The sequence below is a fragment of the Nocardia sp. NPDC050412 genome, from assembly GCF_044458825.1.
GTDB lineage: Bacteria > Actinomycetota > Actinomycetes > Mycobacteriales > Mycobacteriaceae > Nocardia.
On the sequence record NZ_JBITIJ010000008.1, the window covers coordinates 168,498 to 283,840 of the forward strand.

Sequence of the window (115,343 nt, forward strand, 5' to 3'; positions counted from 1 at the left end):
CGGCGAACTCACCGAAACCGAGCAATGGATTGCCGGACTGTGGGATTCGATCCTGGGTGCCGAGGTCACCGGTCCGGATATCGACTTCTTCGACCTCGGCGGCGGCTCGCTCTCGGCGGCACAGCTGGTCACCGCACTGCGCGAACGTTATCCGCGCATTACCGTCGCCGATCTCTACGACCATCCACGTCTCGGCGCGCTGGCCGAACTGCTCGATGAGACCTCGCCGAGCGCCGCTGTCGAGGAACGGATCGTGCGCCCGACGCCACTGCGCGCCCAATGGGCCCAGGTGTTGGCCACCGTCCCGCTCACCACGCTCACCGGCCTACAGTGGCTCACCTGGTTGGCCATCGTCGGCAATATCGCGGGCTGGTCCGGCTCGCTGCCCTGGCTGCCGCATCTGTCCTGGTGGTGGACGCTGGTCGCCTTCCTGATCTTCATCTCACCGCCCGGTCGCATGGTGATCTGCGCGAGCGGCGCTCGGATTCTGCTGCGCGGCGTGCGGCCCGGCAGTTACGCGCGCGGCGGATCGGAACACCTACGACTGTGGGCGGCGGTCCGGCTCTCGGAGGCCAGCGGTGCGGAGAGTCTCTCCGGTGCACCGTGGATGGTGCCCTTCGCGCGGGCACTCGGCGCGAAGATCGGCAAGGGCGTCGATCTGCATAGCCTGCCGCCGGTCACCGGCATGCTCGAACTCGGCGACGGCTGCAGTGTCGAGCCCGAGGTCGACCTGTCGGGCTACTGGATCGATGGCGATGTGGTGCACATCGGCCCGATCACCATTGGTGCGGGCGCGGTGATCGGTGCGCGCTCGATCCTGTTACCCGGCAGCAAAATCGGCAAGAATGCGGAGATCGCGGCCGGATCGTCGGTATCGGGCAAGGTGAAGGCCGAACAGGAGTGGGCCGGCTCGCCCGCCACGAAAGTCGGTAAGGCCCAGCATCGTTGGCCGGCACACACTCCCGCGAGGGCCGCGCACTGGGTCGCGATTTTCGGCGTGACCTCGATGGCATTGGCGGCCATGCCCATTCTCGGTTTGGCCGCGGGCGGTGCATTCATTGCCTGGTTCATTCGCGATGCCCGCACACTCGCGGGTGCACTCGCAGAGGGTTTCGCCATCCTGCCCGTCGCAACGCTGCTCAGCCTCGCCGTCTACACCGTGGCCACCCTCATCGCAGTCCGGCTGCTCAGCATTGGACTCATCGAAGGACATCATCCCGTCCGCAGCCGGGTCGGCTGGCAGGCCTGGGCCACCGAGCGGCTGCTGGATTCGGCGCGCACCTTCCTGTTCCCGCTCTACGCCAGCCTGCTGACCCCGGTGTGGCTGCGCCTGCTCGGCGCGAAGGTCGGTAAGAGCGTCGAGGCGTCCACGGTGCTGCTGCTACCGAAATTCACCACGGTCGCCGACGGTGCATTCCTCGCCGACGACACCATGATCGCCAGCTACGAACTCGGCGGCGGCTGGCTGCACATCGGTGATGCGAAGGTCGGCAAGCGCGCCTTCCTCGGCAATTCCGGTATGACCGCACCCGGTCGACGAGTGCCGAAAAACGGCCTGGTCGCGGTGCTTTCGGCGGCACCGTCCAAGGCCAAGGCCGGTTCGTCCTGGCTCGGCAGCCCCCCGGTGCGACTGCGCCGCGCCTCCGAAACCGGCGATACCGAACGCACCTTCGAGCCACCGCTGCGGCTGAAGGTGTTCCGCGGCATCGTGGAAACCTGCCGACTGCTCCCGGTGCTCGTGACCTTCGCCATCGGCCTCGGCGTGCTGTTCACGCTGGCCTGGATCGCGGAATCGGCCGGATACTTTGTCGCCGGACTGCTCTGCGGTCTGGTGCTGATGGCCGCCGGTGCGATCGCGGGGGCAAGTGCGGTCACCGCGAAGTGGTTGCTTGTCGGGCGAATTCGCGCCGAGGAGCATCCGCTGTGGAGTTCGTTCGTATGGCGCAACGAGGTTGCCGACACCTTCGTCGAAACCGTTGCCGCGCCGTGGTTCGCGCGCGCCGCGACCGGCACCCCCGTACTGAATCTGTGGCTTCGTGGACTCGGCGCCAAGATCGGCCGCGGGGTATGGTGCGAGTCCTATTGGCTACCGGAGGCGGACCTGGTGACACTCGGTGACGGCGCGACCGTGGAACGCGGCTGCGTGGTGCAGACCCACCTTTTCCACGATCGAATCATGGCCATGGACACCGTGATCCTGGACGCGGGCGCTACCCTCGGACCGCACTGCGTCGCCCTGCCCGCCGCGAGCATCGGCGCCGGCGCGACCATCGGCCCTGCCTCGCTGGTCATGCGCGGTGACACCGTGCCGCCGTCCACCCGCTGGTGGGGCAATCCGATCGCGCCGTGGTCCAGTCCGGTGCCGAGGCCGAGCGAGGCCGGAGCGGCCAGCTGATGCGGGCCAAGTTCTACGAAGAGCCCATCGACGAATACCTACCGCAGAACGGAAATCGCGGCTATCGGGTATCGCGGTACGAACTGGAGCTGACCTACAAGCTCGCCAGCAACCGACTGGCGGGCCGCGCCGAGATCACCGCGGTGACTACCGCCGTCCGAGAGCGTTTCGCATTCGACCTGTCCCAGTCGCTCACCGTCGCCAAGGTCTTCGTCAACGGGAGCAAGGCCGCGAAGTACACCCATCAACACGGCAAACTCGTGATCACCCCGCAGCAGCGGATTCCGGCGGGCGGGGTACTCGGCCTGGTCATCCAGTACGCGGGCATACCGAAGCCGGTGCGCGGGCCGTGGGGCGAGGTCGGCTGGGAGGAACTGACCGAGGGTGCCTTGGTCGCCAGTCAGCCCAATGGCGCCGCATCCTGGTTCCCCTGTGACGATCACCCGAGTTCCAAAGCCAGCTACCGGATTTCGATAACCACCGACACCCCGTACTACGCGCTGGCCAACGGCACCCTGCTGCGCAAGCAGACCAAGGCCAGCCAGACCACCTGGGTCTACGAACAGCCCGAACCGATGTCGAGCTATCTGGCCACCATACAAATCGGGCCGTACCGCAAACACCGCATCGGCAGCCCGCGCGGTTCGGTGCCGATGCAGGCCGTGGTCCCGCCGCGACTGCGCGCGAATTTCGAACACGACTTCGAGCGCCAGCCGAAGATGATGGAGCTGTTCACCGAGAAGTTCGGCCCATACCCGTTCGAGGCCTACACCGTCGTGATCACCGATGACGAGCTGGAGATCCCGATCGAAGCGCAGGGCATTTCCATCTTCGGCGCCAACCACTGCGACGGCCGCCGCGGCGCGGAACGCCTGGTCGCACATGAACTCGCGCACCAGTGGTTCGGCAATAGCCTGACCATCCGGCAATGGCGTGATATCTGGCTGCACGAGGGCTTCGCCTGCTATGCCGAGTGGATCTGGTCGGAGGCAGCGGGCGGGCCGACCGCCGATCAGCTGGCGCGCGCTGCCCGGCACAATCTGTTCCGGCAGCCGCAGGACATCATCGTGGGTGATCCGGGCACGCAGCGCATGTTCGACGATCGCGTCTACAAGCGCGGCGCGCTCACCCTGCATGCGCTGCGGTTGGAGATCGGGGAGCTTGCCTTCTGGGATCTATTGCGCGAGTGGACGATTCGCTATCGGCACGCGTCGGTGAGCACCGAGGAGTTCACCGATCTGGCCGGCCATTACAGTCTGGTGCCGCTACGGTCGCTGTGGGACGCATGGTTGCTTTCCGAGCCGCTGCCGCAATTGCCGCCCTCCGGTGGGCAGGCTAATTCGACCTCGCGTTAGAAAACCAGGTAGCGCGCCGCGAGTTCTTCGACCAGCGGATCGTCTTCGGCGACGCTGTCGAGTGCGTCCAGATCGGCACCGACCGAGATCTCGCGCGGGTCGTCCTGCTCTTGGTCCCGGATGCCGTCCTCTTCGAGCTGGCGCAATAGTTTCGCCCGCACGCGTTCCTTCAACGAATCACTCATATATGAAGCCTTCCTGAAAAACGGCTAGACCGGCGTGAGCCAGGTCCCCCACGGCGTATTTCGCAGCACCGAATACCCGATGAGCAGCGCGAAGAAAAGCCACATCGTGGTGCGGCTGATCCGAGGTAGTCGCATCCGTTCGCCGCGCCAGGCGCGGATCGACCAGTCACCGATCCACAGCACGAAGGCCAGCACCAGCGGCAGCACGAGCAGATTGCTGTGTACCGCATCGAGAATTCGGCCGTCGGTCAGATTGTGCATGCCGCGCATGCCGCCGCAGCCGGGGCAATACAACCCCGTCAGCGCGTACACCGGGCAGATTCCGTAGGAGCCTTCGCCGTGCGGATCGCGGAAATGCAGCAGGGTCGCGACTCCGATACCGACGCCCGCCGCCACCAGCGGCCACCCCATGGCGCGCAGCCCGATACGCCTCGGCTGTTCCGGTCCTTGATGTGCGACCGATACCGCATGCCTCATCTCCACAAGCACCAACGGTAGCCGCGGCCGCCCCACCCCCGCCACAGCTCGTCCCCGCTACACGGTGGACCGCTGGTACGCCGGACAGCGATTTCTCCGGCTCGGTCGCGGTCGAAATGGACGCCGGAGACCGTTCATCCGTGGTCGTTTTCGTTCGCGCTCCCAATCGCCGCGATGTCCCGGAGATTTCCACCCGGACGATCCGGTCCGCCTGGTGATGCCCGAGGTTATCGCCGGCTTCCTCGCCTCCAGCCGAGCTTCGGCCGCCGCAGGCTGGCGCCAGCTGCACCCGTCGTCGACGCCCGAGAACCGGCGACCGTGGGTCGGACCGCGATTGGGGGCGACAGGGCACGACGGCGTGGGTAACGGGCGGCTCGGGCACCGGCGATATCCAAGAAGAAGCGGCTCGTGCTCATGTTTCTTCACGACAGACTATTGGCCGACCTAATTTCGGGTATCCACCCGATAGAGCCAGGATTCCGCCACTGGGAGCGCTAGCAGTAGCAAGCACTCAGCTTGCACTGTACTGTGGCGGCAGACACAAAGGAGTGCTCAAATGCTGGTCAAGTCGATGAGGACGCTGGCTGAAGTGCGCGGAGACGAACCGTTGACCGCCGCCTACCGTGCCGGACTTCGGTCCCGGACATACCGGACCGCGTCGCTCAACAAGCCCGCCGCCACCCCCGAGATAATCCCGGTAACCACCGTGGACGGGGCCAAACTCAGGGTCCATGCCTACGGTCCCGCCGACGGCGATGTCATCGTCTTGATCCACGGCTGGAGCTGCTGCATCGAGTACTGGAATCCGCAGATCAACGCCTTCGCCGACCGCTACCGCGTGCTCGCCTACGATCAGCGCGGCCACGGCGAGAGCACCCTCGGCAGCACCGGCCCGGGCGCACAGACGCTGGCCGACGACCTCGAAGCCGTGCTCGAGGCAGCTGTCCCACTCGGCAAGCGCGCCGTCCTCGTCGGGCACAGCATGGGTGGAATCACCTTGCAGGCGTGGGCATCTCGCTATCCGGAACAGGTCACTCGACGCGCCTGCGCCGTCGTCATGGCTAACACCGCGGCCAGCGATATCCGCTACGAAACCGATCTGCTGCCGCTGTTCAACAAGCCGCTCATGGTGGCCAAGCGGCCGTTGACCGTACTCGGGGCCAGCGTCCGCGTGCCGCTCGTTATCGCGGAAACCGCACTCAGCGCGCCGATTCCGCTGCCGGGCGGCTGGCCGGTCAGCGCGGTCTTCAAGGCCCGGGTGATGTCCAAGCCCGCCACCCGTGACGAGGTTGACTTCGCGCTCGGCATCGTCCGCTCGTGTCGCCCGCTCACCCGCGGCCTGCACGCCGCCGCCATCGGCAGCCTGGACCTGGGCGACGCCGCGAAGCACCTGACGGTGCCGACCACGGTCATCGCGGGCGCGGAGGATCACCTGCTGCCCGAACGCATGTCCCGCCCGATCGTCGAGGCCCTGTCCGAAGCGGGTCATCTCGCCGACTACCAGGTCTGGCCGACCGGCCACCTCGGCAATATCGAGGCCGCCGACCGCTTCAATACCCTGCTCGCCGACGTGGTCCAGCGCGCCAACCCACGCACGGCCGCCGCGGGCTGACCCGAACCTCTGCTGGGGCTGGTCAACGGCGCCCGGCCCCAGCAGAAAATTCCTTGAACGCCACTGGTCACGGTTGTTATCTTCGACGGGTGATCACCATTCGACGGATCTGGCGTCGGCTGCCTCAGCAGCCCTGATCAACCATGTCCACGGGCTGTACGCGGCCCGTGAATGTTCCTGCGCGGAACGAGGTTTCGTACGGCCCTCGATCGTCCAGGAGCCCCACGTTGAATTCCTACTCCGCCACCCGCGACCGCAGTGACGCACTCGCAGACGCCATCGCGGCCAATCCCAGCCGATACCGGGTCCTCACCGGCGAACGACCAACCGGCCCGCTGCATCTCGGCCACTACTTCGGGACGATCGCCGAACGAGTACGGCTGCACAATCTCGGCGTCGATACCTTCGTCATCCTCGCCGACTACCAGGTCATCACCGACCGCGACGGCATCGGCCCCGTCCGCGACAACGTCTACAACGCCGTTCTCGACTACCTCGCCGCAGGCGTCGACCCGAACCGCGCGACGATCTTCACCCATTCGGCAGTCCCCGCACTCAACCAGCTGATGTTGCCCTTCCTGAGTCTGGTCACCGAGGCCGAACTACATCGAAATCCCACGGTCAAGGCCGAACACGCCGCGGCAGGGCGCGCATTGAGCGGACTACTGCTGACCTACCCGGTCCATCAGGCCGCCGACATCCTGTTCTGCAAGGGAAATCTGGTCCCCGTCGGCAAGGACAACCTGCCGCACATCGAATTGACCAGGGTGATCGCCCGCCGCTTCAACGAACGCTACGGCCACACCTTCCCGCAGCCGCAACCTCTGCTGACCGCGACTCCCGAAATTCCGGGCCTCGACGGACGAAAGATGTCGAAAAGCTACGGCAATGCGATCGCCCTCTCGATGACCGCCGACCAAACCGCCGCCGTCATCCGCCGCACCCAGACCGACGCCGACCGGACTATCACCTTCGACCCCGAACACCGCCCCGGCATCTGCGCCCTACTGACCACCGCGGCACGCTGCACCGGCATCGACGAACAAACCCTCGCCGCCGATATCGGCGATGCCGGAGCCGGAGCCCTCAAGAAATTCACCACCGACGCGGTCAACGACTACTTCGCCGCACACCGCCGACGTCGCGCAGACCTCGCCCGCGACCCGGAGTTCGTCCGCACCGTCCTGCGCGCCGGAAACGAACGCGCGAACGAAATCGCAAACCACACCCTCGACGAGGTCCGCGCCGCAACGGGAACCAACTACTGACGCACAACCACCGACATGCCCACGCCCGAAACGAACACGCCAACGAAATCGCAAACCACACCCTCGACGAGACCCGCGCCGCAACGGCAACAACTACTGACGCACAACCACCGACATGCCCACGCCCGAAACGAACACGCCAACGAAATCGCAAACCACACCCTCGACGAGACCCGCGCCGCAACGGCAACAACTACTGACGCACAACCACCGACATGCCCACGCCCGAAACGAACACGCCAACGAAATCGCGAACCGCACCCTCGACGCCGCAATGGGACCAATTACTGAACAACTGATAGGCAGCGGTCAATGCGCGGGCCCCGGGATCCGCGCCACGTGACGACCGAATCAGAAGCTGATCTGCACATACGGTCGACGTCGACGATCTCGCTGCGGCCGAATCCGGCTGGACTCCGCAGCGCGCCGCCGACATGTGCGGCATCGACGCAGATGATCTGCGGCACACCCGCCGCCGAACAACCGCTGTTCAAACCGCCGCCGCGGGCATCCAGCTCACAGAATCGGCCGGCCACCGGTGACCGCGACACGCGCTCCGGAGATGTAGCTTCCGTCGTCGCTGGCGAGCAGCACATAGGTCGGGGCGAGCTCGGCGGGTTGTCCGGCACGGCCGAGTGGGGTGTTGTCACCGAAATTCGCCACCTTCTCCGGCGGCATCGTCGACGGGATCAACGGGGTCCAGATCGGGCCCGGTGCCACGCTGTTGACCCGGATTCCCTTGGGGCCCAACAGCTGTGCCAGACTGGCCGACAGATTCGCGATGGCGGCCTTGGTCGCGGCGTAGGGCGCCAGCGTCGGCGAGGGCATATCGGAATTCACCGAGGAACTGCCGATGATCGACGATCCCGGGGCCATATGCGGCAATGCGGCCTTCACCAGTGCGAAGTAAGCGTTCACGTTCACCCGGAAGGTGTAGTCGAATTCCTCGTCGCTGACCTCCTCGACCGTCTCGTGGGTCATCTGGTAGGCAGCATTGCTCACCAAGACATCCACCTTCCCGAATTCCGCGACCGCGGCGTTGATCACCGCTCGGCAGTGTTCGGGCTCGGCTACGTCGCCCGCGATCGTGACGACTCGGCGGCCGGCCTCGCGGACGAATTCGGCGACCTCGCGCGCGTCATCGTGCTCGTTGAGGTAGGAAATCACCACGTCGGCGCCTTCGCGGGCGAATGCGATCGCCACCGCTCGGCCGATACCGCTGTCCGCGCCGGTGATGACCGCTGCCTTCCCGGTCAACTTGCCGCTGCCGCGATAACTGCGTTCACCGCAGTCCGGCACCGGTTTCATCAGTGTCTGCACACCTGGGACGTCCTGCTGTTGCTCGGCGAAACCCATCGTCCGGCTCCCTTCTCGTCGCCCTCGAAAGCCACCGGTCGGCAGCGGTGACATCCCCGGTAATTGCCCGACCATCCCGGGCCAAACTCCCCCGTCGGGTCAGCCCGGCTTGATATTGGCGTTGCGGTGGAAGACGTTCCCTGGGTCGTATTCGGACTTGATATCGGCCAATTTCGCGTATTTCGCAGGTCCGTAGGATGCGCGAACCCGGTCCTCGCCCGCCTCCGCCATGAAGTTGACGTACCCGCCCTGGTTGGAGGCGAAGGGGCACAGCGCTTCCCAGGTCGAGCGCACCCACGCCCGGTCGGCGGCCAATATCTCGGCGTCGGGGGCGGCGGCTTCGATATTGCAGACGTAGTGTGCCGAGCGCGCGCCGCCGAATGCGGTGTCCTCCTCGCCGACGGCGGTGAAGGCGCCGTCGAGTGTGAAGATCGGCATGAACGACAGCGGCGAAGTCTTCTTCCCGGCCTGCTCGGCCAAGACCGCGATCACTTCGTCGGAGTAGTCGTCTAGATCGAGCGCCTTCTCATATCCGTGAATGCCCCACGGCGCCGACGCATCGAGCATCGACTGCAATCCGGTGAAGGGCATCGGGGTAATGAATTCGAAGAGTGGGGTGAGCGCATCGCGGATCGGCGCCAGCATTTCGGCGTGTTCTTCGGCAGAACCGCAACCGGCGGTAATAAGGGCATGGCCCGGCACGAAGTGGTACTGATCGGGCACGAAGGGCTCCGACGGCGCGGATAACCCGACGGCGACCAGCACGCCCGACCTGGGCGGCATCGCAGGAATGAAATCACGAATCAGACGGAGTGCCTCAGCCCCTTCCGTCAGTGGCCAGAAGAAGAACCCGACGTGCACTTCGGGCCCGACCTGATGCGCGCGATATTCGAATTCGGTGACGACGCCGAAGTTCCCGCCACCACCGCGCAGTGCCCAGAACAGATCCGAATTCTCGGTCTCGGACGCCCGCACAATGCGGCTATCGGCAAGTACGACCTGCGCCGAGATGAGATTGTCGATCGACAGTCCGGCTACGCGGGTCAGCCAACCCATGCCGCCACCGAGGGTGAGGCCACCGACGCCGGTATCGCTGATCACCCCGCCGGGCACGGCCAGTCCGAACGCCTGGGTCGCGGCATCCATATTCGCCATGGTCGCGCCGCCACCGACCCGGGCGCTACTGGTCGCCGGATCCACAACGACGCTGTTCAGCACGCCGAGATTGATCATGATGCCGCCGTCGCCGACGGCCGTGCCGCTATAGGCGTGGGCACCGCCGCGCACGGCCACCTCGAGGTCGTGGTCCCTGGAAAAAGCCAAGGCCGCGGCCACATCCTCGGCAGATAGACATTGCGCGATCACCGCTGGACGCCGGTCGATGGCACCGTTCCAGATGGATCGGGCATGGTCATAACCCGCGTCGGCAGGAGCGAACACCGGACCGCCCATCGCGGATCGCAGTGCTCTGAAGTCGGAATTCATTGTTCGGGTCATGGCATTTCTCCAGCCACCGGGTCCCCGACCACTCGTGGAAGAGCGGGTCACGCGGTCCGCGTCGCCGACTCTTGCTGCGGCACCGACACAGAGGTGGTGCGATCCCAATGCCACGCACACAACCAGCCATCCGGGTGATGTGGCGCGCTTGACATATTAACGCTGGTGCACCGCGGCCGTACCTGGTTCGGACCCGTCGGCGACGTGTCGGTCCGGCACCGGCCGGAAACTCGATGCTAAAAGCTTGGGTATGAACAGGGGCGAAATCGGAGGAGTATCCAGATCGGTAGTCGGCATCGCGTTGGTGGGGATGCTTGTCGGTACGGCGCTAGGCACGCCGACGGCATTTGCCGACCAGGTCACCATGTCCGCGACGATTTCCATCGATACGGTTTCGGAGGATGGTTCGCGCATAACCGACGTCGAGTACATCGACGACCGGAATACCCGACTACAGGTTTATTCCGCGGCGATGGATGCTGAATTCCCGGTCGAGGTCCAACGTCCCACGGACGGCTCGGTTCCACGGCCGACTTTGTATCTGCTGAACGGCGCGGGCGGTGGCCAGGACGACGCGTCCTGGCAGGCGCAGAGCGACGCTCGGCAGTTCATGTCGGATAAGAATGTGAATCTGGTCCAGCCGATCGGCGGCAGGTTCAGTTACTACACCGACTGGCGCGAGGACGACCCGGTACTGGGTCGCAATAAATGGAAGACCTATCTGACCGATGAATTGCCACCGCTGATCAATGCCGCACTGGGCACCAACGGAGTCAATGCGATCGCGGGAATTTCCGCTTCCACCGCAACAGTGTTGGCATTGCCCATTGCCAGACCCGACCTCTACCGGGCGGCTGCCGCATATAGCGGCTGCGCGCAGACAAGCGATCCGATCGGTTCCAGGTTCCTGAAGCTCGTGATCGCCTGGGGTGGCGGAAACGCCGATAACATGTGGGGCCCGGTCGATTCGCCCGAATGGACGGAAAATGATCCATACCTGCACGCCGATAAATTGCGTGGCATCGACCTCTATCTTTCGTCGGGCAATGGCCTGCCCGGAAAATATGACATGCTGGACGGGGCGCATGCCGAACCCGGCCTCGACGGACTGACAAATCAGGTTCTGCTCGGTGGCGTGATCGAAGCAGCCGCCAATTACTGCATGAAGAATCTGCAGGCGAAGCTTATATCACTCGACATTCCGGCTACCTACAACTTCGATGAGGGAACACATTCCTGGGGTTATTGGGAAGATGAATTGAAGCGATCGTGGCCGGTCCTTTCCCACGGACTCGGCTTGACATAGTAAACCCGAACGCGGGCCGGAGGCCTTGTCCGACCCGCGTTCGGCTGTAATGGCTAGATGGCGAAGATCGAACCGAGCAACGCACCGATAACCGGTACGAAAACGCTTCCGAGACGCAGCAGCAGCTCGGCTTCCTCCTATTGTCGGCGGTGTGGCGATGGGTCGGTGCGATCCTCCCGAGCGGTGCATAGTCGGTAGTTCAACGTTCTCCGCGCGTCGGCGAGTTGCCCGGCGTAAGCATCGGAGACATCGACCGGCGCGGCTACCGACACGCTACGTAAGCAAATAGTCCGTTTTGTGGCGCATGTGACATAGCGTCATCGAATACTTCGGCGCGTAGTCAGGAGACGGCTCGGTGATGTCGAGTATTCGCAGACGGCGATCAGCGCTCGACTGCTCTGCGGCATTGGCAATGGCGGGTTCGATCGCGTATCCGGCCGCGGCCGCGCCACAGCCCGCCAGCGCCCCGCTGCCGCCCGGATTGATCGCGGCCGTCGAGAGTGACCTGGGAATCGATGCGCACGAATATCTCGCACGCGCCGAAAGCGCCCGGCGGCTGGCCGAATTCACACAGCAGGCCCGCCCCGCATACCCGGACATATACGCCGGAGTCCGGATGAATGACGACCGCCCCATCTTCTCCAGCACCGACAGCGAGCGCGCCGCGGACACCGAGTCCCTCGCCGAAAAGGCCGGATTCAGGGTGGAAATCGTTGCCGAGAGTGAGCGCACCCTCGATGCCCGCCGCGTGGCCTTCGACCGTTGGCTACCCGGTCAGCCGAGCATCGTCGTCGATTCGATTGTCGGTAATGGCATCGACCTGGTGAACGCGAGCTCATGACACCCATCGATACGGAAGGCAAACACAACTAAGGAGCGAAATCGATGCTGCGCGTTGCCGCGGCCGCCATTGCGGTCGGTGCCCTCATGGTTTGTGCCGGTCCAGCCGTTGCCGAGGGTTTGGGCGACAGCGTCGTTACGTTCGCCAATGCTCCGAACAGTGCCCCGATCTCCGCCGACGGTCCGGGCGACAGCACCACCACTCCCACCGACGGACTGAGCCACAGCGCCACCACTTCCGCAGACGATCTGAACGACGGCGCCACCACGCTCCCCGAAGGGGTCGCCACACAGGCCACCCCGCCCGTCAGTAACCCGAACAGCGGCGTCCCCACATCCGCCAACGGGCTGAACGGCAACGCATCCGCCAATGCCGCTGACAGCAGTGCCATCACGCCCGCACACGGTCCGGGCGACAACGCCGCCACAACCGCCGACACCCCCGACAACGCCATCACGCCCGCAGACGCCCCCGACAGTCCCATCACCCCCGCAGACGGTCCGGGCGAGAGGGTCACCCCTTCAGCAGACTCGTGGGACGACAGCGTCACCACATCCACCGACGGCCTGGATGACGCCCTTGCCACGCCCGTCGAAGAGAGCGACGACGATACCGCCGTCACGCCCGCGGCCAGCTCACACGACACTGTCACAACCACTGTCGGACTCGCGGCCTCACTGATCCGCTTGGGCACCAGGGCCCTCGCCCTGACAGTCGTCCCACTCCACCAATTCCCGGCCTTCGACGCCGTCATCACCCACGAAAGCGGTTGGGACGTCTTCGCCATCAATCCGAAAAGCGGCGCCTACGGCCTCGGCCAAGCACTGCCCGCCGAAAAAATGCAAACCCACGGCGCGGATTGGCGCATCAACCCGCTCACCCAAATCCGCTGGACCTATGACTACATGAACGACCGTTACGGCAGCCCTGATGGCGCGTGGGCATTTTGGCAGCAACACCACTGGTACTGACCATCAGCTCTTGGCTGGTGCGCGGTGCAGTTCTTTCCGGTCGTAGTAACGGGTGACGACACCGCCGAGGACGAGCCCGATGACAAGGCCGAGCAGCGTCATCCAGATCGCGCGGTTCAGTCCGGCCGAGCCGTCGGCATTGAAGTACAGGATTGCCCTGATCCCGAGGTACACCTGATGCATCGGTTCGAAATCGGCAAGCCAGGCAACGGATTTCGGGATCGCCTCGATCGGAATGGTGCCACCGGAGGAGGGCAGACCGAGCACGATGAACAGGATGAGGTTGACCAGCAGCCCTGCGGTGCCGAGCGCCGACACGATCGACAGCGCCGTGACGCCGACCGCGATGATCGCGAAGGCGCTGTAGAGGAACAGCAGCAGCGGCCGCTCGATCGGCATACCGAGCCAATGCCCGACCGCCATGAATATCCCGGCCACAACCGGCGCGCTGCCGGTGATCACGCCCCATTTCAGCAGCAGCGTTCCCAATCGGGAAATCGGCGTCGGCGGATAGTGCACGTACCAGGGACCGAATTCGGTCGGTGTAAAGCCGAGCGAGGAATCGACCATCCCATTGATCACCATGGCGCCGGTGAATCCGGCCAACAGCACCAGCATCGTGTAGAAGAAGGCCGTCAGACCTCCGCCCGTACCCGAGGGCAGTGGATGGAACGGGGTGACGACCACATCGATCGGTTTGGCCAACATCAGCCGACTGAGGCCGACCAGTTCCGGCGCCGATCCGGATGATCGCAGCTGGGTCTGCACGGTCTCGGTGAGCTGCTTGCCGACCGTCTGGTTCGCCTGCGTGAGTGCGTTACCGGCGACCGTCTGCACGACCTGCGATGAGAACGCACCGGACCGCGGATTGGTGTACACCGTGATGATCGGCTGAGTGACATCGCCGGGCAGCACGCCGGCGGTGGCGAAAACGCCGAGCCGCTTGGTGAAATCGCTCGGAATGACGATCGCCCCGTACACATTGCCCGAATTCAACTGCTGCTGTGCCTCGTTGATGCCGAGCACCCGCAGATCGATCTTGTCGCTCGGAGTCTGCTGTACCAGCGCGTCGCTGATCTGTTTGCCCACATTGGTCGGCTTCCCGCCGATCACATCCCCGCTGTCCTGATCGACCAGCGCGATCGGAAAGCCGTGCAGATGCTTCGACGGATCGACGACATACGCGAGATACATCGTGGCCAGTAAGGCCATCAGCAGCGACACCACGACCGCCGGTGCGAGCCAGACACGCACACGCGACCGACGAGGACTCGCCTCTTCCGGGTTGGTCATGACAGCACCGTAATTCCCGGACCGAGATACCCGGCTTGATTACCGGACCGTGTCTGCGCGTCAATCCACGATCTGGCGGTGGAACTGCCCCAGGTCGTTGATCGCAGCTCGGGCGTCGGAGAGCAGATCCGCGGCGACGTGATGGACGTGCGGTGCACGGTCCCAGATCTGCAGCCGCACCGGGACGTTCGCTTCGGCACAGCGCAGGGCCAGCAGCTCCGCGTCGGGCAGCAGGCATTCGGTGGAGCCCACCTGGATCAGCACCGGTGGTAGACCGGTGAAGTCGTGGTTGACCGGCGACCACATCGGATCGAGTTCGCCATCGAGGGCGACGCCGCGGCGCGCGATTGTTTCCAGTATCCGAGTGGGTATGTAGGAATCGCGGTGCCGGTTGGGGTGCGCATTGCGGGTCGTCGGATCGAAGTCGGCCCACGGTGCGATCGCGGAGAGACCGCCGGGCATCGGCAACCCGCGTTCCCGGATTGCCAGCACCAGCGCGAAGGCGAGTCCGCCGCCTGCCGAGTCACCGGAGACGATGATGCGTTCGGGTTGGAATCCCTGTTCGAGCAGGTATTTATAGGACGCGACGGCGTCATCGAGAGTCTCGGTGAAATGCGCGCCTGGTAGGTGTCGGTAGTCGACATTGAATGCGGGCATCCCGCTGGCGCGCCCGATTTTGGCGACGAGGCGCCGATGGGTATTCAGGCCGCCGCTGATGTACCCGCCGCCGTGGAAGTACAGCAGTGCCGAATCTTGTTGCTGCCGCGGGTCGGGCAGATCGTTGTGCCACAACCATTCGGCGCGGAAGTTCCCCAACTGAACGGTCCGGCGTTTGGTGCCGTTCGGGGGGACGAGCGCGGCGGCCGGTAGCTCGATCAGACGGCTGAGCCAGAGCATTTGCTCGAATCGACCGTTGCCACCCAACAGCGCCAGGGTCGCCAACCCGAACCCGACGGTGCCGCGCAGCAGCGGATGGGCGACCCGAGTTCCGATACCGGCCCGATTGGATGGTTCAACGATCGGTGACGAGGCTTCAGGGAGCGCAGCAGTCGTCACGACCATTGCCATTGTCTGCCCTTATTCGGGCGTGGCGGAATGAGTGTGTTCCAGAAGTCGCGGCGAACCGCGTCCCACAACTGGGTCAGTCCCGGATGAAGTTCTCGTGCTTGCACGAGGTCCGGATAAGCGGCGGGACCGAACGAGAGAACCGGCGCGGCGTCGTATGCGTCGTGCACGGCGACGATCGAGATCAGCCGATTCTGGATCAACCGCCATGTCACACGCAGGCCGTCGACTTCGGTGCGGCATACGTTATCCATCGCCGACTCCTGGTTGTCTTGAATGTAGCTCGCGCTTTTGGCGACCCTTATCGATCGGGCACCCTCGGTGAGATGTCAAGGTCGACCTCCTGCTCACAACGGCTTTCCTGAGCGTCACAGATCCGCCGTGCACAGACATGGGTAGAAACACCCACTTCGCCACCCATATCCGCAGCTCGCGCATGCTCGGTACGCAAACCGCATCCCTCGCTGAGGTTCGATCAGTTAGCGATCGCTTCGGAGACGACCTTCGCAAAGCGTGCCCTCGCACCGCCCCGGGCACGGCTAGATTGGGTCTCATGGGGCGAAGTAGGCCCACTCGCGTGGTCGGTAACCTGCCATTCGCGGTGACAAGTTTCGTCGGACGGCAACGGGAGATCCGCGAGGTCCGGGAGCTGCTCGCGACGGCACGGTTGGTCACGCTCACCGGTGTGGGCGGAGTCGGGAAAACTCGGCTCGCCAGCGAGGTCGCAGCCATTTCCGGCCGGTCGTTCCCGGACGGGGTATGGCTGGTGGATCTGTCCGCCGTCGGCGATCCCGATTTGGTGGCGCGAACGGTGCTGACCAGCCTGGCGATCGTGGACGTATCGAACCGGACCATCGAGGAACAGCTCGTCGAGCACCTGGCCGATCTGCAGGCGTTGATAGTGCTGGACAACTGCGAACACCTGGTCGACGCGTGCAGCGCGCTCTGCAATCTGCTACTGCGATCCTGTGCCGGCCTGCGCATTATGACCACCAGTCGCGAGTTGCTGGGCGTCGCGGGCGAGCACGTATACACGGTTCCGACGCTGTCGATGCCGAGCCCGTACGATCCGGTGACGCTCGGCGCGCTGGCCGCCTACGATGCGCCGGCGATGCTGGTAGAGCGCGCTCGGGCAGTGCGCCCGGACTTGACCCTGACCGAACGTGACGCGGATGTGGTGGCGCGGGTCTGCGAGCGTCTGGACGGGATTCCGCTCGCGATCGAGCTCGCCGCGGCCCGGCTGCGGTCACTGTCGCTGTCCGCGGTGCTGGACCGACTCGAGGATCGGTTCGTGCTGTTGGCCGGCTCTATCCGAGCCGCTGTACCGCGGCAGCGAACGCTGCGGGCGCTGATCGACTGGAGCTACGAGCTGTGCCTGCCGACCGAACAGCTGCTGTGGGCGCGGTTGTCGGTATTCAGCGGCGGATTCACCCTCGCCGCGGCCGAGGGCGTATGCGCCGGTCCCGACCTGCCGCGTGAACGCATTCTGGACCTGATCGACCACCTGGTCGCACAGTCGATCCTGGCGCCGGTGCCGACCGACGGCCCGCCGCGGTATCGGATGCTGGAAACGATCCGTGAATACGGCTGGCAACGGCTGACCGAGCGGGACGCGACCGACTCCGTGTGCAAGCGGCATTGCGACCATTACCTCACGCTCGCCGAGCGGATCGCCGGAGCCTGGAACGGGCCAGGCCAAGCGGCCGGTCTGGCCGAGTTGCGCACCGAGTTCGACAATCTCCAAGCGGCGCTGGACTGGGCCACGAGCACACCGACCGCAGCCCGCGAGGCATTGGCACTGGTCACCGCACTGCGCTATCACTGGTGCGCCGACGGGTTCCTCGGTGAGGGACGCCGGTGGACCGATAGAGCGCTGCGCGTCGCCGATGACGTCTGCCCGGAGCGGGTCTCGGCGCTGTGGGTGGCGGGATGGGTGCGGCTGCTGCTCGGCGACACCGAAGCGGCCACCGAGGCGCTCGACGAATGCGCGGCGGGTGCGGCAGCGATGGGTGACCGCCACTCGCTGGGCTGGGTGAGCTGTCTGCGCGGCACGGCGGAAGCGTTCCCTGGACGTCTCGCACCGGCCATCGCGGCCTTCGAGAAGACCGTCGCGGACTACTCCGACGATGACGACGTGGTCTGCATGACCCTGTTCCAACTCGCCATGGCACAGGCACACGCCGGTGACCGCAGCGCGGGCGCGACGGCCCGCCGCGGCATCGAACTGGCCGACCAGCAGGATGAGCGGTGGACCAAATCCTATTCACTCTGGGCCCTCGGCCACGACCAGTACGTCCGTGGGGACTACGGCACGGCGGTCGAGTCGACGCGCGCCGCATTGGAGATCCAGCGCGAATTCAATGACCACGTGGGCGCGGCGCTGATGATGGAGTTGCTGGCTTGGATCGCCGCCGCCCGCGGCGAATACCGGCATGCGGCGCGACTGATGGGCGCGGTCGGATCGGTCTGGCGACGCATCGGCACCTCGATCACGGCGTTCGGACCACAGCTGGGCGCACAGCACTCGGCCTGCGAGCGCACTCTCACCCAGTCGCTGCGGCAGGCGGAGCAGCGCGCGGAAACAGCGCGCGGTGCGGCGCTGGACCACGCCCAGGCGATCGGCTACGCACTCGATCCCAACCAGACCGCGCAGGAGCCGGACGAGCAGCAGAACACCGAGCTCACAACCCGTGAGCGGCAAGTGGCCGAGTTCGTCGCACAGGGTCTGAGCAACCGGCAGATCGCCGAACGGCTGGTGCTGTCGCCGCGCACCATCGACCGGCATCTGGAGAACATCCTGTGCAAACTCGGCTACTCGTCCCGGGCACAGATAGCCGCATGGACGGCGCGGGCGCACCGAGTGCGATAACGCTCGACCTGGGCAAACGATGTCGGTCGGGATGGACCGCTCGGCAAAAATGGGTATACCCCGGGTAATTCTACCGTCGTATTCAGCCGTCGCGGACGGGACGCTCGGTGAGGACAGCATTCATGGCTATCACACCGAGGTTCCCATGTCCGAGCACAAATACGAGTCCAGCAACAAGCCCATCGGGGCCGAAAACACCATGATGATTCGGCGCTGCGGGCCCTGTAACAAGTTGTTTCCGCCGCTGACCGCCGAATGTTCGTCGTGTGGGTCCTGGGATCTCGAATGGTCGCCGTCGTCGGGTCTCGGATCGGTCGTGTCGTGGCGGCTCGTACACCGAACTGTGAGCCGTCCGCACGCCCAGGTGGTGCCGTTGACGATCGCCATCGTGGAACTCGACGAGGGCCCATGGGTGTACGCGACGATCGAAGGAGAGGTCGCACCGGTTTCGGATCAGCCGGTCCGCGTGCGATTCGAGCCCCATCCTCGGGTGGATCGTTTCCCGGTATTCGCTGTCTGCCCGGCGGAGCCTCATTCGGATGGCGGCGTCCGACCCGCGCCACAGCGTGCGAATGCTTCGATCGATGTGCGCTCGACACATCCTCGCGAGGTCGAGCATCGCTTCGACGCGTGGTGGGTGCGGACATCGCTGCGCCAGTGTGAACTCATGGAGGGCGCGAAGGCAGTCGACACGGCGGCGAAATCCCTGATCAGCTTTGCGATCCGATGGGCACCGTTCGGCGGGGCCTCCGCCGGGGAACTGCTGGTGACCTTCGGTGTGACCCGTCGACGGTTTCTGCACATGCTGGAAGAGGCGCTGGACCCGCGACGGACCGATAGCGTCAATGTGCGGGGGCTGAAGCGCCAGCTGAAGGACGCCCTGACACAGGCGTGGCAGATGAGTCCTGCCGCACTCCCCGCCGGTAGCGCCTGATATAGCCACAACTCGCGATCCGTTCACCTTCGTTGGCGATACGCTGGGCATTGTCGAAAGGTGAGCGCATGGCGCCCGGTGCTCGCGCACATGCCGAGTGGATTGCCCGCCGCTGATGACAACGGATGATCCACTCCGGACCCGCCGCGACGCGACCACACCCGTCACGGCTGATTCGAGCGCGTCCGGGTTCGAGGACGCCGCACCAGTCCGGGTATGGGCCCAGCCACCTATAACGGGAGGCCGCACCGGCGTGCTGCCGCTGGAGCTGACCAGTTTCGTCGACCGCCGCGCCGAGACGGCGGAGGTGAAGAATCTGTTGGCCACGTGCCGACTCGTGACGTTGGCCGGGATCGGTGGCGTCGGGAAGACCCGCTTGGCGCTGCGCGCGGCGGCGAACGCTCGACGCGATTTCGCCGATGGCGTCTGGGTTGTCGAACTGGCCGATGTGCACGACCCGTCGATGCTGGTCGAGATCGTGGCGGCCACCCTCGGCCTGATCGACCAGTCCGACCAGCCATTGCTCGACGTGCTGATCCAATTCCTTAGCTCGCGAGAAATGCTGCTGGTACTCGACAACTGCGAACAAGTGATCGCGGCTTCGGCGGAGCTGGTCGAGACGTTGCTGCTGGCCTGTCCGAATCTGCGGATTCTCGTCACCAGCCGCGAGCCGCTGGATATCGCCGGGGAAGCGACGGTGCGCGTGCTGCCGTTGGCCGTCCCGGATCCGGACCTCGAGCCGCCGTTGCGTGGACTGCCCAAATACGACGCCGTGACCCTGTTCGCCGACCGCGCCGCGGCGGTGGTGCCGGGATTCGAACTCTCTGAGGACAACAAGACCACCGTCGCCCGGATCTGTTCCCGACTGGACGGATTGCCACTGGCGATCGAACTCGCGGCGGCGCGGATGCGCGCGATGTCGCCGGAGCAGATCCTGCAGCGGCTCACCGACCGGTACGCGCTGCTCACCCGCAGTAGCCGCACCGCGCCGACCCGACAGCAGACGCTGCGGTGGTGCATCGACTGGAGCTACCAGCTGTGCACGCCGCCCGAGCAGCGAATGTGGGCCCGGCTATCGGTATTCGCCGGCGGCTTCGAACTCGACGCCGCCGAGCAGGTGTGCGGTGCCGACCTCGCGTCCGGGACGCTGCTCGATGTGCTGTCCTCGCTGGTGGACAAGTCGATTGTGATTCGGGAGGAGCCGGATGGCCTCGTGCGCTTCCGGATGCTCGAGACCATGCGCGACTACGGTCGGGAGAAGCTGCAGGAGACCGGCGAATACCGGGAGCTGCGTCGAGGACACCGCGACTGGTACGAGCGATTGGCCGTGGACACGGAGGCAGGGTGGATCAGCGACCGGCAACTCGATTTGCTCGCGCGGCTCGACCGCGAACAACCGAATCTGCGGGAGGCGCTGGAGTTCTGCGTGTCCGATGCGAGCTCGGAGTCGGCCGAGGCCGGGTTGCGCACCGCCGCCGCCCTCTACCTGTTCTGGAGCTTTCGCGGCCAGTACGGCGAAGGCCGACGCTGGCTCGACCGCACCTTGTCCCACCCCGACGCGCACTCGATACCCGATCGCGTCAAAGCACTACAGACGAGCACGATCATGGCGGCGGTACAGGGGAACCTGGAGCGCGCGGCCGTCATCGTGGAACAGGCATGCACACTGGCCGAACAGGACCCCGCTCCCACCACCAAGGCGCTGGCCGCATTCGCCGAGGGAACCCTGGCGCTGTATCGGGGTGCACACGATCGGGCAGACTCGCTGGTCGAGCCCACCCTCGCGGTATTCGAATCGAATAAGAGAGGACATCTGTACATCTCCGCGTTGTCCATACTCGGTTGGGCATGCGCACTCCGGGGAGATACAAAGCGATCGATCGAATATCGCGAGCAGCTACTTTCCATCACCGAAGCGTGCGGCGAATCGCTGTTCCGGTCGAGCACGCTGTGGGCGATCGGCATGTCCGCATGGCAGCAGGGCGAGCGTTCGCACGTAGAAGAAGTGCTGCTGGAATCGCTGCGAGTCAGCCGACACATACCCAGCCCCCTCGTCGCGGCGCCCGATATCGAGGCACTGGCCTGGACCGCCGGCAATGGTGAACGCTCGGCCATTCTGATGGGTGCCGCCGAAGCCCTGTTGCGCTCCGCCACAGGTGTCGCGACCTTCTTCAACGAGCTATCCCCCTATCACGACGAATGCGACCGCATCACCCGCCGCAGGCTCGGCGACCGAAGATTCGATGCCGCCTTCCGGCGCGGCCAGGCCATGGGGTTGAGCGCCGCGGTGTCCTACGCCCTGGGGGAACTGCCGCCCGCCACCGCACACGATTCCGGCATGGCATTGACCAAGCGTGAGCGGGAGGTTGCGCTCCTCGTCGCCCAAGGACTCACCAATAAACAGATCGCCGCGAAACTCGTGCTCTCCCAACGCACCGCACAGCACCACGTCGAACACATCCTGAGCAAACTCGGCTTCACCTCCCGCACCCAGATCGCCACCTGGATCGTGGACGAGGCCCAGCACTAGGCGCTGCTGACGCTCGGGCGTGTCGCCACGCTGTCGAATAGCTGGCAATCCGCCGAACCGCCATAGTGTGGCGCTATGACTTCCGGGAGCGGTTCGGTCTTGGCCACCAGAACCCTCGCCGTGGGTGGCAAGCGGGTCCTCATCACGATCGGGAGGCCCTGCCCAGACCAGTCGGCGGAGGATTCGGCATACATCTGTCGCATCGATATCGACGGGATGGCCACCGCCCCGATCCGACTAGAAAGCAGCGCGGACACCCCCGCGCGGACAGTAGCGATCGGTCTGCGGAGGACCGCCGAACACTTGGAAGTCGGCCTGGCCGAACTACTATCCGACGCCCACATCGGCATCGCCCCGTACCGGCACCCGGGGGCCGGTCGGGTCGGCGGCGGCCCGACATAACCTGCGGTCGCCGCGCATTCAAGCCCCGCCGCAGACCGTCGGGCACGAGTGAGTGGCAGCGGGTTCGCGATGCCTAGGCACCCTGACGATGTGATGGCACGCAGCTTCCGCGGCGACGATCCTGGATGACGCTGGGCATATCCGTCGACAATGTGACCACGCCGAACGAACAAGCGATTTCGAACCGAAAAGCCTGGCGGCGGGCCGCGGTCAGACGGCGGGGCGGGATGAGGGCATCAAGGCGCCGTCCATGACCTCGGTCCACCATTTTTGCAAAGGGCTGGGGTCGGGCCATCGCACGATGTCCGCGTCGTGACCAGTGGCCGATGTGGATGTCGATGTGCTGGTGGGTGTTTCGGTGTTCACAGGCGATCGTCTTTCACAACGGGCCGGTAGAGGCTCTTACCGGGCACGGTGATCAGTAGCGAGGCAGTCGTAGTCGTCGTCGGTGTCGGGCGGGGTGAACCAGGCTTGGTCGATCCGGTCGTACATCGCGGCGGAATCGAAGGCGGCGCGTACGCGTTCGGCGAGTGGGTGCAGCGTGGTGGCGTCCAGGCCGATGTCGGGGTCGCTGGCACGGACGGGGGTGTTCTGCTCGGCGCGATCGAGGTCGCTGCCTGCCGGGGGTGTGGGCATCGCGGTTTCCTTCCTCGAACGTGATCGTCAGGTGGAAGGGGGCCGGGTGAGCCCGGAAGAACGTGTGCTGACCGGGCCCACCCGTCGACGGAAGGAATCTGACTGACTGTTGTGACGCGCCCCGCGCGGGGCGGGGACGGTACCTGCCTGCTGCGCCACCTCGGGTGGCTGTGCACGCCGACCGGGGAATCCCCGGTCAGTCGGTGCTCGCGGCGCGGCCGGCGGGCACGTCCCGCCACCGGCGAGAACGTTTTCCTGCGGTAAGTACGGGCATCACCTCGCTTTCATCGATGCTGGTCGGATGCCGGGAAAACCCGGGTGCGGGCGGGCTGCGCTGGGTCGCCGGCATAGGCGGGGGGGCCGCCGCACATTGAGTCGGTGGGGCTGCTCCGCTCGCGGTCGGCTCGATGCGATGCTCAACGCCGAAGCGCTTTCGCCCGGGTCAGGCGTTGATCGCCTGGCGTTCGTGGTCGCCGCGGGCGATCTCGATCTTGCGGGGTTTGGCCTTCTCCGCGACCGGGATCGTCAACCGCAGTACCCCGTCGCGGTAGTCGGCGCGGATCTGGTCGGTGTCGAGGTTCTCGCCCAGAAACAGCTGGCGGCTGAACACACCGCGGGTGCGTTCGGCGGCGATCATCGACCGCCCCTGGTCGAGTTCCGGGCGCGAAGCGCGCACCGTGACCACGTTGCGTTCGACATCCAAATCCAGCGAATCCGGGTCGATGCCGGGCAGATCGAACTCCACAAAGAAGTCGTCACCCTCGCGCCAGGCGTCCATCGGCATCGCCGCCGGGCGGGCCGGCGTGCCGAACACCTGCTGGGTCAAACGATCCAGATCGCGGAAGGGGTCGGTGCGCATCAGCATGGTCGCCACCTCCAGTTCACTCCATTCTCGATCGAAGGGAAACCAGATAACCTATGTCATCTGACATAGATATTATCTAGCACTCGACCCAGGAGAGTGCAAGTACCTGCGAGAGGTAATCTGAAGTCGAAGACAGCGAGGAGCGAAATGTCATTAGGTGGACACGACCGGCACCTGCCCGGGTCGGGTCGGGCGGTGTATGCGATTTCGGTGGCCGCCGAACTCGCCGGGATCGGAATACAAACGCTGCGCCTGTACGAGCAGCATGGGCTGATCGCTCCTGCCCGCAGCCCCGGCGGCACCCGCCGCTACAGTGGCGACGATCTGGTGCGGCTGGCGCGCATCACCACTCTTGCCGGGCAAGGGATCAACCTCGCCGGGATCGCCCGCATCCTCGACCTCGAAGACGCAAACACCGCACTTACCGCAGAACGCGACCAGCTACGCGACAGCGGCAACCACCGGCTGTGACCACCGCCCCGGCTGCGGCGACAGGAATCCAGGCGGTCACGCTATCACCGAATCGAGCACCTTCTTCACTGCCGAAGGCCGCGCGGGCGAACGCGGAGCCGTCTTCCGCAACTCGATCATCTGCGCACCGATCTCCTGAAGCTGCTTGCGCCCCAACTGCTCTCGCACCTTCGGGAACCAGGCTCCCTCTTCCTCATCGATATGATGATCGACGCTTTCGATCAGAACGGTGACTTTGGCGGTGAAGCGTTCATCTTCGGGCTTCATCGCCGCCAACTCCATCACGAGAACATCGGCGACATGGTGCTCTTCATAGGATTCGAGGATGTCGTCTTCCAGTTCGGGCACGAGCTTGCGCACCGTCGGATACATGCACTCGTTTTCGAGGTAGGTGTGCACGGTCAACGCTTCGATGATCTTGTCGACCAACCGTCCCTTCGCGGCGTGCGCACCATCGCCCGCCTTCTCGAAATCACGGAACAGTTTCCGAATCTCCTTGTGGTCTTCCCGCAACAAGACGATCGCATCAGTAGTCACCGCAACTCCTCGAACTCGAACACTCACGGGTTGGATCTATGCCAGGCGTGCCCGCAAAAACAGAACCGAAACCGCCGGTGCAGGTGAGCTCATTGGCAACACGCATATGCGGATGCGCGACAGTCTCGCCGAGGAATTCGCCGCGACGGCGCGCTCGGCGCGGCGGCAACCCTTCGCCGATGAGGGGCCGCCGAGTCGGCCCGCCGTAGACCAGCGCGGGCCGCTCCAGCGCCGCGACGGAGACCGCGTGTCGGGCGCTCTTACACGCGTCTCGACCGGGCGGACTCGCGAGAAGAAGCCGCGCCGACTCTACCGCTCAAATCTCATCTCTTCGTAGGCGACGGTGACGCACTCACGCGCTGGCTCCGTATTGTCAGCGTCGAACGAAGGCTCCGTCCAACTGGTCGGGAAAGCGCGAAGCAAGCGAAACCGCTGGAGAGGCTTTTCTTCAGCGTTCATCACGGTGATGGTGATGTCCTGTCTGGGGGAATCCACGCCGCCGTCGACCAACGCGCACTCGATCCAATCGGTGAAGGCTTTGCTCCGGTCGAGCCCCCGGGTGATCTGCACCTCGCCCAGGGTGCCCTCCGACGGCTGGCTTATACCCATCACGTCCTGCACCATTTCCGCCCTGAACTCGCCCAGATCGATGGCGAAGGTGCGGGTGTCGGTCTTGTCCTGGATTTGCATGTCGACCTCCTGAATTCGTAACCGGTGGGTTTCTCTCTCATGAGGCAATGCCACTCGAGAGTACGGCGTGGCTGGGGCCACCGGAGTGGAAATTCGCTCAATCCCGGCCCAGCGCACCCGACCCGGATCCACAGTCGACGCAGAGCAGACGGATGTGCGCGGCGGCGGGTTTGAACAGGGGTTGTTTGGAGACAGGGTCCCATTCGGAGCGGGTGAGTTCGTTCGCCGCTCTCGCTCGGTCGGGGCTATCGATCCCTGTAGCCGTAGTAGAAGGTGGACATGGGGATATCGGGCGGTAAGGCCCGGTACCCCCGCGCGAATCCTGACATCAACGGTCCGGCCCGCCAACGTCGGTAGCCCGAGCGCTACCGGTTGTGGGTAGGCTCGGCGCGGCGGTGATCTGCGATATCGGGAGGCGATGTCACGGTGGCTGGATCGAGTCGGAGGTCGTGGGCGGAGCTGCTGGGTGCTGATGGGCCAGGCGCGGTGGTTTGTATTCGGATGGCGGTCGGGTTGGTGTTCCTCAGTGAGGGGATCCAGAAGTTTCTGTACCCGGACAAGCTGGGGCCCGGTCGGTTCGACAAGATCGGTATCCCCGCCGCGATGTTCTTCGCGAACCTGGACGGTCTGGTCGAAATCGTTTGCGGCACACTGATTGTGATTGGGTTGCTGACACGCCTGGCGGCGATCCCGCTGCTCATCGACATTATTTTGGCGATCCTGCTGACCAAGCTACGCGAGCTGCGTCCGGGTGGATTCCAAGGCGTGCAAGGATTTTGGGGGATGGCGCACGACGCACGCACCGATTTCGCGATGCTGTGCGGCCTGATATTCCTGTTGTGGATCGGCCCCGGCCGCTGGTCTATCGACGCGATCATCATCCGCGGTGCTCGGGCTAGGTCGTTAACGGCCGATGTTGCGGCGGAACAGGTTTCGTAGCCGTGTCCGGTCAGATGGTGTGCAGCAGAGCCATGAACCCGAAGTCCATGTGCAGTTGGCTGTGGCAGTGCAGCAGCGACAGGCCGGGCTGGTCGGCGGTGAAGTCGATATCCATCACCTGATAGCCGCCGAGCATCGCGACGTCCTTGCGTACTCCGGCGGTGGGTGTGCCTGCGGCGTGGGTGATTTCGAAGGTGTGCCGGTGCAGGTGCATGGGGTGGATGTCGTCGGTGGCGTTGCGCAGGTGCAGCCGGTACCGCTTGCCCTGGGTGAGGTCGAAGACGGGCTGTCCGGCCGCCATCGAGAATGGAGTGTCGTTGATCGTCCACTCGTTGAACCCGTTGCGGGCGGCGTTACGTTTGTCGATCAGCATGTCGATCACCTGATCCGGTACCGCCGCGGTCCGGTCGGGTGTGGTGAACAGCCGGTAGTCCCAGGTGAACGGTGGCGGCGTGACCCATTGCGGATCGCCGGTGCGGTTCGCGTACTCGACCACGATGCCCATGCCGTTCTCGCGGTCGTCGTCGGCGGTGTCGCCGAGCACCCACACGCCGGGGTTGGTCATCTCCACGATCGCCGAGATGCGTTCGGCGGCACCGAGCCACAGCACCGGCACCTGAGCCGGGTTCGGGACGGGGTTGCCGTCGAGGGCGATGACGGTGAAGGTGTGGCCGGGCAGGGCGAGGCTGCGGGTTTCGGTTGCGCTGCCGTTGAGCACATGGAGCAGGACCCGTTCACCGGATTCGACGCGGATCGGGTCACCATGGCCGAGGGCGCGGCCGTTGATGCTGAACGTGCGGTAGCCGACCTCGTAGCCGTGCGCGGTGCCCAGCGCAAGTGACGCGGCCATCGCGGCCTCGCCGCGGTCACTCAGTTCCGGTATGGGTTCACCGGCGAGGAAGTCGCCGGGCATGTCGTCCTCTCGGCTCAGGGCGGGTTCGAATTCCTTGAGCGTCAGGAAGATCTCCTGATCGTAGGCGCCGGGATGCTGTTTCGATTCGATGTAGACCGGGCCGACTTGGCCGCTGTACTGACCGCCGGACAGATCCGCGCCGGGAGTCAGGTGGGTGTGATAGAAGCGGAGCCCGGCCGGGCCGCAGGTGAAGACGATGCGGCGCATGCCGTGGGCCGGGATGAACGGTGTGCCTTCCTCAGCCGAGCCGTCGACATCGACGGACAAGTGTTGCCCGTGCCAATGCAGTTGCTCAGGGGTGTCGGTGTCGTTGTGGACATCGATGGTGGTCTGCTCACCTTCAGTGAATCTGAGCAGCGGGCCGGGGAATTGACCGTTGTAGGTGGTGGTCGACACCGTCCGGCCCGGGGCTACCTCGATCCGGCTACGAACGATGTGCAACGTGTAGTCGGCGTTGCTCGTTGGGCCCGACTGCGGGCGCGAGCACCCGGTCACCGTGGCGGTACTCGCCCCCGCACCACCCAGTACGGCCACGCCGCTCCATCTGAGAAAACCACGACGATCAACAGGCATAGTCGATGCACGTCCTTCGGCTGTCTCAGCAGATCGAAGTTGCGGCAGAATCCTGAATGCAGGACACGATATCGAATGCCGGTACCGTGCGGCTGTGAATCAGGGTGCGGCCCGGCCCGCGCTGTGGGCGCGCGATACGCGCAGCGTGCGATTCATCGTGACTGCCCGCTTGGTCCGCTACGGCACATGGGCGTGCGTGGCACTCGGGATCGCGCTGAGCATGCGCGGCATCGTCGGAGTCACCGTGTCGGGGCTCGAGATCGCCAATTTCACCGGCAGCACCCGGGCACACTCGGCATCGGTACGCGCCTGCCGATCTCCGGCTACTGGGTATCGGCGCAGTGCGATCCGTTTCGCATCAGCCAGCTGATAGCCATCGCCGCGGTAATCCTGGCGTTGCTCGGGCTGACCAATCTCACTGTCTCTCAGCGACCCACAACCCAAAGATCCGAAGCCAACAAGCAGGCGTTCAACAGGAAATTCTCCCGAACGTTGGCACACCGGGGTTCTCGAACAGTGGTCCTGAAGCCACCAAAAACACCCTCTGACCTGGAGCCGCCTGGGGGAATCGAACCCCCGACCTTTTCATTACGAGTGACCTCGGCAGCGAGCTCCGGCGTCCAGCTCGTGCCGTCCCGTCCAGGTCAGAGGCACTTTCGAGTCCCGCTGATGTCGCCGCGTCCGGCCGGTACCTGCCTGTCTTGGCACACTGGCGGCACACTGGAAATCGCTTCCTGACCTGCGCTGGTGGCCGAGAAAGCTGCCGCGTCGGCCCCGTGCAGGACACAAGCAACGTGGGTTGTTGGAGTCCCACCACATAGATCGGCATCCGGACGGAGTGCACCACTAGAACTGGCGGCGCTAGAGATGACACGGCGCAGGCTCCGTTGAGGTGCCGGCGATCGAGACCGCCGGGGCTGTCGATGAGCGAAGGCAGATGTTGATGCACCGAGCACTTGCTGTTCCGCTGTCGGTCATGGTTATCCACTGGCGTAGCGGCGTACGAGGGCGGAGAACCGGCTAGGGGTCGCGGATCCGGTGAATGCTCTGGACCACTTGCCGCGGTCGATGTTGGCGATGAGCAGATGGAGGGCCGTTGCGGCATCTTTTCGTGCGCCGAACAGGTTTGTGTCGGCCATTTTCCAGTTGTGGATCTGCTCATGGTGCTGGTGGACGATTTCGAACAGCGTGGCGAGGTCAGTAACGTCCTTGTCGGTGTATCGACTCTGCCAGGCGAGGGCTTTGAGAACGACTGCGGCCTCGACGTCGGGTACCGGGACAGTGAACTGGATGGTGTCGCCAGCGGCCAGGGTTGCGATGGCATGGGCAATGACCGCGTCGGCGGCGGCGGCGAAATGGAGACCGGGAACTGCGTCGAATGCGCGACCGGCGACTTCGCTGGTCTGTCGAGCATTGTCGTATGCGGGGACGAGGATGTCGACGTCCAGCCGCCCCTTCATCGTGGTCTTGGTGTAGCGGTTGCCTGATTCGAGTTCATAGCCCAGGCCGAGCATGTTCTGGTGTAGGTGTTCTACCGCGGCGATGAGTGCCTGTTTCTCCATCCCGGCGTCCGCATCGGCGGTGCCGCGCAGCTGCCAGCCCTCGAGTGGGTAGATGTGCTGCAGTAGTTGAACCATATGTCCGCCGATAACCCGGTAGGAGTTCTCGGGAAGCTGCGCGGCTGCGGCTGCGAGGTCGGCGAGTGCGAGGAAGCCGCGGTCGGCGGCGTTGCTTGTGGAGACCATATGGATGTGAGCGCGGCGCTGGTCAGACACCAAATGCTCCGGTCTCGATCGCGGCACGCAGACGCGTCGCCGCTTCCTCCGTGGTCGGTGTGGTGCTGGTGTTGAGCAGATCCCAAAGCGTGATGGCGGCATCGGCAAGTAGATGGCGGTCGCCGTAGCGCGCGCCCAGTGCGGCGGCGATGTGGACCACGGTCGGATCTTCGGGCACAGCCACCGTCATGGTCGCATCGTCCGGAGTGGCGGGCGAGAAACCGACAGGTGTGAAATCGACGATCTCGGGCAAGTACAGGCGCACGGTGCCGGGGAGCTGCCAGGGCGCGTACTTGTCGGCGGCGAGATCGCCAGAAACCACCGCTTGCAGTTCTAGTTCGTCCAATAGCTGCAGCGCTGTTGTCGCCTGAGACGCTGGATTGTCCAAGCCATACCAGTAACTGACAGTTCCGCCCGGACCGGCATAGCTATCCAGCCAAACGTCGAGCGCACCCTCGAGTGCCATCCATCCCTGCACGTTCCGAACGACCTCGGCGGGGATCCTGTGCAGTCCAAGGGAGACCGCCTGCTGGCTGATACCGACCGTCGCGGCGAGTTCAGACTGCTGCAGAGGGCGAGACGACAGTGCTAGGACACGCAGGATCGCCTGCCGTCCCCACCCGATTCTGCGATGTCCGGCGCTATGCCTGGGATCGGCGGGCTTCAGCAGTACTCGCCCGCCGATGATCACTTGTTCAGGCTGCTCGGTGACTAGATCGAACTCCCCGGCAGCCGCAGCACCCACAACGTCGGGCGTCGCTGAGGGCGCCACGTACAGTGTGCGCCGCCCCAGACCGGCCCTCCGCACGGTCACGCTTTTGCCAGAAAGCCGCCGCCGCGTTACTTTCAAATGGAGGTGGACAGTGCCCGTTTCTGGAACCTTCAGCAGTAGGTCCTTCTCGGTACCGGCAGCAACGTCAACGCCAGCGCGTCGCAACAGCGGCAGCAGCAGAGCTAGCAGATCACGTTCCAACTAAGCCGCCCTCTTACCTCACGTGATAGTCAATGTCAAACAAGCATACACGCACAACCTGCGTAACACTTGTTTGACAATCAGTACCAGACGGCGTAATGGCGAGCTTACACAGAACCCGCTCGGGGGGCCTCTTGCGTGTCGCCATGGTCTTCAAGCCTCCCTGCCCACTTCGTGGGCTGCAAGACTCTCACCAGCCCGGACCGAAATCACGCTGCCAGGTCACGTCCATGTGCGAACTACGGCCGAGATCGCAACCTGATTTGCTGGACGCTGATCGATTGGGTCGGGCTCCGCGTCCCACGCTATAACTACTGCCTGCCTGTCGCCAAGCCCGGCATCGTTCACGCCGCGTCACCTTCAACTAGGTAGCAGATCGAACCACCCCGGTCCCGACGCGTTCCACGCGTGACCAGACCAGTTCGCTCGGCTCGCGCTCGATGGAACCGAAGTTTATCCGGTGAGATGCGTGCACCAGCACTTCTTCGCCGACGTATCACTACATTTGAACGAACGCCTGATGGCGATCAGCTCATATCCGTATCGTCCGAGCTCGGCCAAGCGTCGAGCTTGGAGGGGACATACAGATGGTGACTCCCGCGACGAGCCAGTACCGCCAACTGCTTCAGCCGCACCGCCTGCTCACCGGACTTACTGGTGAGAAACCATCCTCCGCCCACGACGAACACGTTGCCCGCCGGCGCCCATACTGCTATGCCGGTGACCTCGAATACGCCGTATGGCGACTGCTCGAATGTTGCGCGGACCAGATCCCCATGAGCCACTGCATCATTCGTGATCGATCCATCCACCACGGTGGCGTTGTCGGTGTCGCGGACGGTGATCCCGAGGGTGAGTGCGCGCAGTGCTCCCACCGGCTTGCGCGGAGTGCCTGGCCGCGATCCACTGTCGAGAGGTTGTCCGCCTACCAGGAAGCTGCCGATGACCGACAACACCGCGATGCCTTCGAACAGGCAGATTCCGTACTCATCGAACTTGAACGTCGCACTGACGTGCATGCCGTCCTTAAGGTCTCCCAGAGCTGCTACCAGGCCCTGCACGTCTCGTCGACGGCTGACATCCAGTTCGCGCCAACTGGCCACTGCACTCCCCCTTGATGAACAGTAAACGGCCGCAACGGAGTTCGTCCGTACCGACCCGATGGCTCAACCTACCAGTTTGTCAATCTTGTTGTGGCTGTATTGATTTAGCCGCCCAGAGTCCAAACGAGGAATTGTTTCGCCGTGAAGATCGGCTTGCCGTAAGTGGTCGCCGTCTTGGCCTTTCCCGACTGCGATCCTGCCTCTGCGGTGATCAGGGCATCGCACTTGCTCTTGGTGACAGTCTTGACCGGTACGAGTCTGTTGGCTGCGGCGAGGTTTTCCATATCGCTTCGTGTCCGCTCGTTCCCCTCCTCGTCGATGCATGTTCCGGTGAAGCAGACACGGGCGCCCGCGACGAGAATGGTGTTGATGTCCTGCTCGATGACATCAACGTCGGGATCGACGATGGTGTGTCCGAGCCGGACCTCGAGTTCGCGGAGAAGCCTATGGGTTCGGTCATCCATGTGGACCTGCTGGGCTTTGGTGCGCAGATACCCTGCCAGGACCTGCTCGGGAGTCGAGGAGGAGGGGACAAGGCCACCAGCCTGGAAGCAGTCCGGCCCGGAGCCCCGTGAGAGGAGGTATCCGGTTCGGGGTTCCGCCGGGGGAAAGACGTCGGCGAAACTCATATCGTGGATCCAGTGCTCGGCCGGATAGCGGTAGAACTCGAGCAGCACGTCGGCGTCATCGACGATCTTCGCCACGGCTTTGGGATACTTTGCGCCGTAATCGATGTCGAATGCCTTGATCGCGATCTGGGCGCGATCGATGTCCTCGGCGTTGTAGATCTCCTTCATCGCCGCTACCGCGCCTGGATGCGCCGATTTCGGCAACGAGGCGAGCACATTCGCGGATTTGTGGAACCAGCAGCGTTGCTCGCGGGTCTGCGGGAACACATCCCGCAACGCCCGCCAGAACCCGAGCGCGCCGTCACCGACCGCCAGCACCGGCGCGGTCATGCCGCGACGACGGCAGTCCCGCAATAGATCGGCCCAGGATTCGGTGGATTCGCGATAGCCATCGCTGATCGCGACCAACTCCTTGCGGCCGTCGGCGCGGACGCCGAGCATCACCAGCAAACAGAGTTTCTCCTGCTCCAACCGGACTTTGGTGTGGATGCCATCGACCCACAGATACACGTAATCGGTGCCTGAGAGGTCGCGGGCGGCGAACGCTTTCGCCTCGTCCTGCCACGACGCGGTCAGCCGGGTGATCGAGGCCGCCGACAATCCGGCCCCGGAACCGAGGAACTGCTCGAGCGCGGGACCGAAGTCACCGGTGGACAGCCCGTGCAGATACAGCAGCGGCAGCACCTCGCTGACCTGCGGGGAGCGGCGACACCAGGCGGGCAGGATCGCCGAGGAGAACCGTTGGCGCTCACCGGTTTCAGCATCGACGCGACGGTCGTCGACCCGCGGCGCCTTCACACTGACCGCACCGGCGGCAGTGAGCACCTGCCGTTCGGCGTGATAGCCGTTGCGCACCACCAGCCGGTGGCCGTTCTCGTCCACGTGGCCGGCGAACTGGTCGATATAAGCAGCGACCTCGGCTTGCAACGCTGCTGCGAGCATCCGCCGTGCGCCCTCGCGCACGATCTCATCGATCGGCGAACCCGACACATTCGCCGACGCGCCGTCCTGATTGGACTCGGCGCCACCGTCGATTACCTTGAGCATGGGACGTACCTTCCCGCCCGGCGTTGGCGCGCCAGGCGATCGAAACCCGTTGTCTTTCAGATCATCCGGGAAGGTACTCCCTCCCGGTCATCCACAGGTTTCGATCATTGCTCGGCAACGAGTCTGCGTGCGGCAAGCCGAATTTCGTGAACTGCTAGCCAGCGCCCTGTGATTAGCTCTCCCATCGCCTCCGGTCAGCGAGGTATGCGGCGAGAGTGCGTTCGCTCATAGGCTCTCAGCCCCTAGCGCTTCCGGCGGAGGTGCCGGTCCGCCGCCGCCTCTTGTCCAGCCGTACCTTGGCGTTGCGGCAACCGATCACTGATGAGCCGACGGTCGGCGCGAATGAAATGCAGGCGGCTGCTATTCCGTCACTGTGACAGGCGACGCTGATGCTGGCGCGTGGCCGACTACACCGAATGCAGCCATGTCAGGACGCCCAGCATGGCAACGCCTTAGCCCCTGGCCCGGTCGCCGGGCTGGTTACCTCGGGTGTGCCATGTTTGGGACTGTGAGCGAATATTTCTGGCCCGAAGATCAGGAACTGGGGGAACGAACCCGCCAGGCATGGTCGGCAACTGTTGAGACCTTGCCAGTCAGCACCCGCGTGACAGGCAAGGTCATCGGTCGGCAGCCTTTCGGGGTCTTCATCCATATCGACCAGGTGCCCGATGCAGTCGGCCTCGTCAGGATCACCGCCTTACCGCCAGAGGCGCAACTTCCTTTTCGGGGCGAGACGGTAGTGGGCGAGGTGCTTTGGCACGTCGATGACAACTATCAGGTGATCGTGCAACCCCTTTGAACGAACTGCGGTGTGACGGTGACGGATACGCCATACCCCTAGCTCGCACCGTCGCCTCTGGCACGCCCGGGGTACTTCCGCCGGAGATCGTCCATCAAGGCATCGGCCTCCGAGGTTGCTGCCACGGCCTCGTGCGGTCGGCCCGCTGCCGTTGACCGGTCCGCAAGAATCCGCAGGCTATCGGCGAGAATTCGGGACACGGAATCACCGAGGTGTTCGAATCGCTGGCGATAGATGAACACGCACTGCGCCGCAGTGACATGCGCTTCCGCGGTTCTGCCGAGCACGGCGTACTCGGCGGAAACCTTGCTCAGGCTGTCTGCGAGCCCCATCAGGTGCTTGTGCTGGCGGTCGGTGGCGAGGTGCCGTGACACAGCGACACTCTCTTCGGCAGTCTCCAGTGCTTCATCGTGCTGCCCGGCCCAGGCCAGTTGGTCGGCGAGAAGGTCGAGGTACCAGACCAGATAATGCCCGCGCTCGGGTTGGATCGCGGTGAATCGGCGGGCGAGATCGACCGCGTCGCGGGCGGCGGCGAGCGCCCCGGCGTGCTGCCCAGCCGCATGGCGACGCTCGATCAGCACGCGCAGCGTGTCCGCGAGGATGAACAGCCGGTTCGAGTCCTGGACGAAGAGCCCAGCGGCCACAGCGTGCGATTCCTCTTGGGCATCAAGGGCTTCGGCATGACGCCCGAGTTGGGCGAGATTCTCGCTCAGCCGATCGAGCCGAAAGCTGAAATCACGGGTGTAAGCGTGCGGATCCCGTTCGGCCAGAGTGCGATACAGCGCGACGGCTTCTTCATCAGCGACCAGAGCATCCTCGTACTGCTTACACTCACGCAAGGTGCCGGCGAGGGCACCGAGGCCGACAGCCAAGACGGGCAGATAGGTCTGTGGATCGCTTTCTGCCAAGCTGCGATACAGCGCAACGCTTTCTACGGCAGGACCCGACTCTCGCTGATGCTGCCCCTTGTTGCACAGTGCGCGAGCGTGGGCACGGAGGCCCGCGGCAAGCTCGGGTCGATAGGTGTCAGGATCGCGCTCGGCGAGTCGACGCAAGTCATCGATGGATTGTTCTACATCAGTGAGCGATTCTTCGATAGCTGCGATATTAGCGCCTTTAGCTCTGGCTTCTCGTCCGCGACGTCACCTTCACCGATCCTGGCTCTACCCGATCTCACCAACCGACGCCAAAATTCCGGCGCAGCCCGACGTGGATGTTCTAGATGGCACCCTCCCGTTGTGCCAGGAACTTGTCGAGCAGATCAAACAGAACATCGAGGACGCGCAATTCTTGCTCCGGCGTGAACGGGCTCACGGCGTCCAAATCGGGCAACGCGATCTGCTGGATCAGCCCCCACCAGGACAAGCAGCTTTCTTCTCCGAAGTGGTTGGCAATCAGCCACTCCCGGAAACCATCCAGGCCCGACCCGCCGTGGCGGCGGGCCGCCTGGTCGTAGCCGTTGAGATAACTCGTCACCCCATGCAGGGTGGTGTAGCCGATGTACAAGCCGGGACGGGCGGCGAACAGCCGCAAGTATTCGCGTTCGGTGAGATTGTTCGGGTCCGCCACTTCGAGTGCGTTCGCCCACGCCCGGTCGACGAAGTGCTTGTCGAGGCCGGCTCCGAGTCCCGTCATGCGCCCAGTTCATCACGGCCACACCGTCGCCGCCAGCCGGACAGCGAGGCGGGAAAATCGTTCGCGCTATCACGTACTCGAAGGGCGAGGCGGTCCGGTAGACCGATGACCATTTCCCGGGGTCTGTTGAGATCAATCTCCGGCAGGCAGGCGGCGGCATCGTCAGCCTGATCGAGAAAGCCCCGGCCGTCGACAGCGAGAACCGATTGGCCGCCGACACCGCCTACCCGGTCTCGAGTTGGGATGCGACACTTCGAGCATCGACCACAGCCGACAGGTTGGCACAATCGAACTCCACCGGGATGTCGGTTGAGCAGTTTTCACGAAACCGCATGATCCACAGCCACATCAACCAGCAACGACCGTCTGTTCAACATCAAATCTTGCGTTTGGTGTACGGCCGGGGAGACGGTCGACACGACGCAGGTGTGCAGACGCTCGGTCACCGTGGTGGGCGCGAGAGTACGCCACGGTGAAAATCCAGTAGCGCCACCGCATCCGCGGCACCGAGCCTTGCTTGGCGGAGGTTCGCGATCGTCATGAACACCACTACCGGGATGACCGGTCATTAATCAAAGCTTGGCGATTGAACATGAGGGCACTGCTGGCCGAAAAGGTACCCACACCAGCGCGTCAAGGCACAATCCGATCACAACAGGGGGCGGGGGACCGAATCATCCGACCCTCTCACGGTAAAAGACCAGGTCAAACGGATCACCGAAGGACCAACGCGCGTTGCGCGTCATCACTTTCTGATGACCGCGTCATCAGAAAAATAGGACAAAATGGACAGTAGAGCGTTCAATAAACGCTCTACCTGCTGTTAGAGCAAGATGCTATTGAGCCGCCTGGGGGAATCGAACCCCCGACCTTTTCATTACGAGTGAAGCGCTCTACCGACTGAGCTAAGGCGGCGTGCCTTTCGGCGTGGCGAGTCTATCGTCTCGGCGGTCGGATCACGAAAACAGCAGGTCAGCGCAGATAGAATGGCGGACCGGACAGCGCCGTCCGGCTAGGTCTCGGGCGGACGCTTGCCCGCCATTCAAGGCATTCTGGGAGGTCGAACAACGACCTTTTCAGTGTGCGTGAAGCGCTCGACCGACTGAGCCAGGGCGGCCCGTTGTCCGGCGTGGCAGCGCATCGACTCGGCATCTACAGGACAAAGCAGGTGGTCAGCGACCGAATCGTCCACCAACTGACACCTTCGACCAGCGCTGTATTCCGCGGTCAACAGAGCCGCTGGAACGGCTCTCTCAGAACATCGAGCGACGGTTTCGGCAAAAAGTCGCCAACAGACATAGTCCATCGGCCGTTGCTACAAGGTTAGCGGACTGTTTGCAGTCAGGGCGGTTGCGCGATCGCCGCGTCGGCGGTAGCGGGTGTCCTGGGATCGCATATGCACCGCTGACCGGCGAGCAAGCCGTTGTCGAGAGCAGGTGAATACCGACCCTGGCGTGGCATCCCGGCTGGCAAGGGGGCGATATTTGGCGGCCACCGCTGCGGTGTGTGCACCCAAATTCGGGTGGATTCGCATGGCGTGGATGACCTATTCGTTTTCCCATTGTGCGCAGTTGAAGGCGCGGTCCGGTCGCTGCGGGTAAGGATGAATCCCCCCGGCATGTCGGGAGACTTTGATCGCAACGTTTCAGGCGGGTCGGCACTGCTGAAACGAAACCTGGTGTGGCTCCAAATGCTCCGTGAGGCTAACTGCTGCGTGGCACCGATGCTGGAGACGAGCACGACTGCTCCCGCAGGCGGATGATGCCGAACAGGTGTACTACCGATGGACTACCATCGCGCCGACCTGGCCGACCACGATGCCGTCCACCTCCGCGACACGGACATCGATGAGCTTTGGGTTAACCAGCCTGCGGGATCCTGCAGCCACGCCGTTGGATACCAATCACGGTCGTGTATCTGGCGAAGGGCGGTGACACAGCAGGCAGGCCGACATCGGTCTTTCCTGGATGATCTCCCATCCCGGCATCGCCATATGCAGGGCGCGGGCCATGCGCACGGTATGGCCTCCATATCGTCACACTTGCTTTCCAGACGATAATCTGCGTCGCGCTCGAAAGCGGGCGTCCGGTCCGGACAAGATATTGAAGCCGATAACGTGCAGCTATCCCGCTGCCAACCCGAGTAGCGATTGCCAAAGGGCATATGGCCAACGTAGGTTCGAATCAGAAATATTCAACCGGGTGTGCATCTCAGCTGCGAGTCTGTATGCACTCCGCAACAGGAAGGTGACCATCGAACGTGTAAGCCAGAAGTCAACTTCGAGCATCGAAGATTGACTAGAGGATTACAGGTCGGGCGCTCACCCAGGGGAGGATAATTCCGTGTTCAAGGGACTATGCGGCACAGCTATGTTCACCGCCGGATGGTTGGTGATGTTCATTCCGGGGAGTCATGCAGAAGTTCTCAGCATGGCGCCACACGAGAAGACTTACGCGTCTCCGAACGGAGTATCGTTCACGGTCGGCCATCAAAACGAAGAAGTCAATCGAGTGCCGTCATTGAATGCTATTGGAACTACTCGTGAAGTGTTCGTCACCAACTGGGCATACGGAGAAGTCAATGGTCCGGCGAGCGGAACCATGAAGACTGGCTATCACATCGGATGTGCTGTCGATCTTTCGGGTATCAAATTTGGGATGAGCGCGAAGGCTGGGTTCGAGCCAGGATTCCAGATTGACCCCGGTATCCCGACACCAACCCTCACAGCAAAGCTCGGTCCATATATCGGTGGTGAAGCGACATTAAGCGTCGACCTCAAGCCTGGAACTGTAGCCGATGTTCAGCTCGGCGAGAAGAAACTTGTGAATGGTATTCGCGCTGCGGCTATTAGTCGCGATTTTCACCTCGTACTGAATGGATGTATTGGACCGGCCAGTATCCGAGCATACAATACTGTTGTTGTTGAGTCCCCCCAGGTCAGCGACGGTGGCGCAGTGTTCGGAGACCCTGTGAGCATTTGACGGTCGGGGTCCGATCGTTGTGGCGGACGTTTTGGCATGAAGTATGCGGCTGCAGCTGCCTGATTGCGTGGACGAAGATATGTGGCTTGGTATTCGCCGGCTTGTGCACCCCAATGATGCGACGAGCGAAACCGTCGATGCTCCTCAACCGAGCACCGAACCCGAAGAATATTCTTCTATAATGCGGGCTCGCCGTGCGGCTGGTCTCGAATGGGGTAGGGACCGCGCGTGGCTGTTTGTGACACTGAACCCGAGGCAGACCCGCTGAGATTCCCTGTTGCGCCATACACTAGAGAATTTTTCGCTGTCATATCTGACGGTCAGCTTCCGAAGGTGAGCCAGTCAAGGACAAGGTTATCCGGTTCCGCAAGGTAGGTTTGTGGGGTCACGTGATCCTGGCTGGTAATGAAATCGAGTAACAGGTACCGCAGGATCGGATCATAATGATCACTTCCAGCCGACTCAGTTGAACCCACATAGTTACTATTTTCTTCTGGGTAACGTTCTCAAAGTTTACAACGAGGCCATACTCGACATCCGAACGCGCGATCGGGCCGCAGTCAGGTGGGCGATCGCTGACCGCATGCCCACTGGGCTGTCCCCGATGCCATGGATATGGGCCCTTGCCCGGTGATGGGCCAGCAGTCGGATTGATCTTCCACAGCGATCGCGGCAGCCCACTACACCTCAAAGGAATTCGCCGAGCACTGCCACAGAAACGGTGGCGGGTGGATACTCGGACGGACCGGATCAATCGTCTATAACACAGTCTCGGAATCGTTCTTCGCAACCCTATAGAAGGAAATCGTGCACACCCGCTCCTGGCCGACACTGGCGCCGCTGAGACGCGTGAGAGGCGAAGGGATCGAATCCGACAGGGAAATCAACCAGATCGCGGCACCCGTTGTCCAGGTCGATGATTGGCCCGATACGCCCAGCCGGGTCAGTGCCGCGTAGTCGGGTGGCTCGGTCGCTGGGCCCCTGCCGCGCCACGCTTGGTACCGTGACTCCTCCAACGCGCGGCACATGAAACTACATCGAATTCACCAGAAGCTGCCCAGTCCGCAATAGCGGCGAATTTCACGGCTGTTCTTTCGTGAACCAGGTCGCAAGTCGAGCGGCCCGGGGAATTTCACCCCGGGCTCTCACAGAACCGTGCGTAACAGTCGCCCATTACACGGCTCCTAAATCAGGGCGTTCAAGTTACCGGGAACCAACCGGCCTGTGGTGGAACCGAGTTCGGGGGAGCGTCAACAAATGATGGGACTCAAGGGACGTGCGCTCGCTCTCCTGAAACCGCTGGTTCGATGTCGAACACAGAAAACCCGGGCTAGCAGGAACCGCACCCGCTCGTCGTAGGTCCGGCCGCACAGGCGAGGCCGTCACCCGGGTGCTCCAGGGTCCAGGGTTCAGGGTTCAGGGTTCAGGGTTCAGGGTTCAGGGTTCAGGGCCGAGCTCAACGCCTCACGGCCGGTCTCCTCACGCACGGCGGCCTCCTTGAATGTCTCGCCGGGCTCCGCTCCTGGCGGAAACCAGAAGGTGTGCTCGTCACTGTCGTGCTTGAGCACATCAGCAAACGGACACGATCGTCCAACAGCAGGACGTGCACCGTGGGCCGACGCACCGGCCGTCAGGTGTGTCAAGAGCGCCGTCGCGACCCACAGGATGTTCCTCTCGCATGATGGAAATCTCGGGCGAGGCAGTGCACAAACTCCGCGCGTCCATCCGAACGATGGCGGTCAGGGGCGGTGACAGCTCCATCAGGCCTGTGCTGTGGTGTCGACACCGCATCCCTCCGAATGGACGGCGCTCTGCCGACCCCTTTTCAACCGAGATCGCGGATACATGACTGCATCAGCCGGCGGGGCCGGAGGTCACCACATCACGACGCCTGTGCTGACCAGTTGCGCCGTGATCCCGGAGACCTCAGCCAGAGACCGCTCCACAACCCTGCGCAGCCGCGCCTCCTCCTCGGCGTCCGGCTCCCATCCGAGCACGCGGACGATGACTTCGTCGGGGGCGCCCAGTGGGGCCTCCTTCGAGGTAAACACGTGCGTCTCGACCGACAGCCCCGTCTCCCGGTGGATCTCGGCCGCGAGGTCACGGGCCAGCACGCCATACAGCTTTCCGGTGTGGTCGAGGGGGTTCTTGCCCGCGGGCGCCTCGATGCTCATCGAGCGCATGGGCGTGATCAATCCGTTGATCCGGTTGCCCCGTCCCACCACACCGACATCACCAGTGTCCGCGACCGACCCGAGCGCGGTCAGATACGGCCGACCATTGCGGTCGGTGGGGTTGACCAACAGATCTGGTCGAGTACCGAGCAACTGCTCGGTGAACGCACCGATCTGGTTCTCGCACTGCTGTTTCCGAGCGAAATAATGTTCCAGCGAGCTGATCTGCGCCGCCAGGAAAGGCATGTTGACGATCAGCTTGAAATGTTCGCCGAACCGACTGCCGAACACCTTGACGTCCCAGCCAGTATCCGGGTTGGATCGCTTGAACTCGCCACCGTTGATGTAGTGCTCGACGCCGAGCACCAACTGCTCCAAGCGGCTCAGCGGAGCGTAGCCGTGCAACAGGTTGCAGTCGTTGGAGACCAACCGTGGATCGCCGAGCTCGATCAGGTCGTCGAGAACCTGTGGCCGATACCGCGAATGACCCCGCCCCGCGCCTTGGTGGTCGACGATTTCGCACTGCACGGTGAGGTGCCGCACGGGGTCAAAGCCGGTGGTCACCTCCGACAGGACCTCGGCTGCAGCATCAAAGAGCAACTCGCGCAGGGGGATCGGCTGATCACCGAACGCATAGGCCCCTTTGCCTGCGTACAGCACGGTGTACGGCTTGGTCAGATCCCCACGGCCGTAGTCGATGTCGGCCTCGCCGCCGAAGAGCATTACCTTGTCGAACCAGTGATGCGCAACTCGACCGAATTGCTTCAGGCAATATTCCGAATACCGGCGCGAGGCTCTTTCCGCGATGGCGTCGCACATCGTATCCGGATGTCCGACCCCTTTACGTTCCACAAGCTCGTATGGCTGAGCCTCGGCGCTCGCGGAGGTGTCGGGCAGAATGCGAATAATGCTGGCGTGTTCAGCGGTCATTCGGTCCTCGCTCTTCCTGGTTACCTTCATCGGCTACCCAGAATATGGCTTCGCCGCGCGGGCGGTTGCAAGACCAACCGTTTACCAAACGAAGTCTAATTACGTTCTAACACCGCTCTAATTCTCTCATCGTGCTGCCGCCATCGTTACCCCGAAAGCGCTTCCAGATCGTCAGATCGCCGCCGAGATCGAGTCGATTTCGTTGACGTCGAGCGCTCCGCTCTGTACTTTCTTGGTATCACTGGGGGAGGTCGAAGAATATATGCCCGGCCAATGGATGCCGATTTTTGTTCACGAACTCATTGCGAATGCTGCCGTGCAAAGACCGAATGCAGTCGCGGTCGTCGATCTCGGCGGTTCGTGGACCTACGCGGAGCTGAACAGCCACACGATGGAATATGCGACAGCTATCGCCGCGGCCGGTGTGCGTGGCGGTGACCGGGTCCTGATCCGTGCCACCGCCGAGCGCTGGGTACTCGCCGCGATCTACGCCTGCTCCCGCATCGGCGCGATAGCCGTTCCGATCAGTCCTGAGCTGCGACCGACGCAATGGGAGCAGATCAGTCGCGACGCGGAACCGGCACTCGCGATAAGCGGTCCACTATCGTCCGCCGACACGGCGACGACCGGGGAGTCCGCGTCGCCGTATGACGCCGATCCCGACGCGGCGGTGCTCCTCCTGTACACCTCCGGCAGCACCGCCGCACCAAAGGCCGTGGTGTGCGCGCACCGCCCGGTCCTGTTCGCGACGACCGCGATCGCCGACCGATTGAACTATCGATCGGGCGACGTAGTGCTGTGCCGGCTCCCGCTCTCCTTCGACTACGGCCTCTACCAAGCCTTTCTGACCGCTCTCTGCGGCGCGACGCTGGTGCTGGCCGGAGCCGGCGGCGACGCCGGCCTGCTTGGGCTCATGCGCAGGCACGGCGTGACCGTGGTGCCGGTGGTGCCGTCGCTCGCGACGATGCTTGTCCGGCTCGCGGCTCGCGGCACGGTCACCACGATTCGCCTGTTCACCAATACGGGCCAAGAACTGACGGCGCCACAGATCGACGCGCTGCGCCGGACATTCCCGTGCGCAGCCGTCCAATTGATGTACGGCACTACCGAATGCAAACGGATCACGATCGGCCAACCCGACGGCGGCCCGGCCCGGCCCGGCTCGGTCGGGTCGCCACTGCCCGGCACCATCGTGCGGATCGTCGACACGGATGCTCGTCCGGTGCCGCCCGGCGTGGAGGGCCAGATCACCGTTGCCGGACCACACCTGATGAACGGCTACTGGCGGGACGCGGAACTCACCGCGCAGACTTACCGCACCGACCCCGTCACCGGCGATCGGGTGCTGTACACCGGTGACTACGGTTGCCTCGACGAGAGCGGCAACCTGTACTTTCACGGTCGCCGCGACCAACTGTTCAAACACCGGGGCGTACGCACTAGCGTCGCGGAGATCGAGGCGGCGGCGCGCGCGGTGCCGGATGTCGACGACGCCGCTGTGGTGCCACCGCGCGGTGATGACGAGGCAGTGCTGTTCGCCGTCACCGATCTGCCGCCAGCCGAGGTCCTGCGCCGGCTGCATGACAGGCTGGAACCGCTCAAAGTGCCAGCGCACTGCCGAACGTTGGCCCGACTTCCGATCGGGATCAGGGGCAAGACCGACCGGACGGCGTTGGCCGCCTTGGTTGACGACGAGAAGGCGCAGGGCGCCCATGCCTGATATCGCCACCCTGGTCCGGCAGTACGGAAGCCCGCTCTACGTTTACGAACTGGACGCAGTGCAGCATGCGCTCGCCGATCTGCGCGTCGCCCTGCCCGCGCAGTCGGTTGTCTACTACTCGCTCAAGGCGAACCCGCACGTAGCGGTGGCCCGTGAACTGCGGAGATCCGGTTGCCGAGCGGAGATCAGCTCGCCTGGTGAGCTGGCAGTCGCCTTGAGCGCCGGATTCCGAGACGAAGACTGTCTCTACACCGGTCCGGGCAAAACCGACGCAGAGATTGATCACGCGCTCGCCAAGGGGGTGCGGCGGTTCTCCGCCGAATCCGCCGGTGAACTCGACCGAATCGGTCGGGCTGCGCTGAGACACGGCACCGAGGCGACGATCCTGTTGCGGGTCAACGGCGGTTCCGCCGGCGCGACTGGGCTTCGGATGACCGGGGCCGAGTCCCAGTTCGGAGTGGACGAGCAGCAGGTCATCGCGAATCCCGGACGCTTCATCGAAGTGCCCGGCACCCGTCTGGCCGGGTTGCATCTGTTCCCGCTGAGCAACGCGCGCGACGAGAGCAGCCTTATCGCCGCACTGCAGGCGAACATCGCACTCGCCGCGCGGTTGCGCGACCAGGCGGGACTGTCCCTTCGCGTCGTCGACCTGGGTGGCGGATTCGCCACCCCCTACGCCCGGCCTGGGTGCCGCCCGACCTATCCGGGTCTGCTCGACGCCTTGAACGCCGCACTGGACAAAGGTCTGCCCGGCTGGCGCAATCTCGACGTCGAGATCGCCTTCGAGTCGGGCCGGTACCTGGTCGGCGACAGCGGTCGCCTGGTCACCACCGTGCAGGACGTCAAAACCAGCGGAAACCGCACTTTTGTGGTGCTGGACGCCGGGATCAATCACCTCGGCGGGATGACCGGATTGGGCCGGCTGGCGCTCCCGTCGGCCGCCCCGGAGCACACCGGCGAAGCGACCACAACGGTGACGCTGGTCGGGCCCCTGTGTACCCCCGCCGATGTGCTCGGTCGCGATGTCGAAGTGCGCCCGCCGGCTCCGGGCGATTTGCTTGTCGTGCCGAATGTGGGTGCGTACGGGTTGAGCGCGAGCCTGGTGGCATTCCTGGGAAGGCCGGCCCCGACGGAGGTCGTGCTGGCGCACGACGATGTGGCGGACGCGAGCCGGTTGCGTCTGACGTATGAGAACGTACCCGTCGAGGAATCCACTCTGGAGGCGTCGTGACGAAGGCCGCAGTGGTAGCCGCCGAGCTGGTTCCCGTGCTGGCTCGGCACGCGTCGAAGGCTGACGCCGATGCCGAATTCCCCCGAGACAGTATCGAGGCGCTGCGCACGGCCGGCCTCTTCGGGTTGCTGGTCCCGACCGAGTACGGCGGCATGGGCGGTGACCTCGGAGACATGATCGACGCGGCGATCGTGCTCGCGGGGGGATGTCTGTCCACCGCGATGATCTGGGCGATGCACTGCCAGCAGGTCGACGCCGTCGTCCGGCACGCGGGTGGCAGGCTGCGCGCGGATCTGCTTCCCCGCATAGCCGCGGACGGGTACTACCTCGCCTCGGTGACCACCGAACCCGGCAAGGGGGCACACCTGCTGACTGCGAACTCGGTGATAGTCACCACGGACCAACAGCTGCTGGTGCGGCGCAACGCGCCGGTGGTGACCGGCGGTGAGTTCGCCGACGGGTTCTTGGTCACCATGCGCGCGGGTGCCGACGAACCACCGAACCGGGTCAGTCTCGTCTATCTGGACCGCAGTCAGGTCGAGGCCGAAACCGTGCGTGACTGGAACGCGATGGGTTTGCGCGGCACGCGGAGCGTCGCAATGGTGCTGTCCGGCACCGCTTCCGCGGATCAGGTGATCGGGGCCGCGGGCGGGTTTCGAGCGGTGGCCGTGGACAGTATGATCCCGGCCGGCCATCTCGCCTGGTCGGCGTGCTGGCTGGGCGCGGCAAGGGCCGCCCTCGACTCGCTGGCCTCTCTCATCAGATCCGCAGACCGGCCCGCGAGCATCAACCCCGACAGCGATCTCGTTCGGCACCGACTCGCCCGGACCCGGGTCGAGCTCGAGCTGTGCGGCGCCTACCTGCTGCACATTCGGAACGAGGTAGCAAACCGCAGGCGCGTCGGGCGCGGAATGGACGAGTACGCCTTCCAAATCAAACTCGACACACTCAAGGTGGCCTGTTCGGAGTTGACATTCTCGGCGGTGGACCGCCTTGTCCAACTCGGCGGCGCGATGACCGGCTATCAGCGAGATGCACCGGTGCCACTAGAGCGGCATTTCCGCGACCTGCGGTCGGCGAGCCTCAACTATTCCAACGACCGCCTGCTTACCGCGATTGGCGCGCTGACCTTGCTGAACGGCGCCGGGCGCCTCGCTGAAGATCCCGAAACGGTCCAGGAGCCGGGTCACGGGAAGTGACTGGCAGGCGTCGACATGAACAGACGTACCGAGAGCGCCGTGCCGACCGCGGCAATCCACATCCAGACAACAGAGGAGTTCAGATGAGCAGCCAGAAGTGGGCCGAACCGTTCGAGAAGAAGTTGCGCACCTATCTACCGCTTCTGTCTGCCGACACAGAGCTGACTCCGGATCTGAACCTCGCCAATCACGGTCTCGACTCGTTGGCCACCGTGGGTCTGCTGCTCGATCTCGAAGAGACGTTCGCCGTGACGATCCCCGACCATCTGCTCTCCGTGGACACCTTCGCGACGCCTGCCGGACTCTGGGCGGTCATCGACAGCCTGCGAGACCGGGAGACCGTCAAGTGACGGCGCTATCGTCCACCACCCCGGTGGCCTTCGGGACGGCTGTCGGCGCAACCAGCGCTGTCGGCATCCGGCCAGCCGCCGCAAGTCGATCGGATGCGGAATATCCTGCGTTGATTCGGGTCGCAATCGTGCTGCCGCATCCGTTGGTCCGGTTGGGGATCGAGCATGTGCTCGCCACAGACGGACGCCTCGGGGTGGTCGGCTCGGCCGACACCGCGGATCCCATCGACTTGGCGCCGTTGCGGGCCAATGTCGTGGTGTGCGGGCCGGACCTGGTGTCGGTTCTCGGCGGTAGCTGCCCGGCGGTGGTGATCACACCCGACGTTGCGCAGGTTCCTGCCGGGGCCGCGGCGGTAATCGGGTGGCAGGCGGACCCTGATCACCTCATAACGGCCATTCTCCGGGCAGCGACTGGCCGATCACCCGACCCCGGCCTCGTTCGGGGAAAAGGCGGGCGGCAACTCGGTAAACGGGAGATCGAGGCCTTGCAGTGGGTGGCTCGCGGCCTGACCCACCGCCAGGTCGGGCGCCGGATGGGACTGACCGAGGAGACGGTCAACACCTATATCAAGCGCATACGCGCCAAAATCGGCGCCCACAACAAAGCCGCGCTGACCCGCCGCGCCATCGAGCTGGGCTACCTGGATCATGAGGTGCTCACCCTGGAAGTGTCCTGAATAGCCCGGATGGCTTTTGGGTCGGCAGGTTCACGCGCAAACCGGCGGATCACGGCAGCATGGTACGGAAGCGGAACGAGGCCACCACCAGCCACCCAACGATGAGGAGGCCGACGATTGCGAAACTAGCCGTGTACAACTGCTGGACCATGCTCAGGTGCAACGCCTTTGCCGCCTCCTGAGGAACTCCCCACCAGTCCAGTCGTGCGGTGAACACGCCGAACGACGCCATAACCACAGCGCATGCGACCGCTGAGCGCGATCGCCAGGCCACCGCACCGACCACGATCAGCGTCGGCACGATCCAGACCCAATGGTGCTCCCAGGAGACCGGCGAGACCAATAACCCGGTCAACGCACAGATGCACGCGCCGGCCATCGATGCGCCGCGACGGTGCACAAGCACGGCTGCGCCGATGCCGAGTACGCCGACAAACGATCCGACTACGAGCCACACCCCGTTGACCTGAGTGGTGCCCAGCAAACGGGACAGCACCGACCGTAGCGATTGCTTGTAGATGCTCTGCGGCTTGCTGACCGGGTACAGATCGAACACCTTCCCGAACCAGAAGGTGGACGAGTCCGAGGGCAGCACGGCGAAACTCACCGCGATGGTGGCCGCGAAGGCGCCGAGTGCCAACAGCGCCTGCCGAATCCGCCCGGTGCACACGAGATACACCACGAAGATCAGCGGGGTCAGTTTCAGCCCGGCCGCCAGCCCGATGGCAATGCCTTGACCACGTGCGTCGGACCGCAAAAGATCCCACAGCACGACAACCATCAGCATGATATTCACCTGGCCACTCACCAGGTCGATGTCTATCGGGGTGAGCGGCAACGCGAGCACGGTGAGCCCCACCGAGCAGCCGAGCAATCGAGCCCGTCCAGCCACGCCGCAGTGCCGTAGGCACAGCCAGATCATCGCGATCAAGCAGGCCACTTGACCCGCGTTCCACACCACGATCGCAACCGACACCGACGGCGAAACCAAGGCCGCGAACGCTACAGCCGCGAATGGTGGATAGGTGAACGGCAGTATTCCCGCCGAAGGCTCGTAGATGCTCAGCCCATGCCGTACGGCATCACCTGCCGCCCGGTAGACCGCCAGATCCACGGTCCACAGATCCGAGTCGCGGCGTGCCGCAAACTCGACGAGGGCGATACCTGCCGATACCACCAGGCAAACGCCGGCAACCAACCAACGGTGCGTGCGCGCGACAGCCTGTCTCGCCACCAGTCGATCGGTGCGGGTCATCGAATAGTCGCTTCCCTAATAGTCGTCAATATGCGGCCTTACAACGGTCGGCGATGGCGAACGCGATTACGGAATACGTACCACTCGCGGTAGCCGAGACCACGCAGATGATTGCGGACCGCCTCGAAGTCCTCACCGATCCTGTCGGGCTGGTGCGCATCCGATCCGAATGTCACTTTCACGCCGTAAAAGGCGGCTCGCTCCAGCACATCCGGCGCCGGATACCACCCGCCTACCGGCTTCGTACTACCGGAGGTATTGACCTCCATCACCACGTCCGACTCGGCGATATCACGCAGCATCCGATCCACCGCTGGCGTGCGAATCGCGGCGATCTCCGGGCAGTTGCCTTTGATGGCGTCGACGTGGCCGAGGATGTCGAACAATCCACTGCGCGCGGAACGGCCTACCGCGGCGCAATAGCTTTCTTTCTCGGCGAGCAGATCCGCTCCGATCCAGCGCGCCGGATTGAAGATATCCAGTTCCCCGAGCACGTGTACCGAGCCGATAATGTAATCCAGCGGGTAGCGCGAATATATCTGCCGATATAGCTCGCGGTGGTCGTCGAAAAAGTCGGACTCCACGCCGACCAGAACCGTGATGCGTTCACGGTACTCAGCTCGGAGCGCAATGGCCTCGGCCACATATTTCGGGAACTCCGACTTGGCCATCGCCACCCATGGCTTGAAATGGTCGACCGGCTCGGCGAAAAACGGCGAGTGGTCCGACAGTCCGATGGTGTCAAGGCCAGCTTCGATCGCTGCCTCGATCATCTGCCGAAGTGTGCCCTCGGCGTGGCCGCATCGGTCGTGATGCGTATGCAGATCGAACATGGCTCCAGTCTCTGTATTCATCGACACCCCAGATCATCCGGCCGCGCGGTTCCGTCGTCGATGTCCCAGTTCTGGGACCGTGCTTCAAACAAGTACGACCATCAATTCGGCCGCTAATGTGGGTGCACCATGACAAACACCCGTGCCACCGAAGTCGGCCGATCGTCGAATGCTGTTGCATTCCTTCGGGATCGGGTCATGCTGCTGGCCGAACTGCGCCGTGGCGGCCCGGTCGCGATCGGAACTCTTGTCATCGTGCAATTGGCAAGTAGCTCGGTGCCTGCGCTGATGGCGCTGGCGCTGGCGAATCTGGTCAGCCGCCTGCTCAGCGGCGCTTCGACGATGTCGGCTCTCCTCGTGCTCGGCGCAGTCGTTTTGGTCGGGCGGCTTGCCCAAACCATGTCCGCGCCAACGATTTACCTGGTGGCGCAACGCATCGACACGGCCCGGCGAACTGCACTGACCGAACTCGCGTCGTCGAGCGCGGAGATCGGAATGCTGGAGCAGCCTCGGGTGCGCGAACTGCTCCGGATCGCTCGGGCCGATCCGGAGTTCTGGGCCGAACGCACGCCGGGGCAAGGAGCGACCGCTCAGCTCGATCTCATCGTCCGGTGGGTCGGCGTGCTCGGCTCCGCCGCGGTGCTGGCCGGCTTCGCCTGGTGGCTCGCTCCGTTGGTCATCGTTCCCGCGTTGGTGAGTCGGTCCATCTGGCGGCGGCAATTCATGGAGCACATCGACATCGAGCGAGCCGGTGTACTCGCCGGGATAGAGGCGGACCACTGGCGGCGGTTGGCGGTGGACTGGACAGACGGCAAGGAGAGCCGCACCTTCGGGTTGCAGGACTGGGCGGTTGACCGCTGGAGGCAACAGCACCTGGCTATGTCGTCGCCGAAGTGGACCGCAGGCGTACGCAGCGTGCTGGAGCAATGGAAAATCGCCGCTGTCATCGGTCCGCCGTTGATCACCGCATTTGCGCTGATCGTGTGGCAGGCCGGCGAGCCGGGCGGGAATGCCGCAGCCGCAGCCGCGGTACTCGGTGCCGGTTGGGCGATCCTGAACTTGCTCGGCTTTGCCGACGCTCTAGAGATCGAGGGCGCCATCCCAGGCTGCAAAGCGTACGCGGAACTGCGTGCCGAGCTGGCCGCGTCAGGCCCCACCACCGAGAAATCGCTGTCGGAGCGGCCGGAGAACCGGGCAGCGCCGCTGGTGCGGTTCGAGGGCGTCTCGTTCGGCTATTCCACTTCGGCGTCTGCAGTGCTCGACCAGTTGGAACTCGAGATCCGGCCGAGTGAACTGCTGGCGATCGTTGGCCTCAACGGCGCAGGAAAGTCCACACTCATCAAGCTGTTGGCCGGCCTCTATCGGCCGACCGCCGGGCGAATCACGGTCGATGGCACCGACCTGGCACGAATCGACCGGCAAGAGTGGTACCGCCGGATCTCCATCGTGTTTCAGGACTTCGTCCGCTACCACCTGTCGGTGGTGGAGAACGTCACGCTCGGGTACGCGGCCGTGCCGGTAGACCAGGAGCGCGCCGAGCGGGCCGCAGCCGAATCGGGACTGGACCGGATCGTGGCCGGGCTGCCGCAGGGTTGGGATACGCCGCTGGCCAGGTCTCGCACCGGCGGCACCGATCTGTCCGGCGGCCAGTGGCAGCAGGTGGTCTTAACCAGGGCTATATACGCGTTGCGGAGCGGCGCGCGACTATTGGTGCTCGACGAGCCGACCGCCCACCTCGACGTCGAAGCGGAGTTCGAGGTGTTCCATCAACTGGCCAGGCACAAGCAACATGCCGGGGTCGTGCTGATCTCGCATCGCCTCTCCACTGTGCGATTGGCCGACCGGATCGTCCTGCTCGACGGCGGCCGGATCGTGGAGTCCGGTACGCACGCCGAGCTGATGACGCTCGACGGCAAATACGCCGAGCTCTTTACCACCCAAGCTGAGCGGTTCAACCAGAGATTCGACGACCGTTTCGATGAGGGAGACACGCTGTGACCCGCTACCTGCGCCTGTGGCGCGAGATACTTGGCATCTCCTGGCGGCACGCGCGTGGACTGACCACCACCGTATTCGCAACCGAGATCGGTCTGGTCGCTGCCAATGTCGGTATCGCGCTTGCGATGCGCTCCGCCGTGAACGATCTGATCACCCGCCACATCGCAGCGGCCGTAACGGCAGCGGTGGTCGCCGCCGCAGCGTGCACCCTGGTGCTCGTGCTCAACCGATTGCACGGACTTGTCGGGCTCTTCCTGGTCGTGGAGAAGGTCAGCGTGGTCATCGAAGACCGGCTGATGCGCGACATCGCCAAGTTGGAGACGGTCGAGCATCTGGAGCGCAGCGACTACCTCGACCGGATCACTGTGCTACGGGGAGCTCCGCGGCGGATTGTCGGCGGCATGTGGGCCGCAGTGCGTGCGTGCTTCACCGTGCTCCAGCTCGCCCTGACATTGCTGCTGCTCGGGACGGTCAGCCCCTGGCTGCTGGTGCTACTCGTCCTTGCAGTGGCCCCGTTGTGGTGTGACCGCAAGGGACGTGAGCTGGAGAGTCGCGCCGAGACCGACACCGCCGAGGCGTTCCGGCTCCAGCAGCACCTGTTCGACCTCGCCGCCGACGCCGCCGCGGGCAAAGAGATCCGGACGGCGCAGGCCGGCTCGGTGGTGGCGCGACGGCAAGCCGCAGCGATGCGAGAGGTCACCGCGGGCCGCTACGCCGCGCGAGTTCACGCGGCGTGCTTACGAGCCCTGGGGTGGACGGTGTTCGTCGTCGGTTTCACCGCATCGCTCGGCGTAGTGGCGCATTTGGCCGAATCCGGTGCCGCGACTGCGGGCGATGTCGTCCTCGTTGTCACACTAACCATTGCCTTGCAGCACACGGTGCAGACAGCCGTCGGACAGCTCACGATGACGATGAGCGCCAGCGTATTCCTGGAGCCTTATCTGTGGCTCAGGTCGTACCTGGCCGCCGAGCGGCAGGCGCGCTCCGGTGACAGACCGCCGCCAGAGCGGCTACAGACCGGAATCCGGTTCGAGCACGTCAGTTTCACCTATTCCGGCACCGACAAACCCGTGCTGAACGATGTCAGCGTGCTGCTGCCCGCCGGCAGTGTGGTCGCGCTCGTGGGCGAATTCGGCTCCGGAAAGTCGACGTTCGTCAAGCTGCTCAGCAAGTTCTACGAACCCCGATCGGGCGTTATCACCCTCGACGGCATCGACCTGCGCGACCTGAGTACCGAGGACTGGCGCCGCCGCACGAGTGCGGCCTACCAGGATTTCGGCCGCTACCCCCAGATGACCCTCGCCGAGGCGGTCGGGTTGGGTGACATCACCCGTCTCACCGATGAAGCGGCGCTGGCCGGCGCAATCGGTGCAGCCGACGCCGAAGGGCTGGTGCGGAGGCTGCCCGAGGGAACCGCGACCCGCCTGTCCCCGATTCACGGCGGGGTCGAGTTGTCCGAGGGCCAGTGGCAGAAGACCGCGCTCGCGCGTTCGAGTATGCGATCCGATCCGCTGCTGTTCATGCTCGACGAGCCCACCGCGTCGCTGGATGCTCCCAGCGAGCACGCCATCTTCCAGCAGTACATGCTGCGGGCGCGCCGGTTGGCGGCGCTCAACGGCGCGATCACCCTGGTGGTGTCACACCGCCTGTCCACCGTCTCCGACGCCGACCTGGTGCTAGTCCTGGACGGAGGACGACTCGTCGAGCATGGCACCCATGAACAGCTGTTGGCGGCCAGCGGCCGCTATAGCAAGCTGCATCGGTTGCAGGCCAACGCGTACAACATGCGTCCGGGATCTTTCTTGCACACCGGCGCGCATGAGGTGCCGCTGTGATGCCGCCTCCGCCGGGGGAGCCCCCGAGCGCGAATGGGGCCGAAGACTCCTGGGCGCTTCTTTCAGGGAGGGAACGAGAGGTCGTTGTCCACATCGCTGAGGGACTCACCTATGCGGCCGTTGCTCATCGGATGGGACTGAGCCGGCACACTATTGACACCTACTTGCGGCGTGTCCGCCGCAAGACCGGGGTAACCAGTCTAGCCGAATTGGCGATCCTGGCCTTCGTGCAGCGGGCGGCGAATGAGTGAGGCTGGACCACTCGCGGTGGCCCACGCATATCAGGCGCTGGTCAATTCTCCGCATTGGGGACGAGCAGCGCTGCGGTAGCTCGATCACAGTGCAGGGATGGCGTCCACCGCAGCTCATACACGGGGACATCCGCGACAAGTCCACGCAACGTATCGCGCAGCAACTCCGCGCTCTCCACTCCGGTGCCGGGAGACAGCCAGTGCGTTCGGTAGGCCGGATCGGGTACCAGCGCGTGCTGGAGTACGGCGCTCAGCGGATCGACCGCTTCGGCGCAGACAGGGAGTTCGGATCCATCGGCAACTAGCACCACGATTCGATCCACCCGGACGCCACTGACGAACCCGCCGCCGATTAGCTCTGCGACCTCGCCGTTGGTCAGGGAGATCTTGCTCCCGGATGCCGTTGCCGCGCTGTTGTCCCGGTGCTGGCCGAGACGCCGTGTATCGTCGATTCCCAACGCACGGAAGGCGCCCGAGGCGAGCCTTGTCGTAGACGGCAGACCGACCATCCACCAGGTTTCCGCCTCGGCATCCCATAACACGAGCAGGCGGTCGGTAGCGACACAACGGCCACCCGCGGCGGCGATCTGCACCGAGCCCGAGGTCTTGCCTGCACCGGAGTCGCCGGGCAGCATGACAGCACTGCCATCGGGCAGAACACCGCCGCCGGCATGGAACATCAACGCTCCCCGCTGGACGAGGCGTTCACGAACCAGTTCACGCAGGACTCGGGCCGTGGAGACGGCGGCGCCATGGACCTCGTCGCCGATCAGCACCCAAGACTGGAAGTCGTCGGTGATCAGGAGATGCTTCCACGCGTAACCCTCGCCGGAGGCCAGGACGCGGAAGCCGTCCTCGGTCGTCCACGAGTTGTACCACCAGTCGGTGAACGACTCGACTGCTACGCGTCTGCGAGTTTCGCCCGTCGAACGCGCGCGAGCGGCGAGGTCGGCGTCGATCCACAGGTGTAGCTCGTAGGCGACCGAACGGGCCACAGCCGACGGTTCAGTTACGTGGTACTCGGCCGCGACCGCGGCACGAACCTCGTCCACCTCGGTGAACACAGCCAACCCAATGTCAAACCAGTCGACGCGCACGGGCGGTGTCGATGCAGTCGAGGACCGTACGCTCCGCACGATGTCGCCCGCACCACGTATTGCCCCGGTCCGATCCGAGACCTGAAGGAATGTGTCGATCCGCTCGCCCGAGCGCAGCCCCCAGGAGGACTGCTCCGGCGCGTCGGACCAACGTGCAAACTCCTGTGACATATCGATTCTTCTCTCCTCCGACGATAGAGGACGATTACGGTGTCCGGACGGTATCGGTGTTGCCCTTGCGCCCCGAGAGCCCAAATGCATTGGGACAATCACACGGCTACGCTGCCGAGCCGGTAACGACTCCCCGATCACCGTATCCAGACGGTCGGATTGCTTGCGAGTCACGAACTTTCGTTACCCGCAGGCAGGACACACTCGGAAAGGACAGCTCCATGGAGCCGAAACCCCAGCAGGCCGAACCGGTTCTGCGCCCCGCCGTACGACTGGTGTTGCTCGACGACAAAGACCGCCTGCTGCTGTTCTCCAGCACAGACGACTCCGACGGCCACACCTTTTGGTACCCCGTCGGTGGTGGCCGCGAAGAAGGCGAAACACTCGAACAGACAGCGGCCCGCGAAGCACGCGAGGAAACTGGCCTCACCGAACTCTCGCTCGGCCCAGAGCTCTGGCGCCGTCGGAAAATCGCCTCCTGGGGTGGCACTACCTACGACTGTCACGAAAGCTACTTCCTCGCGCGAGTCGACAGCTTCGACATCGACACGACAGGATTCACCGAATCCGAACGCAGCTCGGTCAAGAGCCACCGTTGGTGGACGCTGGACGAACTCGCGGCGACGCGCGACCGTCTCGTACCTGATAACCTACCCACACTCCTGGCCGACCTGCTGATCTCCGGGCCACCGGTCGAGCCGATCACCCTCATGGGCTGAGCGTCTGGACGCGGGCCGGGTCGAAAGATCTGCCGCCCACTGGTGTTGCCGCCCAAGGTTTTTCGGCTGGCCGACCACAGTCGAGTCCGCAAAGTCAACCGACTACGCCCACTCGGCTGTCACGAGAAGTCGGGACGTTCTTCCCGACGCGCCTCATGCGAGCATGGGGACGGGGCGGTTGTCGCCCACTCGGGTCAGACGGCCTGGCCACGGCTTTCAGCGGGGGAACATGAACGGGGAAACACGTACTGCCGACGGCTACGAACCGGGAGGTCGGCTCTCATGAGCACACCGGCCTGGCGGCAATGTGCCGGGGGGGATCCCGGCCCAGCCGTCGCCAGTGAGTACTGGGGACTGCCGATCCGCAACGCCGAGCGGCTCGACCGCGAGAGCGCGAACGCGTTGTGGCGCCTGCGGACCGGCGACGGTGTATACGTTCTCAAACGGCTCGGTCAGCCCGCGTCGCTGCAGTGGCTGGATTTCCAGTCGACGGCGACCCGGGCTGCCGACCGCGCCGGGATTCCGGTGATGCAAACAATTCCTTCGGTGAGCGGTGCACACACCGTGTCCACCACGATCGGGCAGTGCCAGCTGCGCCGCTACGTCGAAGGCCGTTCGTTCCAAAGCAGTTCGTCCTCCGACGTCGCCAAGGCCACCGAGATGCTCCGTGCGTTGCACCGAGTCCCGGTAGCCGGGCTGACTCTGGTGCCGTGTCCGTCGGCAAATCTCGAGTCGTGGCTCGCCGCGGACGAGACCGCCTTGCCGGAGTTGGAAAAGGTTCTGACCCAGGTTGTGCCTGCCGGTCTCGCCGGTCGTGCGGTACTGGACTACGGTGCGGCGCTGGATCGTGCGCAGAACCAGCTGGGCGCAGCCGACTACCGATCCTGGCCAGTCGCGCTGACCCACGGCGAGATCACCGGATCAAACCTGGTGCTGGATGCGGACGGCGGGCTCGGGACGGTTTTGGACTGGGATGCCGTTCAGCTGCGGCCACGCGTGCACGACTTGGCAATGGCAGCCCTCTTCTTGGGACGTAAGAAACGCGGCAGCCTGAACATCGACCCGAACATCGCACGGGCGGTACTCGAGCAGGCCACCGCTGGTAATCCACTGACCGTAGCGGAGACCGATGTCTTGCCCGCAGTGCTCGAGCTGTACTTCGTGCCGACCGCAGACCGCCTTGCCAGATACGCCAAGACGTCGCCGCAGGATGTCAAGTGGTATGTCGGCTGGTCAGCCGAGGGCGCACGGCGATCGCGCGAGCTGCTCGCCCCGATCCTGGGGTGATCAAGTGCCGGAGACGATGGCCACAGTGGACTTCTCGGTGGCTGACCACCATGTCGCTCTCGCGGCGCCACGGGAGCTGACCGACGACATCACGACACGGTTAGCTCCCTATCTCACAGTCGGGCCCACAGCCGGTATCGCGAAGTGGACTGTGCAGTGCGGCGTGGATCCGTCCATCGACCCCCTGGGTGCGCAACGGGTCGTGCTCTCCTCCCCCACGGAGCCGCAAGCCGTGCTGTGGGTGGATCACGAAACGCACCTGATCATCATCGACCGGTCGACCCCACCGAGTTTTGCCAGTCACTTCGCCGCGCGCTACCTCCGCATCCTGCTGCGGCTGTGCCTGGCGGAGAGCCCGGACGAGCTCTTTGCACACGCCGGGATGGTGGCGCGTTCTGATAGGTCAGGGTTCGTCGTGCTCGGCCCCAAACGTGCGGGCAAGACTTCGACCCTGCTCTCGGCAGTGATTTCTGGCGCCGTGTTCGTCGGCAATGACGATGTGAGCATCGCTTGGACCGGGACCGGCTGGATCGGACGCGGCTGGCCGCGCTCGATCTCGGTGCGGCTGGATACTTTCGACGCCCTTGGGCTGCCGTCAGCGAACGTCGTCGCGGCGGCCTCGGGTCATCCGAGCCAGGGCTCCAGCACCACCATCGGGGCAATGATGCTGCTACCGGGCGAGTTGACCGAACTCCTGAGCGCGCCTGCGGTTCGGGCGTCTGCGCCGGTGGCTGCGCTGGTATTCCCACAGTTCACCGACGAATCCCCACCGATACTGCGACCCTTAAGTCGCGAGGATGCCTTAAGACGGTTGCTCGATGAACTACTGCCCGAACCGGTCAAGCAGGCCGACTTCTTGCTGCCCCACTTCAACCTGGTGTCCCAGACCACTGCCGCCGAGCTCTGCGACCGACTGACCGCCGAGGTCCCCGCATTCGAGCTGAGGCAGAACTTCCGGGACCTCCGCGCGGGTTCTGCCCATCTGAGCGCACTGCTCGACTGAAATGCTGTTCGCCACCGAGACATTGGGAGCGTCATGTCCCACGACGATCGACCGCCAGAGGAACGCCCGATGACTATGACCGCCGGGCCGAGGCGGATTTGGCTGATCGGCTGCCCCGGCTCGGGCAAGACGACGCTCGGCCGAGCCCTTTCGGCTGAGCTGGACCTGCCGCACCATGAGCTCGACACACTGTTTTGGCTGCCCGGCTGGCAGCGTGCCGAGGCTGAACGGTTCCATGAGTCGGTGGTAGCTGTCGCCGCCACCGACTCATGGATCATCGACGGCCAGTACGAGTCTGTGCACCCGGTGCTGGCAGCTGCCGCCGATACCGTGATCTGGCTGGATGTGCCGCTCATGACGACGGTGCCGCGCGTGGTCCGGCGTTCGCTGGGCAGGCTCGTGCGCAGGACCGCTCTGTGGAACGGCAACCGCGAGCATCCGACCACTGCATGGGACCTGCTGACCTGGGCAATCGGTACCCACCGCAACACAAGGGCGGTGAACCGGCGACTACTGGCGGACCTCTCAGCACGCGGCACGCGGACCGTCCACACCGACTCGGTCCGGGGTGTGCACGCCCGGTTGCCGATCGGCTGACCGAGATCACCCTCCAGTGGAGAAGAAGGAAGACATACCGTGGCAACTGTTTCGACCGAACTGGCACTACTTGGCGGCGCACCCGTGGTTGACCGGGTTCCCTCAATCATGCCGCCAGCCGTCGGCAACAGCGACCTCGATCTGATCGCGGACTTGGTGCGGCGCGGAGAGACCGCGTATGTGGGCCATGAGGGTCAGGTGGGCGCATTCGAGGAGGAGTTCAAGCGGTATGCCGGAACGACGCATGCTCTGGCGGTCAACTCCGGCACGTCCGCGCTGTACTCAGCGTTCTTCGGAATCGGTCTGACCGCGGGCGACGAGGTGCTGGCACCCACATACACTTTCCTCGCCACTGTGATGCCCATTTTCGCCGTAAACGCAGTCCCCGTGCTCGTCGATGTCGACGCATCGACCGGCAACCTCGACCCTGACGACATGGAACGACACGTCACCTCCCGAACGCGCGCTATCGTCGTCACCCACCTCAACGGCGTTCCCGCCGACATGGACGTGATCATGCCAATGGCGCGACGGCATGGCCTCGCTGTGGTCGAGGACTGCTCGCAGGCTCATGGCGCTGTTTGCTCCGGTATGAACGTGGGCTCGTTCGGCGACGCAGGCGCGTTCAGCCTCCAGGCTAAGAAGACGGTCACCGCAGGTACCGGCGGCATCCTGATCACCGACAACCAGCGGGTCTACGAGCGTGCCGTAATGCTCGGGCACTTCCTCGACCGTGCCGAGGAGGATGTGCGAAGCGCGGAATACGCGCAGTTCGCGACCACCGGTTTCGGTCTCAACCTCCGGATGCATCCGCTCGGCGCCGTCCTGGCTCGTAGCTCATTGCGTCAGCTGGACGACATTCTGACAGTGAGGCAGCGCAACTACGAGCATATGGACCGACTGCTGACCGAGATCCCAGGCGTCCAACCACCGGTTCGTCGCGCCTACATGGACCGGGTATCGCACTACAGTTACCAGCCGCTCTACCGGTCCGACGAGCTGGGCGGTCTGCCGATCGACACCTATACCAAGGCTGTCGCCGCCGAGGGTGTCCCGCTGTCGAGGCCGAGGTCCGGGGCGATGCACCAGCAGCCTGCCTTCCAGGACCCCGCATGGGATAGCCAGACCTTCAGCACCGCCGCGAGCCGGTACCGGCGCTACCGTGGGGACGAGTTCCCCGGCTCCGCAACCTATCTCGCGCACGCCCTGCGGCTACCTGTCCACTCCATCGACATTCGTCCCGACTTGGACCGCTGGGCCGAAGCCTTGTCAAAGGTGGCCGCCAACGTGGACAAGCTCAAACGCGCTGAGGGAATCTGACCTCGCCGTCGGCAATCGAACAGAGGGCTCGACGCGGGTGTGAGTGGTTCGCCCGCGAATCGCTGTATTACTTGCGGATCTCCAGGCCTGCGGCCAATGAGTAGTGTGCCCGCATATGGCTCGTCGCGTGCGCACGGCTATGCCGGTTCGCCGGCTCCGTCCCGTTACCTTTTTCGTGGTCCTGACATAGGGCCAGAGTCGCCAGGCCCGTATGACTGACTTCTTGCCCCTGTCTTTCGCATGGTCCGGGGGGGTGTCGCGTGTGCTGGTGGCGTCGACGGACTGCTGATGGGGACAGGGCTGCTGGTAGGTCTCCGTAACGTGGTGCCGGGCGTTGACGCCAGATCGGCGGCTGTCCAGAGCGTTTTCGATGCGGTGAGGGAATGCGAAGTGGCACAGGCGTATGCCGTGTTCTGCGGCATTGACGTGGGGAAAGGCGAACACCACGCGGTCGTGCTCGACACGAACGGCAAGCGGTTGTTCGACAAGGCAGTGCCCAACGACGAGTCCCGGCTACGAGCGGTTTTCGACCAACTCGCCTCCCACGGACCCCTATTGATCGTGGTCGACCAGCCCAACATCATCGGCGCGCTACCGGTCACCGTCGCCCGCGCCTACGGCCACGACGTGGCGTACCTGCGGTCTGTCGATGCGCCGCATACCTGACCTGTCTACCGGCCAAACCAAGACCGACGCCCGCCGCGACGCGCACATCATCGCTGATACGCCCGCACCATGCCGCACACGCTGCGCCGGGTCGATCGGCGACGAAACTCTCACCGAGCTCAGTGTTGTCGTCGGCTTGGCCGGTGAGGCGACCCGCACCAGCAACCGGATCCGGGGCTGCTAACCAACATCCATCCCGCTCTAGAACGTGTTCTGGGTCCCCGCGTCGCCCACCCGGCGGTGCTGGAAATCCTTTCCCGTTGCGGCGGTCCGAGGGAATCCACGCCGCGGGTAGACGCAAACTAACTGCCATAACAACTAAAAACGCGCCACGCATGGGCGGACGCCTGGTCGAGGAAATTCTCGCAGCGCTGCCCGCGCAAACCTTCGTCGTTCCCAGCGCTAAAGCCGCCGAAACCTACTGCCGAAACTGGCTGATTCTCTGAAATCTGTTTTGCTGCAACGAAAACAGATCGCAGAGGACATCGAGAGGATGTTCGACGATCACCCTCTTGCCAAGGTCCTGACCTCGATGCCCGGCGTCGGAGTCAGGACCGGAGCCCGCATCTTTTTCGAAGTCGGTGACGGCTCGGCCTTCGCCACCGCCGGCCACCTCGCGTCCTACGCGGCGTCGCCCCGATCACCCACCGATCCGGCAGCTCGATCCGCAGCGAACACCCCGCCCGATCAGGCAACCACAAACTCAAACGCACCCTATTCCTCTCCGCCTTCGCTGCTCTCCACGACCCAGCCAGCCGCCGCTAGTGGACGCCGTCGTCGTACCGGTTGTCGGCTTGACGTGAGGCGATGTCGTCGAGGGGCTCGTCATACCGCCAGATATCCGCCGTCAACCGGTAAATCCACACCGGTAATGAAACTCGCCTCGGGCGACAGCAGGAACGCGATCGGCGCCGCGACCTCTGCCGGGTCAGCGAATCGCTTCAGCAGGAACTTGCCGCCATGTTCCGGGGCTGCCTCGGCCGCGGCTCGGTCAAGGCCGAGGACGTCGCGGTGGTAGCGCTCGTTGTTGGCGTTCCAAACTGTTCCCGGACTCACCGAGTTGACCCGGATGCCACGCGGCGCCAGCTCCTGCGCCACACAGCGGGTGAATCCGAGTACCGCCGCCTTGCTGGTGTTGTACGTCAGGTAGCCGTCCTGGGCAATATGCGCAGAGATCGACGCCATGTTCACGATCGCCGCGTCGGGGGCATGTTCCGGCAAACCGTCGATGAACGTCCGCGTGACGATGGAGAGGCCGACGATCGTGGGATCGAGCACCGAACGCCATTGCTCCGGGGTCGCCGCGATGCCTTCGAAAACGAAGCCTGCGGCGCAATTCACCAGGAGGGTCGGCGTCGACCAGTCGACCGGCACGCCCGCGAACGCCGCCTCCACCGCGGCCGAATCTGTGACGTCACCGACGGCAAGATGCGCAGGAAGACCGCGCTGCCCCAATTCATCCACCCTGGCATGACCATGATCGGCACTCTTGTCGTAGATGATGACGCGGCAGCCTGCTGTGCACAGCCGCTCGACCACTGCGGCGCCGATGCCTTGGGCGCCACCGGTCACCACCGCGGTGCGACCCGCGAGTCCGCTCGGGAAACTGCTCATCTGTCGGAACCTCTCGATTTGTCGGTCCATTGCCACACCCGGTCGATGACCGCCTCGCGGCTGAGATTTTCCGTGTCGCCATGCGGCGTTACCGTTTTTCCGGAATCCTCGGCAACGTTGTGATCGCCAGCCAGCGCCGCGACGGCCGCCAGCGGTGCACCGCGATCGGCCAGCGCTCGGCCCAGTGCGGTGCGGTCCAGGCCGTGCCCATCAGCCGCAGCGAAGTACCGCCAGGACTGGAACATCCCCTCCAGGTGGCCCGCCGACAGATGCACCCCGTTGCGGCCCTCGGACAACGTGATTGCGTGCTGCGAGCCGACCAACGCGGCCAGCGCGCCACGCAACGAGGTCGGGGATGCGGCATTCGGGTTGAGGGCGCCGAGGACGTTGGTGCGCAGATCAGCGATCTCCCGGTCGCTGTGACACTCGATAAGTCCGACCAACGCTGTGGGGTCGCGATAACTCGACGCCAGGGCAGGCACGAACCCGTTCAACACCGCGACGGGAGGCCCGTTCAGCTCGACCACCGAGACGTACGAGCCGGAACCCAGTTTGTGGATGCCCGCCTGGCGACAACGAGCCTCCAACATTGCCGAGGACAGCGCCGCGTCGTACACACCGGCCTCGAACGCTCCCAGTGCGACGTTCGCTTCCGACCGATCCAGGAGCGAGCCGAGTTCCCGGCGTGCATCCGAACACAGTCCCGGGGCCCCATCGACGGCGATGCGGTGCAGGCGGGGATAGTGCTGGAGCAGAAACCCGAGCTCGCCGTAGTCGCTGGCCGGCATCAGCGCACAGCGCAGGATGGTCACCTCTGCTTCGCCGAGTACCCGTGCGACCTCCACCATCGCGTCGGCCGCGCTGCCGATTGCCAGGGCCTCCGGCTTCACCAGGGTCACAAAATGAGTGCCGCCATCCATGGCCGGCCTTCGCTGCGTATCGCTGTCCCGGCGTGCTCCGGTCCGTTGCGCGTCGGCAACGAGGGCACGCACGTCCCCGCTCGTCATCATGACGTAACACCCGTCTCGATCAACTCGGTCATCGCACCGCTCCCTACCCGCCTATCACCGGAATGCTCAGGTCGCCGTCGAATTGACGGAGCCGATGGATGTCGAACATCCTCGCCACTACCGGCCCACGCCATTGATGGATCACCGCCTTGCCATCGCGTACCTCGTGCAGGTAGCCGATGTTGTCCGGCCGGAGCCGATCGAGCAAACCGGCGGGTACACGCCCGGGGAAGACCGCGTCGGTGTAGTGGAGCCCGAAATAGACCTCCCGGGAGAAGCCGAGTCGCTCGGCTCGCGCAGGCAGATCGTCGAAGTCGTGGTTCCCGATGAGCACAAGGACGTCGACGAGCTTGTACAGCACCAGATCCTTGAGCGCCAGCACCTCGTTGCGGTAAGAGGCCTCCCTGGCGAAGTGCAGGCAAGTGAAGATGAGCATGTCCGTCGCCGAGATCACGCTCAGCCCGTTGAGCTTGGTGCGGGCGTCGAGCAGCGCCGACACCGCGCTGTCGCTACGGTTTCCGGTCATCAGGTCGATCGAGAAGTGCACGTCGAGCCGATGGCACTCCAGGAGCGAGGCGTCGGGCGTCGGTTTCATATATGTGTACGTCTGATGCGAGTGCACGGCCATGTGCAGCACCTGCCGTCGTGGCGCGGTACGCACCGAGCCGGTGGCATAGTTCCAGCTGCCTTGCACGTAGCCGTCACCCTGCAGCGCCGCTGTCGCGTCAGGGAGTCGATCCCGATCCACGAGGAGGTCGTTGTCGTAGAACATCCGCATACTCGGATCCGGGTACGCCATCGCCGCCACGGCGCCACCTTTGAGGATCGCGCTGCGCACCCCGGCCTGGTCGAGATTCCGCTGTACCTGCGCGGTACGCGACATCTGTTCGGCGCCCATCACCCGCTGACCGCCTGCAGTCACCTGCAGCGATCTGAAGAAATACGCCGGCCGCAATGTCTGTCGCTGCTCGATCGCGTATCGGACGATGTTGTGCCAGGCCACACCGATGACTCGGTGGACAGTAAGCATCCCGAGCACCAGGTTCCAGTCCAATGGCGTGTTCAGCAGCCCGAGCATCGCTTCGACCTCGTCGGGGCGCGGCTGCGGCAATGACAGTAGGAGAACCAGTTCTATCTCCTGGGAAACCGCTTCGGTCACAGTCATGTCTTCCCTTCGGGACGGAAGTCGTGCAGGAATGAAGCGAGGTCGCTCCGAAGATGCAAGTCAGCGGCCGCGGCAGCGGCAGCGTCGGCACCCTGGGGCGCGACGCTCATTGCGCAGGCGCTCAGCATTTCCGCGTCGACCGCACCGTCGCCGACCGCCAGCGTGCGGTTCAGATCCGGTTCGCCGAAACGCCGTCGCAGGTGCCGCGCGAGCGCGATCGCCTTACCGGTGCCACGCGGTCTGACCACCTGCGCATCGAACGGACCGATCGACACGACCTCGCAGTCCAGTCCCGCCACTAGCTCCGGAACCGGAGTGTGGCTTCGGAACACGGTCATTGCGGTGGGCCGCGGCGTAGCCGCAGCGATCGGGACGGCCACCGCGATTTGGTGCCGGGGCAGGCGGTAGGCCATCGCGAACTGCGTTGCAGCGCGGGCCGTAGCGGCGTAGAAGTCGCCCGACCACTCAGCAACAACATCGATGTCGGGATCGTCGATCAGGCGACGCAACACCTGGTGCGGGGAGGTCCGCAGGAAAGTCAGTGCGTCGGCTTTCCTGGAAAGCCGGACGTTGCCTTCGCTCAGCAAAACCTCGTCGTCCACTTGCGCGAAAAGATCCTCCAGGTGGCACAGATTGCGGTACGAACGCGCCGAACGACCGGATACCAGCAGCGGCATCACCCCGCGTTTCCGCAGCGCTTCGAGCCCCGCCACTACTCCCGGATAGGGCTGGTCGGCGCCATCGATCAGCGTGCCGTCCAGATCGAGCGCGGCGTATCGGATGGTCATGGCAACGCTGCGACGAAGGCTTGGAACTCGCGCAGTCCGACGGCCTCGGTGGCGGCCCGCCGCGGACTCTTGAAAAGGAACGCGCACACGTCGTCGACCACTCCCGAAATCCCGCTTGCTTTCGCCGCCACCACCGCTCGAACAGCGTTGGCGAGCACCCCGGCGGCATTGGGGCTGTCCTCGACCTCCATCCGAATCTCCAGCGACAGCGGTGTGTCCAGGACCGAGTCCGCCTCGATACGCAGAAACCCGATCTTGGTGTCGCCCAGATGCGGTACGAAGCCGTTGGGACCGGCTGCGACATTGCTCGCGTCGATTCCGGCGGCGGAGAGCGCGCGGCGCTTGGAGCGCTGCTTGCTCGCCGAGCGACCCGGGTCGGCCAGGTTGAGAAAATCCGTATTGCCGCCCACATTGAGCTGATACGTGTTGACCACCCGCAACCCGCGCGAGTGCAGGAGGTCGAGCAGCGCGGTATGCAGCGTCGTCGCGCCCAAATGACTGCGCAGGTCGTCGCCGAGCAGGGGCACACCTCGGTTCTCGAACAACGCCACCAGCTCGGCGTCGTGCGCGACGGGCTCGGGCGTCGCGTTGACGAACGGCACTCCCGCCAGGGCGGCGGCCCTGGCGTACATCTGCACCGCCTCGGTCGAACCGGTGGGCAGCAGACAGATCAGCACCTCGGCGCCGGTCTCGACCAGGCGCTTGCGAATGATGTCCGGATCCAGTCCGGCACTCTCACCGCTGGTGGTGATGACTCGGCTCAACGGCCCGGTAACCCCATCGAGCAGCGGTCCGGCTTCCACCACCACTCCGACCGGGTCCACGGAGACATGGGCATTCGCTGCGTTGGGTGACTGGAAAATGGCCTTGCTCAGGTCCAGCCCGACTTTCCCAGCGTCGACGTCGAAGGCCGCGACGAACTCGATTTCACCGAGCGCATAGCCACCGATACGCTCGTACATGATTCCGGCCAACGGCGTCGAACTCTGTCGGGCCAGGGCGACCAGTTGCACGAGACTGGACATGCAGGATCCGACTCCTGCGACTGCGACTGCGAGAGACCTATTCATGGGGTGACGTACTCCTGCGGTTGAGACATGGCGGGATTGCTGATCCAAGCCAGCAGCTCTGGCACGCCTGGGATATCGAAGTGGTCGTTGAGATAGTCGGGAGTGCCGACAATGTATGGATATCGATCGGGCACCCCGACGCGGCGGAACGGAACACCGAGGCCGGTGCCGGCAATGGCCTCGGCCATCGCGCTGCCCAGCCCGCCAACGACGGAATGGTCCTCCAACGTGATGATCGGCAGCCCCTCGGCCACCAGCGCCGCCACCGCCGCGGTATCGAACGGTTTGATGGTCGGCATGCTCACAAGCCGCACGCGCAACCCCGCCTCGGCGAATTCGTCGACCCAGCCCCGAGCCACCGCCAACATGTTCCCGGTGGCGATCAGCGCCGCATCGTCGCCGTCAGTCACCGTGACCGCGCGCCCGAACGCGATCCGAGTGCCCGGCTCGTGGATCTCGGGCAGGTCCTGGTTCTCCAATCCGAAGCGCACGTAGACCGGCCCGTCGAGCTCGTGGCACTGCTCCAGCAGCTGACGTGCCTCGAGGATGTCGCCTGGACAGACGACGGTCATGTTCGGCAGTGCTCGCATCAAGGCGATGTCCTCGATCGCGATGTGGGCGATGCCGGACGCGCTGCGGGTCAGCCCGGAGCTCGTGCCGATCAGCCGTAGTCGGGTCCTGGCAAAGGCAGCGTCCACCCGAATCTGGTCGAACGGCCGGTACAGCAGAAAAGTGCTGCAGTTCCAGAGGTAGACCTGCTTGCCGTTGTATGCGAGTCCCGAGGCGATCGACACGGCATTCTGCTCGGCAATGCCCACGTTCAGAAACCGGTCGGGGTACGTCGTCACGAACGGCTCGGTGCCGTTCAGATTGCCGTCGGCGACGATGAGATAGGTGTCGCCTGCGCGCCGGCCGTTACGCATGAGCAACTCGCCGACCACTTCGCCGACCGTGGTCATCGAAGCTCCCGCAGACTCGTTACCAGCTCACCGAACGTGAGTCTCCGGTAATGCCATTCTGTTTGGTTCTCCATCATGGACACCCCCTTTCCTTTGATCGTGTTCGCGATGACGACCTTCGGGCGGTCTTGTGGAGCCCGTAGCGCCGCCTCCAATTCCGGGACCGAGTGGCCGTCGACTCGATGGCACTGCCAGCCGAACGCGGTGAACCGATCGCCCAGATCGGCGGCCACTACACTGCTGGTCTCGAATGAGCCCTGCAGCCGGTTGTCGTCCACGATCAGCACCAGATTGTCAAGGCCAAGCGTGGGTGCAAGCATGGCTGCCTCCCAGATCTGGCCCTCCTGGCATTCGCCATCCCCGACGAGCACGTACGTGCGGTAGTCCCTGCCGTCGTGCTTGGCTGACAGCGCGATGCCGATACCGATCGAAGGTCCCCGGCCGAGCGGTCCCGAATCGGCTTCCAGCCCCGGTAGGCCGTATCGAGCCAGAATGGCAGGCACCTCGCTGCCGTCGACGTTGAAGTCGTCGAGCCGCCTCCGGTCGATGATCCCGGCCGCGGACATGCCCAGATAGATCGCGGCCGCGCAATGGCCCTTGCTTGCGACGAAACGATCCCGGTCCGGCCAGTCCGGACGTGCCGGGTCCAGTTTCAGGACGCGCAGAAACAGGGTGTAGATGATTTCGATCGCCGAGAGGTTCGACGGAATGTGTCCGGTCACGGCGTGCGCGGTCATCTGGATCGCCTCGCGCCGCAACTGCTGTGGAGTAGTCATTGCTGTGTTCCCCCAGCTGCTCTTGCATCGTGTTGCTTGATGTACCGGCTGGCTCGGCGTCGGCGCACGACCTCGGCAATCGGCAGCGGGTGCGCATCGTCCCAAGCGATCGTGTTCTCCATCAGCGCACGCACCGTGGGAGACATGCGTTGGAGATAGCCTTCCTGCCGCATGAATCGCCATGACGTGTGACCACCGGTCGGCTCGTCCGCGGCCTGCAGATTCATGTGGAAGGTGCGGCGCACGACACCGGCGACGCCCGAACCGCGGTGCAGTGCATGGTGATTCATGAACAGCACGTCACCGGGCAGGGATCGCACCGCGAGCTCGCCCGGCAGCGAACCCGTGCCGCTCGAGTCGACTTGGGCGCGTTCCGCGTCGGTCAACGGTCGCCGATGCGAACCGGGAACCACCCGGAAGCAGTCGTCGGCGGTGAGGCAGACGTTGAACTGCACATGGGTGCTCCGACCGTCCAGTGCGTATCGATCGGTCTCCATGTTGTCCTTGTGCCAGTTCAGTTCGTAGTTCACCGATGTCGGTTCCCACAGCGCGTGTGCGCTCCAGAACCGCAATTGCTCGCCGAGCACCGCGTGGACGAAGCCCATCAGCGCCGGATGCTCGAAGACCTCTGCGAACACCGGGTCGTACAGCGCTAGGTCGAAGATGTGGCTGACGCCCCAGGTGTCGGTCTCATCCTCGGTACGCAGGGTGTATCGACTCTCATAGGCCTTGGGCGCCGCCCGCACCGTCACGGCGGTCCGATCGACCGCGGCCCGCCAGCGTCCGAGAGTCGGTTCGTCGAGCATTCCCGGGACAAGGACGAATCCCTGGTCCACAAAGGCACGAACGTACTGGTCCATCTCGTTACTTTCGTTGACATCACTGATATTTGAGTTCGATCGCATTTGTGTCGATGTCCCGGTTCCGGGACGGGCCAGCGTTCGGCGACCTACCCACGGCACGCGCGTGCGCCGTCAGGTATTGACGATCTGCGGCCAGCGCACACCCTCGCCGGAGGTTCGGATTACGAGCTGCCTCCACCAGCGCTCCAGTACCGGCCGCGCCTCCAGTCCGTACTGTTCGCGCAGCATCGTCTCCGTTTCTTGGAGAAGCTGGCTTGCCTCTCCGATCTGTTGGTTGTCGGCCAAGGCGCGAACGAGCTGGTAGCGCAGGCGTTCCGCGGTGGGCATGGCCGTGATGGCGGCACGCAACTCGGGGATGACCCGGTGCGACTGCCCGGAGCCGAGTTCGAGATCTGCCCAACGGTCCAGCACGCCGACCCGGCGCTCACAGAGTTGTCGGATCTCGACGCGACGCAGTCCGAGCGCTGTGACATCGGGCAGCAGATCGTTGTGCCAGATCGATAGCGCCTGATACAGCAGGTCCGCGGCGTCCCGCATTCGCCCTTCGGTGCCTGCCGCTTCGGCGGCCACCACCATACGGTCGAATCGATGCAGGTCGAGCGCGCCGTCCTGGACGCGGATCGAGTAGCCGTTCGGTTCTGTGACAATCGGTGTGGGTGCCGCCCTGGCATTGTGAGTCGGGTCGGTGAGCGACCGAAGACGCGAAACAGAATTCTGTAGCACCGCACGGGCAGTCTTGGGCGGCCGGTCTCCCCAGATACGCTCGATCAGCGTGTCGCTAGTTACCACTGAGTTCGAGTTCAGCAGCAGCGCGGCGAGCACGTTCTGGGTATTTCCCTTGGGGATGTCGACCCGTCTGCCGAACCGTCTCACTTCCAGCACGCCGAGTATCCGGTACGAGTAGGTCGCGTCGGACTCGCCACGAGGAATACCGGCGCTGCTCGCGCCCGATGGCCGATACTTTTCAAAGTTCACGAGTACCTCCTAAAATTCTCATCGCATTGCCATTTCCGTTATGGCCGAAGCAATGTGTGGCGCAGAGGCGAAGAGCCTTCGGGAGCGGACCTAAATTCACCGGCGCCGTCCGTCATCCTGAGGATTCTGGATGCTCCGACCGTCAGCGCCGCTCTGTGGCCGAGCACTATGGTCGTGATCCCTAGATCCTGAATGTTGCGGAGAATTTTACTTTCGGTGTCCGGATCAACCGCGCTGGTTGATTCGTCCAGGATCAGCATCGACGGCTTTTTAGCCAGCGCTCTTGCCAAAACCATGCGCTGTCGCTGTCCGCCCGACACACCGGTGCCACCGGCACCGAGTAACGTCTCGTATTTCATAGGCAGGGTGCAAATGAATTCATCGATCTCGGCAATACGCGCCGCTGCACGCACGTCGTCGAGGGAAGCATCGGGGCAACTGAACCGGATATTTTCCAGAATGCTTCCGGACATCAACGTACTGTTCTGGTCGACATATCCGATGTGCTTGCGGTACTCGATCGGGTCGATGTCGGCCAGATCTACGTCGTCAATCAATATTCGGCCGGATGTCGGGCTCAGCAACCCACCGATCAGCATTCCCAACGTAGATTTCCCGGATCCCGATGGTCCGATGATCGCCAGCAGCCGACCTGATGAAATTTCAGCTGTCGCCGCGCGAACCGATGCCGTCGTCGCACCGACATAGGTGTACGAGACGCGTTCCACACGAACGCACGGTGGCCGATCTTGCTGCGCCATACCTCGGGAGCCGCGTCGCTCGATCGGGCTCGTCAAGATGTCGTTCATCCGATACAGATCGGGAGTGAGCTCCACAAGCGCGGTCGATGCCAGCGACAGGTTCGACAAGGAGGCGAACAACCCGTAACTCAGGGCCCCCAACGAGACCGCAGCGGACAAACCTGAACCGCTGCGTACGGCAACGGACACACCGATGAGCAGGACCAACAACGGCGCGGCGAACTGCAGAGTCGCAATGAACGACGAAATTGTTCCAGCATGGCGCCGCTGCCTCGTACCGGATGTCAGTTCGTTGGCAAACGAATTCAGCCAGCGGGCTTGCACGATGCTTTCGGCGCCCAATGCTTTGATTGTCGTTATATTGGTCAGAATCTCGTGAAGCTCACTGGACGACTTGGTGCGCGCCTCGAGCACATCCGAGGACAGCTGCCGCTGTCGCCGCCACGACAATGCCGTCACGAGCACGAATCCAACGATGCAGGCAACTATTGCGAGCGACAACCAGAATTCTCGATAGCCGATCACCAGCACATATCCGACGATCAGTATCGCATCGAATACAGCACCGAGGGTGGTGACCGATATGACCTGCTTGAGTCGCGCCGTAGACCGTACCCGCTGGGCTAGATCACCCGGATGCCGCGCGGTGAAGAAGTCCAGCGGTAGTCGGCTGAGGGACCCCATGAGTAGGTGGCCCGCGCGCTCCTCAAGCAGGCTTTGGATCGTGACGATCAATCGCGAACGGGCGAAGTGCAGCAGTCCGAACGAGGCAATCGCGCAAATCAGAGCTGCGGCCAATAGCAGATGGCCTGATGTATTGACGTGCACTGCATCGGCACCAGCGGTGACCATGCGCCCGAGAACGAACGGAAATATCAGAGCATAGACAAGAAGCAGAGAGGATGTGGCCATGGCGCCGAGCCACTTCGACGTTCGAGGCATAAATGAAGTCGCGAGAGCGATATTCTCATTCTTCCTCGCTTTTTCGGTATCAGGGCGGGCGACGGTTGCTTCGCCGGTGAATTCCAAAGCCAAGCCGGTGAAATCGACATCGGCCTCGCTCCAACTGATACCTCGACGCCCGACGGCCGGATCAATGATCACAACATGAGACCGGGTAGCTTTTTCCAGGACGACAAAGTGGTTGAGCCGCCAGAACAGTATTGAACCGGATGTGAGGTGCGCAAGCCCGGATAGATTCGTCCGTACTCCGCGGCCATCCAACCCGTGCCGTCGACCGAGTTCCAGCAAGGTCGATGCGGACACCCCGTTTCGACCGCTCCCGGCTTCCTCCCGAAGTTGCCGAGCAGATACGTGGACGCCCCTGCTGGCGAGGGTCATGCGCAAACACGCCGGCCCGCAGTCCGCTGACGTCATTTGTGGGTAATACGGCACATCGGAGGAATCACTGGCCCGGACGCCGAGTCCGTTCGGATCACGACCGGCGAGGAACGCGACTGCACCGAAAATGCTGGATCGGCCGTATCGGTCGAGGGAGTTCTTACGAAATCGGGATAGGCCCGAGCGTCGCTCATTCTTCTTCGCGATCATATCCTGTGTCATTGCCCCACCAATTGACTGAGAATATCCGCAGATTCTTCAACCGAGAATTTCGCGGAGTTCGTCTGTACATCGACGGTGAAGGCATCGCCAGTATCGCGAACCTTCACAGATATCGGCCTGACCAGCGCATACGGCGCATTGAATCTCGTCGTGGGCACTACATCGAATTGCTTGCTCTTAGGGCCGGGGCCGGCGGCATCGATGTAGTTGAACACCGGAAAGGGGCGTTGTGGGACGCCTCGCCGCAGCTCGAGGTTCCGCAATTCCCGGCTGTCGACCTGCTGGTATGCCGCCGTACGAATGAGCTGACCGGCGAATCTGTCACGCCACGAACGCCCACCAAGGTCGACGACAATGGGACGAATTGTCGAGAACATGCCGACTTGATGCGCCAAGCCTTCCGAACGGATCGTGTAGACCACATCGACCAGAGTTGTGCGGGGTTGATGCCTCTGCCACGCGGCGATCAAGCGATCGAGAAACATCGCCGACGGGCCCCATGCCCCGGCTGCGGCGGTTCGTTTGAGCTCGAGATATGCCGCACCTGCAACGGCCGCTGCGTGCATTCGCGGACGTGCAGGAGGAATATCGAGACAGCCATCGAATGCCTCGTCGGGTAGATCGAATTCACGTTCCCAGTACCGCCTCGCCGCTGTTTCGGCCGCAGGTGTCAAGAGTGCTCCTGCGACAGCAGATTCGTAGCGGTCGTCAGGCACCACCGGATCGTTGCCCTGCGCGACGGCGAGCACAGTCGATCGGAGCGCGTTGACCACCAAGACGATCGACACCCGGTCGACGGCGACTTGCTGCAACGAAATCACGAGCTGATACTTGCGCTCCGAAGCTTTTACAACTACGAATCGATAGACCCCACGATGGTCCCAATCCCACTCGACGGCATCTCGATAGAGAAGGCTTCGCATATAGCGTGATTGCGTATCGACGTCGACATCCGAAACATCATGGAATTCAATGGCCGGATCACGTCCGTCGAACGGATCGATCTCCTGGCAATATCCATGCTCCGCTGAGCCCGAGAATCGCAGTCGCAGCGCGGCGAACCCGCGGACAACGGCTTGTATTCCAACGACAATGTGCTGGGGTTGCACCTGATCCGGAAAAGTCATCATGAAGCCGAAAGGGCTGCTGGAATGCCCCGAAATCTCCTGCTCCAAGAGCAAGTCTGCCTGACCGGCAAGAACGGGAAACTTCATGTATGACCTCAAGTTCACGATTATCTGATGAACAGTTGGAGCACCATGGGGTTCCGGACACATGCCCGGAACCCCATGGCGGGGCGTTCCGATCATTCGGAGAGCGCTAGCTTAAATGCCGACGCAACCCTGTACTGGTCCCCCGCCGACGATGTCGTCGAGGTCGAGATCATTAATGGTCTCGATGTTGACTTTCTTGAAATCAATCTCCATGATATTTCACCTCCTTCCGATGATCGTTGGAAAGGTTCCTTCCTCGACGTACCCGGTGCACGATTCGACGACCCCCGTCAGATACAGCGACGTACCCAGAATCCAGCCTTCATAGCCCGAGCGCACTCGAATCATGAGCAGGTACTCGTTTCGACTCTTCGATGAAGTATTAGCTGGATTTCAAGCGCAGCCATTTAAATTCAAGCCGTGCGAAACCGGCAGAATATCTAGGTCGACAACTAACCCTCCGATCGACCACTGAGCAACATGGGATGCTTGCGAGCAGCGCCTCTAATCCGACTCTAGGCATGCACCAAAGCGAACGCAATATCCATGCAGTCCTGCAGCGCAATAACCGAAGGACAACGGCGTGAAACTGCTGTCCGGACCGGACGTCGCATTAACCGGCGTACGTTAGAGCTGGCCGTTCATACTCGAGCCACACGGTCAGCGGCGGCCACGTCAGCAGCAGGTCATGACTCAGATACACCTCGTCTTCGGCCACGGTGATCAACCTCGCGCGCAGCAACTTCTCCAGTGCGTCAGCCGCGGCGGCCGTGCCGCCCAGGATCTGCTGGAGCTGATCACGGTGGACTCGACGACGCGTGTCGTCCGCATCCGCACGGATCGACACAAGGTTCAGAATCAGTCGCTTGGCACAGCGCTGTTGGGCAGCGGAGAGATCACTCCATGCGGCATCCGCCACCCGGTGCAGCGCTCCCTCGATTCCCCCTATGCGGCGAAAGCTCGCGATGGTCAATCGCATGCCTTCTCGTTCCGGCCACATCGCATCCATCGTCATTGACGTGATGGCGAGGTTGCTGTTCTGATGGCCGCCGCGGCTCCGATGAACCCGGCTGCCGAGAATTATCGTGAGAAGGACTTCTTCGAGGCCGGACTCAACCTTCACCCCCATCCGACTCGGCGGCTCGCTGATGACACTCCGCAACTCGTCGGAGTCCATGGGCTCGAGCACATAGCTACGGTGGGCAAGCATGTCGGCGAGCACCGGGTAGTTTCCGCATGCCGCAATGCAATCAGGTCTGAGGGATATCAACACGACCGCAACATCGGTCAGCGTCACCAGTAGCCGCAAAAAGGACTCGCGCGTCTCATCCTCAAGCAAGCGAGAAGAGAACACTTCGAACCCGTCGATTATCAGCAGCCTCTGATCGTCGGTTGACGAGTCGGCGTCCGATGCAGGTGCGTCTGCGCGGCCGAGGGTCGAACAGCGGCTGATTTCATCCGTCACGGACCCCACCGGATCACTGCCCAAACAGACCGATAGCACAGTCCATCCGCGTGCAGGCGATGACTCAAGAGCCGGCCCCAATCCAGCCTGCAGCAGGGAAGTCTTCCCGATTCCCGCAGCGCCGACCAACCCGACAAGTCTATTCGGACCGCTGGAAGCCGCAGCCTCGTGAACCAAAGTCGCCAAATCCCCGATGGCGCGCGATCTTCCGGCGAAGATCGCTGCGTCCTGCCGCGAGTACGGAGCCGCACCCCGGAACGGGCAGGCTATAATTGCGGGGAAACGGCTCACTTTGGACGGTTGTGCCTGCGCCCAAAGTTCTCTCCACACTTTGAGACTCAGCAACGCAGCGTCGGCCGTTTCCCGCCGCCGACGGGCACGATCGATCAGAACGAGCAACACCGGACGCAACGCCTCGAATCGGGAAGGCACGTTACGACCGGTCTTCCAGTCGCTGATCCGCTGGGCCGACACGGCTAGCTGGGCACCCGGCGCCGGTAATGCTCGCTTTTGTGCCAGCGCGGCGAGGGCTCGAAGCGGCGGGCAGCCAGCAGCCATATATAAAGCGCCGAACTGCCCCTCGAATTCTTTGCGTGGTGCGCGCCCAGCCCCAGATTGGGTTCGCTGGTAGGCATCCTTCGCGATCATCCTATCCCCCGATCGATCCGATCTAACCGCATACATCCCTGCGGCCGATCTCTACTGTTGTCCTTCTATCGATTGGACGAAGCGCCCGTGCAGTCGGTTCCACTGCAGCACAACATTTTTCATGACCAGTACTCCAAGGACCCTTCGCACCGGTCCCGATCAAGGTTGAACAATGGCTCTACCAGCGCGTCCGCTCATGTCGAACCACCGCGAGGACCGAGGAGCCCCAAACATCAACGCCTCCACCCATTCTGGGGTCGCCGCCGGAAAACGGCTCTGGCCCGGTACTTGTGCAGACGTTCGGGCTGCCGGTGCAGCCGAGGGCTTTGATCTGGTCGAACAGGTGCGCAACCGGCATGCCGAACTCGGCGGTGCGACACTGACGGAGGTGGTCACGTTAGAGGTCAACCAGGCCGGCGCGGTATCTATGTAGGCGGCGCATCCGGTCAGGTTCTAGTACGCGGACCTAGCGTTCGACGGTATTGAGCCCCAGCCCGATCCGACGTGTGCAGTCCAGTAGCCCGATTCTTTGATGGTTGGGGCGGGAGTCGGGTTGGTGCACCACCGCAAGAAGCAGGCCGCGGCGGCGGGTGATCTGAAGCGGATTCATGCGTTGCTCAACTGACTCGGATACAGCTGAACGGACTGACGGCGACCGCGCCTCGTCTGGTGGGCAGTGTGATTCCTCGTATCAAGGTCGATGAACTGAACACTCCTGCCGATGCCGCGCGTACGGTGCGTGAGCAGTTGGGAGTTTGGCGTGGCCGGTTGAATTCGGTTGTGGAGTTGATCGAGGGGGCGGGGGCGCTCGTTGTCTGTCGTGAGCTGGTCGCGCCGCTGCCGTTGGATTCGGGTGCCGACACGGTTCCGGTCGATGCGGTCAGTTGCAGTGCGGCCGAGGAGGATCCGCTCGTGTTGCTCAATGTGGGTACTCCGGCGGAGCGGCAGAGATTCACCCTCGCGCACGAGTTGGGGCATATGGTGATGCACCGGATTCCGCATCCTGACCAGGAGAAACAGGCCAACAGCTTCGCGGCCGAGTTGTCGATGCCGGTGCGCGACATCCGCGGTGATCTGCAATCCCGACAGGTAACGGTGCAGCGGCTGCTCGACCTCAAAAGCGAGTGGAAGGTTTCGATGTGGGCGCTGCTTCGCCGCGCGCGCACCCTGGGTGTCATCAGTGATTGGCAGTACCGCACGCTGGCAGTGGAGATGTCGAGCCTCGGCTACCGAACCCGCGAGCCCAGTGCGCTGAAACCGGAAACCCCGACCGCCGTGGACTCGATCGTCGCAGGGGTTCCGGAGGTTCACGAGCGTGTCCTACCGGTCAGTGGCGCCGCTTGGGCGCAGGCATGTGATGTTCGGCGTCGGCAAGCAAGGCCGAGGGAGTCATAGACAACGCCTCGGCCAGATCCCATAGCCGATCGACCTGGACCCCACTGTTTCCCAGCTCGATGCGGGCAATAACCGGTCGCGACACTCCCGAGGCTTCGGCCAAGTCGTCCTGGCTCATGCCAGCCGCCTCGCGCGCACGCCGGATCGCAGCGCCGACGGCGTCGCGCCTCATTTTGCGCACCCTCCTCTGCTGTGGAGACAGCGAGGCTTCCGGTACCGGCATGGCCGCATCATCGCACGCGCGCACCACGGGGCCCCGCGCCGCCGCGTGAAACAACCGTGCACCGATAGTCAATCACTATATCGCACGCGATACAACTCGCACGTAAACGTTACGGAATACGACACGCGGGGTGAAATGCGGATACCGCGGCATCGGAAGTGCCACCCTGTGACGCAGGTCGTGAATCGGGGCATCACAAGGCCTTCGGGTTCAGGCGGAGCGTTCCGAACACGGCCAAGTTCCGTTCCGCCACAGCATGCTTCGGCCCGAACAGTCGGCACCTGCTAGCCAAGGGCTTGCACTTGCGTCCCGGACCGTTGCCCGTCAGCACACAGACATCTGACGACCAGAAAGGGAGAAATGCCCACGGTTGTTGCAGCGCCGGCATTCCAGTTGTCGACCGGGTACACCAGGTTCACGCTTACTCCTCGCCTAACCCGGGTCAGCGTGGCCACCGCCCACCAGCGCCACCGCGATGTCCTCGCTACGGCCGCGCTGATCATCCGCACCAGACTGGATGAGCGCAATGCGATCAAACGCCGAATGACTGGGAATCCGACGATCGCTGGCGACGGCACGATCCACGTGACCCTGACCGATCGCACAGCCCGACATCGTCACACGATCACCATCACACCCACGCAAATCGCGACCCAACTACGTCAGTGGACAACCCCGTGACAACGCCCAGGCATGTGTGCCCTTTCCGATACACGATCTGACGGCCCGACCTTGCCAACGGAGAAGACCATGCCCGAAGACGTCGCCGACCTGCCAGTTCTGTACTCGCCCGAAGCCGTCGCGCAGGCTCTCGGCCTGCCTTCGCCACACTGGCTAGAGAACGAAGCCCGTCACAAACGCATCCCACACACTCGATTCGGACGCCGCCTCCGATTCACTCGCGAGCAGGTCGATCAAGTCATCCAGATCTATACAATTCACCACCGCAACCTGACGCAGCCGCCGCCGAACTGGAACAGCCGGAAAACCCCCGCGACGCGGGACAAACCCAGACGACTGCAGGCCCGCACCCCTGCCGCCCGTGTGCGCAACGCGCCAGCCATAGGTTGAGCCGCACTACGGGAAATCCGGCAAGCCGGTACACCCGAATTACCCAGGCCACCGATAAGTGGGCGAAATCCACGTTGCTATCGGCGGCGGCGTCATACACCATTCTTGCGGTGCTGTGTGTGGATACGCCGTAGTGCTAACCGATTTCAGCGTGGGGAGGGCCGCCCAAGAATGCACAAGGCCGGCGCCATCCTGCCCTGGTCTAACCCGCCCACCCGAGCGAAAAGTGCCCCGGCCCGGGGCACTCCGTCGTCTCCGACGCCTCTGCCGTCCGGAGACCTTGCTGCGCAAGGTATCTCGTGATCGCTCTGCTCCAAAACAGTCACGCGGAGCATAACGAACCTTCACCATGGAAGTGAGCCGACTCGTCGGCGCGCCGCGCAAATCTCGCGGAAAAATTAAGTGCTACGCTCCAATCGATGCTCAAATCGTAAGTGAGCGGGTGAGGTCGAGGGAGGGAACCCATGACTGACCAGGCGATACCGTCCGAGTGGGAGATCAAGCGGTTCGGTGAGCTGGCCCTACCCCTGCGGGATGCGATATGGCGAGCACTCGAGGCTGCTCATCGGCGGGCACTGGCTGGCCATCTCGCATTCGGTCTGGACACCAGCGACGTCTACGGGCAGCTGTGGCTAATCCAGAACGAGGAGCTGGCCGCCGAACTCGCGGAATTCACGGATGTTCGGACGGTCAAACCGAAACGGGCCCGCTACGCGTTGACTGTCGTCGGAGAGCACAACATCGTCCTGTATCCGTGGCGGTTCTCCGACGACGCATACAGCCCCTTGTCGGCGGCGAAGATGAGACTGTCCAAGACACGGGAGCAACTGCTGGCACTGACACCACCGGTGTCCGACCAGTTGAGCTTCGAGCACGCCGAGCTGAGTGAGGAGGAACTGGAGGCCGAATTCCAGGATTTCGAGCACTTTCTCGACGATGCCGCGCAAGCTGGGCGCATGGTGATCATCGCCTACGCCAGCAACCCGCACGCGGGCGTACTGCGCGCCTACTGGGGTGACGCCTCCCGCGGCGACGGCAGTGATCACCTGCTGTGGACCGATGTGGCAGAGATCCCTCGCCCCGACGCCAGTGGCGAGGCCGCAAGCGGCACACCAGTCCGCCCAGCCAGCCCCGTACCGATTCCGAATACCGATACGGCCGCCAGGTTCGACCAAGCGCCGATGGGCGAAATCCCGCTGGCCGCACGCAATCCCCTGACCGAGACCGACGGCGGCCAACCACTGGCGCCACAACCCGAGACCGGAAGTGATGACTGAACGATCGCAACTGCGCCTGCTCGGAGCGAGCAGGCAGACGATCACGGCAGCCGAGGTCGCTGCCGTCTTCGACGTCGGACGCCTTACCCAGGCCCGCCGCCTGGCAGGCTTGACAAAGGCAGCCCTCGCAATGCAAGTCGGGGTCTCAGCTGCAGCGATAAGCCAGTGGGAGGCCAGAACATCGCCGCCCCGGCCGGATCACCTCACCCGCCTCGCTGAAGTTCTCGACGTTCCCATCGAGTTCTTCGCCGCTGGCCGACCGCACGCCCAGCTCGACGGTTCCGCCGCCCACTTCCGAAGCCTGAGATCCACTCGCTCCTCCCAACGCGCCAAAGCCATCGCCTTCGTCGAGCAGGTGTGGGAACTGGCCTACGCGCTCGAGAAATACATCCAGTTCCCGCCCGTCGACCTTCCCGGGTTCCCGCCCGACGACGGTGACGATCGGACGCCGACGTCACCCGCCGAGGCCGCTCGGGCGTTGCGTGTGCGCTGGGGATTGGGCGTCGGCCCGATCCCGCACCTGGTCCGAACACTCGAGATGCACGGGATTGTCACCACCATGGTGCCGTTCGCTGGTGTGGACACCGCCACCATCGACGCCTTCTCCACCTCCCGGATGCCGCGGCCGCTGATCGTTCTGACCCCCGACAGGGGCGACGACGTCTGCTGGCACAGGTTCACCGCCGCCCACGAACTGGGCCATCTCGTCTTGCACCGCAATGCCGCCCCCGGCGACCCGGAACAAGAACATGAGGCCGACGCCTTCGCCGCCGAATTCCTCACTCCTGCAGCGCAGATCCGTGACCAACTACCCACCCGATTCGACGTCACGTCGCTGCAGCGACTTAGTACCGAATGGGGAGTCTCGCTCAAGTCGCTGGTCTACCGTTGCCGCGAACTCGGCACCATCTCCGATGCAAGCGCCCGACGCGCATACCAGCGGCTCAACCAGCTCTACGAGCTCAGACTTATCGGCTCGGACTCGGTCGCCAACTACGCCGGAGAGAAGCCCAACCTGCTGCACAAGGCATTCGAACTCGCCGAAACCAACGGGATGTTGACGATGCCGACTCTCGCCCACGAACTGCGATGGCGACTTCCGAGGCTGCGCCTACTCCTCGGCCACTATGACGAACGCCCCATCCTACAGCTGGTCGAAAACCATACCGACGCAGCAACTCCCGCCAACGCAGCGCAGTAATGACGCCAGTAACGCAAGTACGGCCATGCGTCAATGATCTGACCTGTGGGAAGCATCGGCTGCGGAAACTGCGCGAGATGGGCATGTTGTTCGCCTTCCGCGAGTCTCTCTATGGCGATGGCACCACCCAAACCCGGCACGCGCTCGGATATTCCGGCGCGCGCCTGATCGCGGCCCAGCGCGCGCAAACCCCACCGGCCCCGGCCAAGTACGCGCTGGGGTTGGAGCGGCTGGGTGCTCGCCGATGCTCACACACCGGCTGGGCGTGAACGGGTTCTTCGCCGCTCTGGGCGCCCACCGCAACCCCGCACGCCACCCGGCCCGGCCGCCCCGGAGTCGATACGAGGGCTGACCAAGTGGTGGTCGGAGCGCCAATGCGCCGAGACGTTCTGGAGCAACGTTTCGGGCGAGGGCAATCTCCATCCCGACGGCTACGGCTGCTGGGGACACGATGGCCGCGTAGTGCGGTTCTTCCTCGAATACGACACCGGCACCGAGTCGTTTGAAGACCGTGGTGTCCAAACTCGCCGACTATCAAGGCTTCCCGACCGACAAGTTCGGGATCCTGTTGTTCTCGGTGCATTCGGCCCGCCGCGAGACCGGGCTACGGGCCGCGCTGAGCCGCGCGTTCGGCAGTTACGAGCCTGGACTGGTGATCGCGACTACCAGCCGCGACCTCACCCACCCCGACGGACCGGCAGGACCAGTATGGACATTATGGACCGCCAAGAACTGCGACGCCGTTCCCCAACGACTGCGGCTGGCCGATCTCCCCGAACGCAGCCCGCGCATCGCCCACTACACCAGCGCCGAGCAGCCCTACAACGAGGCCGCCTTCGACCACGACGACCCGCCGATCCAGAATCTCCTCTATCCCGACCAGGCTCAGCCCACCCCCGATACCCGGCGTGGCACGACGTCGCTAGGCGGCTCGGAAAACGAGGCCCCCTAAATCTGAGCCTGCATTCGAGGAGCCTCTGGGCGAGAAAGCTCAATGAGGAGGAGCCCTTCCTGGCCTGCGATTACAAGCCGCGGTTTGGGTTCCTCCCTTAGCTCTGCAAGTGCGTCTACGGGGGCTCCCAGGATTGCGATACCTTCCACGGTTCCTTCGATAGGGTCCCACAGCCTCACCGTGTGGTCGCTGCTGCCGCTGGCGACGAGGATGCGTCCATCGGGCATAGGCACCGCTATCACCGCGTTCACCGATCCGTAGTGGCCCGTCAGCGACGGGCCAACCTGTCGTCCGATCTCGGGGTCCCAGAGCCGCACCGTTTCGTCATCGCTGCCGCCGCTAGCGACGAGGGTACGTCCATCGGGCATAGGCACCGCTATCACCGCGTTCACCGACCCGTAGTGGCCCGTCAGCGACGGGCCAACCTGTCGTCCGATCTCGGGGTCCCACAGCCAGACCGTTTCGTCGCTGCCGCCGCTAGCGACGAGGGTGCGTCCATCAGGCATAGGCACCGCTGTCACCGCGTTCACCGATCCGTGGTGGCCGGTCAGTGGTGGGCCGACCTGTCGTCCGGTGTCGGGGTCCCAGAGCCGCAGGGCCGTGGATTCGATTGCGCGATGAACGAATCGAGCATGCGCCACAGGAACTCTGGCAGGTCGATGTCACGTTGTGACCCGTTCTTCGGCTCGCACTTGACGTGCTTGCCCGCCACCTCGGCCAGCTGCCATTCAACGCGCAGCCGCCCCTTGGTCACAAATTGAGTTTCCAAACCGACCAGCTCGCCCATCCGCATGCCGGTGAAGAACTTCAGAATCATCGCAACGAATTCGTCGTCACGGCCTGACAACAGCGCCATCCGTTCAGCGATCAACAGCGCGCCGCGGGTGTTGGTAATCACCTTCTGTGGGGCGCGTCGGGACTTGCGGCTCGTGCGACGGCCCCGATTGCGTTTACGTCGTGCCGGATTGGCCGGAATCTTCTTAGCCTCGACGGCGTCCTCCAGAATCACATGCAGGACAGCACGATAGGTGTTGATGCTGTCGGCGCTGTATCCCGCTGCACGCAGCGCCTTTTCCCAGTCAGCGACCGCCCTGCGAGTGATATCAAGCAGCGGCATCGGTCCGAACGTCGGCAGCAGATGGCACTGGATGTGGCTCTCATAGTTTTGAACCGTGTTATCGGCCAGATCCTGATCATCCAGCCACTCTTCGACATAGTCCTGAAACGCCTGCTGGCCCGGATCGACACTCCAATCGAGCACCTGCGCGACCTCGTAAGGCTCGCCGCGGCCCTTGACAGCCCCCGCAACGGTGACGGGACGTGCGCCAAGAACCCGATAGACAATCTCCTCTTCCTTGCAGGCGGTTTCGGCTAGCTCCTTGGTCAGGTACCGCCGAGGCTTGCCGTTCTCGTCCCGGATCGTCTGGTACTTCCCGGGGCTGGTCTTGAATCTGGCTTCGAAGTACAGGCCGCGATTGATTGCGGGCATTCGGTAAGCACTCCTGGCGTCATGCGCGTACGTGCGCGGCGGAGGGACAACGACAACCGCATGCAGACATAGAGCACCGATTGTCAGGAATCGCGCCGAACAAGTCCCCCGACGCCGCTGCGATGGATACACCGACAGCTCAGATAGCCACGCCAGACTATCCGCGGATCGACTGCCGCGCAACAACCTTCGTGCCGCAGTGACTCACACCCGCCGATGCCGCGCGACACGATGCGCGACACGCCGTGAATATCAACAGATTTCCCTCCACAGCCGGACCACCATCGCTGACCGGTAACCAGCGAACCGGAAGCTAGGCGACCGGCCCCGAACGTCGGCAAAATCTCGGTAAAAACTACCCCGCCGAACCAAGCCGAATCCGAGCGAAACCCACCGAACCCGACCCGACGCACAGCAACGATCGTGACCACACTTGCGCACGCCCTTCCCACGACAGATCAACATGTCTTCGCTGGTCGAACGCATCAACGCAGGTCGCACCAGCAAACCAACACCGAAGCAAAGAGATTGGAATCGGAGCCGCGAAAGGAGAGAAAGAATCGATGCAGCCGTACTTACGAGTGAAGCGCTCTACCGACTGAGCTAAGGCGGCGTGCCTTTCGGCGTGGCGAGTCTATCGTCTCGGCGGTCGGATCGCGAAAACGGGAGGTCATCGCAGCGCGATCGGCAGACCCGGCGGCGGCTTCCAGCCGGTCTCTCGGTCGGCTGCATAACCTGCCGGTCGAGCATTGAGGCGGGTCGAATCCCCCGACGTCTTCATTACGAGTGAAACGCGGCGACGGCTGGGTGCCGATCGAAATCGGCTAGGCGGATTGGGCGGAGATGAGGGTGGCGACCATGGCGGCGAGCGCGAAGCGGGGTTTGACGTTGAGGTCGAGGGCCTCGCGGCAGGCGAGGACGGCTTCGATGGAGCGCAGCAGGCCCTCGGGGCGGACGCGGTCGGCGAGGTCGTGGATCTGATCGGACATATCGGGGTGGGTGAGGGTGACGCCGGAACCGTTGCGGGCGGCGCCGAAGCGGACAGCGAGAGCATCGCGGTAGACACCAGCTACGTCGATGAGCGCGCGGTCGAGGGCATCGCGGCCGGTGCGGGTGGCGCGGGATTTCTGCCTGCGCTCCAGGTCTTTGAGCACACCGGCCGAGCCTCGGGTAGCGCCCGCCGCGCCTTTGCCGGTGCCACCCGCGCCGAGTGCGGTCGCCAACTCGTCGCGCTCGCGCTCGTCACGGGCCGCACTCATCTGCTTGGCCTCGTCATCGGCCGACTTCACCAATTCATCCGCAGCCGTATAAGCGGCACCGGGCCGGGAAACCGCACCCACCAACGCCAGCGCCCGCTGCCGGCGAGCACGCGCCTGCTCATCGGTAGCCAGCCGTCGAGCTCGCCCGACGTGGCCGCCGCTCACCGATGCCGCCCAAGTGGCGGTCTTTTCGTCGAGCTTGTCGCGCTCTCGCAGCACCAGCGCGATGGCGGGCACCGAGGGCGTACCCAGATGCACATGCCGACAGCGCGACCGCAGCGTCACGGAGATGTCCTCCGGGTCCACCGACGGCGCGCACAACAGGAATACTGTCCGCTCCGGCGGCTCCTCGACCACCTTCAACAGCACATTGCCCGCCGCCTCGGTCAACCGGTCGGCGTCCTCGATCAGCACCACCTGCCATCGACCCGTACTCGGCCGCCGCGAGGCGATCTGCACGATCTCGCGCATCTCCTTGGTGCTGATGCTCAGCCCCTCCGGAATCACCCGCCGCACGTCGCCGTGCGTTCCGGCCATCGTGGTCGTGCACGCATGACACCGACCGCAGCCGGGCGCACCCTCGTCCGTGCACTGCAGCGCGGCCGCAAAACACAGCGCCGCAACGGATCTCCCCGATCCGGGCGGCCCGGTGAACAGCCACGAATGCGTCATCGCACCGTTGCCGGCCCCTCCGCGCGCGGCGACCGCGGCCGCCCGCAATTCGGACTCGACCGCATCCTGCCCAACCAGCCGATCGAAGACACCCGCCACGCCGTACACCCTAGCCATCCCCACCGACAGGCTCGTCCTCGCGCCGTCCGAGCGTCACGATCGCAGCTGATCGGCGTTCCGCGGCGGCGTGCGCCATCCTGCCGGTGGCGGTCCGAGCAGCCGTGCGGTCGGCTGATCGGGATGCGATCCGAGCCTGCGCGGCACCGCCGCGGATCTCCGAATATCGATCCAACCGTGCCAATGACCGTCGGGCCCACAGCCGATGCCATCGGCGGCAACCGACATCCAGTCGATACCCCGGTCCCGCAGTCAACGGCGCACACCCGCCAACGGAGGCGGCGTACTCGGCAGGTTCTCAAAGCCAGCGAGGTGAATCCACTCGAGGTCCATGGCATCCATACTGCCGTCGGTCACACTCGTTGATAAGTGGTGTTCGCGCCGTCGAGCGCCTCTCGAATGATGTCGGCATGCCCACTGTGGTGGGTGATCTCGCGCAGCACATGCAGCAGCGTGAAGCGCACGGTCCACCACTCGCGGTCGGGCGTCCACGGTGTTGTCGGGGTCGGGATGGACGTGCTCAGATCCGGATCGGTGCGAATCAGCTTCGCGGTCGCCTCCGCCACTTCGTCCCAGGTGGCCAGCAGTCCCGCAACCGTATCGTCGGGCGCCATCAGATACTCACCCTCGAATTCGGCCAGTTCCTGCTCGGCCGTCTCATCGCGCTCGACGATGACCTTTGTCCAGTGCCGCTCGCAGTTGACGACATGGTGCAGCAGCCCACCGAGAGTCAACTCGCTGACGGTCGTGCGCTGCCGCGCTTGCTGCTCGTCGATACCCCGCAGGGTAATTCGAAACAGCGCGCGCTGACTGTCGAGCGCGAGGATGAGATCTTCGCGCTCCTGATCGATCGCCATGGCGGCCCCTTCCCGGTCGATGCTCCGATACCGGGGCGAGGCTACGGCAAGGCACCGACGAAACCGTCAGGCCTTCTTCGCGGCCGTCTTCTTGGCGGTGGTTTTCTTCGCGGCGGTCTTCTTCGCCGCCGTCGCCTTCTTGGCCGGAGTCTTCTTCGCCGCCGCCTTCTTCGCCGTCTTCTTCACCGGACCACGCGCGCGCCGATCGGCGAGCAGCTCCGAGGCCCGCTCGTCGGTGATCGACTCGACCTCGTCGCCCTTGCGCAGGCTGGCATTGGTCTCACCGTCGGTGACATACGGACCGAAGCGCCCGTCCTTGATCACCATCGGCTTACCGGTGGCCGAATCGTTTCCGAGTTCGCGCAGCGCCGCGGCACTGGCGGCCTGGCGTCCGCGCCGCTTGGGCTCGGCGTAGATCTTGAGCGCCTCGTCCAGCGTCACGGTGAAGATCTGATCTTCATTGGCCAGCGAACGAGAATCCGTGCCCTTCTTCAGATATGGGCCGTAGCGTCCGTTCTGCGCGGTGATCTCCTCACCGGAGGCCGGATCGGCACCGACAACGCGTGGCAGCGACAACAACTTCAACGCATCGTCGAGCGTAATCGTCGCCAGATCCATATCTTTGAACAGCGATCCGGTCCGCGGCTTAGGCGCCGCAGCCTTTTTCGCGGTCTTCTTCGCGGGCGCGGGCGCGTCCTCGGGCGCGGGCTCCGGCAGGATCTCGGTGACGTACGGACCGAAACGTCCTTCCTTGGCGACGATTTCGTGTCCGGTCGCCGGATCCTTACCGAGCAGGCGTCCTTCCTGTGGTGTCGAGAACAGTTTCTCGGCGACCTGCGCGGTCAGCTCGTCCGGCGGCAGATCATCGGGCAGATTCGCCCGCTGTGATATCGAATCCCCTTCGGGGTCATCGGGATTGGCGACCATCCGCTCCAGATACGGTCCGAATCGACCGACCCGAACCACAACGTCGCGACCCTCGTCGTCGACGAACAGCTTGATCGAATTGACCTCGCGCGCATCGATGTCATCGAGCTGCTCACCGACCATCCGCTTCAGACCGCCGGAGCGCGCGACCGAACCCTCGACACCGTGATCGCCACCGAAATAGAAGCTGGACAACCAATTTCCGCGCTGCTCACGACCGCCGGCGATGGCATCGAGGTCGTCCTCCATGGCGGCGGTGAAGTCGAAGTCGACCAGCCGACCGAAGTAGGCCTCCAGCAGACCGACCACCGCGAAGGCGACCCACGACGGCACCAGCGCACTGCCGCGCTTGTACACATATCCGCGGTCGAGAATCGTCTTGATGATCGACGAATACGTCGAAGGCCGCCCGATACCGAGGTCTTCGAGTGTCTTGATCAACGACGCTTCGGTATACCGCGCGGGCGGATTCGTGCTGTGCCCATCGGGATTCAGCTCGACCGCCGTGACGCGCTCCCCCTCGTCGAGTGCGGGCAGCCGGGATTCGGCATCATCGGACTGACCGCCCGCCTCTTCGTCGACACTCTCGACGTAAGCCTTGAGGAAGCCCGGGAAGGTGATGGTCCGACCGGAGGCCGAGAACACGCATTCCTCGCCGGTACCCGCGACACCGGTGATCCGCAGCGTCAGCGTGGTGCCCCTGGCATCGGCCATCTGCGAGGCGACCGTGCGCTGCCAGATCAGCTCGTAAAGCCGGAACTCGTCATTGTCCAAGCGTGCGTGCAGCTGACCCGGGGTCGCGAAGGTATCGCCCGCCGGACGAATCGCCTCGTGCGCCTCCTGCGCGTTCTTCACTTTGCGGGTGTACTGCCGCGGCGTCGGATGCACATACTCCGCGCCGTACAACTGGGTCGCCTGCGATCTAGCCGCGGCGATCGCCGACTCCGACAGCGTGGTCGAGTCGGTACGCATGTAGGTGATGTAGCCGTTCTCGTACAGCCGCTGCGCGACCCGCATGGTGCGCTCGGCATTGAACCGCAGTTTGCGGCCGGCCTCCTGCTGCAGCGTCGATGTCATGAACGGCGCGTACGGCTTGCGCGAATACGGCTTGGCCTCCGCGGAGGAAACCACCAGATCGGCGCCCTCGAGCGCCTCGGCGAGGCGGCGGGCATAGGGCTCGTCGAGGACGACCACGCCATTGCCCTTGAGCTGCCCGTCCGGCCCGAAGTCCCGGCCGGTTGCCACCCTGGTCCCGTCGACACTGACCAGGCGCGCCCCGAAGGTGCGCGGATTGGTGGCGTCGCCGTTTTCCCCGCCCGCATCCAGCTTGGCCGCGATATCCCAGTACTCGGCCGAGCGGAATGCCATCCGCTCGCGCTCGCGCTGCACGATCACCCTGGTCGCGACCGACTGCACCCGGCCCGCCGACAACCGCGGCATGACCTTCTTCCACAGCACCGGACTGACCTCGTAGCCGTACAACCGGTCCAGGATGCGCCGGGTTTCCTGCGCGTCGACCAGATCGTTGTCCAGATCGCGGGTATCGGCCGCGGCGGCCAGAATGGCGGGCTCGGTGATCTCGTGGAACACCATGCGTCGCACCGGCACCTTGGGCTTCAACGTCTCCAACAGGTGCCAGGCGATGGCCTCACCCTCGCGGTCGGGGTCGGTGGCGAGGTAGAGCTCGTCGGCATCGGCCAGCAGGCTCTTGAGCTCGGAGACCTTGGCCTTCTTATCCGGACTCACCACATAGATGGGCTCGAAGTCGTTGTCGACGTCGACGCCGAGGCGCGCCCAGGACTGCCCCTTGTACTTGGCGGGAACGTCCGCGGCACCCCGCGGCAGGTCCCGGATATGACCGACAGAGGCCTCGACCGTGTAATTGCGACCCAGATAGGGCGCAATTTTTCGGGCCTTGGTCGGGGACTCGACGATCACGAGACGACGCAGGGGACGGCCCTGGTCGGCTGCACCGCGGTCTCGTGTTGCCACCGGCGAATACACCTTTCCTTATCGACCCGCGCTGCGCTTTTTCGCGCTGTGCGCGGCTGGGGCAAGCGGCGGCGACGGGGAGGACGTTGCCACCAGACACGTTTATACCTTGACGCGACGTGTGGCCGAGCGCTTGCGACTCGAACCACAGAGCGTACCTGCGTCCCTGGTGATCAGTATGCAGTGCCTGCCGCGCTACGACCGCACCGCAGGTACGCGCCGGTTTTTGTCTTACCCCAGATATAGCTCGTCCCTCACCTCCGTTACCGGTGGTGAGGGACGAGCGAATCGTTGCGTCGCTCAGCTGAGCGCGCGAACTCCGGTGGCCTGCGGACCCTTTGTGCCCTGGCCAACCTCGAACTCGACCTTCTGGTTCTCCTCGAGGGTGCGGAAACCCGACCCTTGGATCTCGGAGTAGTGGACGAAGACGTCAGCGGAGCCGTCCTCGGGCGCGATGAAGCCGAACCCCTTCTCCGCGTTGAACCACTTCACAGTTCCCTGTGCCATTCTGTTCCTTCTCTTTTCTTACCGGAACGGCGGACAAGTAGGTTCATCCACCGGGTCCGTTCCGACCGTTGTACTGTTGGTTCCCCCTGCAGGAAAGCACCAAGCACAGCGTTCGCAACATCGATCCTGCTGACGGTTTGGACTTTGGATCCGTCCCTCGAACACAGAAGCTTGCGACCAGGAACTAGTGAACCATGTCTTCGAGCAATTCAACAGTCGAGTTACCGACAATTTGCAAAAAAGTTGATCTAGCGAATGCGCAGGTGAGGGACACAATGCCGGAATCCAGACTTGTGGTTCGTTTGCTTACGGATAACCGAGCCAGCGTCTGGCAAACAGGCTGTGACCCAGGTCGCTATTTGGTATCGAAATGGCAGGTGGAGCTTCCCAAGCGCACACGTTTCACACTTTCTGTGCGTGTCGCGGAGTTCGAGTCGTGAATCCGACCGATCCGGTAAGTCGGCCACGGGCCAGCAACGGCCGAAGTTACGGGCGATCGTTGCTGAATCGTGTCCTGAATGCGGGTCCCGACGACGACACCCGCCTGACCCATGTCGTCGAACTCGCCGCACGCCCTGCAGCCACCACTACCTGGCCTGATTGGGCCGCGCCCGATGTCGTCGCCGCGTTGCGGGCCGCCGGAGTCGAGGCGCCGTGGACTCATCAGACGAGAACCGCCGACATCGCCGCGAGCGGCCGACACGTGGTCGTCAGTACCGGGACAGCATCCGGGAAATCGCTCGGCTACCAACTGCCGGTGCTCACCGCATTGCGCGAAGATCCACTCGCCACTGCCCTTTATCTGGCGCCGACCAAGGCATTGGGCGCCGACCAACTGCGGGCAATAGCGGAATTGACGCACGAGGGGCCGTTGCGGGATGTCCATCCGGCCACTTACGACGGCGACACACCGGCCGAGGTCAGGCAATGGGTGCGCGCGAATGCCCGCTTCATCCTCACCAATCCCGACATGCTGCACGTCGGCATGCTGCGCTCGCATCAGCGATGGGCCAGAGTGCTGCGCAGGCTGCGCTACGTGGTGGTCGACGAATGCCATGCCTACCGGGGCGTATTCGGTTCGCATGTGGCACTGGTGCTGCGCAGGCTGCGGCGCATCGCGGCCCATTACGGTGCGGACCCCGTATTCATCCTCTGCTCGGCGACCACGGCAGAGCCCGCGGCCGCCGCCTCCCGGCTGATCGGCGCGCCATGCGTGGCAGTCACCGAGGACGGATCGCCGCAGGGCTCGCGCACCATCGCACTATGGGAGCCGCCGCTGTTGACCACTCTGACCGGGGAAAACGGTGCACCTGTTCGGCGATCCGCGAGCTCGGAGGCGGCCAGGATCATGGCCGATCTGGTATGCGAGGGTGCGCGCACGCTCGCATTCGTCAGGTCACGGCGGGCCGCTGAGCTGACGGCGATCGAGGCACGCAGGCTGCTCGCCGAGGTCGATCCGGCACTCAGTGAGCGGATCGCCGCTTATCGGGCGGGTTATCTCGCGGAGGATCGGCGGGAGCTGGAGGTAGCGCTATCGGATGGGTCGCTACTGGGAGCGGCCACTACGAATGCGCTGGAACTCGGGGTCGATATCGCGGGGTTGGATGCGGTCGTGATCTCGGGTTTTCCGGGAACGGTCGCCTCGTTCTGGCAGCAGGCCGGGCGCGCGGGGCGGCGCACGCAGGGGTCGTTGGTGCTGCTGGTGGCCAGGGACGATCCGCTGGACACCTTCCTGGTCCACCACCCGGAGGCGCTGCTGGACAAGCCGATCGAGGCCACCATCACCGATCCACACAATCCCTATGTATTGGGCCCGCAATTGCTGTGCGCGGCGCTGGAACTGCCGCTCACCGACGATGAGGTCGATGCGCTCGGTGCGCGTGAGGTGCTCACCGATCTCGCAGGTCAGGGGTTGATTCGACGCCGGAACGGCGCGGTTCGCGACGGCAGCGCGCGCTGGTTCGCGACCGCCGAGGCGCAGCCGCATGATGCCGTCGACGTGCGCGGTGGCATCGGCACACCCATTGCCATCGTCGACGGCGAGACCGGCAGATTGCTCGGCACCGCCGACGCCGGGCGAGCTCGGGCAACGCTGCACGAAGGGGCCGTTCACCTGCATCAAGGCGATACCTACCTGGTCGATGAACTGGATCTCGAGGGCGGCGTGGCGTTCGTGCGCAGCACCGATCCCGGCTGGACCACCAGCGCCAGACAGATCACCTCGCTCACGGTCGACACGGTGACCGAACAGCGCCGACACGGTCGGGTGACCACCGCATTGGCGCAGGTCAGCGTCACCAGTCAGGTGATCGGTTATCTACGCACGCTGCGCACGGGCGAGGTGTTGGACCTGGTCGAGCTGGATATGCCGGAGCAGACGCTGTCGACCCGCGCGGTGCTGTACACGGTGACCCCTGAACTGCTGGCCGCGGCAGGCGTGGATACACCGCGGGTGCCGGGTGCGCTGCACGCCGCCGAACATGCGGCGATCGGCCTTTTGCCGCTGGTCGCGACGTGTGACCGGTGGGATATCGGCGGCGTTTCGACCGCCGAGCATCCCGATACCGGACTGCCGACGGTCTTCGTCTATGACGGGCAACCAGGTGGCGCGGGCTTCGCCGAGCGTGGGTTCGCGCAGCTACGTCGCTGGTTGTCCGCGACACTCGCGGTGATCGAGACGTGTACCTGCACGGTCGGGTGCCCGTCCTGCGTGCAGTCACCCAAGTGCGGCAATGGTAACCATCCGCTGGACAAGGCTGGTGCGGCCCGCCTGCTGGCCGCGGTTCTGGGCGAATTGGGCGCCGATACAGGCCACTGAACGGCCCCGCGCAGGCGCCGGGGTCGATTCGTGACACTGCCGAGCTCCCAATGTGATCGCTTGTCCACTTTCCGGGTGGTCACCAAGGATTACCGGCGCCGGTCGACGTGGCCCGCCCCGGGGTGGCGGGTGTCTCGACCCGCCGAATAAAGAGGATTAGATTCATGTTAACTGAGGTATTGCCACGGCGTTAGCATCCGACGTGCGGATTCATTCGATTGCCTTCTTGGCACTAAGTAAATATAGGCAATGACGCATTTATTCGAGCATCCCAATTACCGCATTCCGCCATCGTGAAGTACCACTGGCGAGTGCATGTACGTACCGGTCACACTCCTTCTTCTTTGGGTCCCGCACGCGCAGTCGCGCGAACAGTCCGCTTTCCTAACAGACCCATTGGTACATTCCTTTCAACAGTGACGGTCGCATCCCACTGCACGACTTCACACTGCTGAATCCGCACTCCCATCCGTAGCGCGATCTCCGCCGCTTCCGCACAGCCGACATCGGCCCCACGCGCCAGTTCTCCAGCCGCCGCCAATGCCGCCAAATCCGCCGCGGCCTGCGCCCGATGCCGCGCCACAACCACCACCCCCACCTGAGCTATCAATAGCGTCGCGCCGATCAGCGCGACCAGCGCTAGACAGGCGAACACCGTCGCAACGCCCTCATCCCGCCCTCCCTGCCGCGCCTCGCCGACCGCGTTCACTCCCAGGACCTGCTCCGCTCCACCGAGGCCGTCCTCGCCTCCGGACGCAATTGCATCGCCCCCTCGGCCGGCGCGGTTGTCCGCTCGGACGCACCGCGCGAAACGAGGCCACTGCGCGCTGCCCGAGACAATCTCGCTGCAACCCCCCTCGACTCGATCGCCCGCCCGGAGCCGCCGCACAAGGACGCCGTGCCCACGGCCACCAACTCGCGCAACGACACCGCGCGCATCGGCAACTCGGCCGCCTGCGGTTTGTAATGCTCGGCATCCGCAGTCGACTCGACCGTGCCAGGTCTGTCGCACCGCGACGCCAGTCCGGTGCGTGCCGCCTGATGCGAATGCCCTGCGCCGATGGCCGAGTCGGCTGGCTCTGATGGCGCAGCGGCAACGCGTCCATGTGGTCGCAATGCCGTGCCCGTGTGGAAACACACAGCACCCGTTGCCGACTCGGCGACTGCTGGAGCCGAACGCTCGGCACACGCGGTCGACCTCGCCGTCCCGACGCCTCCACACTGCGACGTCAGGTCCTGGTGCGCCGTCTGGCGCAAACGCACTGGAGCCATGGTCGAGTCGACTGGCCGCGGTGGCGCAGTGAGGATGTGCGGTTCGCCCGTCGACGATGTCGCGTTGGCGGTGGTCGCTTCGTCGACAGCGAGAACTGTTCGGCGGGGCGGCTTCTACTGCTCGGTCACTGCGCATCCTTACCGCCGCGCTTCGGTGGCGCGACACATCACTGTCCTTCATCTGTGTTGTGCCCGGTGGCACGTCGCGAGCCGTTGGGCGGCCCTTGGGGGTCACGGCTCGGCTCCTGGCTCGCGCGTAGCGACGGCCTCGGCGTGCAGGACCAGCAAGGGCAGTAGAGGCGCGCGGGCGGAGACCGCCGCGACTACCCTGTCGCCCTCACTGCCCAGCGAGATGTCGGCGGTCGGTGGAGCTACCCGCCGAGCCGCCGACACCGCATTCGCTTGATCACCGCGGGCAGCCAGCCGGGCCGCTTCGCGAGCGGCGTCGACACAGCGCACCTGCGTCGACGCCGCGAGCAAGACACCGACGCACAGCACCACCGCAACCACGATGGCAGCCAGCGCGATCGCCGCCTCAACCGTCACCGCACCCCGATCGTCACCGAGATGCGTTGTACCGCAGTAGTTTAATCGACAACTACTCTCCGCTACACCGCGGTATTCAACGCCTTGTCGATGATCTTCGTCAGCGCGTTCACAATGCTGTCCCCAGTCACAACCCCATAGAGCACGGCCCCGAACGCCGCAGCCGCAATAGTCCCGATCGCATACTCCGCCGTACTCATCCCGTCGTCCACGACCAGCACCCGCAGCACCCGAGCTCGCATCTCCATGCCAACGGCCCCCAGCCGCCGCACTACCCGATCCCGCATTATCCCTATTCGCACCGTCTTCCCCTCTCATTCCCGCCCGCGCGGCTACTCCGCGCCGACACGCTCTTCCCTGCCGCGCACGCACCGGCCCTGCATCACACAGCTCAACCATCGCGAGCGCAGCACTCGGCAGCTCAACGCCACCTTCCACAACGCCGCGCTCGACAGCACCATGCGCGCCCCGCACCGAATCAGCAATGCCCCGCGTCGCTAATCGGCGCCGCCACGCTCGCCCCAGCCGCGCACGCTCCAGCCGCGCACGCCCCAGCCGCGCACCACACAGCTCAACCATCGCGAGCGCAGAACTCGGCAGCTCAACGCCACCTTCCACAACGCCGCGCTCGACAGCACCATGCGCGCCCCGCACCGAATCGGCGATACCCCGCGTCGCTAATCGGCGCCGCCACGCACGCCCCAGCCGCGCACCACACAGCTCAACCCTCGCGAGGGCAGCACTCGGCAGCTCAGCAACGTCGTATTCGACATCGCACGCGACCGTCCACGGCTCGGTAGCGTGCCGCGCTGTGCTGTCCGAAGCAGCAGCATTGTCGGGACCGACGTTGCCTCGCTTTGTTTTTCGCAGCTCGGTCGTTCGCGCGCTCGTCACTGGTGATGCGGTGCTTCCGCGCCACGCGGTTTTCACAGCAGTCCACCCCCGAGGACGCGGCTGGCGAGGCCGATTACTACAGGAACGATGCCGAGGCAGACGAAGGCTGGGAGGAAGCAGAGGCCGAGGGGGCCGCCGATCAGGACTCCGGCGCGTTCGGCGCGGGCGGCGGCCGCGTCTTCGACGCCGCTGCGGTGCTGTTCGGCCAGTTCGCCGACGGCGGTGGCGAGTGAGGCGCCGGAACGGGCGGAGCGACGCGCCATGCGTGCCAGTGCGTCGACCTCTTCGGCGCCAGGTTGGTCTGTGCCGTCGCGGGCCACCTGGTCCCAGGCGGTTGCCGCGTCCGCGCCAAGTGCCAGCAGGTCGGCGGCCTTACGCAATGCCGCGCCGAGGGCAGGCGGTGCGCTGGGTGCCACCGCGCGGGCTGCGGATGCCATCGGCAGCCCGGCTCGCAGGCAGGCGGCCAACAGGTCGAATACCGAGGCCACGGCCAGCGGGTCGCTATTGGGGCCGCGCGGAGATGCCGGGGCGGCCGGCTGCGTGCCCACCTCCCGTAGCGCCCGCAATCGCCGATTCATCGTAACTCGACCGGGTAGCACTATCAATGCCATCGCGAGCAAAAGCACTGGCGCACTGATAATTCCAGCCATTCCCCACCCTTTCGCATGTATGGGCAACCAGCAGATTCGTTTCATACGAAGACCTTTCGCGTGATCGCGTCGGCCCACAGCAAGCCAGCGCACCCCAGTGCCGCACCGAGTGGCAGCAGTACGGTTCCGGCGCCCGGGCTCAGCAATACGTGCAGCGGAGCAGCACCCATCAATTGGCCGAGGCCGATACCCAGGAGCGGGAGGCCCGCCAGGACCGCCGCAGTGGCACGCGCACCGGCCAGTGATGCAGTGGTGCGCGTGCGAAAGCGAATGCGCCCCAACAAGTCGGTGCGAGCAGCGGAGAGTAGTTCCGCGAGGGCCAGACCGTGGTGCTCGGCGACCTGCCAGGCGTCAGCGATCCTGGCGAGTTCGGCATCGACGATGGAATGAGGATCGCGCAACCCGTCCGCGCCGGAGCCGCCGAGCCTGCTGCGCGCCGAGCTCACCGCGAAGGCACGTGCGGCCGCCCCGCGCGACTCCTGCGCGGCAGCAGCCGCCGCCGCACTCGGATGCGCACCCACCCGCAGCTCCCCGATCACGGCCTCGAGCGCATCCAACAGATAGGCGCACTCCGCACTGTGCCGCCGCTCCCGGCTAGCCCGTCGCACCCGAATACCGACGGTTGCCCCAACCAACACCACAGCAACCAGCAGACCGACACCGACAGCCAACGCCCCGACGATGACAACGCCGAACGCCACCCGAAACCCACTGCCCCGCCCAAACTTCCGAGCATCACCTGACGCCGCGAACAACCTGACGAACCGACGACGGCAACTCGGCGGCGGTACCAGCAAAACCCCCACCGCCAGACACACCAATCCCGCGATCATCGACCGGACCGTTCGCCGACCAAGCACGGCAACCGCACCATCCGACTACCAACTCCTGAGCGCACCTGCCACCGCGATCCCCGGCCGAACCGCTCGCCAACCAAGCACCGCAACCGCACCATCCGACTACCAACTCCTGAGCGCACCTGCCACCGCGATCCCCGGCCGAACCGCTCGCCAACCAAGCACCGCAACCGCACCATCCGACCACCAACTCCTGAGCGCACCTGCCACCGCGATCCCCGGCCGAACCATTCGCCAACCAAGCACCGCAACCGCACCATCCGTCCACCAACTCCTGAGCGCGTCGCTGCCGCGATCATCGGTCGAGCCGTTCGGCGAGGAGGCGGGTGAGGGTGGGGGCGGCGGGGGTGGGGGCTTGGTCGGCGTGCCAGGCGGCGGTTATGGTGACGCGGTCTTGGGGGTCGCGGTCTACGATGCCGATTTCGCGGAGGACGCGGGAGCCGTCGGCTCGGCGGTGGACGTGCAGTACTACCTGGACGGCTGCGGCGAGTTGGCTGTGCAGGGCGGCGCGGTCCATACCGCCCAATGCGGCAAGGGCTTCCAGGCGGGCGGGGACCTCGCGGGGTGAGTTCGCGTGGACTGTGCCCGCGCCGCCGTCATGGCCGGTATTCAGGGCGGTCAGGAGGTCGACTACCTCGGCGCCACGGACTTCGCCGACGACGATTCGGTCGGGGCGCATTCGCAGGGCCTGCCTGACGAGGTCACGGACGGTCACCGCGCCGACGCCCTCGATGTTCGCGGTGCGCGCTACCAGGCGCACGACGTGGGGGTGTGGGGGTGCCAGTTCGGCGGCGTCTTCGACGCAGATGATGCGTTCATCGGCGGCGGCCTTGGCCAGTAGGCCGGACAGCAGTGTTGTCTTGCCCGCACCGGTTCCGCCGACCACCAGGAAGGCGAGTCTGGCCCGGATGATCTGCTCCAGTAGGAGTTTCGCGTCGGCGGGTACGGCACCGGCCGCAGCGAGCGCATCAAGTCCCTGGGTCGCCGGACGCAGCACGCGTAGCGACAGGCAGGTGCCGCCGTGCGCCACCGGCGCCAAGACCGCGTGCAGCCGGACTCCGAACGAATCCCCCAGTGCCGCTTCCCTTCCAGACAACCTGCCGTCCACCCAAGGCTGTGCATCGTCGAGCCGCCGTCCGGCCGACAGCGCCAACCGCTGTGCCAGCCGACGCACCGCCGCCTCATCCGGGAAGACGACCGAGGTGCGTTCCAGTCCACGGCCACGGTCGATCCACACCGCATCCGGCGCGGTCACCAGCACATCGGCGACCCGAGGGTCGTGCAGCAGCGGCTCCAACAGCCCCGCTCCGGTCATCTCGGTCTGCAACAACCGCAATGCCCGCAGCAGATCGGTATCGCCGAGTACGCCACCGGCCTCGGCTCGGATGGCCGCCGCCACCTGCGCCGGATCCGGAGCCCCCGAAGCACCGGACAGCCGCTCCCGCACCCGGTCCAACAACTCCGACGTCACCAACGCACTCACCGCGAACCCCTCCCTACCGAAGCGGCAAGGACCCGCCGCAACATCCAGCGCACCGCCCACACACTCGGAACCGCAGATCGCCCACTGCGGACAGTTCCAGACATGCCAATCCGACACTGCTGCGGCAATTCATCTCGACCACGGCGAGCTGGAATCCCGTGCACCGCCGCGGCTACAGCACGGACTCGAACCGGCGGCTCGAACACCAACGCACTCATCGCAACCCCTGCCCGGCCGGAGCGCCGAGCACCCCGAGCACGGCGTCCGCGGCGTCGCGGAGGGGCCCGCGGCGCAAAGTGAGCCCGCCGCGTTCCAGGCGGGCGGCCAGTCCGGGTTGGGCTCGGACGGCGGCTAGGAGAGGGAGGTCGAGGACTTCGGCGACCTCGGGGCCGCGGAGTCCGCCGGGTGCTGGGCCGCGGACTATCAAGCCCTGGTTGGGATTTCGTCGAGCGATATGGGCGGCGACCGATTCGGCGGCGGCGAGGGCGCGTAGGCGGGCTGGGACGACCAGGACGACGAGGTCGGCCGCGTCGAGTATTTGGTCCGCGTGTGGGCCGCGTTCGCCCGAGATGTCGCATATCACCAAATCGCCTGCGGCACGGCCCGCTTCGATGACGGCGTGGATGGCAGCGGGGCCGATTTCGGCGGGCAAGCGTCCGGCACCGCCGCGGCCGCAGGACAGTACCGCAAGTCCCGGCGCGGCTGCCGGTAGTGCGCTGTGCAGTGCGGCGGCAGAGACCCGACCGTCCTCGATCACCAGATCCGGCCAGCGCAGTCCGGCCGCGGTTTCGATGCCGAGCAGCAGGTCGAGGCCGCCGCCGAGGGGCGCGCCGTCGACGAGCACGGTGTCGCGGCGGAACCGCTCTGCGGCGGATCGCAGTCCGGTCGCCGCGGCCAATATGGAGGCGCCCGCACCGCCGCTAGCACCCGCGATCGCGACGACAACACCGTCGCCCATGCGATATTCACCGTGCTCAGCAAACTTCTCGATAAGTCCGACCGCGGCACCTGGCAGCGCGATGACGCGCTCGGCACCGACGGCCGCGGCGGCCTGCCAATCGGTCAATCCGGGTTCCCCATCGGTCACCAGGACGATGCCGATCCGCCGGAGATAACCGGCGCGGGCACAGCTCTCGGCCGCCAGGGTGTCGAGGATCACCAGGGGTGCGGACACCCAGGCGTGCCGACCGACAGAGAGCGCGCGCTCGTCGAGCTCGCGCTCTGCGGCCGCCGCGACCCGGCGAACCTCATCGCGCAGCCGGATGTCCTGGATGAGCACGAGCGCGGGCGGCGGTGTGAGTGCCGGGGCGGCTTCGAGATTCATGCAGGTCAGCGTGCTCGAAGACGAAGCCGGGCAGAAGATGCAATATGCCGAATGTGGATAACTCGGGGGGTGTGGATAAATCCGGAGAGCCGAATCCGGAGGAACAACCTTGCCTGAAATAGAGGACGGCCCCAGCCGGGGGGGGGAGGAGGCTGGGGCCGTCGGGTTCAGCCCCGGGGGGTCGGGCTGAACGCGCCTGGACTATGTCCAGGTGCCAGCAATACTACACCCAAGCCGGGGCCACAACGCAAGTCTGTCGTCGGAGAACTTTGTGGCCACCACCGGCCCGGCGTCTGCGGGGCAAACCCGCCGAACGGCCCGGACGCCCGACCCGTCGGACACCGTCGCCGCGGCATGCATATTCTGAACGAGTGACGGCCGATGGCGATCAAACAGAGCTCGAGGACCGGACGGCACGGGACGCGACGACAACGAAGCGACCCAACGCCGGGGGCGAGCGCGTGGCCGCCTTCTTCGATCTCGACAAGACGGTGATCGCGAAATCGAGTACCTACGTGTTCAGTAAGCCCTTCTACGCACAGGGCCTGCTGAACCGGCGCGCGGTGCTGGAGAGCAGTTACGCCCACTTCCTGTTCATGCTCTCGGGCGCCGACCACGATCAGATGGAGCGCATGCGCGCCAATCTGACCAATATGGTCGCGGGCTGGGATGTCGAACAGGTGAAATCCATTGTGGCCGAGACACTTCACGAACTCGTCGACCCGCTGATCTATGCCGAGGCCGCGGATCTCATTGCCGACCACAAGATCCGGGGACACGATGTGGTGATCGTCTCGGCCTCGGGCGAGGAGATCGTCGGCCCGATCGCCGAGGTGTTGGGCGCCTCACATACCGCGGCAACCCGAATGGTGGTCGAGGACGGTCGATACACCGGTGAGGTCGAATTCTATTGCTACGGCGCGGGTAAGGTGACCGCGATCGAAAAGCTCGCCGCCGCTGAGGGTTACGACCTCGCGCGGTGTTATGCCTACTCCGATTCCGTGACCGATCTACCGATGCTGAGCGCGGTGGGGCATCCGACGGCGGTGAACCCGGATCGCAATCTGCGTCGCGAAGCGGTGGCCAAGGGCTGGCCGATTCTCACCTTCTCCAACCCGGTCTCGCTGTGGGCGCGGTTCCAGAGTCCGTCGTCGACCACCCTTGCCGCGACGGCGGCGGTCGGGCTGAGTGCGGTGCTCGCCGGGGCGATCAGCTACCGACTGCTGCGCCGGCGCCGCTGAGCAATAGCTGGCGAGCTCGGGCCGCGCGGCCGGGCTGTTGGGGCGCGCTGCGGACGGCTTGCTGCCATAACACAGAGGCCGCCGCGACCAGGGATTTAACCACGAAACGCCGGCAGACATGCAGCTTATTGAATGTTTTTCCAAGCCTTGATGTGGGCGCGGTCACAGTGTAGAAATGTAACTACGGAAGGACGGAAGGCCTGAGCGGAGCCGGAAGAGAAGGTTCAGCTCCCCGACCCACCCTTCCCAGCACGGGCACCAGGCACCCACGCGGAGCGCGCCGCGACAAGGGCAAAAGCGTTGTGGGCCTGCGAGATCCGGGTTTTCGACGGCGAAGGCCTCGCACAGGTTGCGGGGATGAACCGCCGGAGTTCGGATAATCGCCGAGGCCGCAGAACACAACCCACCCAGCACGCTTGGTAACCGGGTATCCGTGCTAGCGGGCGGTGAGGTCGTCAACGACAACGCCGCCCGCTTTGATGTGTGTGGGCCCCTATCCGGATGCCGAGTCGGCGATCGATGTCGCCTCCCGCGCACCGTCTTCGAAGGCGCCGCAGCACAGGATCACCCAGCCGCCCACCGCATCCGGAGCACCCGAGCCGAATCCGGCCGCCGAATCCAGATACTGCTGACGCCGCCGCAACCAGAACACCTCCGGCACGCCGAGGCTGTGCGGGTCCAGCCCACTGGACGCGGCCACCAGTCGCGAGGCCGCCCGCGCCACGATGCCGTCGGCCGTACCGAACGGCCGCAAGGTCAGTAGCTCGCCGTGCACGACCGCCGCGATGACCGGCGCGGGTGCCTTCGATCCGAGCACCGTCTGCACCAGCAGGTCGAGCCGTTCGGCCACACCGCCGTCACCGCGCGGGCGCCCGAGCAGTTCCTCGTCGGTGACCAGATCGGCCGCGGCCAGCAGATGTAGCCTGGCCAGCGCCTGCAGCGGCGCGCGCTGCCAGGTGCCGACCAGATTCCGCAGCGCGTCGCCGTCGAGCGCCTGCCCGACCCGCAGCGAGCCGGCCAGGATCGGATCCGCGACCCGGCCGTCGGCGGGCAGTTCGGTACTGCCGCCCTCGATGGCGGCGGATGAGCGCGCGGCACGCACCGCCGCCTCGGCGGCCGTGGTCGGCCAGCCCCGCCGGTTCGCCTTGTGCCGATGCACCGCGGCAAGCGCGTCACGCGCCTTATCGGCGGCTTCGCGCACACCTGGCAGATCGACGAGGGGCTGCAGCGGATCGGTCACCGAGACATTCTGCAGCGCCTGCGGCGCTGCGTGTTCGCGACCCCCTCCTGTCTCACCTCCGACCCGTTCGAGCGACCTGCAAGCAGTCGCTAACGGCGCCCCTGGTCAGCCTGCCAGCAGGTCCCGTCCGGGAATGGCGTCGAGCAGGCGGCGGGTGTACTCCTCTGTGGGGTTCTGGAAGACTTCGTCGGTGGTGGCCGCTTCCACGATCCTGCCGGTCTGCATGACCAGGACGTCGTCGGCGATCTGCCGGACCACGGCCAAGTCATGGGTGATGAACAGATACGACAGACCCAGCTCGGCTTGTAAGTCGTTGAGCAGCTTGAGGATCTGTGCCTGGACGAGGACATCGAGTGCGGACACCGCCTCGTCGCACACCACGACCTCAGGGGAGAGCGCGAGCGCACGGGCCACCGCGACGCGCTGACGCTGGCCACCCGAGAGTTCATTGGGGTAGCGGCGCATTACCGAGGACGGCAGCGACACCTTGTCCAACAGGTCGCGCACCGTCGCCTCACGTTCCTTGGCGGTGCCGATCTTATGCGTGCGCAGCGGCTCCTCGATGGTGCGGTAGATCGAGTACATCGGATCCAGCGAACCGTAAGGGTCCTGGAAGATCGGCTGCACCCGCCGACGAAAAGCGAACGCGCCCTTCCGATCCAGCTTCGCCACGTCGTGGCCGTCGAAGGTCACCGAGCCCGATGTCGGTTCGAGCAGACCCAGAACCATCTGTGCCACAGTTGATTTGCCCGAGCCGGACTCGCCGACAATGGCCGTTGTCGTGCCGCGCTTCAGACGGAACGACACATCGTCGACAGCGACGAAATCCGTCGACTTCCAGGGCGTACTACCCCGAATCTTGAACGCTTTGGTCAGATTCTGCGACACCACCACGTCATCGGATACCGCCGCGATTTCGCTATCGGCGGCCGCGACCTCCTCGGCGACCTGCACGGCCTGCTTGCGCACCTCGATACGTTCACGCACCGAGGACAGCCGCTGCGAGGCGAGCGAGGGCGCGGAATTCACCAGCTTCTTGGTGTACAGATGCTGCGGTTCGCGCAGAATCCGCAGTGCCGGACCGGATTCCACCACCTTGCCGCGATACATCACCACCAGGTGCTCGGCGCGCTCGGCGGCCAAGCCGAGATCGTGGGTGATGAGCAGGACCGCGGTGCCGAGTTCGCTGGTCAGTCCGTCGAGATGGTCGAGGATCTGCCGCTGCACCGTCACGTCGAGGGCCGAGGTCGGCTCGTCGGCGATCAGCAGTTTGGGACGGCAGGCCAATCCGATGGCGATCAGCGCGCGCTGGCGCATACCGCCGGAGAACTCGTGCGGGTACTGGTTCACCCGGCGCGCCGCGTCTGACATCCCGGCTTCCTCGAGCAGTTCGATGGCGCGCTGCTTCGCCGCCTTGCCCTTGGCAATGCCATTGGCCTCCAAGGTCTCTCGGATCTGGAACCCGATCTTCCACACCGGATTCAGATTCGACATCGGATCCTGCGGCACCAATCCGATCCCGCTGCCGCGGACCGCGACGACCTCCCTCTTCGACGCCTTCGCCAGATCCTTGCCGTCGAACCTGATCGAGCCGGAGGTGACCTGCCCGGTGCCGGGCAGCAGGTCGATAATGCTGTGCGCCGTCGTGGATTTTCCGGATCCGGATTCGCCGACAATGGCGACGGTCTGGCCCGGATAAACCGTCAGACTGACGTCACGAACCGCCGGAATCTTCTTGCCCTCGGAGGAGAAGCAGACATTGAGATCCTCGATCTCGAGCAATGGTTTATCGGACATCGCTGCGGTCACCTCTTCCTCGCCTTCGGATCGAGCGCATCCCGCAGCGCGTCCCCGAGCAGGATGAAGCTCAGCACGGTGAGCGCCAAAGCCGTTGCGGGATAGAACAAAATCGGCGATCCGCCGCGCAGCTCGTGCTGATTGGTATTGATATCCGAGCCCCAGGACACGATTGTGCGCGGCAGGCCGACGCCGAGGTAGGACAGTGTCGCCTCGGTGACGATGAACGCACCGAGCCAGATCGTCGTCACCACGATCAGCGGTCCGGCCGCATTCGGCAGCACATGACGCAGCAGCGTGCGTATTCGCGACACACCCAATGCCTTTGCCGCCGTGACATATTCGCTGTTCTTCGCCTCGATCACCGCACTGCGCGCGATACGTGCGGCCTGTGGCCAGGTGAACGCGGCCAGGATCAAGATGACCGTCCAGATCGTGCGCGAATCGAGCAGCTGCATGATGACGATCGCGGCCAGCATCAGCGGAATCGCATAGAAGATCTCCGCGATGCGTGATACCACCGAATCGAGCAGACCGCCGTAGAACCCCGCGAGGGCTCCGAGCGTGCCGCCGACGAGCAGGAATACCGTGGTGGCACCCAACCCGGCCATTACCGAAGCCCGTGCGCCGTAAACGGTTCGGGTGTATACATCACAGCCCTGCTTATCGAAACCGAACGGGTGTCCGGGCCCGCGCGGATCCATGCTGAAATCGCCATTGCAATAGCGCGGATCCTGATCGGAGAACAGACCGGGCCACAGCACCACGATGGCGATGAACACGATCAGCACCGCGGCCACGATGAAGATCGGATTGCGGCGCAACTGTCGCCACGCGTCCTGCCAGATGCTGGTCGGCGAACCGGTATCGACGACCCGATCGGTGGCGAGCACCTCGACTTCATCGGGTGGCGCGACGAAATGCCGCTGCCGGTCCCGAGCCTTCTTCTCGAGCTCAGGCATATCGGATCCTCGGGTCGAGCGCGGCATAGAGCAGATCGATGATCAGATTCGAGATCAGGAAGATCACGATGAGCACGGTCACGAATGAGACCACCGTCGGCGGTTCACCGCGGGTAATCGCCTGGTACAGCGTCCCACCCACGCCCGGAATATTGAAGATGCCCTCGGTGACGACCGCGCCGCCGATCAGCGCACCGAGATCGGCGCCGAGGAAGGTGATCACCGGAATCATCGAATTACGCAGAATGTGCACGGTGACCACACGTGGGCGACTGAGCCCTTTCGCGGTCGCGGTGCGGACGTAATCGGCGGACATGTTCTCCGCCACCGAGTTTCGGGTCAGCCGCAGCACATACGCGAACGACAGCGAACCGAGCACGAATGCGGGCACGAGCAGTTCACCGATGCTGGCCTTACCGGTGACGGTCACCGGCGCGATACCCCACTTCACACCCAGTACGAACTGGGCCAGGAAGCCGATCACGAAGATCGGCACCGCGATGATGATCAGGCTGACCACCAGCAGCGTCGAGTCGAACAGTTTGCCTTTGCGTAGTCCTGCGATCAGCCCGAAGACAACGCCGAAGATGCCCTCGATGAGCACCGCCATCAACGCCAATTTGATGGTGATCGGGAATGCGCGGGCGAGTTCGTCGCGCACCGGGCGGCCGGAGAAGGCCGTCCCGAAGTCGAGGGTGAAAATGCCCTTCAGATACAGCAGATACTGCACGATGAACGGGCGATCCAGGTGATAGCGCGCACGCAATTGGGCCTCAACGGCAGGCGTCATCGGCTTGTCACCGGCCAGCGCGTGGATCGGATCGCCCGGAACTAAGAAGACCAGTGCATAGATGAGCAGCGTCGCCCCGAGGAAGACGGGGATCATTTGGAGCAGACGCCGCACGACATACCAGGCCATTTCATCTCCTGGGTGAGCGGCGCGGCCGTGCCGTCAGAATGTGCGGCACGACCGCGCCGAGCGGCTACTTCTCGATGTTTTCGAAGTCGAACAGACCATTCCAGGCCAGGTCGGCCTTCTTCACCTTGTCCGAACGTCCCGCCGCGGCAAGATAATCGATCACCGGGATATCGGCCATATCCTTGATCAGCAACGCCTGCGCCTGGGCCACGATCTTGTACGACTCTTCCAGCGTCGGCGCGGCCAGCGCAGCGTCGAGCAGGTGGTCGAATTCGGGGCTCTTGTAGTCGACGTTATTGGTCTCGGAGTAGCTGTAGTACTGCGAGGTGAGGAACTGCAGCATGGTCGGGTAGTCGCCCTGCCAGCCGTAGCGGAACGCCTTGCCGATCGTCTTCTGGTTCACCAGATCTCGGATGTTCTTGAATGTCGGATACGGCGCGCCGACCGCATCGATGCCGAGGGTGTTCTTGATGCTGTTGGCCACGGCCTCGACCCATGCCTGATGGCCGCCATCGGAGTTGTAGGCGATCTCGTACCGACCCGACCACGGCGAAATGGCATCGGCCTGCGCCCAAACCTTCTTGGCCTCTTCGGGGTTGTACTTCAACACCTCCGAGCCGGGCAGGTTGCCGTTGAATCCGGGCAGAGTGCTCGAGGTGAAGTCGCGTGCCGGAATCTTGGTGCCGTTGAAGATGGTGTCGCAGATTTGCTGCCGGTTGATCGCCATCGAGAGGGCCCGGCGACGCAACAGTCCTTCCTCACCGCCGAAGTGCGGGACATTGGCCTGGACGCCGATGTGCTGGTTCTGCGCGGACGGATCGAGGATCGCGCGATCGCCGAGGTCCTTCTTGTACGAAGTCAGCGCGCTGTCCGGAATCGTGTCGAGGGTGTCGAGGTTGCCCGCCTGCAGATCCGAGTACGCGGTATCGAACGACTGGTACATGACGAAGCGCAGACCCTTGTTCTTGGGCGCACGTCCGCCCCTGTAGTCCGGGTTGGGCGTCAGGTCGATCTTGACGTTGTGCTCCCAGGTCTGGAACTTGTACGGGCCATTGCCGATCGGGTTCTCACCGAAGGCCTTCATATCCTTGAATGCGGCATCGGGCAGCGGATAGAACGGTGCGTAGCCGAGTTCGGTCTCGAAGTCGATGGACGGCGACTTCAACTCGACGGTGAAGGTTCGGTCGTCGACCACCTTCAGACCCGACATCGTTTGTGCCGTGGGCTTTTCCGACGAAACCTCGTCGAATCCGACGATCGGGGTGAACGCGTAACTCTGCAGCTGACCATTGGTGCCGAGGGCGCCGTAGTTCCAGGCGTCGACGAACGACTTCGCGGTCACCGTGGTGCCGTCGGTGAACTTCCAGTCCGGCTTGATGGTGATCGTGTAGGTCTTGCGGTCGTTCGTCTTGATGGACTCGGCCATCTCGTCGTGCGCAACGCCTTTGCCGTCGTAGTACTTCAGACCCGCGAACAGCCGGTCCACGACGCGGCCGCCCATATTCTCGTTGGTATTGGTCGGCACCAACGGATTCTGCGGTTCACCCCCGTTGGTGGTGACGATGTCGGCGTCGGCACTATCGCTCGACGAACATGCGGACAGTCCCAGGCTTGTGGCCAGCAGGACTGCCGCGGTCAACGCTGTAGCTCTGTTGAATCTCAACGCGTTCTCCCGATTTCGAGACAGGCGAAGGGGATCCGCGACGACGCATGGGTATCTGCCCAGCGCGCCTCGACTCGATCCGCCTTGGAATGCCTGGGACGTTAGCTATTCGAAGCAGCCTTGTCACCGGATTGACAGAGGTTCGTTCCACTTGTTACCAATCCGGCAACATCGTCGAAACGCGTTAAACATTAAGGAGAAGACGGGCATCCGCCGGAAGTATGCCTCCGTTGGGGCTTCCGGTGTCCGGAGCTGGTTGGTCTATGACGATAGCGACCGAAGGCCCGGTTTGTCAGCGGATCGCGCAGGATACCCGCCGAGGTGACGCGATGGAAACCCATTGGACACAGCAGGCGCGGGCTGGATCACAGTTGGTTACTGTCGAAATCGACTGCGACTGCCAGCACCACGGGGCTACGTGAGGAAGAGACGAGATGACCGAAACCACCGACCACCGGGACTCGTACCCGCCGACCGCGGCATTCGCCGCGGCGGCGAATGCCGACGCGTCGTTGTACCAGCGGGCCGTGGCGGATCGCGACGCGTTCTGGGCCGAACAGGCCCAGCGGCTGCACTGGGAGCAGCCGTGGACGCAGGTGCTCGACTGGAATGACCCGCCCGTCGCGAAGTGGTTCGTCGACGGAAAGCTCAATGTCGCCTACAACTGTGTGGACCGCCATGTGCTCGACGGGCACGGCGATCAGGTCGCCATCCATTGGGAAGGCGAACCGGGCGACTCCCGCGACATCACCTACGCCGAACTCCTCGCCGAAGTTTCCCGCGCCGCAAACTATCTGACCGAACTCGGACTCGAAGCGGGCGATCGGGTAGCCATCTACATGCCGATGGTTCCCGAAGCGATCGTGTCGATGCTCGCCTGCGCCCGACTCGGGCTGACGCATTCGGTGGTATTCGCGGGCTTCTCACCGACCGCGCTGCGCCAGCGCGTCGACGATGCGAGCGCCCGGCTGATCATCACCACCGACGGTCAGTGGCGTCGCGGTAAGGCCGCACCGCTCAAGGAGGCTGTCGACGAGGCGCTCTACGCCAACGGCGATGTGCCGCACTCTGTGGAACACGTACTGGTGGTGCGCCGCACCGATATCGAGGTGCCGTGGACCGAGGGCCGCGACCTGTGGTGGCACGAGACCGTCGCGCAGGCCTCCCCCGAACACCGGGCGCAGGCCTTCGATGCCGAGCATCCGCTGTTCATCCTCTACACCTCCGGTACCACCGGTAAGCCCAAGGGCATCCTGCACACCAGCGGCGGATATCTCACCCAGGCGTCCTACACCCACCACAATGTCTTCGACCACAAGGCCGGACAGGACATCTACTGGTGCACCGCCGATATCGGCTGGGTCACCGGGCACACCTACATCGTCTATGGACCGCTGTCGAACCGAACCACCCAGGTCGTATACGAGGGCACACCGAACTTCCCGGATGAGCACCGGCACTGGAATATCATCGAAAAGTACGGCGTCACAATCTATTACACGGCACCGACGTTGGTACGCACATTCATGAAGTGGGGTAGGGAGATTCCCGCGGCCCACGATCTGTCCAGCATCCGGGTGCTCGGCAGCGTCGGCGAACCGATCAATCCGGAGGCCTGGCGCTGGTACCGCGAGGTGATCGGTGCGAACTCCGCGCCCATCGTGGACACCTGGTGGCAGACCGAGACGGGGTCGATCATGATCTCCCCGCTGCCGGGCGTCACCGCCGCCAAGCCCGGCGCCGCGATGACAGCGCTGCCCGGTATTTCGGCGAAGGTCGTCGACGAAGAGGGCAAGGCGGTCGAGCTCGGCGAGACCGAGGCCAACGGTTATCTGGTGCTCGATCAGCCGTGGCCATCGATGCTGCGCGGCATCTGGGGCGATATGGACCGCTACCGGGCCACCTACTGGGAGCGCTATGCCGAACAGGGCTGGTACTTCGCCGGTGACGGCGCCAAGCTCGATGCCGACGGCGACCTATGGGTGCTCGGCCGGGTCGACGATGTGATGAATGTGTCGGGCCACCGCATCTCCACCGCCGAGGTCGAATCCGCGCTGGTCGGTCACTCCGGGGTGGCCGAGGCTGCCGTGGTGGGCGCCAGCGATGCGACCACCGGACAGGGCATCGTCGCGTTCGTAATCCTGACGGCCGAGGCCAAGGACACCGGCGATGCGCTGATCGACGAACTGAAGGCGGAGGTGTCGCGGGAGATCAGCCCGATCGCCCGGCCGCGCGAGATCCACGTGGTGCCCGAACTGCCCAAGACCCGCAGCGGCAAGATCATGCGTCGACTGCTGCGCGATGTCGCCGAGGGCCGCGAATTGGGCGACACCTCGACACTGGTCGATCCCAATGTTTTCGAGGCGATCCGGGCCAGCCGCGCCTGAGTCGGCACACCGAAACGGCACATCGTAGGGTCGGTGGCGGAATTCGTCACCGACCCTATCCGTTAGGATTGCTTAAGGTGTGCCGGGAAGTCTGGTCGGCGTGCGGTCGTGTACCTGAAAGCCGGATCGGTGGGATTGCGCGTCCGCGGTCCAGCCCACCCCGGCGGAAGGTTTCCCGTGATCACCCAAGTGCGCTCGGAGCTGACGCGCTATCTACGCACCGAAACCGTTGGCGGTGCAATACTTCTTATCGCCGCCGCGGCCGCATTGCTGTGGGTGAACTCGCCGTGGCGCGAGAGCTACTTCACCCTCACCCAGTACGTCCTGCCGATCAACACGCTGCATCTGAATCTCACCGTCGCGGACTGGACCGAGGACGGTCTGCTCGCGATCTTTTTCTTCGTCGCCGGATTGGAGCTCAAACGCGAGCTGGTGGTCGGCGAACTCGCCGATCCCAAGCGGGCCGTGCTGCCGATCATCGCGGCGGTCGGCGGGGTGGTCACACCGGCGCTGATCGCATTCGCGGTCGGATTCGGCGTCGACGGGATGGACCGAGGCTGGGCGATTCCGGTGGCGACCGATATCGCGTTCGCGCTGGCCGTGCTGGCCATGACCGGATCCCGGATCCCGGCCAGCGCGCGGGTCTTCCTGCTGAGCCTCGCGGTGGTCGACGATCTGCTCGCCATCATCCTGATCGCGGTACTGTTCACCACGACGTTGTCGGCGCTGTGGCTGCTGGCCGCGGCGGCCTGCTTCGCGACGTGGGCGCTGGCCCAGCACAAGCGGATATCCACCCCGCTGCTGTATGTGCCGCTGGCGCTGGTCTCCTGGTACGCCCTGCACGAGGCGGGCATACATCCGACGCTGGCCGGTGTCGCGCTCGGTCTGCTCACCAGGGTGCGCCAGGATCCCGGCGAGACCCAGGCCCCGGCAACGCGGCTCGAGCATATGATCCAGCCGATCTCGGCCGGACTCTGTGTGCCACTGTTCGCCTTGTTCGCCTCCGGAGTTCCGTTGGACGGCAAGGTTTTCCAGCACCTGTTCAGTGACAGACTGCCGCTGGCCATAATTCTCGGGTTACTGCTCGGCAAGACCGCCGGTATCTTCGGAATCAGCTGGGTGGCAATCCGATTGGGCATTGCGAAGCGTCCGGCCAGCCTCGGCTACCGAGACATGTTCGCCCTCTCGGTGCTCGGCGCGATCGGCTTCACCGTTAGCCTTCTGGTGGCAGAACTCGCGCTGACCGACGTCGGTGACGGCTCGGCCGTCGAATTGGCCAAAGCCGCGGTGTTGGTGACGTCAATGACGGCGTCGCTCGCGGGTTCGGCGCTACTGTTGCGGCGTGGGCGTGTCCACCAGGCGCGGCGGGACGCGCGTGCGATAGAACGAGAGATTGAGGCGGAAGCAGTGCCGGGACAGGGAGAAGGGTCGACCAAGTGAGTTTCGCCCAAGATAGGAATGGGACGCAGCGCGGTAACGGGGATGAGTCGCGTCGCGACAACACTGTCACCTCGATTCCCCTCTCGGACGCCAATCCCGCGGGGTCGGCGACTTTCGGCGCCCTCGTCCGCGATGCCACCGAGCAGATGTCCACGCTGGTGCGCGCCGAGGTAGAGCTGGCCAAGGCCGAGGTGACCGGGGAGATCAAGAAGGGGCTGCAGGGCAGCGTCTACTTCATCCTCGCGCTGACCGTGCTGTTGTTCAGCACCTTCTTCTTTTTCTTCTTCCTGGGCGAGTTGCTCGATGTCTGGCTGGCGCGCTGGGCGGCCTTCCTGATCGTTTTCCTGCTCATGATCGTCGCGACGGCGGTCCTGGCCCTGCTCGGCTATCTGCGGGTCAAGAAGCTGCGGGCGCCGGAGAAGACGATCGATTCGCTCAAGCAGGCGCGCACGGTGCTGCCGAGCGGATTCGGCTCGCACGAGGAGCACCTCACGCTCGCGGAGCCGACACGGTCGAAGTCACTCGAGTAGCCGCCGGGCGGCGCGGCAGCGTCGACTAGGCGGTGGGCCGGACCCCTACTAGGCTCGGTCGGCGTGTCGTCGAACTCATTTCCCGATCCGTCCAGCGTCCGTTACGACGGGCCGTGGACGCATCGGGATGTGCACGCGAACGGCATACGCTTCCATGTCGTCGAGGCCGCGCCGGAGCGCCCGGACGCACCGCTGGTCGTCCTGCTGCACGGATTCGCGGACCTCTGGTGGTCCTGGCGGCATCAGCTGACCGGACTCGCCGAACTCGGCTATCGCGCGGTCGCGGTGGATCTGCGCGGCTACGGCGACAGCGATAAACCGCCGCGCGGCTATGACGGTTGGACGCTGGCCGGTGATATCGCCGGACTCATCCGCGCCATGGGCTACTCCGAGGCCACGCTGGTCGGACATGCCGATGGCGGACTGGTGTGCTGGACGACCGCGGTGCTGCATCCCCGACTGGTGCGCTCGATCGCACTGGTGAGCTCCCCGCATCCGGCCGCGCTCAAGAGCGCGGTGCTGCGCGACCGGCGCCAGCGACGCACCTGGCTGCCGAACTTCCTGCGCTATCAGCTGCCGCGCTACGGCGAACATCTGCTGACCACCGGCAACGGCTTCGAGGTCGAGCGGCTGCTGCGCCAGCGGGTTAGCCGGACCTGGTCAGGCACCGCCGAATTCATCGAGACGGCCGATCGGATGCGCTCGGCCATCCAGATTCCCGGTGCGGCGCACTGTGCGCTGGAATATCAGCGTTGGGCCTTCCGCAGTCAGTGGCGGCCGGACGGTCGGCGGTTCATGGCCACCATGCGGGTGCCGATCCGCATTCCGGTGCTCGCCATGCGCGGTGAACTCGACGGCTACATCCTGCCTGCCACCTTCCAGCGCGGCCGCCGGTTATCACCGCAGCGGCGACAGGTCGTGATTCCCGGCGCGGGTCACTTTGCGCACCAAGAGAACCCGGATGCGGTCACGATGGAGTTGGCCAAGCTGCTCGGATAGTCGGGACCGATTCTCGCCTGGCCAACTTGTCGAACGGCAGGTTGGCGGCACGCTTAGCGTTGCATCCGGCCGGGGGACCGGCGCGCGAGCCAGTCGCCCCTCAGCCGGTCTCAGCTCAGTACGCAGGCTCCGGTCTGGATCTGCGTATACGAGCCTGGCGCGGCCTCCAATTGCGCACGCACCTCGTTCAGCGTCAGCACATAACCGGTGTCATCGTCGGTGACCGCCGCACCGAAGACCACACCGAGCACCTGCCCCTCCGTATCCACCAGCGGCCCACCGGAATTACCGGCTCGCACCAAACCGCGGACGGTGTAGACCTCGCGCTCGACCGTGCCGTTGCGGTAGATAGTCGGCCCGGTCAGATCCAACGTCTCGCGCACGCGAGCCGCGCTGGCCGTGTACGGTCCACCGCCCGGGTAGCCGAGCACGATGGCACTGTCGCCGGAGTGCGCGGCCGAGGGCGCCTGCGGGACGATCGGGGCGGTGAGGCCGGGCACCGCGAGCACCGCGACGTCCTTGGATGGATCGAACAGCACCACCGTCGCCTCGAGCGGACCGCGCGCGGTATCCACGCTGACGCTCGTGGTACCCGCGACCACATGCGCATTTGTCATCACGCGTTCGGGTGCGATCACGAAGCCGGAGCCCTCCAGTGCCCGCTGGCAGCTGGGCGCGACACCGCGGATACGCAGCACACTCTGCTGCAGCGACGCCGCGACCGGACTGGCGAGCACGCTGGGATCGGGCGGTTCGACGGCCGCGATCGGCGCCCGACCGAACGGTCCGATGACATCCGGCAGCCCGGAGGTGTTGAGCAGTTTGGAGAATTCGTTCGGCAGCCGCCGCAGCCAATTCGGCGAGACATCGTTGACGTCGGCGAGCACCTTCGAACCATTGATGGCCGCGGCGATGGCGGGCTGGGAAGAGGTGGCCAGCGGCAACGCCAGCAGCCACGCGGTGACCAGCACCGCGACCGCCTGCAGCACCGCGCCGACAGCACTGTCCACACTGCGGGTGAACGGATGCCGCATACCGCCGCGCGCGGCCCGGCCGAGCACCATGCCCGCGACCTCACCCACGATGACCAGCAGCACGATCAACAGCACGCCGGTGAGCACCCGCGGTCTGCCCTCGTCGACGTGGACCAGAATGTGCGGCGCGATGAGAATGCCCGCGACCGCGCCGAGTACGACGCCGAGGAAGGCCAGCGCGGAAGCTACCGCGCCCTGTCGCCACCCGGAGGAGGCGGCAAGCAGCGCGAGCAGCACCACCGCGATATCGAGCCAAGCCGATGAACTCATAACGTCATCCCTACGGCCGCCAGCGCGGACTCTAGATCGCGAACATCGCTGTGGTCCCAGTCCCGTTCCCACCCGGCGGATTTGCAGATGCCCGCCAGAATGCCGCCGGTCAGTCCCCACACCAGCATTCCGTCCACCTGGAATGCCGGACTCTGATAGCCGAGGCTGCCGCGCACCATGAAGCGATTCGCCGGGTCCAGCAGATCGGCGAGCGGCACTCGCACAACGCGTTCGGTCTCGGTGTGATTGACCACGCGAACCGTCCTCGGGGTGTGCCAATAGGCCACCACCGGGGTCACATCGAATCGGGACGGTGGCACGAACAGCTTCGGTAGCACCGCAAAGGGTTCGACGCCCTCGCGTGCCAGCCCGGTTTCCTCACAGGCCTCGCGCAGGGCGGTATCGATCGGTCCGGAGTCGCCGGGGTCGACCGCACCGCCGGGAAATGCGACCTGACCGCGGTGTTGGCGCATGGTGGACGCGCGCTGAGTCAGCAGCACATCCGCATCGGCGGGCAGCCCGCCCGGGGTCTCGGGATCTGCTTCGGGCGAACCACTGAACAGCACGAGCACGGCCGCCTGCCGCGGTGTGGTGCTGATTGTCATGGCCCGCCGGACCGCGCGCGCCAACGACAGCGTGTCGGTGGAATCGGTATTCGGGTCCGCCGTTCGGCGCAGCCACTTCGGGATGCTGTCCGGCATGGAGATCTCGGTCATGCCGCAACTCCCAAGTTATTCGCGACCGTATCGGCGATATCGTCGACGCCGTTGAAGGCACGCACCACCACCTCGGCAACCGAACCATCCGCACGCAAAAGCACTGACACCGGCAGCACCGCGGGTGCACCGACCGCGGTACGCACCTTGGTGCGCGGGTCGAGGACGCCGGGCAACGTCACCTTCAGGTCGGTCAGCAACGCGAGCGCCCTCGCCTCATCCGGATCGCTGTGCACGGTCAGCACGGTAATCGCGTTTCCGGCTCGTCGCGCGTACTCCTGCACATCCGGCAACTCTTTGGCGCACGGTCCACACCAGTACGCCCACAGGTTCAGCAGTGCGGGTTTGCCCGCGAGTGCGGCCGCCAGGTCGACCGATTTGCCGTCGGATAGACAGCTCAGGCCGAGTCCGGCAAGCGGGCCGCGGCCCACCGTATCCGCGCTCGGCGCCGGACAATTCGCGAGCCCGGCAGCGGTGCGCGCCTCGACCGATGCGCTCGCTGGGGAATTCGCCGGATGGTTGCCGCTCGTCGCGGTGTCATCGTGATCGCGGGGCCACAGCGCGACCGCCAAGGCCACTACGGTGATCAACCCTGCCAGCGCCAAGCGCGCCGCGACAGGTATTCGTTTCACCGGCCCACCAGCTCGAGCAGATGCTCCGCCTCCGGACCCTTCACCAGCTTCGCCGCGGTCTCCGGGTCGGTCGGCCCGACCCCGAACGATGGACAGTCCTTGGCCAACAGGCAGACACCGCATGCGGGCTTGCGGGAATGACAGACCCGACGCCCGTGGAAGATCACGCGATGGGACAGCATTGTCCATTCCTTGCGTTCGATCAGCTCGCCGATGGCGTGTTCGACCTTCACCGGATCTTCCTCGGTGGTCCACGCCCAGCGTCGCACCAGCCGACCGAAATGGGTGTCGACGGTAATGCCGGGCACCCCGAAGGCGTTGCCGAGGATGACGTTGGCGGTCTTGCGGCCGATGCCGGGCAATTGCACCAGTTCGTCGAGGGTGTGAGGCAATTCACCATCGAAGCGTTCGACCAGTGCCTGGCCGAGTCCGATCAGCGAACTGGTCTTGTTGCGGAAGAAGCCGGTGGGCCGGATGTATTCCTCCAGCTCCGCGCGGTTTGCCTCGGCGTAGGCGCGGGCGTCGGGATACTTGGCGAAGAGCGCGGGTGTGGTCAGATTCACCCGCTCATCGGTGCACTGCGCGGAAAGTATTGTCGCAACCGCCAATTCGAGCGGTGTGCCG

At 64.5% G+C, this 115,343-nt stretch carries 100 protein-coding genes, 1 tRNA gene and 3 pseudogenes (2 of these 104 cut by a window edge); 44 read left to right on the top strand and 60 right to left on the bottom strand.

The annotated features are described in order from the left end of the window. Positions 1-2,395: the 3' portion of a Pls/PosA family non-ribosomal peptide synthetase gene (locus ACIBI6_RS23610; RefSeq protein WP_396958006.1), read on the top strand. It extends 1,631 nt beyond the left edge of the window; the window shows 2,395 of its 4,026 coding nt (coding positions 1,632-4,026); its start codon lies off the left edge, out of view; it ends in the stop codon at positions 2,393-2,395. Continuing rightward, the gene (locus ACIBI6_RS23615) at positions 2,395-3,750 is read left to right on the top strand and encodes a M1 family metallopeptidase (RefSeq protein WP_364354041.1); all 1,356 of its coding nucleotides are present in this window, start codon (positions 2,395-2,397) and stop codon (positions 3,748-3,750) included. The genes ACIBI6_RS23610 and ACIBI6_RS23615 overlap by 1 nt, the downstream gene beginning before the upstream one ends. Here ACIBI6_RS23615 and ACIBI6_RS23620 read toward each other — a convergent pair. Together ACIBI6_RS23620 and ACIBI6_RS23625 are read right to left on the bottom strand one after the other, a co-directional pair. After that, the gene (locus ACIBI6_RS23620) at positions 3,747-3,935 is read right to left on the bottom strand and encodes a hypothetical protein (protein WP_364354044.1); all 189 of its coding nucleotides are present in this window, start codon (positions 3,933-3,935) and stop codon (positions 3,747-3,749) included. The two genes, ACIBI6_RS23615 and ACIBI6_RS23620, sit on opposite strands and share 4 nt — an antisense overlap. Positions 3,936-3,959: 24 nt before the next feature. Beyond that, a complete protein-coding gene (locus ACIBI6_RS23625; RefSeq protein WP_364354239.1) occupies positions 3,960-4,412 on the bottom strand; it encodes a DUF2752 domain-containing protein in 453 nt (150 codons plus the stop codon). A gap of 556 nt (positions 4,413-4,968) precedes the next feature. Here ACIBI6_RS23625 and ACIBI6_RS23630 point away from each other — a divergent pair. Together ACIBI6_RS23630 and trpS are read left to right on the top strand one after the other, a co-directional pair. Continuing rightward, positions 4,969-6,024 carry an alpha/beta fold hydrolase gene (locus ACIBI6_RS23630; protein WP_364354047.1) on the top strand — a complete coding sequence of 352 codons (1,056 nt, stop codon included), beginning with the start codon at positions 4,969-4,971 and terminating at the stop codon, positions 6,022-6,024. A 227-nt stretch (positions 6,025-6,251) separates the two neighbouring features. Then, positions 6,252-7,292: a tryptophan--tRNA ligase gene (trpS, locus tag ACIBI6_RS23635; RefSeq protein ID WP_396957780.1), complete on the top strand. Its 1,041-nt coding sequence runs from the start codon at positions 6,252-6,254 to the stop codon at positions 7,290-7,292. Positions 7,293-7,808: 516 nt separating this feature from the next. Here the strand turns inward: trpS and ACIBI6_RS23640 are convergent. Continuing rightward, positions 7,809-8,648 carry a glucose 1-dehydrogenase gene (locus tag ACIBI6_RS23640; protein ID WP_364354053.1) on the bottom strand — a complete coding sequence of 280 codons (840 nt, stop codon included), beginning with the start codon at positions 8,646-8,648 and terminating at the stop codon, positions 7,809-7,811. Positions 8,649-8,747: 99 nt separating this feature from the next. Then, complete coding sequence (locus ACIBI6_RS23645; RefSeq protein WP_396957782.1) at positions 8,748-10,145, bottom strand: FAD-binding oxidoreductase; 1,398 nt, start codon at positions 10,143-10,145, stop codon at positions 8,748-8,750. A gap of 250 nt (positions 10,146-10,395) precedes the next feature. Here ACIBI6_RS23645 and ACIBI6_RS23650 point away from each other — a divergent pair, with 250 nt between their 5' ends. The 3 genes from ACIBI6_RS23650 to ACIBI6_RS23660 all read left to right on the top strand — a co-directional run bounded on the left by ACIBI6_RS23650 (position 10,396) and on the right by ACIBI6_RS23660 (position 13,263). Further along, on the top strand, positions 10,396-11,451 hold the full coding sequence (locus ACIBI6_RS23650) for an alpha/beta hydrolase (RefSeq protein ID WP_396957784.1): 1,056 nt from the start codon (positions 10,396-10,398) through the stop codon (positions 11,449-11,451). A gap of 412 nt (positions 11,452-11,863) precedes the next feature. After that, the gene (locus ACIBI6_RS23655) at positions 11,864-12,292 is read left to right on the top strand and encodes a hypothetical protein (RefSeq protein WP_396957786.1); all 429 of its coding nucleotides are present in this window, start codon (positions 11,864-11,866) and stop codon (positions 12,290-12,292) included. Between the two features lie 44 nt (positions 12,293-12,336). After that, the gene (locus tag ACIBI6_RS23660) at positions 12,337-13,263 is read left to right on the top strand and encodes a transglycosylase SLT domain-containing protein (protein WP_396957788.1); all 927 of its coding nucleotides are present in this window, start codon (positions 12,337-12,339) and stop codon (positions 13,261-13,263) included. Positions 13,264-13,266: 3 nt separating this feature from the next. Here the strand turns inward: ACIBI6_RS23660 and ACIBI6_RS23665 are convergent, their stop codons facing one another. From ACIBI6_RS23665 to ACIBI6_RS23675, 3 genes are read right to left on the bottom strand one after another with little or no spacing between them, the layout of a single operon-like run. Continuing rightward, positions 13,267-14,556, bottom strand: coding sequence for a YhgE/Pip domain-containing protein (locus ACIBI6_RS23665; RefSeq protein WP_396957790.1), 1,290 nt, complete (start codon positions 14,554-14,556; stop codon positions 13,267-13,269). A 60-nt stretch (positions 14,557-14,616) separates the two neighbouring features. After that, positions 14,617-15,618: an alpha/beta hydrolase gene (locus ACIBI6_RS23670; protein WP_396958007.1), complete on the bottom strand. Its 1,002-nt coding sequence runs from the start codon at positions 15,616-15,618 to the stop codon at positions 14,617-14,619. Continuing rightward, positions 15,609-15,875 carry a hypothetical protein gene (locus tag ACIBI6_RS23675; protein WP_364354071.1) on the bottom strand — a complete coding sequence of 89 codons (267 nt, stop codon included), beginning with the start codon at positions 15,873-15,875 and terminating at the stop codon, positions 15,609-15,611. Before ACIBI6_RS23675 ends, ACIBI6_RS23670 begins: the two co-directional genes overlap by 10 nt. Before the next feature lie 299 nt (positions 15,876-16,174). Here ACIBI6_RS23675 and ACIBI6_RS23680 point away from each other — a divergent pair, with 299 nt between their 5' ends. From ACIBI6_RS23680 to ACIBI6_RS23695, 4 genes are all read left to right on the top strand, one after another. Continuing rightward, positions 16,175-18,490 (top strand): ATP-binding protein, encoded by a 2,316-nt coding sequence (locus ACIBI6_RS23680; RefSeq protein WP_396957792.1) that lies wholly within the window; start codon positions 16,175-16,177, stop codon positions 18,488-18,490. A 145-nt stretch (positions 18,491-18,635) separates the two neighbouring features. After that, positions 18,636-19,424 carry a Zn-ribbon domain-containing OB-fold protein gene (locus tag ACIBI6_RS23685; RefSeq protein ID WP_396957794.1) on the top strand — a complete coding sequence of 263 codons (789 nt, stop codon included), beginning with the start codon at positions 18,636-18,638 and terminating at the stop codon, positions 19,422-19,424. 115 nt (positions 19,425-19,539) lie between these two features. Continuing rightward, positions 19,540-21,954, top strand: coding sequence for a LuxR C-terminal-related transcriptional regulator (locus ACIBI6_RS23690; protein WP_396957796.1), 2,415 nt, complete (start codon positions 19,540-19,542; stop codon positions 21,952-21,954). Between the two features lie 75 nt (positions 21,955-22,029). After that, positions 22,030-22,356 (top strand): hypothetical protein, encoded by a 327-nt coding sequence (locus tag ACIBI6_RS23695; protein ID WP_364354080.1) that lies wholly within the window; start codon positions 22,030-22,032, stop codon positions 22,354-22,356. A gap of 402 nt (positions 22,357-22,758) precedes the next feature. Here ACIBI6_RS23695 and ACIBI6_RS23700 read toward each other — a convergent pair whose 3' ends face one another. Both ACIBI6_RS23700 and ACIBI6_RS23705 read right to left on the bottom strand, forming a co-directional pair. Next, the gene (locus tag ACIBI6_RS23700) at positions 22,759-22,992 is read right to left on the bottom strand and encodes a hypothetical protein (protein ID WP_396957798.1); all 234 of its coding nucleotides are present in this window, start codon (positions 22,990-22,992) and stop codon (positions 22,759-22,761) included. Between the two features lie 442 nt (positions 22,993-23,434). After that, positions 23,435-23,857: an HSP20 family small heat-shock protein gene (locus ACIBI6_RS23705; RefSeq protein WP_364354086.1), complete on the bottom strand. Its 423-nt coding sequence runs from the start codon at positions 23,855-23,857 to the stop codon at positions 23,435-23,437. Between the two features lie 147 nt (positions 23,858-24,004). On the opposite strand from ACIBI6_RS23705, the gene ACIBI6_RS23710 reads away from it, so the two are divergent. Continuing rightward, positions 24,005-24,328: a MerR family transcriptional regulator gene (locus ACIBI6_RS23710; RefSeq protein WP_364354089.1), complete on the top strand. Its 324-nt coding sequence runs from the start codon at positions 24,005-24,007 to the stop codon at positions 24,326-24,328. Positions 24,329-24,364: 36 nt separating this feature from the next. Here the strand turns inward: ACIBI6_RS23710 and ACIBI6_RS23715 are convergent, their stop codons facing one another. Both ACIBI6_RS23715 and ACIBI6_RS23720 read right to left on the bottom strand, forming a co-directional pair. Next, the gene (locus ACIBI6_RS23715) at positions 24,365-24,865 is read right to left on the bottom strand and encodes a hemerythrin domain-containing protein (protein ID WP_364354092.1); all 501 of its coding nucleotides are present in this window, start codon (positions 24,863-24,865) and stop codon (positions 24,365-24,367) included. Positions 24,866-25,174: 309 nt separating this feature from the next. Next, entirely contained in the window at positions 25,175-25,555 is a 381-nt protein-coding gene (locus ACIBI6_RS23720) for a phage tail protein (RefSeq protein WP_364354095.1), read from the bottom strand. A gap of 462 nt (positions 25,556-26,017) precedes the next feature. On the opposite strand from ACIBI6_RS23720, the gene ACIBI6_RS23725 reads away from it, so the two are divergent. Beyond that, the gene (locus tag ACIBI6_RS23725) at positions 26,018-26,494 is read left to right on the top strand and encodes a DoxX family protein (protein WP_396958008.1); all 477 of its coding nucleotides are present in this window, start codon (positions 26,018-26,020) and stop codon (positions 26,492-26,494) included. 10 nt (positions 26,495-26,504) lie between these two features. Here the strand turns inward: ACIBI6_RS23725 and ACIBI6_RS23730 are convergent, their stop codons facing one another. Further along, entirely contained in the window at positions 26,505-27,980 is a 1,476-nt protein-coding gene (locus tag ACIBI6_RS23730; protein ID WP_396957802.1) for a multicopper oxidase family protein, read from the bottom strand. A 94-nt stretch (positions 27,981-28,074) separates the two neighbouring features. Here ACIBI6_RS23730 and ACIBI6_RS23735 point away from each other — a divergent pair, with 94 nt between their 5' ends. Beyond that, positions 28,075-28,350: a hypothetical protein gene (locus ACIBI6_RS23735; protein WP_396957804.1), complete on the top strand. Its 276-nt coding sequence runs from the start codon at positions 28,075-28,077 to the stop codon at positions 28,348-28,350. A gap of 610 nt (positions 28,351-28,960) precedes the next feature. Here the strand turns inward: ACIBI6_RS23735 and ACIBI6_RS23740 are convergent. From ACIBI6_RS23740 to ACIBI6_RS23755, 4 genes and pseudogenes are all read right to left on the bottom strand, one after another. Then, positions 28,961-29,755 (bottom strand): hypothetical protein, encoded by a 795-nt coding sequence (locus tag ACIBI6_RS23740; protein ID WP_396957806.1) that lies wholly within the window; start codon positions 29,753-29,755, stop codon positions 28,961-28,963. Beyond that, positions 29,748-30,728: a hypothetical protein gene (locus ACIBI6_RS23745; RefSeq protein WP_396957808.1), complete on the bottom strand. Its 981-nt coding sequence runs from the start codon at positions 30,726-30,728 to the stop codon at positions 29,748-29,750. Before ACIBI6_RS23745 ends, ACIBI6_RS23740 begins: the two co-directional genes overlap by 8 nt. Before the next feature lie 527 nt (positions 30,729-31,255). Then, positions 31,256-31,831 carry a hypothetical protein gene (locus ACIBI6_RS23750; protein WP_396957810.1) on the bottom strand — a complete coding sequence of 192 codons (576 nt, stop codon included), beginning with the start codon at positions 31,829-31,831 and terminating at the stop codon, positions 31,256-31,258. Positions 31,832-32,463: 632 nt separating this feature from the next. Beyond that, positions 32,464-33,507: pseudogene (locus ACIBI6_RS23755) on the bottom strand (IS256 family transposase); the annotation flags it as partial. A gap of 508 nt (positions 33,508-34,015) precedes the next feature. Here ACIBI6_RS23755 and ACIBI6_RS23760 point away from each other — a divergent pair. Continuing rightward, entirely contained in the window at positions 34,016-34,306 is a 291-nt protein-coding gene (locus tag ACIBI6_RS23760) for a hypothetical protein (RefSeq protein ID WP_396957812.1), read from the top strand. A gap of 38 nt (positions 34,307-34,344) precedes the next feature. On the opposite strand, the gene ACIBI6_RS23765 is transcribed toward ACIBI6_RS23760, so the two are convergent. From ACIBI6_RS23765 to ACIBI6_RS23775, 3 genes are all read right to left on the bottom strand, one after another. After that, positions 34,345-35,214: a tetratricopeptide repeat protein gene (locus tag ACIBI6_RS23765; RefSeq protein ID WP_396957813.1), complete on the bottom strand. Its 870-nt coding sequence runs from the start codon at positions 35,212-35,214 to the stop codon at positions 34,345-34,347. 310 nt (positions 35,215-35,524) lie between these two features. Continuing rightward, the gene (locus ACIBI6_RS23770; RefSeq protein ID WP_396957815.1) at positions 35,525-35,941 is read right to left on the bottom strand and encodes a hypothetical protein; all 417 of its coding nucleotides are present in this window, start codon (positions 35,939-35,941) and stop codon (positions 35,525-35,527) included. Positions 35,942-36,783: 842 nt separating this feature from the next. Further along, a tRNA-Thr gene (locus ACIBI6_RS23775) sits at positions 36,784-36,856 on the bottom strand. A gap of 1,427 nt (positions 36,857-38,283) precedes the next feature. Between ACIBI6_RS23775 and ACIBI6_RS23780 the strand changes: the two genes are divergently transcribed. Further along, complete coding sequence (locus ACIBI6_RS23780; RefSeq protein WP_396957816.1) at positions 38,284-38,922, top strand: MspA family porin; 639 nt, start codon at positions 38,284-38,286, stop codon at positions 38,920-38,922. Positions 38,923-40,352: 1,430 nt separating this feature from the next. On the opposite strand, the gene ACIBI6_RS23785 is transcribed toward ACIBI6_RS23780, so the two are convergent. Together ACIBI6_RS23785 and ACIBI6_RS23790 are read right to left on the bottom strand one after the other, a co-directional pair. After that, on the bottom strand, positions 40,353-40,490 hold the full coding sequence (locus ACIBI6_RS23785) for a hypothetical protein (RefSeq protein WP_396957818.1): 138 nt from the start codon (positions 40,488-40,490) through the stop codon (positions 40,353-40,355). Between the two features lie 306 nt (positions 40,491-40,796). Beyond that, positions 40,797-42,026: a methionine adenosyltransferase gene (locus ACIBI6_RS23790; protein ID WP_396957820.1), complete on the bottom strand. Its 1,230-nt coding sequence runs from the start codon at positions 42,024-42,026 to the stop codon at positions 40,797-40,799. A gap of 316 nt (positions 42,027-42,342) precedes the next feature. Between ACIBI6_RS23790 and ACIBI6_RS23795 the strand changes: the two genes are divergently transcribed. The 5 genes from ACIBI6_RS23795 to ACIBI6_RS23815 all read left to right on the top strand — a co-directional run bounded on the left by ACIBI6_RS23795 (position 42,343) and on the right by ACIBI6_RS23815 (position 47,203). After that, positions 42,343-43,746 (top strand): class I adenylate-forming enzyme family protein, encoded by a 1,404-nt coding sequence (locus tag ACIBI6_RS23795; protein ID WP_396957822.1) that lies wholly within the window; start codon positions 42,343-42,345, stop codon positions 43,744-43,746. Further along, positions 43,739-44,977, top strand: a complete 1,239-nt coding sequence (locus ACIBI6_RS23800) for a type III PLP-dependent enzyme (protein ID WP_396957824.1) — start codon at positions 43,739-43,741, stop codon at positions 44,975-44,977. Before ACIBI6_RS23795 ends, ACIBI6_RS23800 begins: the two co-directional genes overlap by 8 nt. Then, positions 44,974-46,176 carry an acyl-CoA dehydrogenase family protein gene (locus ACIBI6_RS23805; RefSeq protein WP_396957825.1) on the top strand — a complete coding sequence of 401 codons (1,203 nt, stop codon included), beginning with the start codon at positions 44,974-44,976 and terminating at the stop codon, positions 46,174-46,176. The genes ACIBI6_RS23800 and ACIBI6_RS23805 overlap by 4 nt, the downstream gene beginning before the upstream one ends. A gap of 83 nt (positions 46,177-46,259) precedes the next feature. Then, a complete protein-coding gene (locus ACIBI6_RS23810; RefSeq protein WP_396957827.1) occupies positions 46,260-46,526 on the top strand; it encodes a phosphopantetheine-binding protein in 267 nt (88 codons plus the stop codon). Continuing rightward, positions 46,523-47,203 (top strand): response regulator transcription factor, encoded by a 681-nt coding sequence (locus tag ACIBI6_RS23815; protein ID WP_396957829.1) that lies wholly within the window; start codon positions 46,523-46,525, stop codon positions 47,201-47,203. Before ACIBI6_RS23810 ends, ACIBI6_RS23815 begins: the two co-directional genes overlap by 4 nt. Positions 47,204-47,252: 49 nt before the next feature. On the opposite strand, the gene ACIBI6_RS23820 is transcribed toward ACIBI6_RS23815, so the two are convergent. Beyond that, positions 47,253-48,458: a glycosyltransferase 87 family protein gene (locus tag ACIBI6_RS23820; protein WP_396957831.1), complete on the bottom strand. Its 1,206-nt coding sequence runs from the start codon at positions 48,456-48,458 to the stop codon at positions 47,253-47,255. Positions 48,459-48,496: 38 nt separating this feature from the next. Next, positions 48,497-49,312: a histidinol-phosphatase gene (locus tag ACIBI6_RS23825; RefSeq protein ID WP_396957833.1), complete on the bottom strand. Its 816-nt coding sequence runs from the start codon at positions 49,310-49,312 to the stop codon at positions 48,497-48,499. 108 nt (positions 49,313-49,420) lie between these two features. On the opposite strand from ACIBI6_RS23825, the gene ACIBI6_RS23830 reads away from it, so the two are divergent. The 3 genes from ACIBI6_RS23830 to ACIBI6_RS23840 are packed head-to-tail and all read left to right on the top strand — an operon-like array spanning position 49,421 to position 53,375. Further along, on the top strand, positions 49,421-51,289 hold the full coding sequence (locus ACIBI6_RS23830; RefSeq protein WP_396957835.1) for an ATP-binding cassette domain-containing protein: 1,869 nt from the start codon (positions 49,421-49,423) through the stop codon (positions 51,287-51,289). Continuing rightward, positions 51,286-53,124, top strand: coding sequence for an ATP-binding cassette domain-containing protein (locus ACIBI6_RS23835; protein WP_396957837.1), 1,839 nt, complete (start codon positions 51,286-51,288; stop codon positions 53,122-53,124). The genes ACIBI6_RS23830 and ACIBI6_RS23835 overlap by 4 nt, the downstream gene beginning before the upstream one ends. Continuing rightward, on the top strand, positions 53,124-53,375 hold the full coding sequence (locus ACIBI6_RS23840) for a response regulator transcription factor (RefSeq protein WP_396957839.1): 252 nt from the start codon (positions 53,124-53,126) through the stop codon (positions 53,373-53,375). Before ACIBI6_RS23835 ends, ACIBI6_RS23840 begins: the two co-directional genes overlap by 1 nt. A 41-nt stretch (positions 53,376-53,416) precedes the next feature. On the opposite strand, the gene ACIBI6_RS23845 is transcribed toward ACIBI6_RS23840, so the two are convergent. Next, the gene (locus tag ACIBI6_RS23845; RefSeq protein ID WP_396957840.1) at positions 53,417-54,439 is read right to left on the bottom strand and encodes a hypothetical protein; all 1,023 of its coding nucleotides are present in this window, start codon (positions 54,437-54,439) and stop codon (positions 53,417-53,419) included. A gap of 425 nt (positions 54,440-54,864) precedes the next feature. On the opposite strand from ACIBI6_RS23845, the gene ACIBI6_RS23850 reads away from it, so the two are divergent. The 6 genes and pseudogenes from ACIBI6_RS23850 to ACIBI6_RS23875 all read left to right on the top strand — a co-directional run. Next, positions 54,865-55,362, top strand: coding sequence for an NUDIX hydrolase (locus ACIBI6_RS23850; protein WP_396957842.1), 498 nt, complete (start codon positions 54,865-54,867; stop codon positions 55,360-55,362). A 282-nt stretch (positions 55,363-55,644) separates the two neighbouring features. After that, positions 55,645-56,649, top strand: a complete 1,005-nt coding sequence (locus ACIBI6_RS23855; RefSeq protein ID WP_396957843.1) for a phosphotransferase enzyme family protein — start codon at positions 55,645-55,647, stop codon at positions 56,647-56,649. Between the two features lie 4 nt (positions 56,650-56,653). Continuing rightward, complete coding sequence (locus tag ACIBI6_RS23860; protein ID WP_396957845.1) at positions 56,654-57,652, top strand: hypothetical protein; 999 nt, start codon at positions 56,654-56,656, stop codon at positions 57,650-57,652. Positions 57,653-57,721: 69 nt separating this feature from the next. After that, positions 57,722-58,249, top strand: a complete 528-nt coding sequence (locus ACIBI6_RS23865) for an AAA family ATPase (protein WP_396957846.1) — start codon at positions 57,722-57,724, stop codon at positions 58,247-58,249. Positions 58,250-58,288: 39 nt separating this feature from the next. Beyond that, a complete protein-coding gene (locus ACIBI6_RS23870) occupies positions 58,289-59,569 on the top strand; it encodes a DegT/DnrJ/EryC1/StrS family aminotransferase (protein WP_396957847.1) in 1,281 nt (426 codons plus the stop codon). Positions 59,570-59,959: 390 nt separating this feature from the next. Continuing rightward, positions 59,960-60,994, top strand: a pseudogene (locus tag ACIBI6_RS23875) (IS110 family transposase); the annotation flags it as partial. 66 nt (positions 60,995-61,060) lie between these two features. Here ACIBI6_RS23875 and ACIBI6_RS23880 read toward each other — a convergent pair. The 12 genes from ACIBI6_RS23880 to ACIBI6_RS23935 all read right to left on the bottom strand — a co-directional run bounded on the left by ACIBI6_RS23880 (position 61,061) and on the right by ACIBI6_RS23935 (position 75,106). Continuing rightward, positions 61,061-61,849 (bottom strand): SDR family NAD(P)-dependent oxidoreductase, encoded by a 789-nt coding sequence (locus ACIBI6_RS23880; protein WP_396957849.1) that lies wholly within the window; start codon positions 61,847-61,849, stop codon positions 61,061-61,063. Next, positions 61,846-62,748 carry a hypothetical protein gene (locus tag ACIBI6_RS23885; protein WP_396957851.1) on the bottom strand — a complete coding sequence of 301 codons (903 nt, stop codon included), beginning with the start codon at positions 62,746-62,748 and terminating at the stop codon, positions 61,846-61,848. Before ACIBI6_RS23885 ends, ACIBI6_RS23880 begins: the two co-directional genes overlap by 4 nt. Positions 62,749-62,902: 154 nt before the next feature. Further along, positions 62,903-64,024 (bottom strand): nucleotidyltransferase family protein, encoded by a 1,122-nt coding sequence (locus ACIBI6_RS23890; RefSeq protein ID WP_396957852.1) that lies wholly within the window; start codon positions 64,022-64,024, stop codon positions 62,903-62,905. Next, the gene (locus tag ACIBI6_RS23895; protein ID WP_396957854.1) at positions 64,021-64,812 is read right to left on the bottom strand and encodes an HAD family hydrolase; all 792 of its coding nucleotides are present in this window, start codon (positions 64,810-64,812) and stop codon (positions 64,021-64,023) included. Before ACIBI6_RS23895 ends, ACIBI6_RS23890 begins: the two co-directional genes overlap by 4 nt. Next, entirely contained in the window at positions 64,809-65,837 is a 1,029-nt protein-coding gene (locus tag ACIBI6_RS23900; RefSeq protein ID WP_396957856.1) for an inositol-3-phosphate synthase, read from the bottom strand. Before ACIBI6_RS23900 ends, ACIBI6_RS23895 begins: the two co-directional genes overlap by 4 nt. A gap of 41 nt (positions 65,838-65,878) precedes the next feature. Continuing rightward, positions 65,879-66,841, bottom strand: coding sequence for a transketolase family protein (locus ACIBI6_RS23905; protein WP_396957858.1), 963 nt, complete (start codon positions 66,839-66,841; stop codon positions 65,879-65,881). Next, entirely contained in the window at positions 66,838-67,617 is a 780-nt protein-coding gene (locus ACIBI6_RS23910; protein ID WP_396957860.1) for a transketolase, read from the bottom strand. The genes ACIBI6_RS23905 and ACIBI6_RS23910 overlap by 4 nt, the downstream gene beginning before the upstream one ends. Continuing rightward, positions 67,614-68,477 (bottom strand): phytanoyl-CoA dioxygenase family protein, encoded by an 864-nt coding sequence (locus tag ACIBI6_RS23915; RefSeq protein WP_396957862.1) that lies wholly within the window; start codon positions 68,475-68,477, stop codon positions 67,614-67,616. The genes ACIBI6_RS23910 and ACIBI6_RS23915 overlap by 4 nt, the downstream gene beginning before the upstream one ends. 114 nt (positions 68,478-68,591) lie before the next feature. Further along, positions 68,592-69,455, bottom strand: a complete 864-nt coding sequence (locus tag ACIBI6_RS23920; protein ID WP_396957864.1) for a BTAD domain-containing putative transcriptional regulator — start codon at positions 69,453-69,455, stop codon at positions 68,592-68,594. 38 nt (positions 69,456-69,493) lie between these two features. Continuing rightward, a complete protein-coding gene (locus ACIBI6_RS23925; RefSeq protein ID WP_396957866.1) occupies positions 69,494-71,767 on the bottom strand; it encodes a peptidase domain-containing ABC transporter in 2,274 nt (757 codons plus the stop codon). An 8-nt stretch (positions 71,768-71,775) separates the two neighbouring features. Continuing rightward, positions 71,776-72,993, bottom strand: coding sequence for a hypothetical protein (locus ACIBI6_RS23930; RefSeq protein WP_396957868.1), 1,218 nt, complete (start codon positions 72,991-72,993; stop codon positions 71,776-71,778). A 613-nt stretch (positions 72,994-73,606) separates the two neighbouring features. After that, positions 73,607-75,106, bottom strand: coding sequence for an ATP-binding protein (locus tag ACIBI6_RS23935; protein ID WP_396957870.1), 1,500 nt, complete (start codon positions 75,104-75,106; stop codon positions 73,607-73,609). 678 nt (positions 75,107-75,784) lie between these two features. Between ACIBI6_RS23935 and ACIBI6_RS23940 the strand changes: the two genes are divergently transcribed. Then, the gene (locus ACIBI6_RS23940; RefSeq protein ID WP_396957872.1) at positions 75,785-76,501 is read left to right on the top strand and encodes an ImmA/IrrE family metallo-endopeptidase; all 717 of its coding nucleotides are present in this window, start codon (positions 75,785-75,787) and stop codon (positions 76,499-76,501) included. On the opposite strand, the gene ACIBI6_RS23945 is transcribed toward ACIBI6_RS23940, so the two are convergent. After that, a complete protein-coding gene (locus tag ACIBI6_RS23945) occupies positions 76,434-76,724 on the bottom strand; it encodes a helix-turn-helix domain-containing protein (RefSeq protein WP_396958009.1) in 291 nt (96 codons plus the stop codon). The genes ACIBI6_RS23940 and ACIBI6_RS23945 overlap by 68 nt on opposite strands. A 360-nt stretch (positions 76,725-77,084) precedes the next feature. On the opposite strand from ACIBI6_RS23945, the gene ACIBI6_RS23950 reads away from it, so the two are divergent. The 7 genes and pseudogenes from ACIBI6_RS23950 (at position 77,085) to ACIBI6_RS23980 (ending at position 81,225) form a co-directional block, all read left to right on the top strand. Then, the gene (locus ACIBI6_RS23950) at positions 77,085-77,405 is read left to right on the top strand and encodes a hypothetical protein (RefSeq protein ID WP_396957874.1); all 321 of its coding nucleotides are present in this window, start codon (positions 77,085-77,087) and stop codon (positions 77,403-77,405) included. A 69-nt stretch (positions 77,406-77,474) separates the two neighbouring features. Next, entirely contained in the window at positions 77,475-77,795 is a 321-nt protein-coding gene (locus ACIBI6_RS23955) for a helix-turn-helix domain-containing protein (RefSeq protein ID WP_396957876.1), read from the top strand. Between the two features lie 464 nt (positions 77,796-78,259). Next, positions 78,260-79,072 (top strand): hypothetical protein, encoded by an 813-nt coding sequence (locus ACIBI6_RS23960; protein WP_396957878.1) that lies wholly within the window; start codon positions 78,260-78,262, stop codon positions 79,070-79,072. Beyond that, positions 79,065-80,273: a helix-turn-helix domain-containing protein gene (locus ACIBI6_RS23965; protein ID WP_396957879.1), complete on the top strand. Its 1,209-nt coding sequence runs from the start codon at positions 79,065-79,067 to the stop codon at positions 80,271-80,273. The genes ACIBI6_RS23960 and ACIBI6_RS23965 overlap by 8 nt, the downstream gene beginning before the upstream one ends. Positions 80,274-80,350: 77 nt before the next feature. Continuing rightward, complete coding sequence (locus ACIBI6_RS23970) at positions 80,351-80,542, top strand: hypothetical protein (RefSeq protein ID WP_396957880.1); 192 nt, start codon at positions 80,351-80,353, stop codon at positions 80,540-80,542. Continuing rightward, positions 80,508-80,720 (top strand): annotated as a pseudogene (locus ACIBI6_RS23975) (hypothetical protein); the annotation flags it as partial. The gene ACIBI6_RS23970 and the pseudogene ACIBI6_RS23975, both read left to right, overlap by 35 nt. A 67-nt stretch (positions 80,721-80,787) precedes the next feature. After that, entirely contained in the window at positions 80,788-81,225 is a 438-nt protein-coding gene (locus tag ACIBI6_RS23980; RefSeq protein WP_396958018.1) for a hypothetical protein, read from the top strand. On the opposite strand, the gene ACIBI6_RS23985 is transcribed toward ACIBI6_RS23980, so the two are convergent. From ACIBI6_RS23985 to ACIBI6_RS24010, 6 genes are all read right to left on the bottom strand, one after another. After that, positions 81,222-81,755: a WD40 repeat domain-containing protein gene (locus ACIBI6_RS23985; protein ID WP_396957882.1), complete on the bottom strand. Its 534-nt coding sequence runs from the start codon at positions 81,753-81,755 to the stop codon at positions 81,222-81,224. The two genes, ACIBI6_RS23980 and ACIBI6_RS23985, sit on opposite strands and share 4 nt — an antisense overlap. Positions 81,756-81,772: 17 nt before the next feature. Continuing rightward, positions 81,773-82,714: a tyrosine-type recombinase/integrase gene (locus ACIBI6_RS23990; RefSeq protein ID WP_396957884.1), complete on the bottom strand. Its 942-nt coding sequence runs from the start codon at positions 82,712-82,714 to the stop codon at positions 81,773-81,775. An 824-nt stretch (positions 82,715-83,538) separates the two neighbouring features. Continuing rightward, on the bottom strand, positions 83,539-84,762 hold the full coding sequence (locus ACIBI6_RS23995; RefSeq protein WP_396957885.1) for a DNA polymerase III subunit delta': 1,224 nt from the start codon (positions 84,760-84,762) through the stop codon (positions 83,539-83,541). 353 nt (positions 84,763-85,115) lie between these two features. Continuing rightward, a complete protein-coding gene (locus ACIBI6_RS24000) occupies positions 85,116-85,619 on the bottom strand; it encodes a DUF664 domain-containing protein (RefSeq protein WP_364354107.1) in 504 nt (167 codons plus the stop codon). Between the two features lie 66 nt (positions 85,620-85,685). Further along, on the bottom strand, positions 85,686-88,484 hold the full coding sequence (gene topA, locus ACIBI6_RS24005) for a type I DNA topoisomerase (RefSeq protein WP_396958010.1): 2,799 nt from the start codon (positions 88,482-88,484) through the stop codon (positions 85,686-85,688). A gap of 354 nt (positions 88,485-88,838) precedes the next feature. Continuing rightward, complete coding sequence (locus ACIBI6_RS24010; protein WP_011206895.1) at positions 88,839-89,045, bottom strand: cold-shock protein; 207 nt, start codon at positions 89,043-89,045, stop codon at positions 88,839-88,841. Positions 89,046-89,544: 499 nt separating this feature from the next. On the opposite strand from ACIBI6_RS24010, the gene ACIBI6_RS24015 reads away from it, so the two are divergent. Continuing rightward, the gene (locus ACIBI6_RS24015; RefSeq protein ID WP_396957888.1) at positions 89,545-91,863 is read left to right on the top strand and encodes a DEAD/DEAH box helicase; all 2,319 of its coding nucleotides are present in this window, start codon (positions 89,545-89,547) and stop codon (positions 91,861-91,863) included. A 328-nt stretch (positions 91,864-92,191) separates the two neighbouring features. On the opposite strand, the gene ACIBI6_RS24020 is transcribed toward ACIBI6_RS24015, so the two are convergent. The 8 genes from ACIBI6_RS24020 to ssd all read right to left on the bottom strand — a co-directional run bounded on the left by ACIBI6_RS24020 (position 92,192) and on the right by ssd (position 98,889). Then, a complete protein-coding gene (locus tag ACIBI6_RS24020; protein ID WP_396957890.1) occupies positions 92,192-92,572 on the bottom strand; it encodes an Rv3654c family TadE-like protein in 381 nt (126 codons plus the stop codon). A 794-nt stretch (positions 92,573-93,366) separates the two neighbouring features. After that, on the bottom strand, positions 93,367-93,681 hold the full coding sequence (locus tag ACIBI6_RS24025; RefSeq protein ID WP_396957892.1) for a TadE family type IV pilus minor pilin: 315 nt from the start codon (positions 93,679-93,681) through the stop codon (positions 93,367-93,369). A 62-nt stretch (positions 93,682-93,743) separates the two neighbouring features. Beyond that, complete coding sequence (locus ACIBI6_RS24030) at positions 93,744-93,929, bottom strand: DUF4244 domain-containing protein (protein ID WP_396958011.1); 186 nt, start codon at positions 93,927-93,929, stop codon at positions 93,744-93,746. 249 nt (positions 93,930-94,178) lie between these two features. Beyond that, positions 94,179-94,322 (bottom strand): hypothetical protein, encoded by a 144-nt coding sequence (locus tag ACIBI6_RS24035; protein WP_396957893.1) that lies wholly within the window; start codon positions 94,320-94,322, stop codon positions 94,179-94,181. 285 nt (positions 94,323-94,607) lie between these two features. Next, the gene (locus ACIBI6_RS24040) at positions 94,608-95,225 is read right to left on the bottom strand and encodes a type II secretion system F family protein (protein ID WP_396957895.1); all 618 of its coding nucleotides are present in this window, start codon (positions 95,223-95,225) and stop codon (positions 94,608-94,610) included. A gap of 41 nt (positions 95,226-95,266) precedes the next feature. Beyond that, on the bottom strand, positions 95,267-96,058 hold the full coding sequence (locus ACIBI6_RS24045; RefSeq protein ID WP_364354122.1) for a hypothetical protein: 792 nt from the start codon (positions 96,056-96,058) through the stop codon (positions 95,267-95,269). A gap of 319 nt (positions 96,059-96,377) precedes the next feature. Continuing rightward, entirely contained in the window at positions 96,378-97,565 is a 1,188-nt protein-coding gene (locus ACIBI6_RS24050; protein ID WP_396957897.1) for a TadA family conjugal transfer-associated ATPase, read from the bottom strand. Between the two features lie 214 nt (positions 97,566-97,779). Then, positions 97,780-98,889, bottom strand: a complete 1,110-nt coding sequence (gene ssd / locus ACIBI6_RS24055) for a septum site-determining protein Ssd (RefSeq protein WP_364354163.1) — start codon at positions 98,887-98,889, stop codon at positions 97,780-97,782. A 371-nt stretch (positions 98,890-99,260) separates the two neighbouring features. Here ssd and ACIBI6_RS24060 point away from each other — a divergent pair, with 371 nt between their 5' ends. Then, positions 99,261-100,130: an HAD-IB family hydrolase gene (locus ACIBI6_RS24060; RefSeq protein WP_364354166.1), complete on the top strand. Its 870-nt coding sequence runs from the start codon at positions 99,261-99,263 to the stop codon at positions 100,128-100,130. A gap of 493 nt (positions 100,131-100,623) precedes the next feature. Here ACIBI6_RS24060 and ACIBI6_RS24065 read toward each other — a convergent pair whose 3' ends face one another. The 5 genes from ACIBI6_RS24065 to ACIBI6_RS24085 all read right to left on the bottom strand — a co-directional run bounded on the left by ACIBI6_RS24065 (position 100,624) and on the right by ACIBI6_RS24085 (position 106,711). Beyond that, positions 100,624-101,370, bottom strand: a complete 747-nt coding sequence (locus ACIBI6_RS24065; RefSeq protein WP_364354168.1) for an oxidoreductase — start codon at positions 101,368-101,370, stop codon at positions 100,624-100,626. 105 nt (positions 101,371-101,475) lie between these two features. Then, the gene (locus ACIBI6_RS24070; RefSeq protein WP_396958012.1) at positions 101,476-103,167 is read right to left on the bottom strand and encodes a dipeptide ABC transporter ATP-binding protein; all 1,692 of its coding nucleotides are present in this window, start codon (positions 103,165-103,167) and stop codon (positions 101,476-101,478) included. A gap of 8 nt (positions 103,168-103,175) precedes the next feature. Continuing rightward, entirely contained in the window at positions 103,176-104,129 is a 954-nt protein-coding gene (locus tag ACIBI6_RS24075; RefSeq protein ID WP_396957899.1) for an ABC transporter permease, read from the bottom strand. Then, positions 104,122-105,048 carry an ABC transporter permease gene (locus ACIBI6_RS24080; RefSeq protein WP_364354174.1) on the bottom strand — a complete coding sequence of 309 codons (927 nt, stop codon included), beginning with the start codon at positions 105,046-105,048 and terminating at the stop codon, positions 104,122-104,124. Before ACIBI6_RS24080 ends, ACIBI6_RS24075 begins: the two co-directional genes overlap by 8 nt. A gap of 64 nt (positions 105,049-105,112) precedes the next feature. After that, positions 105,113-106,711 (bottom strand): ABC transporter substrate-binding protein, encoded by a 1,599-nt coding sequence (locus ACIBI6_RS24085; RefSeq protein ID WP_396957902.1) that lies wholly within the window; start codon positions 106,709-106,711, stop codon positions 105,113-105,115. A gap of 434 nt (positions 106,712-107,145) precedes the next feature. Here ACIBI6_RS24085 and acs point away from each other — a divergent pair, with 434 nt between their 5' ends. The 4 genes from acs to ACIBI6_RS24105 all read left to right on the top strand — a co-directional run bounded on the left by acs (position 107,146) and on the right by ACIBI6_RS24105 (position 112,067). After that, positions 107,146-109,098 carry an acetate--CoA ligase gene (gene acs, locus ACIBI6_RS24090; RefSeq protein ID WP_396957904.1) on the top strand — a complete coding sequence of 651 codons (1,953 nt, stop codon included), beginning with the start codon at positions 107,146-107,148 and terminating at the stop codon, positions 109,096-109,098. A gap of 180 nt (positions 109,099-109,278) precedes the next feature. Further along, positions 109,279-110,538, top strand: coding sequence for a Na+/H+ antiporter NhaA (gene nhaA / locus ACIBI6_RS24095; protein WP_396958013.1), 1,260 nt, complete (start codon positions 109,279-109,281; stop codon positions 110,536-110,538). After that, positions 110,535-111,068 (top strand): phage holin family protein, encoded by a 534-nt coding sequence (locus ACIBI6_RS24100; RefSeq protein ID WP_396957906.1) that lies wholly within the window; start codon positions 110,535-110,537, stop codon positions 111,066-111,068. Before nhaA ends, ACIBI6_RS24100 begins: the two co-directional genes overlap by 4 nt. A gap of 63 nt (positions 111,069-111,131) precedes the next feature. After that, on the top strand, positions 111,132-112,067 hold the full coding sequence (locus ACIBI6_RS24105; RefSeq protein ID WP_396957908.1) for an alpha/beta fold hydrolase: 936 nt from the start codon (positions 111,132-111,134) through the stop codon (positions 112,065-112,067). Between the two features lie 110 nt (positions 112,068-112,177). On the opposite strand, the gene ACIBI6_RS24110 is transcribed toward ACIBI6_RS24105, so the two are convergent. The 4 genes in view from ACIBI6_RS24110 to nth are tightly spaced (each overlapping or abutting the next) and all read right to left on the bottom strand, a layout consistent with a single transcriptional unit that may run on beyond the window. Further along, positions 112,178-113,371, bottom strand: a complete 1,194-nt coding sequence (locus tag ACIBI6_RS24110; protein WP_364354186.1) for a MarP family serine protease — start codon at positions 113,369-113,371, stop codon at positions 112,178-112,180. Further along, positions 113,368-114,087, bottom strand: a complete 720-nt coding sequence (locus ACIBI6_RS24115) for an NUDIX hydrolase (RefSeq protein ID WP_396957911.1) — start codon at positions 114,085-114,087, stop codon at positions 113,368-113,370. The genes ACIBI6_RS24110 and ACIBI6_RS24115 overlap by 4 nt, the downstream gene beginning before the upstream one ends. Beyond that, a complete protein-coding gene (locus tag ACIBI6_RS24120) occupies positions 114,084-114,719 on the bottom strand; it encodes a redoxin family protein (protein WP_396957913.1) in 636 nt (211 codons plus the stop codon). Before ACIBI6_RS24120 ends, ACIBI6_RS24115 begins: the two co-directional genes overlap by 4 nt. After that, on the bottom strand, positions 114,716-115,343 hold the 3' portion of the coding sequence (gene nth, locus ACIBI6_RS24125) for an endonuclease III (protein ID WP_364354192.1). 206 nt of this gene lie beyond the right edge of the window; 628 of the gene's 834 nt are visible here — the last part of the coding sequence; the start codon falls outside the window, past its right edge — the gene reads right to left on this strand; the stop codon is at positions 114,716-114,718. The genes ACIBI6_RS24120 and nth overlap by 4 nt, the downstream gene beginning before the upstream one ends.

Coding starts and splice junctions, on each gene's coding strand:
- ACIBI6_RS23915 (WP_396957862.1), bottom strand. CDS start 68,477: ATGGACCAGTACGTTCGTGCCTTTGTGGACCAGGGATTCGTCCTTGTC.
- ACIBI6_RS23865 (WP_396957846.1), top strand. CDS start 57,722: ATGACTATGACCGCCGGGCCGAGGCGGATTTGGCTGATCGGCTGCCCC.
- ACIBI6_RS23950 (WP_396957874.1), top strand. CDS start 77,085: ATGCCCACGGTTGTTGCAGCGCCGGCATTCCAGTTGTCGACCGGGTAC.
- ACIBI6_RS23690 (WP_396957796.1), top strand. CDS start 19,540: ATGACAACGGATGATCCACTCCGGACCCGCCGCGACGCGACCACACCC.
- ACIBI6_RS24080 (WP_364354174.1), bottom strand. CDS start 105,048: ATGGCCTGGTATGTCGTGCGGCGTCTGCTCCAAATGATCCCCGTCTTC.
- ACIBI6_RS23730 (WP_396957802.1), bottom strand. CDS start 27,980: ATGCCTGTTGATCGTCGTGGTTTTCTCAGATGGAGCGGCGTGGCCGTA.
- acs (WP_396957904.1), top strand. CDS start 107,146: ATGACCGAAACCACCGACCACCGGGACTCGTACCCGCCGACCGCGGCA.
- ACIBI6_RS23910 (WP_396957860.1), bottom strand. CDS start 67,617: ATGACTACTCCACAGCAGTTGCGGCGCGAGGCGATCCAGATGACCGCG.
- ACIBI6_RS23925 (WP_396957866.1), bottom strand. CDS start 71,767: ATGATCGCGAAGAAGAATGAGCGACGCTCGGGCCTATCCCGATTTCGT.
- ACIBI6_RS23840 (WP_396957839.1), top strand. CDS start 53,124: ATGCCGCCTCCGCCGGGGGAGCCCCCGAGCGCGAATGGGGCCGAAGAC.
- ACIBI6_RS23820 (WP_396957831.1), bottom strand. CDS start 48,458: ATGACCCGCACCGATCGACTGGTGGCGAGACAGGCTGTCGCGCGCACG.
- ACIBI6_RS23680 (WP_396957792.1), top strand. CDS start 16,175: ATGGGGCGAAGTAGGCCCACTCGCGTGGTCGGTAACCTGCCATTCGCG.
- ACIBI6_RS23640 (WP_364354053.1), bottom strand. CDS start 8,648: ATGGGTTTCGCCGAGCAACAGCAGGACGTCCCAGGTGTGCAGACACTG.
- ACIBI6_RS23620 (WP_364354044.1), bottom strand. CDS start 3,935: ATGAGTGATTCGTTGAAGGAACGCGTGCGGGCGAAACTATTGCGCCAG.
- ACIBI6_RS24115 (WP_396957911.1), bottom strand. CDS start 114,087: ATGACCGAGATCTCCATGCCGGACAGCATCCCGAAGTGGCTGCGCCGA.
- ACIBI6_RS23655 (WP_396957786.1), top strand. CDS start 11,864: ATGGCGGGTTCGATCGCGTATCCGGCCGCGGCCGCGCCACAGCCCGCC.
- ACIBI6_RS23900 (WP_396957856.1), bottom strand. CDS start 65,837: ATGTCCAGTCTCGTGCAACTGGTCGCCCTGGCCCGACAGAGTTCGACG.
- ACIBI6_RS24045 (WP_364354122.1), bottom strand. CDS start 96,058: ATGATCGCGGGATTGGTGTGTCTGGCGGTGGGGGTTTTGCTGGTACCG.
- ACIBI6_RS23685 (WP_396957794.1), top strand. CDS start 18,636: ATGTCCGAGCACAAATACGAGTCCAGCAACAAGCCCATCGGGGCCGAA.
- ACIBI6_RS23830 (WP_396957835.1), top strand. CDS start 49,421: ATGACAAACACCCGTGCCACCGAAGTCGGCCGATCGTCGAATGCTGTT.
- ACIBI6_RS23825 (WP_396957833.1), bottom strand. CDS start 49,312: ATGAATACAGAGACTGGAGCCATGTTCGATCTGCATACGCATCACGAC.
- ACIBI6_RS23880 (WP_396957849.1), bottom strand. CDS start 61,849: ATGAGCAGTTTCCCGAGCGGACTCGCGGGTCGCACCGCGGTGGTGACC.
- ACIBI6_RS24035 (WP_396957893.1), bottom strand. CDS start 94,322: ATGGTGCTGTCGAGCGCGGCGTTGTGGAAGGTGGCGTTGAGCTGCCGA.
- ACIBI6_RS23770 (WP_396957815.1), bottom strand. CDS start 35,941: ATGACGGGACTCGGAGCCGGCCTCGACAAGCACTTCGTCGACCGGGCG.
- ACIBI6_RS23955 (WP_396957876.1), top strand. CDS start 77,475: ATGCCCGAAGACGTCGCCGACCTGCCAGTTCTGTACTCGCCCGAAGCC.
- ACIBI6_RS23630 (WP_364354047.1), top strand. CDS start 4,969: ATGCTGGTCAAGTCGATGAGGACGCTGGCTGAAGTGCGCGGAGACGAA.
- ACIBI6_RS23965 (WP_396957879.1), top strand. CDS start 79,065: ATGACTGAACGATCGCAACTGCGCCTGCTCGGAGCGAGCAGGCAGACG.
- ACIBI6_RS23625 (WP_364354239.1), bottom strand. CDS start 4,412: ATGAGGCATGCGGTATCGGTCGCACATCAAGGACCGGAACAGCCGAGG.
- ACIBI6_RS23660 (WP_396957788.1), top strand. CDS start 12,337: ATGCTGCGCGTTGCCGCGGCCGCCATTGCGGTCGGTGCCCTCATGGTT.
- ACIBI6_RS23695 (WP_364354080.1), top strand. CDS start 22,030: ATGACTTCCGGGAGCGGTTCGGTCTTGGCCACCAGAACCCTCGCCGTG.
- ACIBI6_RS23710 (WP_364354089.1), top strand. CDS start 24,005: ATGTCATTAGGTGGACACGACCGGCACCTGCCCGGGTCGGGTCGGGCG.
- ACIBI6_RS23905 (WP_396957858.1), bottom strand. CDS start 66,841: ATGACCACGGTCGGCGAAGTGGTCGGCGAGTTGCTCATGCGTAACGGC.
- ACIBI6_RS23790 (WP_396957820.1), bottom strand. CDS start 42,026: ATGACCGCTGAACACGCCAGCATTATTCGCATTCTGCCCGACACCTCC.
- ACIBI6_RS23850 (WP_396957842.1), top strand. CDS start 54,865: ATGGAGCCGAAACCCCAGCAGGCCGAACCGGTTCTGCGCCCCGCCGTA.
- ACIBI6_RS23855 (WP_396957843.1), top strand. CDS start 55,645: ATGAGCACACCGGCCTGGCGGCAATGTGCCGGGGGGGATCCCGGCCCA.
- ACIBI6_RS23995 (WP_396957885.1), bottom strand. CDS start 84,762: ATGGCTAGGGTGTACGGCGTGGCGGGTGTCTTCGATCGGCTGGTTGGG.
- ACIBI6_RS24110 (WP_364354186.1), bottom strand. CDS start 113,371: ATGAGTTCATCGGCTTGGCTCGATATCGCGGTGGTGCTGCTCGCGCTG.
- ACIBI6_RS23800 (WP_396957824.1), top strand. CDS start 43,739: ATGCCTGATATCGCCACCCTGGTCCGGCAGTACGGAAGCCCGCTCTAC.
- ACIBI6_RS23990 (WP_396957884.1), bottom strand. CDS start 82,714: ATGCCCGCAATCAATCGCGGCCTGTACTTCGAAGCCAGATTCAAGACC.
- ACIBI6_RS24040 (WP_396957895.1), bottom strand. CDS start 95,225: ATGGCTGGAATTATCAGTGCGCCAGTGCTTTTGCTCGCGATGGCATTG.
- ACIBI6_RS23665 (WP_396957790.1), bottom strand. CDS start 14,556: ATGACCAACCCGGAAGAGGCGAGTCCTCGTCGGTCGCGTGTGCGTGTC.
- ACIBI6_RS23650 (WP_396957784.1), top strand. CDS start 10,396: ATGAACAGGGGCGAAATCGGAGGAGTATCCAGATCGGTAGTCGGCATC.
- ACIBI6_RS24030 (WP_396958011.1), bottom strand. CDS start 93,929: ATGGAGATGCGAGCTCGGGTGCTGCGGGTGCTGGTCGTGGACGACGGG.
- ACIBI6_RS23970 (WP_396957880.1), top strand. CDS start 80,351: ATGGGCATGTTGTTCGCCTTCCGCGAGTCTCTCTATGGCGATGGCACC.
- ACIBI6_RS24075 (WP_396957899.1), bottom strand. CDS start 104,129: ATGCCTGAGCTCGAGAAGAAGGCTCGGGACCGGCAGCGGCATTTCGTC.
- ACIBI6_RS23945 (WP_396958009.1), bottom strand. CDS start 76,724: ATGCCGGTACCGGAAGCCTCGCTGTCTCCACAGCAGAGGAGGGTGCGC.
- ACIBI6_RS23615 (WP_364354041.1), top strand. CDS start 2,395: ATGCGGGCCAAGTTCTACGAAGAGCCCATCGACGAATACCTACCGCAG.
- ACIBI6_RS23645 (WP_396957782.1), bottom strand. CDS start 10,145: ATGACCCGAACAATGAATTCCGACTTCAGAGCACTGCGATCCGCGATG.
- ACIBI6_RS23930 (WP_396957868.1), bottom strand. CDS start 72,993: ATGAAGTTTCCCGTTCTTGCCGGTCAGGCAGACTTGCTCTTGGAGCAG.
- ssd (WP_364354163.1), bottom strand. CDS start 98,889: ATGAATCTCGAAGCCGCCCCGGCACTCACACCGCCGCCCGCGCTCGTG.
- ACIBI6_RS24000 (WP_364354107.1), bottom strand. CDS start 85,619: ATGGCGATCGATCAGGAGCGCGAAGATCTCATCCTCGCGCTCGACAGT.
- ACIBI6_RS23895 (WP_396957854.1), bottom strand. CDS start 64,812: ATGACCATCCGATACGCCGCGCTCGATCTGGACGGCACGCTGATCGAT.
- ACIBI6_RS23675 (WP_364354071.1), bottom strand. CDS start 15,875: ATGGATAACGTATGCCGCACCGAAGTCGACGGCCTGCGTGTGACATGG.
- ACIBI6_RS23670 (WP_396958007.1), bottom strand. CDS start 15,618: ATGGTCGTGACGACTGCTGCGCTCCCTGAAGCCTCGTCACCGATCGTT.
- ACIBI6_RS23960 (WP_396957878.1), top strand. CDS start 78,260: ATGACTGACCAGGCGATACCGTCCGAGTGGGAGATCAAGCGGTTCGGT.
- ACIBI6_RS23890 (WP_396957852.1), bottom strand. CDS start 64,024: ATGACTGTGACCGAAGCGGTTTCCCAGGAGATAGAACTGGTTCTCCTA.
- ACIBI6_RS23720 (WP_364354095.1), bottom strand. CDS start 25,555: ATGCAAATCCAGGACAAGACCGACACCCGCACCTTCGCCATCGATCTG.
- ACIBI6_RS23810 (WP_396957827.1), top strand. CDS start 46,260: ATGAGCAGCCAGAAGTGGGCCGAACCGTTCGAGAAGAAGTTGCGCACC.
- ACIBI6_RS23705 (WP_364354086.1), bottom strand. CDS start 23,857: ATGCTGATGCGCACCGACCCCTTCCGCGATCTGGATCGTTTGACCCAG.
- ACIBI6_RS24010 (WP_011206895.1), bottom strand. CDS start 89,045: ATGGCACAGGGAACTGTGAAGTGGTTCAACGCGGAGAAGGGGTTCGGC.
- ACIBI6_RS23935 (WP_396957870.1), bottom strand. CDS start 75,106: ATGATCGCGAAGGATGCCTACCAGCGAACCCAATCTGGGGCTGGGCGC.
- ACIBI6_RS24070 (WP_396958012.1), bottom strand. CDS start 103,167: ATGTCCGATAAACCATTGCTCGAGATCGAGGATCTCAATGTCTGCTTC.
- ACIBI6_RS23700 (WP_396957798.1), bottom strand. CDS start 22,992: ATGCCCACACCCCCGGCAGGCAGCGACCTCGATCGCGCCGAGCAGAAC.